This window comes from Pseudarthrobacter sulfonivorans (assembly GCF_001484605.1).
GTDB classification, from domain to species: domain Bacteria; phylum Actinomycetota; class Actinomycetes; order Actinomycetales; family Micrococcaceae; genus Arthrobacter; species Arthrobacter sulfonivorans_A.
This window is the reverse complement of sequence record NZ_CP013747.1, coordinates 4,866,213-4,979,538: the sequence shown is the minus strand read 5'-3', so window position 1 is coordinate 4,979,538 and position 113,326 is coordinate 4,866,213. Positions and strand designations below refer to the sequence as shown.

At 65.7% G+C, this 113,326-nt stretch carries 112 protein-coding genes and 2 pseudogenes (2 of these 114 only partly in view); 62 read left to right on the top strand and 52 right to left on the bottom strand.

All coding sequences use genetic code 11. The features are described 5' to 3' along the window. On the top strand, positions 1-1,368 hold the 3' portion of the coding sequence (locus AU252_RS22680) for an aldehyde dehydrogenase family protein (protein ID WP_058932630.1). The gene continues 108 nt to the left of window position 1, outside the view; only the last 1,368 of its 1,476 coding nucleotides appear in the window; the start codon falls outside the window, past its left edge; it ends in the stop codon at positions 1,366-1,368. Positions 1,369-1,534: 166 nt separating this feature from the next. Beyond that, positions 1,535-2,233, top strand: coding sequence for a maleylpyruvate isomerase family mycothiol-dependent enzyme (locus tag AU252_RS22675; protein ID WP_058932629.1), 699 nt, complete (start codon positions 1,535-1,537; stop codon positions 2,231-2,233). 189 nt (positions 2,234-2,422) lie between these two features. Here AU252_RS22675 and AU252_RS22670 read toward each other — a convergent pair whose 3' ends face one another. From AU252_RS22670 to AU252_RS22645, 6 genes are all read right to left on the bottom strand, one after another. Then, the gene (locus AU252_RS22670) at positions 2,423-3,754 is read right to left on the bottom strand and encodes a cytochrome P450 (protein ID WP_240484261.1); all 1,332 of its coding nucleotides are present in this window, start codon (positions 3,752-3,754) and stop codon (positions 2,423-2,425) included. Continuing rightward, positions 3,751-4,428: a dethiobiotin synthase gene (gene bioD, locus AU252_RS22665; RefSeq protein ID WP_058932628.1), complete on the bottom strand. Its 678-nt coding sequence runs from the start codon at positions 4,426-4,428 to the stop codon at positions 3,751-3,753. The genes AU252_RS22670 and bioD overlap by 4 nt, the downstream gene beginning before the upstream one ends. Beyond that, positions 4,425-5,582 carry an 8-amino-7-oxononanoate synthase gene (locus tag AU252_RS22660; RefSeq protein ID WP_058933116.1) on the bottom strand — a complete coding sequence of 386 codons (1,158 nt, stop codon included), beginning with the start codon at positions 5,580-5,582 and terminating at the stop codon, positions 4,425-4,427. Before AU252_RS22660 ends, bioD begins: the two co-directional genes overlap by 4 nt. 8 nt (positions 5,583-5,590) lie before the next feature. Beyond that, positions 5,591-6,949: an adenosylmethionine--8-amino-7-oxononanoate transaminase gene (locus AU252_RS22655; protein WP_058932627.1), complete on the bottom strand. Its 1,359-nt coding sequence runs from the start codon at positions 6,947-6,949 to the stop codon at positions 5,591-5,593. Positions 6,950-7,247: 298 nt separating this feature from the next. Continuing rightward, entirely contained in the window at positions 7,248-8,273 is a 1,026-nt protein-coding gene (gene bioB / locus AU252_RS22650; RefSeq protein ID WP_058932626.1) for a biotin synthase BioB, read from the bottom strand. 558 nt (positions 8,274-8,831) lie between these two features. Beyond that, a complete protein-coding gene (locus AU252_RS22645; protein ID WP_058932625.1) occupies positions 8,832-9,122 on the bottom strand; it encodes a hypothetical protein in 291 nt (96 codons plus the stop codon). Positions 9,123-9,521: 399 nt separating this feature from the next. On the opposite strand from AU252_RS22645, the gene AU252_RS22640 reads away from it, so the two are divergent. The 4 genes from AU252_RS22640 to AU252_RS22630 all read left to right on the top strand — a co-directional run bounded on the left by AU252_RS22640 (position 9,522) and on the right by AU252_RS22630 (position 11,101). Then, positions 9,522-9,725, top strand: coding sequence for a hypothetical protein (locus tag AU252_RS22640; RefSeq protein ID WP_056343633.1), 204 nt, complete (start codon positions 9,522-9,524; stop codon positions 9,723-9,725). Positions 9,726-10,037: 312 nt separating this feature from the next. Beyond that, positions 10,038-10,502: a hypothetical protein gene (locus AU252_RS22635; RefSeq protein WP_058932624.1), complete on the top strand. Its 465-nt coding sequence runs from the start codon at positions 10,038-10,040 to the stop codon at positions 10,500-10,502. 69 nt (positions 10,503-10,571) lie between these two features. Further along, positions 10,572-10,736 (top strand): hypothetical protein, encoded by a 165-nt coding sequence (locus tag AU252_RS24045; protein ID WP_157769058.1) that lies wholly within the window; start codon positions 10,572-10,574, stop codon positions 10,734-10,736. Next, positions 10,733-11,101 carry a type II toxin-antitoxin system death-on-curing family toxin gene (locus AU252_RS22630; protein WP_058932623.1) on the top strand — a complete coding sequence of 123 codons (369 nt, stop codon included), beginning with the start codon at positions 10,733-10,735 and terminating at the stop codon, positions 11,099-11,101. Before AU252_RS24045 ends, AU252_RS22630 begins: the two co-directional genes overlap by 4 nt. A gap of 865 nt (positions 11,102-11,966) precedes the next feature. Here AU252_RS22630 and AU252_RS22625 read toward each other — a convergent pair. Continuing rightward, positions 11,967-12,665 (bottom strand): TetR/AcrR family transcriptional regulator, encoded by a 699-nt coding sequence (locus AU252_RS22625; RefSeq protein WP_058932622.1) that lies wholly within the window; start codon positions 12,663-12,665, stop codon positions 11,967-11,969. A 130-nt stretch (positions 12,666-12,795) separates the two neighbouring features. Here AU252_RS22625 and AU252_RS22620 point away from each other — a divergent pair, with 130 nt between their 5' ends. The 7 genes from AU252_RS22620 to AU252_RS25085 all read left to right on the top strand — a co-directional run bounded on the left by AU252_RS22620 (position 12,796) and on the right by AU252_RS25085 (position 20,540). Further along, on the top strand, positions 12,796-13,938 hold the full coding sequence (locus AU252_RS22620; RefSeq protein ID WP_058932621.1) for a VOC family protein: 1,143 nt from the start codon (positions 12,796-12,798) through the stop codon (positions 13,936-13,938). Further along, positions 13,935-14,873, top strand: coding sequence for a fumarylacetoacetate hydrolase family protein (locus tag AU252_RS22615; protein ID WP_058932620.1), 939 nt, complete (start codon positions 13,935-13,937; stop codon positions 14,871-14,873). Before AU252_RS22620 ends, AU252_RS22615 begins: the two co-directional genes overlap by 4 nt. 5 nt (positions 14,874-14,878) lie before the next feature. Then, a complete protein-coding gene (locus AU252_RS22610) occupies positions 14,879-16,768 on the top strand; it encodes an acyl-CoA synthetase (protein ID WP_058933115.1) in 1,890 nt (629 codons plus the stop codon). Beyond that, positions 16,765-17,112: a DoxX family protein gene (locus AU252_RS22605; RefSeq protein ID WP_058932619.1), complete on the top strand. Its 348-nt coding sequence runs from the start codon at positions 16,765-16,767 to the stop codon at positions 17,110-17,112. The genes AU252_RS22610 and AU252_RS22605 overlap by 4 nt, the downstream gene beginning before the upstream one ends. Then, positions 17,109-18,656 (top strand): bifunctional 3-(3-hydroxy-phenyl)propionate/3-hydroxycinnamic acid hydroxylase, encoded by a 1,548-nt coding sequence (locus tag AU252_RS22600; protein WP_058932618.1) that lies wholly within the window; start codon positions 17,109-17,111, stop codon positions 18,654-18,656. The genes AU252_RS22605 and AU252_RS22600 overlap by 4 nt, the downstream gene beginning before the upstream one ends. 152 nt (positions 18,657-18,808) lie before the next feature. Further along, positions 18,809-19,255 (top strand): hypothetical protein, encoded by a 447-nt coding sequence (locus AU252_RS22595; protein WP_240484259.1) that lies wholly within the window; start codon positions 18,809-18,811, stop codon positions 19,253-19,255. 454 nt (positions 19,256-19,709) lie between these two features. Further along, complete coding sequence (locus tag AU252_RS25085) at positions 19,710-20,540, top strand: IS30 family transposase (RefSeq protein ID WP_083510528.1); 831 nt, start codon at positions 19,710-19,712, stop codon at positions 20,538-20,540. On the opposite strand, the gene AU252_RS22585 is transcribed toward AU252_RS25085, so the two are convergent. Further along, positions 20,498-21,700, bottom strand: coding sequence for an IS110 family transposase (locus AU252_RS22585; protein ID WP_058932616.1), 1,203 nt, complete (start codon positions 21,698-21,700; stop codon positions 20,498-20,500). The two genes, AU252_RS25085 and AU252_RS22585, sit on opposite strands and share 43 nt — an antisense overlap. 54 nt (positions 21,701-21,754) lie before the next feature. On the opposite strand from AU252_RS22585, the gene AU252_RS22580 reads away from it, so the two are divergent. The 3 genes from AU252_RS22580 (at position 21,755) to AU252_RS24325 (ending at position 24,589) form a co-directional block, all read left to right on the top strand. Beyond that, positions 21,755-22,843: an IS630 family transposase gene (locus AU252_RS22580; protein ID WP_058932615.1), complete on the top strand. Its 1,089-nt coding sequence runs from the start codon at positions 21,755-21,757 to the stop codon at positions 22,841-22,843. A 255-nt stretch (positions 22,844-23,098) separates the two neighbouring features. Continuing rightward, positions 23,099-23,545, top strand: a complete 447-nt coding sequence (locus AU252_RS22575; RefSeq protein ID WP_276203749.1) for an IS30 family transposase — start codon at positions 23,099-23,101, stop codon at positions 23,543-23,545. A gap of 297 nt (positions 23,546-23,842) precedes the next feature. Beyond that, positions 23,843-24,589 carry a DUF2474 domain-containing protein gene (locus AU252_RS24325; RefSeq protein ID WP_058932613.1) on the top strand — a complete coding sequence of 249 codons (747 nt, stop codon included), beginning with the start codon at positions 23,843-23,845 and terminating at the stop codon, positions 24,587-24,589. Here AU252_RS24325 and AU252_RS24035 read toward each other — a convergent pair. Together AU252_RS24035 and AU252_RS22565 are read right to left on the bottom strand one after the other, a co-directional pair. Continuing rightward, positions 24,582-24,746, bottom strand: coding sequence for a hypothetical protein (locus tag AU252_RS24035; protein WP_157769057.1), 165 nt, complete (start codon positions 24,744-24,746; stop codon positions 24,582-24,584). The genes AU252_RS24325 and AU252_RS24035 overlap by 8 nt on opposite strands. A 359-nt stretch (positions 24,747-25,105) precedes the next feature. Next, on the bottom strand, positions 25,106-25,483 hold the full coding sequence (locus AU252_RS22565) for an IclR family transcriptional regulator domain-containing protein (protein ID WP_083510525.1): 378 nt from the start codon (positions 25,481-25,483) through the stop codon (positions 25,106-25,108). On the opposite strand from AU252_RS22565, the pseudogene AU252_RS22560 reads away from it, so the two are divergent. The 6 genes and pseudogenes from AU252_RS22560 to AU252_RS22535 all read left to right on the top strand — a co-directional run. Further along, positions 25,416-26,661, top strand: a pseudogene (locus AU252_RS22560) (NAD-dependent succinate-semialdehyde dehydrogenase); the annotation flags it as partial. The gene AU252_RS22565 and the pseudogene AU252_RS22560 overlap by 68 nt on opposite strands. After that, positions 26,661-27,341 (top strand): SDR family oxidoreductase, encoded by a 681-nt coding sequence (locus AU252_RS22555; protein WP_058932612.1) that lies wholly within the window; start codon positions 26,661-26,663, stop codon positions 27,339-27,341. The pseudogene AU252_RS22560 and the gene AU252_RS22555, both read left to right, overlap by 1 nt. A 95-nt stretch (positions 27,342-27,436) precedes the next feature. Then, positions 27,437-28,492, top strand: coding sequence for a DNA polymerase IV (locus AU252_RS22550; protein ID WP_058932611.1), 1,056 nt, complete (start codon positions 27,437-27,439; stop codon positions 28,490-28,492). Further along, entirely contained in the window at positions 28,489-28,878 is a 390-nt protein-coding gene (locus tag AU252_RS24030; RefSeq protein ID WP_346425581.1) for a carboxypeptidase-like regulatory domain-containing protein, read from the top strand. The genes AU252_RS22550 and AU252_RS24030 overlap by 4 nt, the downstream gene beginning before the upstream one ends. A 172-nt stretch (positions 28,879-29,050) precedes the next feature. Next, a complete protein-coding gene (locus AU252_RS22540; protein WP_346425693.1) occupies positions 29,051-29,350 on the top strand; it encodes a YidH family protein in 300 nt (99 codons plus the stop codon). Continuing rightward, positions 29,350-29,685 (top strand): DUF202 domain-containing protein, encoded by a 336-nt coding sequence (locus tag AU252_RS22535; RefSeq protein WP_058932609.1) that lies wholly within the window; start codon positions 29,350-29,352, stop codon positions 29,683-29,685. The genes AU252_RS22540 and AU252_RS22535 overlap by 1 nt, the downstream gene beginning before the upstream one ends. A 200-nt stretch (positions 29,686-29,885) precedes the next feature. Here AU252_RS22535 and AU252_RS22530 read toward each other — a convergent pair whose 3' ends face one another. From AU252_RS22530 to AU252_RS22525, 3 genes are all read right to left on the bottom strand, one after another. Next, positions 29,886-31,166 (bottom strand): cation:proton antiporter, encoded by a 1,281-nt coding sequence (locus tag AU252_RS22530; protein WP_240484257.1) that lies wholly within the window; start codon positions 31,164-31,166, stop codon positions 29,886-29,888. 19 nt (positions 31,167-31,185) lie between these two features. After that, entirely contained in the window at positions 31,186-31,437 is a 252-nt protein-coding gene (locus tag AU252_RS24725; protein WP_430929459.1) for a BBE domain-containing protein, read from the bottom strand. Between the two features lie 309 nt (positions 31,438-31,746). Beyond that, a complete protein-coding gene (locus AU252_RS22525; RefSeq protein ID WP_058932607.1) occupies positions 31,747-31,923 on the bottom strand; it encodes a CsbD family protein in 177 nt (58 codons plus the stop codon). Between the two features lie 871 nt (positions 31,924-32,794). On the opposite strand from AU252_RS22525, the gene AU252_RS22520 reads away from it, so the two are divergent. Further along, complete coding sequence (locus AU252_RS22520; protein ID WP_346425580.1) at positions 32,795-33,328, top strand: recombinase family protein; 534 nt, start codon at positions 32,795-32,797, stop codon at positions 33,326-33,328. 204 nt (positions 33,329-33,532) lie between these two features. On the opposite strand, the gene AU252_RS22515 is transcribed toward AU252_RS22520, so the two are convergent. Beyond that, positions 33,533-33,718, bottom strand: coding sequence for a hypothetical protein (locus AU252_RS22515; protein ID WP_058932605.1), 186 nt, complete (start codon positions 33,716-33,718; stop codon positions 33,533-33,535). A gap of 388 nt (positions 33,719-34,106) precedes the next feature. Between AU252_RS22515 and AU252_RS22510 the strand changes: the two genes are divergently transcribed. Next, the gene (locus AU252_RS22510) at positions 34,107-34,847 is read left to right on the top strand and encodes a DUF1206 domain-containing protein (protein WP_346425579.1); all 741 of its coding nucleotides are present in this window, start codon (positions 34,107-34,109) and stop codon (positions 34,845-34,847) included. 581 nt (positions 34,848-35,428) lie between these two features. Here the strand turns inward: AU252_RS22510 and AU252_RS23455 are convergent. The 9 genes from AU252_RS23455 to AU252_RS22465 all read right to left on the bottom strand — a co-directional run bounded on the left by AU252_RS23455 (position 35,429) and on the right by AU252_RS22465 (position 40,638). Continuing rightward, positions 35,429-35,626, bottom strand: a complete 198-nt coding sequence (locus AU252_RS23455) for a hypothetical protein (protein ID WP_083510522.1) — start codon at positions 35,624-35,626, stop codon at positions 35,429-35,431. Between the two features lie 191 nt (positions 35,627-35,817). Next, positions 35,818-36,303: a DUF4158 domain-containing protein gene (locus AU252_RS22495; RefSeq protein WP_083510521.1), complete on the bottom strand. Its 486-nt coding sequence runs from the start codon at positions 36,301-36,303 to the stop codon at positions 35,818-35,820. Between the two features lie 53 nt (positions 36,304-36,356). Next, positions 36,357-36,689, bottom strand: coding sequence for a hypothetical protein (locus AU252_RS22490; protein ID WP_157769054.1), 333 nt, complete (start codon positions 36,687-36,689; stop codon positions 36,357-36,359). Between the two features lie 185 nt (positions 36,690-36,874). Next, positions 36,875-37,243 carry an FAD-binding protein gene (locus AU252_RS25080; RefSeq protein WP_430929489.1) on the bottom strand — a complete coding sequence of 123 codons (369 nt, stop codon included), beginning with the start codon at positions 37,241-37,243 and terminating at the stop codon, positions 36,875-36,877. A 281-nt stretch (positions 37,244-37,524) separates the two neighbouring features. Continuing rightward, entirely contained in the window at positions 37,525-37,788 is a 264-nt protein-coding gene (locus AU252_RS25075; protein ID WP_083510519.1) for an alpha/beta fold hydrolase, read from the bottom strand. A 24-nt stretch (positions 37,789-37,812) separates the two neighbouring features. After that, entirely contained in the window at positions 37,813-38,031 is a 219-nt protein-coding gene (locus AU252_RS22480) for a three-helix bundle dimerization domain-containing protein (protein ID WP_058932601.1), read from the bottom strand. Between the two features lie 108 nt (positions 38,032-38,139). Beyond that, a complete protein-coding gene (gene ligD / locus AU252_RS22475; protein WP_058932600.1) occupies positions 38,140-39,384 on the bottom strand; it encodes a non-homologous end-joining DNA ligase in 1,245 nt (414 codons plus the stop codon). Positions 39,385-39,488: 104 nt separating this feature from the next. Then, positions 39,489-40,157: a DUF4386 domain-containing protein gene (locus AU252_RS22470; protein ID WP_205630606.1), complete on the bottom strand. Its 669-nt coding sequence runs from the start codon at positions 40,155-40,157 to the stop codon at positions 39,489-39,491. 79 nt (positions 40,158-40,236) lie between these two features. Then, the gene (locus AU252_RS22465) at positions 40,237-40,638 is read right to left on the bottom strand and encodes a RidA family protein (RefSeq protein WP_058932598.1); all 402 of its coding nucleotides are present in this window, start codon (positions 40,636-40,638) and stop codon (positions 40,237-40,239) included. A gap of 310 nt (positions 40,639-40,948) precedes the next feature. Between AU252_RS22465 and AU252_RS24025 the strand changes: the two genes are divergently transcribed. Both AU252_RS24025 and AU252_RS22455 read left to right on the top strand, forming a co-directional pair. After that, positions 40,949-41,491 (top strand): TOBE domain-containing protein, encoded by a 543-nt coding sequence (locus AU252_RS24025; protein ID WP_157769052.1) that lies wholly within the window; start codon positions 40,949-40,951, stop codon positions 41,489-41,491. Beyond that, positions 41,488-42,111, top strand: coding sequence for an HAD family hydrolase (locus tag AU252_RS22455; RefSeq protein ID WP_058932596.1), 624 nt, complete (start codon positions 41,488-41,490; stop codon positions 42,109-42,111). The genes AU252_RS24025 and AU252_RS22455 overlap by 4 nt, the downstream gene beginning before the upstream one ends. Before the next feature lie 32 nt (positions 42,112-42,143). Here AU252_RS22455 and AU252_RS22450 read toward each other — a convergent pair whose 3' ends face one another. Then, complete coding sequence (locus tag AU252_RS22450) at positions 42,144-42,569, bottom strand: nuclear transport factor 2 family protein (RefSeq protein ID WP_058932595.1); 426 nt, start codon at positions 42,567-42,569, stop codon at positions 42,144-42,146. 94 nt (positions 42,570-42,663) lie between these two features. Here AU252_RS22450 and AU252_RS22445 point away from each other — a divergent pair, with 94 nt between their 5' ends. The 4 genes from AU252_RS22445 to AU252_RS22430 all read left to right on the top strand — a co-directional run bounded on the left by AU252_RS22445 (position 42,664) and on the right by AU252_RS22430 (position 46,158). Next, positions 42,664-44,313, top strand: a complete 1,650-nt coding sequence (locus AU252_RS22445) for a helix-turn-helix transcriptional regulator (RefSeq protein WP_058932594.1) — start codon at positions 42,664-42,666, stop codon at positions 44,311-44,313. A gap of 88 nt (positions 44,314-44,401) precedes the next feature. Beyond that, entirely contained in the window at positions 44,402-44,950 is a 549-nt protein-coding gene (locus AU252_RS22440; protein ID WP_058932593.1) for an SRPBCC family protein, read from the top strand. A gap of 31 nt (positions 44,951-44,981) precedes the next feature. After that, positions 44,982-45,359, top strand: coding sequence for a hypothetical protein (locus tag AU252_RS22435; protein WP_058932592.1), 378 nt, complete (start codon positions 44,982-44,984; stop codon positions 45,357-45,359). A 163-nt stretch (positions 45,360-45,522) separates the two neighbouring features. Beyond that, positions 45,523-46,158, top strand: a complete 636-nt coding sequence (locus tag AU252_RS22430) for a dihydrofolate reductase family protein (protein WP_058932591.1) — start codon at positions 45,523-45,525, stop codon at positions 46,156-46,158. 22 nt (positions 46,159-46,180) lie between these two features. Here AU252_RS22430 and AU252_RS22425 read toward each other — a convergent pair whose 3' ends face one another. From AU252_RS22425 to xylA, 9 genes are all read right to left on the bottom strand, one after another. Further along, the gene (locus AU252_RS22425) at positions 46,181-47,005 is read right to left on the bottom strand and encodes an HpcH/HpaI aldolase family protein (RefSeq protein ID WP_083510518.1); all 825 of its coding nucleotides are present in this window, start codon (positions 47,003-47,005) and stop codon (positions 46,181-46,183) included. Continuing rightward, complete coding sequence (hpaH, locus tag AU252_RS22420; RefSeq protein WP_058932589.1) at positions 46,990-47,775, bottom strand: 2-oxo-hept-4-ene-1,7-dioate hydratase; 786 nt, start codon at positions 47,773-47,775, stop codon at positions 46,990-46,992. The genes AU252_RS22425 and hpaH overlap by 16 nt, the downstream gene beginning before the upstream one ends. A gap of 2 nt (positions 47,776-47,777) precedes the next feature. Then, the gene (gene hpaD, locus AU252_RS22415) at positions 47,778-48,863 is read right to left on the bottom strand and encodes a 3,4-dihydroxyphenylacetate 2,3-dioxygenase (RefSeq protein WP_058932588.1); all 1,086 of its coding nucleotides are present in this window, start codon (positions 48,861-48,863) and stop codon (positions 47,778-47,780) included. Between the two features lie 33 nt (positions 48,864-48,896). Continuing rightward, a complete protein-coding gene (gene hpaE, locus AU252_RS22410; protein ID WP_058932587.1) occupies positions 48,897-50,411 on the bottom strand; it encodes a 5-carboxymethyl-2-hydroxymuconate semialdehyde dehydrogenase in 1,515 nt (504 codons plus the stop codon). A gap of 59 nt (positions 50,412-50,470) precedes the next feature. Beyond that, positions 50,471-51,163, bottom strand: coding sequence for a GntR family transcriptional regulator (locus AU252_RS22405; protein WP_058932586.1), 693 nt, complete (start codon positions 51,161-51,163; stop codon positions 50,471-50,473). Continuing rightward, a complete protein-coding gene (locus AU252_RS22400) occupies positions 51,156-52,640 on the bottom strand; it encodes a fumarylacetoacetate hydrolase family protein (protein ID WP_240484427.1) in 1,485 nt (494 codons plus the stop codon). The genes AU252_RS22405 and AU252_RS22400 overlap by 8 nt, the downstream gene beginning before the upstream one ends. Beyond that, positions 52,544-53,272, bottom strand: a complete 729-nt coding sequence (locus AU252_RS24715) for an SgcJ/EcaC family oxidoreductase (RefSeq protein WP_240484256.1) — start codon at positions 53,270-53,272, stop codon at positions 52,544-52,546. The genes AU252_RS22400 and AU252_RS24715 overlap by 97 nt, the downstream gene beginning before the upstream one ends. Positions 53,273-53,356: 84 nt before the next feature. After that, a complete protein-coding gene (locus AU252_RS22395) occupies positions 53,357-54,973 on the bottom strand; it encodes an FGGY family carbohydrate kinase (RefSeq protein WP_058932584.1) in 1,617 nt (538 codons plus the stop codon). A 4-nt stretch (positions 54,974-54,977) separates the two neighbouring features. Next, positions 54,978-56,168, bottom strand: coding sequence for a xylose isomerase (gene xylA, locus AU252_RS22390; protein ID WP_058932583.1), 1,191 nt, complete (start codon positions 56,166-56,168; stop codon positions 54,978-54,980). Positions 56,169-56,408: 240 nt separating this feature from the next. Between xylA and AU252_RS22385 the strand changes: the two genes are divergently transcribed. From AU252_RS22385 to AU252_RS22355, 7 genes are all read left to right on the top strand, one after another. After that, entirely contained in the window at positions 56,409-57,683 is a 1,275-nt protein-coding gene (locus tag AU252_RS22385) for an FAD-binding protein (RefSeq protein ID WP_240484255.1), read from the top strand. Between the two features lie 11 nt (positions 57,684-57,694). Further along, positions 57,695-58,915: an ROK family transcriptional regulator gene (locus AU252_RS22380; RefSeq protein WP_058932582.1), complete on the top strand. Its 1,221-nt coding sequence runs from the start codon at positions 57,695-57,697 to the stop codon at positions 58,913-58,915. A 108-nt stretch (positions 58,916-59,023) separates the two neighbouring features. Then, complete coding sequence (locus AU252_RS22375; protein WP_058932581.1) at positions 59,024-60,037, top strand: LacI family DNA-binding transcriptional regulator; 1,014 nt, start codon at positions 59,024-59,026, stop codon at positions 60,035-60,037. Between the two features lie 106 nt (positions 60,038-60,143). After that, complete coding sequence (araB, locus tag AU252_RS22370) at positions 60,144-61,901, top strand: ribulokinase (protein WP_058932580.1); 1,758 nt, start codon at positions 60,144-60,146, stop codon at positions 61,899-61,901. Further along, positions 61,898-62,602 (top strand): L-ribulose-5-phosphate 4-epimerase, encoded by a 705-nt coding sequence (locus AU252_RS22365; protein ID WP_058932579.1) that lies wholly within the window; start codon positions 61,898-61,900, stop codon positions 62,600-62,602. Before araB ends, AU252_RS22365 begins: the two co-directional genes overlap by 4 nt. 37 nt (positions 62,603-62,639) lie before the next feature. Further along, complete coding sequence (gene araA, locus AU252_RS22360; protein WP_058932578.1) at positions 62,640-64,160, top strand: L-arabinose isomerase; 1,521 nt, start codon at positions 62,640-62,642, stop codon at positions 64,158-64,160. Next, positions 64,157-65,059, top strand: coding sequence for an aldose 1-epimerase family protein (locus AU252_RS22355; protein WP_058932577.1), 903 nt, complete (start codon positions 64,157-64,159; stop codon positions 65,057-65,059). The genes araA and AU252_RS22355 overlap by 4 nt, the downstream gene beginning before the upstream one ends. Positions 65,060-65,176: 117 nt before the next feature. Here AU252_RS22355 and AU252_RS22350 read toward each other — a convergent pair whose 3' ends face one another. The 5 genes from AU252_RS22350 to AU252_RS22330 form a co-directional block, all read right to left on the bottom strand. Continuing rightward, positions 65,177-65,803 (bottom strand): RraA family protein, encoded by a 627-nt coding sequence (locus AU252_RS22350; RefSeq protein WP_058932576.1) that lies wholly within the window; start codon positions 65,801-65,803, stop codon positions 65,177-65,179. Next, positions 65,800-66,210 carry a RidA family protein gene (locus AU252_RS22345; RefSeq protein ID WP_205630604.1) on the bottom strand — a complete coding sequence of 137 codons (411 nt, stop codon included), beginning with the start codon at positions 66,208-66,210 and terminating at the stop codon, positions 65,800-65,802. Before AU252_RS22345 ends, AU252_RS22350 begins: the two co-directional genes overlap by 4 nt. Beyond that, positions 66,207-67,559, bottom strand: coding sequence for an MFS transporter (locus AU252_RS22340; protein ID WP_099093415.1), 1,353 nt, complete (start codon positions 67,557-67,559; stop codon positions 66,207-66,209). The genes AU252_RS22345 and AU252_RS22340 overlap by 4 nt, the downstream gene beginning before the upstream one ends. Positions 67,560-67,761: 202 nt before the next feature. Further along, positions 67,762-68,115, bottom strand: coding sequence for a hypothetical protein (locus AU252_RS22335; RefSeq protein ID WP_058932575.1), 354 nt, complete (start codon positions 68,113-68,115; stop codon positions 67,762-67,764). Positions 68,116-68,215: 100 nt separating this feature from the next. Beyond that, positions 68,216-69,400 carry a PucR family transcriptional regulator gene (locus AU252_RS22330; protein WP_058932574.1) on the bottom strand — a complete coding sequence of 395 codons (1,185 nt, stop codon included), beginning with the start codon at positions 69,398-69,400 and terminating at the stop codon, positions 68,216-68,218. A 160-nt stretch (positions 69,401-69,560) separates the two neighbouring features. On the opposite strand from AU252_RS22330, the gene AU252_RS22325 reads away from it, so the two are divergent. Genes AU252_RS22325 through AU252_RS22305 form a run of 5 tightly spaced genes read left to right on the top strand, consistent with a single transcriptional unit; the run spans position 69,561 to position 76,959 of the window. Further along, positions 69,561-70,895, top strand: a complete 1,335-nt coding sequence (locus AU252_RS22325; RefSeq protein ID WP_099093414.1) for an MFS transporter — start codon at positions 69,561-69,563, stop codon at positions 70,893-70,895. Further along, on the top strand, positions 70,892-72,511 hold the full coding sequence (locus AU252_RS22320) for a thiamine pyrophosphate-dependent enzyme (protein WP_058932573.1): 1,620 nt from the start codon (positions 70,892-70,894) through the stop codon (positions 72,509-72,511). Before AU252_RS22325 ends, AU252_RS22320 begins: the two co-directional genes overlap by 4 nt. 12 nt (positions 72,512-72,523) lie before the next feature. Then, positions 72,524-73,930, top strand: coding sequence for a gamma-aminobutyraldehyde dehydrogenase (locus AU252_RS22315; RefSeq protein WP_058932572.1), 1,407 nt, complete (start codon positions 72,524-72,526; stop codon positions 73,928-73,930). 15 nt (positions 73,931-73,945) lie between these two features. After that, positions 73,946-75,700, top strand: a complete 1,755-nt coding sequence (locus AU252_RS22310) for an amidohydrolase (protein WP_083510517.1) — start codon at positions 73,946-73,948, stop codon at positions 75,698-75,700. Then, positions 75,697-76,959 carry a M20 family metallo-hydrolase gene (locus AU252_RS22305; RefSeq protein ID WP_058932571.1) on the top strand — a complete coding sequence of 421 codons (1,263 nt, stop codon included), beginning with the start codon at positions 75,697-75,699 and terminating at the stop codon, positions 76,957-76,959. Before AU252_RS22310 ends, AU252_RS22305 begins: the two co-directional genes overlap by 4 nt. Before the next feature lie 12 nt (positions 76,960-76,971). On the opposite strand, the gene AU252_RS22300 is transcribed toward AU252_RS22305, so the two are convergent. Beyond that, on the bottom strand, positions 76,972-78,018 hold the full coding sequence (locus AU252_RS22300) for a LacI family DNA-binding transcriptional regulator (RefSeq protein ID WP_058932570.1): 1,047 nt from the start codon (positions 78,016-78,018) through the stop codon (positions 76,972-76,974). Between the two features lie 480 nt (positions 78,019-78,498). Beyond that, entirely contained in the window at positions 78,499-78,771 is a 273-nt protein-coding gene (locus tag AU252_RS24020) for a hypothetical protein (protein ID WP_157769050.1), read from the bottom strand. 132 nt (positions 78,772-78,903) lie between these two features. Here AU252_RS24020 and AU252_RS22295 point away from each other — a divergent pair, with 132 nt between their 5' ends. The 3 genes from AU252_RS22295 to AU252_RS22285 all read left to right on the top strand — a co-directional run bounded on the left by AU252_RS22295 (position 78,904) and on the right by AU252_RS22285 (position 81,796). Continuing rightward, on the top strand, positions 78,904-79,803 hold the full coding sequence (locus AU252_RS22295; protein WP_058932569.1) for a hypothetical protein: 900 nt from the start codon (positions 78,904-78,906) through the stop codon (positions 79,801-79,803). Between the two features lie 76 nt (positions 79,804-79,879). Continuing rightward, a complete protein-coding gene (locus AU252_RS22290) occupies positions 79,880-80,278 on the top strand; it encodes a hypothetical protein (protein WP_058932568.1) in 399 nt (132 codons plus the stop codon). Positions 80,279-80,350: 72 nt separating this feature from the next. Further along, positions 80,351-81,796 carry a short-chain fatty acid transporter gene (locus tag AU252_RS22285; protein ID WP_083510516.1) on the top strand — a complete coding sequence of 482 codons (1,446 nt, stop codon included), beginning with the start codon at positions 80,351-80,353 and terminating at the stop codon, positions 81,794-81,796. Between the two features lie 47 nt (positions 81,797-81,843). Here AU252_RS22285 and AU252_RS22280 read toward each other — a convergent pair whose 3' ends face one another. Then, positions 81,844-83,061, bottom strand: a complete 1,218-nt coding sequence (locus AU252_RS22280; protein ID WP_058929994.1) for an integrase catalytic domain-containing protein — start codon at positions 83,059-83,061, stop codon at positions 81,844-81,846. Positions 83,062-83,449: 388 nt separating this feature from the next. Between AU252_RS22280 and AU252_RS22275 the strand changes: the two genes are divergently transcribed. Then, positions 83,450-85,012, top strand: coding sequence for a DUF4389 domain-containing protein (locus AU252_RS22275; protein ID WP_058932566.1), 1,563 nt, complete (start codon positions 83,450-83,452; stop codon positions 85,010-85,012). Between the two features lie 4 nt (positions 85,013-85,016). On the opposite strand, the gene rsgA is transcribed toward AU252_RS22275, so the two are convergent. Together rsgA and AU252_RS22265 are read right to left on the bottom strand one after the other, a co-directional pair. Then, positions 85,017-86,207, bottom strand: coding sequence for a ribosome small subunit-dependent GTPase A (rsgA, locus tag AU252_RS22270; protein WP_058932565.1), 1,191 nt, complete (start codon positions 86,205-86,207; stop codon positions 85,017-85,019). A gap of 289 nt (positions 86,208-86,496) precedes the next feature. Further along, positions 86,497-87,036, bottom strand: coding sequence for a dihydrofolate reductase family protein (locus AU252_RS22265; protein ID WP_058932564.1), 540 nt, complete (start codon positions 87,034-87,036; stop codon positions 86,497-86,499). Positions 87,037-87,190: 154 nt separating this feature from the next. Between AU252_RS22265 and AU252_RS22260 the strand changes: the two genes are divergently transcribed. Further along, the gene (locus tag AU252_RS22260) at positions 87,191-87,496 is read left to right on the top strand and encodes a putative quinol monooxygenase (RefSeq protein ID WP_058932563.1); all 306 of its coding nucleotides are present in this window, start codon (positions 87,191-87,193) and stop codon (positions 87,494-87,496) included. A 5-nt stretch (positions 87,497-87,501) separates the two neighbouring features. Here the strand turns inward: AU252_RS22260 and AU252_RS22255 are convergent, their stop codons facing one another. The 3 genes from AU252_RS22255 to AU252_RS24230 form a co-directional block, all read right to left on the bottom strand. Continuing rightward, positions 87,502-88,086 carry a histidine phosphatase family protein gene (locus tag AU252_RS22255; protein WP_058932562.1) on the bottom strand — a complete coding sequence of 195 codons (585 nt, stop codon included), beginning with the start codon at positions 88,084-88,086 and terminating at the stop codon, positions 87,502-87,504. A gap of 63 nt (positions 88,087-88,149) precedes the next feature. After that, positions 88,150-88,965, bottom strand: a complete 816-nt coding sequence (locus AU252_RS22250) for an alpha/beta fold hydrolase (protein WP_083510515.1) — start codon at positions 88,963-88,965, stop codon at positions 88,150-88,152. Positions 88,966-89,012: 47 nt separating this feature from the next. Further along, on the bottom strand, positions 89,013-89,189 hold the full coding sequence (locus AU252_RS24230; RefSeq protein ID WP_167349851.1) for a hypothetical protein: 177 nt from the start codon (positions 89,187-89,189) through the stop codon (positions 89,013-89,015). A gap of 129 nt (positions 89,190-89,318) precedes the next feature. On the opposite strand from AU252_RS24230, the gene AU252_RS22245 reads away from it, so the two are divergent. After that, positions 89,319-90,254: a 5'-3' exonuclease gene (locus AU252_RS22245; protein WP_205630603.1), complete on the top strand. Its 936-nt coding sequence runs from the start codon at positions 89,319-89,321 to the stop codon at positions 90,252-90,254. Positions 90,255-90,319: 65 nt separating this feature from the next. Here the strand turns inward: AU252_RS22245 and AU252_RS22240 are convergent. Both AU252_RS22240 and AU252_RS22235 read right to left on the bottom strand, forming a co-directional pair. Further along, positions 90,320-91,948 (bottom strand): annotated as a pseudogene (locus tag AU252_RS22240) (DUF222 domain-containing protein). A gap of 151 nt (positions 91,949-92,099) precedes the next feature. Beyond that, entirely contained in the window at positions 92,100-92,681 is a 582-nt protein-coding gene (locus AU252_RS22235) for a hypothetical protein (RefSeq protein ID WP_058932559.1), read from the bottom strand. Positions 92,682-92,843: 162 nt separating this feature from the next. Between AU252_RS22235 and AU252_RS22230 the strand changes: the two genes are divergently transcribed. The 3 genes from AU252_RS22230 (at position 92,844) to AU252_RS22220 (ending at position 98,295) form a co-directional block, all read left to right on the top strand. Continuing rightward, on the top strand, positions 92,844-95,003 hold the full coding sequence (locus tag AU252_RS22230; protein ID WP_058932558.1) for an elongation factor G-like protein EF-G2: 2,160 nt from the start codon (positions 92,844-92,846) through the stop codon (positions 95,001-95,003). A 38-nt stretch (positions 95,004-95,041) separates the two neighbouring features. Continuing rightward, positions 95,042-96,319 carry an MFS transporter gene (locus AU252_RS22225; protein WP_058932557.1) on the top strand — a complete coding sequence of 426 codons (1,278 nt, stop codon included), beginning with the start codon at positions 95,042-95,044 and terminating at the stop codon, positions 96,317-96,319. A 104-nt stretch (positions 96,320-96,423) separates the two neighbouring features. Continuing rightward, positions 96,424-98,295, top strand: coding sequence for a gamma-glutamyltransferase family protein (locus AU252_RS22220; RefSeq protein WP_058932556.1), 1,872 nt, complete (start codon positions 96,424-96,426; stop codon positions 98,293-98,295). Positions 98,296-98,337: 42 nt separating this feature from the next. Here AU252_RS22220 and AU252_RS22215 read toward each other — a convergent pair whose 3' ends face one another. After that, positions 98,338-98,598, bottom strand: coding sequence for a hypothetical protein (locus tag AU252_RS22215; RefSeq protein WP_058933108.1), 261 nt, complete (start codon positions 98,596-98,598; stop codon positions 98,338-98,340). A gap of 95 nt (positions 98,599-98,693) precedes the next feature. On the opposite strand from AU252_RS22215, the gene AU252_RS22210 reads away from it, so the two are divergent. Beyond that, complete coding sequence (locus AU252_RS22210) at positions 98,694-101,489, top strand: ATP-dependent RNA helicase (RefSeq protein WP_240484254.1); 2,796 nt, start codon at positions 98,694-98,696, stop codon at positions 101,487-101,489. Positions 101,490-101,654: 165 nt separating this feature from the next. After that, positions 101,655-101,798 carry a hypothetical protein gene (locus AU252_RS24225; RefSeq protein ID WP_167349810.1) on the top strand — a complete coding sequence of 48 codons (144 nt, stop codon included), beginning with the start codon at positions 101,655-101,657 and terminating at the stop codon, positions 101,796-101,798. A 27-nt stretch (positions 101,799-101,825) separates the two neighbouring features. On the opposite strand, the gene AU252_RS22205 is transcribed toward AU252_RS24225, so the two are convergent. After that, complete coding sequence (locus AU252_RS22205; protein ID WP_058932555.1) at positions 101,826-102,503, bottom strand: alpha/beta hydrolase family protein; 678 nt, start codon at positions 102,501-102,503, stop codon at positions 101,826-101,828. Positions 102,504-102,582: 79 nt separating this feature from the next. Here AU252_RS22205 and ligD (AU252_RS22200) point away from each other — a divergent pair, with 79 nt between their 5' ends. Continuing rightward, positions 102,583-103,605 carry a non-homologous end-joining DNA ligase gene (gene ligD, locus AU252_RS22200; RefSeq protein ID WP_058932554.1) on the top strand — a complete coding sequence of 341 codons (1,023 nt, stop codon included), beginning with the start codon at positions 102,583-102,585 and terminating at the stop codon, positions 103,603-103,605. A gap of 15 nt (positions 103,606-103,620) precedes the next feature. Here ligD (AU252_RS22200) and AU252_RS22195 read toward each other — a convergent pair whose 3' ends face one another. Further along, the gene (locus AU252_RS22195) at positions 103,621-104,241 is read right to left on the bottom strand and encodes an L-threonylcarbamoyladenylate synthase (RefSeq protein ID WP_058932553.1); all 621 of its coding nucleotides are present in this window, start codon (positions 104,239-104,241) and stop codon (positions 103,621-103,623) included. A 160-nt stretch (positions 104,242-104,401) separates the two neighbouring features. Here AU252_RS22195 and AU252_RS22190 point away from each other — a divergent pair, with 160 nt between their 5' ends. Beyond that, positions 104,402-105,157, top strand: coding sequence for a ZIP family metal transporter (locus AU252_RS22190; RefSeq protein WP_058932552.1), 756 nt, complete (start codon positions 104,402-104,404; stop codon positions 105,155-105,157). A 20-nt stretch (positions 105,158-105,177) separates the two neighbouring features. Here AU252_RS22190 and AU252_RS22185 read toward each other — a convergent pair whose 3' ends face one another. Next, positions 105,178-107,151: a hypothetical protein gene (locus AU252_RS22185; protein WP_058932551.1), complete on the bottom strand. Its 1,974-nt coding sequence runs from the start codon at positions 107,149-107,151 to the stop codon at positions 105,178-105,180. A 178-nt stretch (positions 107,152-107,329) separates the two neighbouring features. On the opposite strand from AU252_RS22185, the gene AU252_RS22180 reads away from it, so the two are divergent. From AU252_RS22180 to AU252_RS22150, 7 genes are all read left to right on the top strand, one after another. Next, positions 107,330-109,282 carry a DUF4118 domain-containing protein gene (locus tag AU252_RS22180; protein ID WP_058932550.1) on the top strand — a complete coding sequence of 651 codons (1,953 nt, stop codon included), beginning with the start codon at positions 107,330-107,332 and terminating at the stop codon, positions 109,280-109,282. After that, the gene (locus AU252_RS22175; protein ID WP_058932549.1) at positions 109,279-109,998 is read left to right on the top strand and encodes a response regulator; all 720 of its coding nucleotides are present in this window, start codon (positions 109,279-109,281) and stop codon (positions 109,996-109,998) included. Before AU252_RS22180 ends, AU252_RS22175 begins: the two co-directional genes overlap by 4 nt. A gap of 109 nt (positions 109,999-110,107) precedes the next feature. After that, complete coding sequence (locus AU252_RS22170; RefSeq protein ID WP_058932548.1) at positions 110,108-110,539, top strand: VOC family protein; 432 nt, start codon at positions 110,108-110,110, stop codon at positions 110,537-110,539. A 175-nt stretch (positions 110,540-110,714) separates the two neighbouring features. Beyond that, the gene (locus AU252_RS22165; protein WP_058932547.1) at positions 110,715-111,230 is read left to right on the top strand and encodes an HAD domain-containing protein; all 516 of its coding nucleotides are present in this window, start codon (positions 110,715-110,717) and stop codon (positions 111,228-111,230) included. Positions 111,231-111,377: 147 nt separating this feature from the next. After that, positions 111,378-112,595 carry an inorganic phosphate transporter gene (locus AU252_RS22160; protein ID WP_058932546.1) on the top strand — a complete coding sequence of 406 codons (1,218 nt, stop codon included), beginning with the start codon at positions 111,378-111,380 and terminating at the stop codon, positions 112,593-112,595. Then, the gene (locus AU252_RS22155) at positions 112,592-112,813 is read left to right on the top strand and encodes a hypothetical protein (protein WP_058932545.1); all 222 of its coding nucleotides are present in this window, start codon (positions 112,592-112,594) and stop codon (positions 112,811-112,813) included. The genes AU252_RS22160 and AU252_RS22155 overlap by 4 nt, the downstream gene beginning before the upstream one ends. Before the next feature lie 39 nt (positions 112,814-112,852). Further along, positions 112,853-113,326, top strand: partial view of a dihydrofolate reductase family protein gene (locus tag AU252_RS22150; RefSeq protein WP_058932544.1) — the 5' portion only. It continues 84 nt past the right edge of the window; the window shows 474 of its 558 coding nt (coding positions 1-474); the start codon lies at positions 112,853-112,855; the stop codon falls past the right edge of the window.

Genomic DNA, 113,326 nt, shown 5'->3' with positions numbered 1-113,326 from the left:
GTCACCAATCCGTATGACGACTCGGTACTGGCTTCCATCCGCCAAGCCAACAAGCAGGACCTGGACGAGGCATATAGGGCTGCCGAAGCGGCGCAAAAGGAGTGGGCCGCCCAGCCTCCTGCCGCCCGCCGTCAGGTAATTCTCCGGGCCGCGCAGATCCTGGAGGAGCGTCGCGAGGAAATTGTTGACTGGCTCATCAAAGAGTCCGGCTCCACCGTGGGCAAGGCCCAGGTTGAGGTCTCCCTGGCCGCCGGCATTACCCTGGAGGCGTCCTCTTTCCCCACCCGCGTCCACGGTCGCATTGTCGAGTCCAATACCCCCGGCAAAGAGTTGCGGATCTACCGGCGCCCCATCGGCGTAGTCGGCGTCATCAGCCCGTGGAATTTTCCGCTCCACCTGTCCGAGCGTTCAGTGGCCCCGGCCCTCGCCTTGGGCAATGCCGTGGTCATCAAACCGGCCAGTGATACGCCAGTTACGGGCGGCCTGATCCTCGCGAGGGTATTCGAGGAAGCGGGGCTGCCGCCGGGAGTGCTAAACGTGGTGGTGGGCGCCGGATCCGAGATCGGCGATGACTTTGTCACCCATCCCGTGCCTGGCTTGATTTCCTTCACGGGGTCGACGCCGATCGGGAAGAATGTTGGCAAGCTTGCCGCCGGTGGCAAGCACCTCAAGCACGTTGCCTTGGAACTCGGCGGGAACGCGCCCCTGGTGGTCCTGGCGGATGCCAATCTGGATGCTGCAGTGGAAGCCGCCGTGTTGGGCAAGTTCCTGCACCAGGGACAGATCTGCATGGCGGTCAACCGCATCATTGTTGAGGCTCCGCTCTACGATGAATTTGTGGAGCGTTTCACCGCAGCGGCCTCTGGAGTACCGTTCGGCGACCCCGCTTCTGCGCAGACCCTGGTGGGTCCGGTGGTTAACGACAGCCAGCTTGAAGGGCTGAAAACGAAAATCGCAACAGCCAAGGCTGAGGGCGCCCGCACTGTCCTTGAAGGCGAGATCACAGGCCGGGTTGTGCCGCCGCACGTGTTCGCCGACGTCAGTCCCGACACGGAGATTGCCCGCGAGGAGATCTTTGGACCGTTGGTGGGCATCATCAAGGCCAACAACGAAGCCCACGCACTGGAATTGGCCAACGCCACAGAATTCGGACTTTCCAGTTCCGTGTTCACCCAGGACCTCGATCGCGGCGTGCAGTTCAGCCTGGGCATCAAGGCCGGAATGACGCATATCAATGAGATGCCCGTCCATGACGAATCGCACGTGCCTTTCGGTGGCGAGGGCAACTCCGGGTTGGGCCGGTTCAACGGAGACTGGGCTATTGCTGAATTCACCACCGACCACACGGTTGGAGTCAAGCGACTCTAATGCCGCGTGCCCCGCCGATGCACGGTTAAGCGTGCATCGGCGGGGCACTTCCGTTTCCATCGTGCCGCTTACAGCCATCACGAACGGTATGGATCGGTACGATTTCAATATGAATTATTGGCCCGGATTGCCAGCCGGCATCCGGGCCAATGGATAAGGTGAATTTATGATCAATCCCGCACGCCTGCACTCGGACCTGTCCCGCCTGGGCCGGGAGACCGACATGTTCATGGCCACCGTAGAGTCGCTGTCCGACGAAGAAATGGCCGCCCCATCCTTGTGCACGGGTTGGACCCGGGCGGATGTCATCGCCCACATCGCTTCGAACGGCCACGCATTAGTCAAGCTCATCGACTGGGCAACCTCCGGCGAAGAGCAGCAACTCTATGCCTCGCAGGAAGCCCGCGCCCGGGAGATAGCCGAGCTGGCCGCCCTGCCTCGCCCCGAACTGCTGGGCAAACTCCGCCAGTCCTCCGCCTATTTCGCCGCAGAGGCTCTCCGGCTCGGCGGGGAGATCGCCGCGGAGGAAGTGCACTTGCACGGTAAGCAGATTCCTGCGACGTCCATTGTGGCGTTGCGTATCGCGGAGGTCGTGGTGCACCACCACGACCTCGACACCGCATGGACCGTAGAGGAAGCGGACCCGGACTCGGTGCTCAACGCCCTGGAAGCCGCCGTGCGCACCATGCGCGCCCAGGGGGCGCCGGGGATGACGCTCGTGACCGAGGAACGAGACGAGTGGGTGATCGGCGACGGCGCCCTGCGAGTTACGTCCGACCGCGAGGGATTGCTCGAATGGCTGGCCCGCGGTGTCACCGATAACGTAGAGGCTGACGGACCTCTGCCCATACTGCCGACCTGGTAAGCCCCGTATCCCGAGGGCCCATCATCAGCTCGTCGGGCAGCGGTGTCGCTGCTACTCATTCATGACAGGAAGCACATGGGACCACTTGACTTCCTGGTCGAAGGCGGGTTGGCAGGTCGCTATCTCGTTCGACGATGCGGAGTCCCGACAACAGATTTGGCAGCAGCGGACTGCGGAAACCTTCCAAGTTCAGACTCTCGGCGGGGGCGAGAATGGCGTCGAGCCCGCGCGGGCCCAGATCTGGTTGCGGTTCCGCGGCGGTTCGGGTTGAGCGGAAGGCCTTCTCCGCTTCGTCGATGGATTGTTCGCCACGGTGACGGTTCGGGGTGCTTGAAACGACAGGAGCCTGATCCAATCGGGCTGGTACTCCTGCAGATGCACTTCCGGCAGTGCAGTGGCGGTCTCCTGGACAACTACGGAGGCCTCCAGTTCGGCGAGCTTGGCGCCGAGGCAGCGGTGGATGCCGGAGCCAAAAACAAGGCCGTAGCCGGTGGATTGCCCGCGCCGAAGCGCCTCCGAAGTCATTGACAGACGCTCGGGTCCGCCCGGTGACGTGACGGTGTTGCCGCTCAGTTCGAGGAGGATCTCGGTGCCAGCCGGGATCAGGCCGCCGCCGAGGTTCGTGTCATGGGCGGCCACCCGGCGCCAGGTTGGGACGGATGATTCCGTGGCAAGCACGTGCCGGACCATGGTCCCGGAGCCTGCTTCGGATGCCGCGTCCTTCCAGCCCGCCGGCGCGGACCCCTCCAGGAGGCGGAACAGGGTGGTGCTGATCAGCTGTGTGGTTGTTTCCTGCCCGGCGATCAGCAGGAAGTAGCCGAGCGAGCAGATTTCAGGCGTGGACAGGCCGTGCTCGGCCAAGGATTTGAACAGATTCCGTCCGGGGGCCGCCCTGGATTCCGCAACCAGCTTCCGCAGCCAGACGTAGAAATCTGCGGCGCTGTGGGCCAGTTCGAGTTGCCGGTCCTCGTCGGGCCAGCCCCAGAAGAGCTCCATGGAGTCAAGGCCCCACCGTTTGAGGTCCGTAAGATCCCGAACGGGCAGCCCGAGGAGTTCGAGCATAACGACTGCCGGGGGAAACGCCGCGACCGCCTGCACGAGGTCCACTTGGCCGGAATAATCGAGCTGGGCCGCGGCGTTCCGCGCCGCTTCCCGGGCCAGTTCCCGGATCCGCGGCTCCATGGCGGCGACCGTGGCGGGTGTGAAGAAGCCTGCCACGACCTTGCGGATTCCGGAATGTGTGCCCGTGTCGTTGCTGGCCAGGACGGGAGGCAAGGCAAAGCGCACGCGCTGCAGCTCGCGCAGTGCCGGTCCTTCCAGTGGCGTGACCGCGACCAGGGCATTCGCGGGGCTGAAGTCGGCAGGCCGGTGCAGCACTTCACGGACCACGTCAGGGTCACGCACGACGAGGTACGGGCACCGGGCCCGGTCGGCGCCGGCAGTCTGACCCGTAGCCTTACTCTGTCCAGGTCCTCCCGGCACCAGCACCTCCGCGGGTCCGGCCGTCATCGCCGGGTTCATGCGGGCAGGCCGTTCAGCCAGGCAGCTGCGCCGGCACGGAAATCCGCCGGGGACAGGTCCGAGGCCTGCTCCGGGAGGGCGCCGAGGAAGGGCACCCGCAGCGATCCGAGGACCTGCCGGTTGCTGTGATGTACGAAGTCAGGGTTGTGTGGCCAACTTCCGAGCACGACGCCGATAACTTGCAGGTCCCGCGCGTCCAGCGCCTCGAGGGTCAGGGCGGTGTGGTTCAAAGTGCCGAGGGCCGGCCGGGCGACCAGCACAAATGCCGCCGCCAGGAGTGATCCAAGCTCCGCCAGGGTTCCGCCGTCGGAATCCAGTTCCACCAGCAGGCCGCCTGCGCCCTCCACCAGGACGTGATCGTGGGACGCGGCGAGCTCGCGGACCCGTTCGGCGTGCGCAGTAACCGGGGGGAGGGGCGTTCCGTCGACGGCGGCAGCCGCGACAGGTGCCAGCGGCTCCTGCAGGACGACTCCGGTTTCAGCTGTCACGGCGCCGGCGAGCCGGACAATTTCGGCGGCGTCAGAATCGCCGGCGCCGGCGCCTGACTGGCACGGTTTGTACACCGCGACGCTGTGCCCTGTTCCGCGGAGGACGGCGGCGAGTGCCGCCGTCGTGATGGTCTTACCGACGCCGGTGTCCGTACCGGTGACCAGGATGATGCCGGGCAGGTTCATGGAAGTTCCTCCAAAATGCCGCACAGCACTGCGCAGCAGTCATCTAGTTCGTTGGGCGTAAGCGTGGCGCGCGCGGTCAGGCGCAGCCGGGAAATCCCGTCCGGAACGGATGGCGGGCGGAAGCAGCCGATCCGGACGCCGGCAGTCCGCGCCGCCTCGGCAGCAGCCAAGGCAGATGCGGCGGACGGCATGGCGATGGACTGGACAGCCCCCACTGTCTGCTCGACGGCGGCGCCGCGGGATGCGAGGGCAGGGGCGAGCCCGGCGGCCAGCGCTGCAGCGTTGCTTCGCACGGATCCGGCCCGCCAGGGCTCATCCCGGATAATCCGCACCGCCGCGAGCGCCGCTGCGGCGGACGCAGGCGCCAGGCCGGTGTCGAAGATGAAGCTCCGCGCCCGGTTGACGAGGTGCTCCCGCAGCAGCGCGGATCCCAGGACCGCTCCGCCCTGGCTGCCCAAGGCCTTGGACAGCGTCGCGGTCACGATCACGTTCGGATGCCCGGCAAGAGCCGTCCCGGCCACCGAGCCGCGGCCCTGGAAGGTGCCGGAGCCGGTGACACCGAGGCTGTGGGCCTCGTCGATGAGCAGCACGGCGTCGTGTTCCTCGGCCAGGGCCAGCATGCCGGCAAGCGGGGCTTCGTCGCCCAGGACGCTGTAGAGCGATTCGACGGCGATCAGTGCCCGCGGCTCCTCCCGGTCGGCGAGCAGCCGGCCGGCGTCCTCCACGCTGTTGTGGGTGAAGGATTCGGTGCGGGAGCGGCTGAGCCGGAAACCGTCGATCATCGAGGCGTGGCAGTGTTCGTCCACGACGATCAGGGTTCCGGGGCCGCCGAGTGCCGTGATTACACCGATGTTGGCCAGGTAGCCGGAGGAGAACACCAGCGCCGTTTCCATCCCGGCGAGCATGGCCAGTTCCTGCTCGAGGTCCAGATGCAGCCGGGTGGTTCCGGACACCAGTCGTGAGGACGTGGCGCCCGCCCCCCATTCCAGGGCGGCCGCCGCGGCTGCCGCGGCGACGCGCGGGTCCGCCGCGAGGCCCAGGTAGTCGTTGCTGGCCAGGTCGATGAACTGTTCGTCCGCGGCGCGGGGGAGCGGTCGGCGGACCAGTCCCCGGCGGTCCCGGACGGTGGCCTGCCGTTCGAGCCACTGGTTCATCGAGTTGCTCATGCCGCGCCTCCGGCCCGTGCCGGGACGCGCTCATGGACTTCGGCCACCGCAGAAGTCATGCCCGCGGTGATCTGCTCAATGTCCGCTGCGGTGCTGATGTACGGGGGCATGGTGTAGACGAGGTTCCGGAACGGCCGGACCCAGACCCCGTGCCGGATCGCCGCGGCAGTGACCGCGGTGACGTCGACGGCGTCGTGCAGTTCGATGACCCCGACGGCACCGATGGTGCGGACATCCCGGACCGCCTCAAGATCCCGGACGGGGGCGAGCCCTGATGCGAGGCCGGCGCCGATCCGGGCGACGTCGGCCCGCCAGCCGCCGTCGTCGATGATGCCGAGACTGGCGTTCGCCACCGCACATGCCAGCGGGTTGGCCATAAACGTGGGGCCGTGCAGCAGCGCACCGGCCTGGCCGCGGGACACAGTCGACGCGATCTCCGCAGTGCAGAGCATGGCGGCGAGGGTCAAGTACCCGCCGGTCAGGGCCTTGCCCACGCACATGATGTCCGGCACGACGCCGGCATGATCGGCCGCGAACAGCTCGCCGGTCCGCCCAAAACCCGTGGCGATCTCATCGAAGATGAGCAGCAGACCATGCCGGTCCGCCTCCTGCCGCAGCACTGTCAGGCATTCGGCCGGGTAGGCGTGCATGCCACCGGCACCCTGGAGCACCGGTTCGACAATGATGGCGGCGAGCTCCCCGGAATGCGCAGCAGTGATCTCCCCGAGCTCGGACGCCCACGCCCGCACCGCTTCCGGGGTCGCGGAGGCGGCCGCCGGGGGACGGGGCGCAAACACGTTGCCAGCCAGCAGGCCCGGGAAGGCTGAGTGCATGCCGTCCACCGGATCACAGACCCCCATCGCCGCGAAGGTATCACCGTGGTATCCGCCGCGGATGCTCAGGAACCCCTGCCGCTGTGGGTGCCCGGATGCGGTCTGGAACTGCACCGCCAGCTTCAGTGCAACCTCCACGGCAACCGAACCCGAATCCGCAAGGAATACCCGCTCCAAACCCGGCCGTCCTGGTACGGAAGGGGCCATGTCCACCAGCCGCTCGGCCAGTTCCACCGCCGGTGCGTGCGTGAGTCCGCCGAACATCACATGGCTGAAACTCTCCAGCTGCCGCCGCGCGGCGGCGTCCAGCACCGGGTTGCGGTAGCCGTGGATCACCGACCACCACGAAGACATCGCATCCACCACCTCATAGCGGGTGCCGTCCTCGCCACGAAGCCGCAGCCGCACGCCGTCGGCCGCCTCGACCTCCCACAGCGGAAGGTCCGGCGACGCCGGCGCGTAGGGGTGCCACAGCCGGGCGCGGTCCCGCTGGATCAGGCCCGGCGGTGTCTCGCCACTCATGGTGCGAGCACTCCGTGGCGGGAGCATTCGGCGGTCCAGCCCAGCGGCGTCACCTGGACTTTCATGCGCCGCCGGCAGGCGGCGCAGTACCGCGGTGGTTCCATCGCGAGATGTTCGCCGCAGCGGCGGTGAACGTCCGACGCCGGGCTGGCGCCGACGTCGGACGGTTCACCGCAGTGCCCGCAGAACTCAGCCGTGGTTGCGGTTGCTGCATCGCCGGTGGTTAAGCTCGTCGAGCCTGGGGCCACGACCGCCGGGTTCCCTGGCCGAGCTTGCGAGGTTAGGGAGCGGTTGGGGATCATAGTGTCTTCTGGAGTTCCTTGATGGGCATGTTCAGCTCGACGAGCAGGTTCAGGTCGGCGTCTGCCGGGCGGCCCAGGGTGGTCAGGTAGTTGCCGACGATGACGGCGTTGATGCCGCCGAGGAGGCCTGCCTTGGTTCCGAGGTCGCCGAGGGTCAGCTCCCGTCCGCCGGCGTAGCGCAGCACGGTGCGGGGCATCGCCAGCCGGAACGCGGCGATCGCGCGGAGGGCGTCCTTGCCGTCCATGATGCCCTGGTTTTCCAGCGGGGTTCCAGGGCGGGGGTTGAGGAAGTTCAGCGGGACTTCGTGGGGTTCGAGGGCCGCGAGCTGGGCGGCGAGTTCGGCCCGCTGTTCCAGGCTCTCGCCCATGCCGATGAGGGCGCCGCAGCACAGTTCCATGCCGGCGTCTTTGACCATGTTGCAGGTGTCGAGGCGCTCCTCGTAGCTGTGGGTGGTGACAACCTCCGGGAAGTAGCTGCGCGCGGTTTCGAGGTTGTGGTTGTAGCGGTGGACGCCCCAGCTGGCGAGCTGGTCCACCTGGCGCTGGGTGAGCATACCCAGGGAGCAGGCAATGTTGATGTCCACGGCTTCGTTGATCCGGTCGATCGCGAACTTGATCTGGTTCATCAGCTTGATGTCGGGGCCGCGGACGGCGGCGACGATGCAGAACTCGGTGGCTCCCGTTGCAGCGGTTTCCTTCGCGGCCCTGACGAGTTCGGGAATGTCGAGCCAGACGCCACGGACGGGGGAGTCGAAGAGGCCGGACTGGCTGCAGAAGTGGCAGTCCTCGGGGCAACCGCCCGTCTTGATCGAGATGATGCCTTCCACCTCCACGTCCTCACCGCAGTGCCGCAGCCGGACCTCGTGGGCCAGCTGCAGGGCGGCGGGCAGATCCCGGTCCGGTAGCCTGAGGATTTCCAGAAGCTGGCTTTCGGAGAGGCCGGTGCCCTGCTCCAGGACCTGCGTCCGGGCGGTTTCGAGGATGGTGCCGGTTTTGGCCTGGAGGTCTGGCTGCATCGTCATTGATCGTCCTTTAGGGGTGCTTAGCTGGGGATATTCCTCCGAACAAACGCTAGGTGTCAGTTATAGGCGAGATTTTGTTGGGTTCCGACAAAGTGATGAAGCTGATATTGGACGGAGCCGTTGACCCGGGTAACGGACCCAGTATCGGCTCGGCGTCCGGCAGACACCTACCAACTTCAGGACGCACTAAATGCCGCAGCTGTGGCATTCCCGGATTGGAGCATGGCTCTGGCGAGTAGGCGAAGAGGGTCCTGAAGGGCGCGGCCCGGGTCATGTGGCTTGGCAGGTGACGATTCTGAATGCAAAGATCGTCACCTGCTTAACTAGTAACGGATCAAGGAATTCGCGGCCATTGCAGCCCATCCCCTCAACAACGACACGCCGCCTTCCGCTACTTCGTTCCCGGACGATCGCGGAAGCCTCCAGCCATCCGGCATGGAGAAGAAAATGTTTCCGCAAAACCCGATGCCGCCCCACCGAACGGGGCCGCGTGATGTCCCTCCCGGACCACGAGCACAACCAGATTGAACAGCCAGCGACGCAGCCGCCAGAGAAAGGTCACATGCCGGCCAGCAGCGTGGAACCACAAACTGCCCGCTTCTGCCTGCGCGTAGTCGATTTGAGTGCACGACGCTTGGCGTCGGGGATGTCGCGGCCGGCGATGCGGAGCAGGAGAGCACTGGGGTCGATGAGCCAGTCTGATGAATGAAAGCGGTCGGTAGACGGATCCGGCTGGGAGGTGTTCCAGATGCAAGGCTGCTGGTCCAAGGCGTTGCGCAGAACGACTTCGAAAACGTGCAGGGCTTCATGGGCGGCGCCGGACAGATCGATGTTCCACCTGTAGAGCACGAGCGCCTAATGCAGGCTGGGTGTCTCGCGGATGTAGGGTGCCAGGCGCTCGGGGGCTGATCCTGTGCTGGAGGACCAGTTCGATCGGTATTTGGTGCGCTGCTGCCATAGGAACTACCTGTAGAGGAAGACAGGGGCATGTTCCCTGTTATGGATTTCTGAGGGTCCCGCGGCCAGGCGCTGCGGGGCCTTCAGCCGTTAATCGCGAGGTATCAAGCCCCTTCTGCGGGGGTCCGGCCGGCCACGAACTCGGCTAGGTATTCCCGCCATCCAGCGTGTTTCCGGAGGTGCCCGCTGAGCGTTGATTATATGGTGCGCGCCGAATGCCCCGGACGCTCCGCGGGGTTCTGGACATTCGTCTCAGGGGTAGGGTTTGCCATAGTCGACGAAGGGGTCAACGTGAGCTACAAATATCGAACCGTCCGGGTTCGCGGTACCGAGATTGTTGGAACGGTTGCCCGGAAGCACGGAAGCGGGCCCGAAATCTACGAGACGGCCAAGGACCCGAGCACATCAGTGGTGCCGGTGTTCTTCGAAGCGACGGGCGAGGTCCGTTTTTTCGACAGGTCGGTGCTGGAGGACGTCGTGGCACCTGCGGGTTAGCCGCTGAAGTACACCGGCGCCAGCCGCGTCGGCCTTACAGTGGAAGTGATCACGGGCGACCGTGGACTCATGGGATGCGCGAACGCCTGTCTTGACCTTGAGAATCCGCTTGTACGGTTGTTGACCGGTAGCGGTTCGATGACTATGTCCTCGGCATGCTCGTTTCGGTCGTGGCACAACGAGGATTTCTTATCAAGACAATGAAACTCCGTGCCCCTACGGGTCCCGGTTTGGGCACGCATCGTTCAAATTAGGCCTGGACGAGCGTTGTCGACGTTATCGTTTGTTCAACACATCCAATCTGGAGGACGCATGCCGTACGTTGTTGACTTCAAGAACGTTTCTACTGTCGGCCTGGAATCGTCCCCGGTCGTCGAGGCGCTTGCTGGGCTGCGCGCCAACGAGGGGCGCTACTACCGCAACAAGTACGACCACGACTTCACCCTTAGCCCTGCAAGCGAGGTTCCGGAGGTGGTCGAGCGGGTGTGCCGCATCTTGAAGGATGAGCGCGACATCGTCATCGGTTCCCGCCCGCTCGAAGCAACCGCATTCGAAGTCGACGGCCTGCGCATGGATTACGTGTTCTACGAGTCGGGGCTGTCGATCAACATCATGTACAGCATCGAGGTCGGCGGGAAGCGAGCCGTCGGATTCAAGTTGGCCGAAGGTATGGAGATTCCAGAAGAACTGGCGTCTCGTTTCAAGTTTGCCCGCCAGAAATCGAAGCTGGCAGGCGTTATCCGCGGCTCTTACTTCGTGATCAAGGGTGAGTACTGATGAGCTGACTTCCGCGCCCGCTGCCACCCCGGGTGCAGTTTTCACCGTCCCGAGGATCTGGATCGGCGTTTGGACCAGTTCGCGGCCGAGGAGCAGACCTCGAAGTCTGCGTTGCTGCTCCAGGGTGCGGAGCTTGTGCTGCAGCGCCACTGCCGCAGTCGCGAGATCGGCGAGGGTCTGGATTCTGTGATGAGCCATGACGCTGAGCTGTTGACGCGCCTTGAGGATGCGTGACCGCGTACCTCGAGATTGAGGACGCGCTGCAGGTCGTTGACCGGTACGGGTTCCATATCAGTGACATCGGGCTCCTGGCCTCTGCGCTGGCCCGGCCAGCAACAACGGTCATGGGCGTGGAAGCCTATCCGCCGTTGGCGATGAAGGCGGCGGCTCTCTTGGAGTCGGTGGCGCGGTTCCACCCGTTGCTCGACGGGAACAAGCCGACTGCGTGGACGCTCATGGTTTTGATGCTCTGGATCAACGGCTGCCGGCATGACTTCAGCACTGATGAGGCATTCGATCTCGTCGTGGGAGCGGCCGCCGGCGACGTCTCGTTGAAGGACAGAGCGGGGATGATTGCTGCGCATCTTGTGAAACGATAACCATGGAATTCTGTCGCCGAGTCGTTGGTGATCCTGGGATCAAGTACGGGAATGCCGCGCGCCTCCGCTACAACAGCGGCCGGTTCTGGCACGGCTCATGATGTCCGCGTAGCGGTTTTTTGGCCCGGTCATGTGCGTGTCTGTCGAACAGCTCCTGAGATGGATGAAGGAGGTGTCGCCGCAATGAAGTTCTTCGTTGTTTGGGTGGGCCTCCCGGCCAGTGCATGCTCCGCCCTTGCAGGCGGCGTCACCCACAACTTGGGACTGGGCGAACCCGTCCGTAGTCCACTCTCTCCACCGCAAAGAAGATCGCGTTCCCTCAGTGGGGGAACACGGTTGTCGTTTGGAGTGCGTAGAAGGGCGAATGCAGGGTGTGGACAATGTCCACACCCTGGGCCTCGGACTGGGCCATATAGGGGTCGGATCGGGCAAGCGATGAGTTGCGAGTTGGAAAGCAGTTCAGCTCAGAAGCAGTTCGAGGCAGTAATATCTGGCCGGGGCGGTGGCTTGTCGTTGTTGGGCGACCCTTCGTCCGGGTGCCTGGTGGGCCGAAAAGCCGACTGGCACGGCCTGCGTGCCGCTCAACAGAGTCCCAGAACCGCGCCGGAGTGATGGTGTGTGGGACTGCAGCCCTCCTCCTTACGTGAGGGTGCTCTCCGACCGGCGTAGTCCACGATTCGGCCGAAGTGGGACAACATCTGAACATACCGTCCATTGGGGTCGATCATGCGCTCCCGTCGCGCCGTCGACCGCACTCCCGCGACTTCCGCAATGGCGTCAATGGCCACGAGGAACGCGATCCGTCCAGCATCGCGGAGTTGCCCTCCTGACCGAGTAGCCAACAAGCGGCCCCAGGTCGCGCAATTCAGCGGGTCGCGACTCCGTTCGTTGTCACCTCGTAGACAGCGCCGCGCAGCCCTGCAGTATGGAGCTCGGGGAGTGGGCTGCTACATATTGCGAGCGCTTCGTCGGCAGAAATACCCAGCATTCGCAGGAGTGCCTCGGTCGCCCGATCCGTCGTCCCGGCGTCGTCGCGGTCCGGTTCGGCATGGAGGAGCTGTCCGAGGAAGGTTGCAGCGCCGACGGCGCACACCACTGCGACGTCTACGTCTGTCATTGTGAACCGACCGGACTCGACGCCGGCCTGGATGTCACGCCGGACACGCGGCGCCAGTCCCGTCTGCGCGCCGAGGACGTCGAGGGCACGGTGCAGGATCACCTTGCTGAGCTGAGGTTCCCGGCGGTGGAAGCGACCCATCAATCGAAAGCTGGTTGCAAACGTGACGGCGGGATCGCCGGCGTCCGTGGTCAGCTCGTCGAGGACCGCGCCGAGGAGGTCCATGACGTGCTCCACCGCCGCCTCGAACAGCTGGTCTTTTGACTCAAAGTGGTTGTAGAAGGAGCCGATCCCAACGTCCGCGGCCTGAGTGATCTCCAGCACCGGGGTGTTCGTCTGACCTTCGGCCAGGAAGGACTGCGCTGCGCGGACCAACGCGGCGCGAGTCTGAGCCTTCCGCCGAAACGACCGGGTGGGTTCCGGGGATGAGGCTGGGGCTGGGGTCATCGCGGGCTCCTTGAAGTCATCCGGTCGTAGGATTCCTCCCAGCCTACCGTCACAGGTGAAGAAATCTTCAATTACTCTTGACTGACGATATCTTCATAATCGAAGATATAGTCAGAAAGAGAGGTTACCCATGAACGACCACCATGACCACACTGGAACCCACAGCGACCTGCACAGTGAACAAGGGGCGCTGCGAGGCGAGCACCGCGGGCGGGCGGCGAACCCGATAATCAAAGTGCACGACATCGCCTGGCTCGAGTTCCAGAAGACAGACCTGCGCGCTGCAGAGACCTTCGCGCATGCCTTCGGCTTCGCCACGAGCCTGCGCACCCCCGACGAGCTGCACCTCCGGGGGACCGACACCGGAGCGCCGTGCGTGATCGTACGGCGCGGACCGAGATCGCAATACCTAGGTGCCGCGTTCACTGCGGCCGAGGCCTCGGACGTCCTTCGCCTGGCTGACGCGACAGGCGCGACGTCGAAAAAGCTACCGGAGACGATCGGCGGCATAGGGGTTGACCTCGTGGATCCGAGCGGTGCTGCGGTCCGCGTCGTCGCAGACACACACAAACTCCCTTCCCTGCCCGCCCAGACGCCCCTCACGTTCAACGCCGGCCACGAAGTGGTGCGGACCAACCGGACCCAGCGGCCACTGCGTCAACCAGCGACGGTCCAGCGCCTCGGTCACGTCGTGCTGCAGAGCACGAAGTACCGTGAGGCGCTCGACTGGTACCTGCAGCACCTCGGCCTGATCGTCAGTGACTTCCTCTATTACCCGGGGCAGCGCGAGCGCGGTCCGACAATGAGCTTCATCCGTTGCGACCGGGGTTCGACGCCCACCGACCATCACACCCTGGCGATGACGCTGGGCCCGACGAATCGGTACGTGCACTCGGCATACCAGGTCGCCGACGTCGATGCTCTGGCCGCCGGCGGTGAGTTTTTGGGTGACCTTGGGTACCACCGTTCGTGGGGGATCGGCCGCCACATCCAAGGCAGCCAAATCTTCGACTACTGGCGAGACCCCAACGGCTTCCTGGTCGAGCACTTCACCGATGGGGACATGTTCGACTGCACCCTAGAGCCCGGTTGGGCACAAATGTCCGCCTCTGGTCTCGCCCAGTGGGGCCCTCCGGCCAGCAAGGACTTCCTCGGCATCGCCCCCGGGCGAGAGTCGCTGCGCGAGCTGGCCTCGATGGTCTCCGCGCTCCGCGACGACAACGAATTCGATTTCAGCCGCCTGCGCGGCCTGATGAAAGTAGCCACCTCATGACCATCTCCATCCTGCGTACCGCCGACGACTGGTGGGTCCACACGCCCACCGGTGCCGCCCGCATCGCCACCCCCGCGACCACCACGGGCGAGCTGCTCGCCGATCGCCCGGCCATCCACGCCGCCATCGGCGCCAGCGAAATTGTGCCGGTGGAAAACCTCGACCTCATCTCGCCGATCACAGTGCCGTGCCGCGTGGTAGCCCAGATGACGAACTACGCCTCGCACGTGAGGGACGCCGGCATGGATCCCAAGAAAATCCCGCTGACATTCTTCCGCAAGTCCTCGGGCTCGATCAGCGGGCCCAATGACGACGTCGTCCGGCCCGGTCACGTGCGGTTCCTCGACTACGAGGCTGAGATCGGCCTCGTGATGGGCCAGGAGACCCCGGTCGGCTCTGTCATCACACCCGAGACGATCGCCGACCACATCGCTGGGCTCGTGATCACCAACGACATCTCGGCCCGCGACCTGCAACTCCCGAAAACCCAGTTCTACGAGTCCAAGTCCTACGCGAGCTTCACCCCCGCCGGACCGACACTCGTGCTCTTCGACGCCGAGGACTGGAACCGCTTTGATGAGCTGCGGTTGCGGCTGTGGGTAAACGGCGAGATCCGTCAGGACATGACGGTGGCCGACATGATTTACCGCCCCGTCGAGGCGTTGCGGGCACTCACCCGCTTCCAGCACCTCTCCCCGGGCGACCTGGTCCTGACAGGCACCCCTGTCGGCACCGCACTGAGCGCACCACCGAAGCCAGTCGAGATCATTAGCAACCTGCTGCCCCCGGCCACTAAGTGGCGCCTGTTCTTCAAGGCGCAGGGCCGCAACCCGAAGTACCTCAAAAGCGGTGACGTTATCGAGATCGCCATCAGTACCGACGACGGGAAGGTCGATCTGGGGCGCCAGCGCACGACGGTGAGGGACGCCCGGTGAACGGCATGCCTCTCTGGCCGCGGTACTCAAGCCCTGACGACGTCGTCGAGATCGAGAGGACACCTCTCTCCGAACGCGGGCTTCCGGCCTCGACGTACGAGCTGCTGTGCCGGGCCGCCCAGCTGTGGCCGGATCGGACGGCGGCGGCCGTACTTCGGAGCACCGAGCACTGGCAGGACCCCGTCAAGCTGACGTTCGCTGAGCTTCACGCCACCGTGAACCGGATGGCGAACCTGCTGGCAGGAATCGGCGTCGGCCGCCAAGACACCGTGGCCCTACTCTCGCCCAACTGCCAGGAGCTCATCTCCGCGACCCTGGCGGCCCAAGCTGCCGGGATTGCCGTCCCGATCAACCCCGCTTTGTCCGAGGATCACATCGCCGAGCTGCTCCAGCGTTCGGGCGCGCGTGTGCTGATTGCCGCCGGGCCTGATCTCGATCCCGTCGTCACCGAGGCCGCGTTCAGCCTCGCGAAGAAGGGTCTGGTGGACACTGTGCTCCTCCTGTCACCGACCGGGCAGGCGCCCGCCGGGCCGGCCACAACCGTCGGAGACGCCAGCGTGGACTACCTGACACGCCGGGCAGCAGACGCATCATCCGAACAGTTCCACGGTGATCAGCCTGGACCCGGCGATCTGGCGGCACTCTTCCACACCGGCGGCACAACCGGCACCCCGAAGCTTGCGGCCCACACCCAAGCCAACGAGGTCGCCGACGCGTGGATGCTCGCAGCCAACGACCTCCTCGACGAGGACGCAGTGTTCTTCGCCGCCCTGCCGCTGTTCCACGTCAACGCCCTCATGGTGACCGTCCTCGCGCCCCTTTTCAAAGGCCTGTCGGTCGTGTGGTCCGGACCGCTGGGCTACCGTGAGCCTGCCCTCTACAGCGTGTTCTGGAAGGTCGTCGAGCACCACCGGCTTACCGCGATGAGCGCCGTCCCCACCGTCTACGCCGCGCTCGCCGCGTCTCCCGTGAACGCCGACATCAGCAGCCTTCGCCACGCCATTGTCGGAGCCAGTCCCTTGCCCGCGGCCGTGCGTGCCGGCTTCGAGGCAGCCACCGGCGTCGGCCTCGTCGAAGGGTACGGCCTGACGGAGGCGACGTGCGTCAGCGTGCTGAACTTCCCGGGCGCCACCAAGGGCTCGCTCGGCTGCCGGCTGCCCTACCAAGAGATCAAGGCGGTGCACGTTGACGACGACGGACAGTGGCACGAGGCCGGACCAGGCACAAGGGGCCTGCTGGTGATCAAGGGACCGACGGTCTTCCCCGGCTACGTCATCGGCAACGGCCCCGACGGCCTCCTGCTGGACGGACTCGGCAAAGTGCGGGACGGCTGGCTCGACACCGGCGACCTCGGACAAGTCGATGAGGACGGCTTCGTCCAGCTCACCGGTCGCGCCAAAGACCTGATCATCCGAGGGGGCCACAACATCGACCCCGCAATTGTCGAGGACGCCCTCCTCTCCCACCCGGACGTGACCGGCGCAGCGGCGGTCGGCAGACCCGACCGGCATGCGGGAGAGGTACCGGTCGCCTACGTCACATTGGCCGCGGGTGCTACCACCAAGACCGAGGACCTGGTCCGATGGGCGGACGACCGGGTTGGGGAAAGGGCGTCCTCGCCGAAGTCCGTCACCGTCGTCGACCAGCTTCCGGTCACTGCCGTCGGCAAACCATACAAGCTCGCGCTCCGTGCAGACGCCACCAGGGCAGCGCTGAGCGAGGCCTTGCGGGAGCTGGCTGACGTGCACGCCGTGGAAGCCGATATCGAGGACGGCGCGATAGTCGTCACCGTGAGCGCTGACGAGGCATCGCATGCAACCGTGAGGCGTGCCCTCGACGAGTACGGGGTCCGATGGCGGATCACGAATAGGACCGCACGAAAGGCAGATCGATGATCATCGTCCTCACGATAGCGCTGGTTGGATGCTTCACCATGCTGGGCCTGGCAAAGGTGGCTGGCACAGAAGCGATGCTCGCCCGCGCCGCACATGTGGGCTTGAACAGCACCGCCTACAAACGTATCGGCGCTCTGGAGCTGCTTGCCGCCCTCGGCCTCCTGCTTGGGCTGGTCGAGCCCTGGATCGGCCTCGCGGCAGCCGTCGGCCTCGTGCTTCTGATGGCCGGAGCCTTCGTTACCCATCTCAGGAACGGCGACGGTCCGCGTGAGATCGCCCCGGCGGCGGTCATGACGGCGGTACTCGTCGGCTATCTTGTTCTCATTCCGGCGGGAACAGGATGAGCGCCCAGAACGACAGCGCGGTTCCGGTGGTGGTGGTCGGCGCTGGACCTTCCGGCCTGGCTGTCGCCACCCTACTCGGCCAGTACGGCGTCGAGTGCCTCATTTTGGACCGCTGGGAGGGTGTCTACCCGCTACCACGAGCGGTACATCTCGACGACGAGGTCTATCGCATCCTCAACCGTCTGGGCGTGGCGACGCAATTCGCTGGGCTCAGCCGCCCTGCACGCGGGTTACGTCTGCTTACACCCGGCCACAGGCTGATCGCGGAGTTCCAGCGATCGGCTGACGGCGGCGCCCACGGCTACCCCCAGGCGAACATGTTCGACCAGCCGGAACTCGAGCAGCTCATGCGCAACAACCTCCGGATCATGCCTACGGTGACCCTGCGCGGCAATGTCGACGTCCTCGGTGTGACCCAAGACGACGCGGCAGCCCGGGTGGAGTTCACGGATCGTGTCACGGGGGCACGCGAGTCGGTCCGTACCAGCTACGTCCTCGGCTGCGACGGCGCCAACAGCGTTGTGAGGGGGGCCATCGGCGCGGAGATGGAGGACCTGGGCTTCGAACAGCGTTGGCTGGTTATCGACATCGACACCTCGGCGCCGCTGAACCAGTGGGAAGGCGTCCACCAGCTGTGCGACTCCCGCCGCGCCGGTACTTACATGCGCGTCGGAGAGGTCCGCTACCGCTGGGAGTTCCGGCTGCTGCCCGGCGAGACTGCCGCCGACTTCGCGACGATGGATACACTCCATCCGCTGATCCGGCCGTGGACCGGTGACGTCCCGGTGGACGATCTGCGCGTGATCCGGGTGGCCGACTACACCTTCCGCGCCCAGGTCGCCAACAAGTGGCGCGACCGCCGCGTCTTGCTCCTCGGCGACGCCGCTCACCTGAGTCCTCCCTTCATCGGTCAGGGCATGGGGGCAGGACTCCGAGATGCGATGAACCTGGCCTGGAAGCTCGCCGGTGTTCTTGCCGGCGACCTCCCCGCAACCGCGCTGGCCAGCTACCAGACCGAGCGCAAGCGGCACGCGAGAAGAACCATCACCCTCGCAAAGCTGGTCGGCCTCACGATGACCGCAGGTGGTCGCGTCGGTAATGCCCTGCGGAGATTCCTCGCATCGGGCCTGCACCTTGTGACAGGCCTGCCCGCCTGGTCCGGGACAGCGATACTCCCGTGTTCTGGCACTCGACTCTCGGCACTCGCCCGCACCTCCGCCGTCGGACGTCCCTGCCCCAACGCCCCGACCTCGAGAACCCCGGACGCCGACCGATTCGACGACATCGCCGGAAACGGCTTCGCGCTGGTAGCTCTCACGATCACTCCCGAGGAGCGCAAACGGATCCTTCACAAGGGCGCGGCGCCCGCCGTCCCCGGCCCCGGATCTGAGCTCCACCAGTGGCTCGTCCGACATCGAGTCGCTGCTGCGGTGGTCCGCCCGGATCGCACCGTGATGTTCACCTCCGACTCCGTCTCCGGGAGCCTCACCCGCCTGCCGTCGTTCCACGCGGCAACCGCGAACGCCGGGCGAACAGAGCGATGAAAGGTCGCCTGACCATGGTTCAACCCGAAGTGATGGTTTCTCAACCGCCTGTCGGGCGTCGGCGACAAGCGGCCAATAGGCGTGCAGGAAAACAATCAAGCCGTCGGCCGGGCCCGGATGCGCAGCAACGCTCAGAGGCGCTCAAGGAGCGCGTGTACGTCACCTTTACCGTCCTGGCCGTGACGATCGCTTTCGAACGCGACGCCGAACACGCAACAGTGGCCGGGGCTGCACTCACGCTCCTGCTCACCGTCCTGGGCACGCTGCTCGCCGTCTTTGTTGCAGATGTGATCGCGCATATGGTCCGGGACAGCTCCCTGCCATCCCGGGCCGAACTCGCCCACCTCATATACGTGAGCTTCGGGTCTTTGGGTGTCATCATCGCGCCGATGGTGATCCTCGGGCTCAGCACGCTTGGCGTGATCGGCGTGCCGCCGGCGCTCCGGGTGATCGCGGTGACGCTCGTCGCCACCCTGGTAATCATCGCGCTCTTCGCCGTGCGGCGACTGCGCGTCAAGCCATGGCTCAAAATCCTGGTCCTCGCCATCATGGCGGCGCTTGGCCTCGCGGTGCTCGCCATCGAGCTCGCCATCCACTGAACAGTTTCAGGTGGCGTTTGCAACCGGGCCGAATTCCGCATGTTCCGCGGAGCCCAGTGTTTGCAGGGGTTGGAATGCAGTTCGAGTCCCACCTCGGGCACGTATTCCCTGGTCAGAGGGGTTTTTGCCGCGGCGAGAGTGCCGTACGAGGCAGCAACGCCGGCTGGAACGGCCTGCGTGCCATTGGTTGAGAGTTCATTCCTGCCGTCCCCCTTTCGGATTTGTGCTCGGCGACTTCGCGGTGTCACCTCTCCATGCCATCCGCACGCGGTTCCGACATGACCGCCCGACGGGATGTTCGCGAAGCCCTGCACTGAGCCCGCAGCCCGCAGGGATTTAGCGGACAAGCCTCGTAACCTATGAGGAGTGATGGTGGGTGGGACTGCAACCCGCCAATAGACACAGGGCGGTTTCCAACAAACGTCGCAACACCGACTGAAAGTGGTGTTGATTCATGCGCAGTGCGACGCGCCGATCGAGGAAAATGGGGCCTCCGGGTTGGGTTGAGAAGAGGCCCTTGTATGTTCAGCTCATGAAAGAAGGGCACTCCAACCGGGCGGCATGCAGGATTCTTGGGATCAACCCGAACACAGGCCATCGTTGGTTGCATGGCCGCAACGGGGTGGAGGGCTTGGTGCAGCAAGGCTTGGATCCGAGGCCTCGTAAGGCGGTTCCTGCGGCAGGTGGGTCCAGCCGCTATTTGTCAGAGGACGAACGGATCTTCATTGCTGACCGGTTGCTGGTTCGGGCGAGTCTTCAATCGATCGCTCGTGATCTTGGGCGGTCCCCGTCCACAATCAGCAGGGAGTTGGCTCGGAATCGTCCCGACTCACGTCGCTATCATCCGTTCCGCGCCCAGAAAATGGCACAGAAGAGGAGGGCGCGGCCAAGGCTGGCCAAGCTTGCCGGTGATGACGAGTTGCGGCATTACGTCGTGGAGTGCCTGTCGAAGCGGTGGAGCCCTCAGCAGGTCTGCCGGGCCTTGAAGGAACGGTTTCCAGGGGAAAAGCATCGGCATTTGGCGCATGAAACGGTCTACCGTGCGCTTTACCATTTGAGTATCCGCCCCGTTCCAGCCGGGTCTGCCCGGCTGCTGCGATCGGGTAAGTTCAGCAGGCGGCCGCGGTCCAGGACCAAGGTGAAGCCACGCCAGTACATTGCTGATGCTCTGAAGATCGGTGACCGCCCAGCCCACATCGCTACCAGGGAAGAAGCGGGCCATTGGGAATCTCAATGCTGTTGTCAAGCAGCCTGGACGCCGCTGACGGTGGCTGGTTCTCGGTAAACGGCGTGGTCGCGAAGCATGGCCCAGAGGACGTTGATGCGGCGTCTGGCAAGTGCGATGAGCGCTTGTTTGTGGGACTTCCCCTCGCTGCGTTTCCGGTCGTAGTAGGTTCGTGAGGCGGGACTGTTTTTCAGGCTGGAGAGGGCAGCGAGGTAACAGGTCCGGAGGAGTCTGCGGTTGAACCGGCGTGGCCGGTGCAGGTTACCGCTGATTCGTCCGGAATCGCGTGGGACCGGGGCAAGGCCGGCGACGCTGGCGAGGCGGTCGACGGAGTCGAAGCCGTCCAGGTTGCCGCCGATGTTCGCGAGAAAAGTAGCTGCGAGTACGGGTCCGAACCCAGGCATACTCAGGAGAACATCGGCGCTGTCGTGTTGCCGGAACAGATCCGTGATCTGGGCATCGACGATGGCGATTTCTGCATCGGTTGCCCTGATCTGCTCGGCCAGCCGGACGACCAGAGCCGCGCCCATGGACTGGGCCGGCAGGACGGTGTGCTGGGAGTTTGCAGCGTCGAGTGCCTTCTCCGCCATCTTTGCGCTGTTGCGGCAGCCTCGTTTTCTGAGCCAGCCGGTGAGTCTGGCCAGTCCAGAGCGCCGAATACTCTCGGGGGTTTGGTAGCCGCCTAAAAGGATTAGGGGTGCTTTCTTGGAATAGTCGAACGCACGCTCGAGCGCAGGGAAGTACTCCAGCAACATGGCCCGGAGACGGTTGATCGCGCGGACCCGGTCACACATCAGATCCGTGCGGCGGGCGGTCAGCAACTGCAGGTCCACGCTGATCTGGTCCCCACCGCGAACCGGTTGGAGGTCGGTGCGCATGCGTGCCTGGTCGGCGATGATCCTGGCATCCTTCGCGTCCGTCTTGCCATCCCCGCGATAGGTCGCTGCAGCGTGATGCACAATCCGTCCGGGGATATAGAGCAGGCGCTGCGCGTGGGCTGCCAACAGCTCGATCAGCAGCGCCGCGCCGCCGGCGTTCAGATCCGTTGCCCAGCAGACCTCTTCCCCGGCCGCGATCTCCGCGGTCGTGGCAATGAGCTCAAGCAGCGCCTTCTCGTCGTTCTCGACCCGTTTCGAGAGCAGCACTGTTCCTGTTTGATCGATCACGACGCAATGATGGGCTCTCTTGCCCGCGTCGATTCCAGCCCACAATCCCGTCATGTCCTAGTGGTATGTCTCCAAAATAGTTTGCGGGTGTTCTGTTAAACTGGGGGTATGACGAATCCGGCTCCTGCATTGGTGGTTTCTGATGGACAACGTGCAGCATTGGAGGTCCTTTCGAAATCGCAGACGGCGTCCCATCGCGAGGTTCAGCGGGCGCAGGTTTTGTTGATGGCCGCGGAGGGGTTGGCCAATGAATCGATCGCGAAGGTCGCCGGGACGAGCCCGGGGACGGTGAGGTCCTGGCGGGCCCGGTTCGCCGAGGACGGCCTGTCCCACCTGGGAGAGGTGCGTGCCGGGCGGGGCCGCAAGCCGGTCATTCCGCAGTCAAAGATTGACGAGATCGTTGATCTGACGCGCAATTCCAGGCCCGAAGGGCAGACGCACTGGTCGGTGCGGACGATGGCGGCGAAGGTGGGGGTGTCTCCGGCGCAGGTGCAGCGGATCTGGGCGGCCAGGGGCTTGAAGCCGCACCTGGTGGATACGTTCAAGCTCTCCAACGATCCGCGGTTTGAAGAAAAACTCATTGATGTCGTCGGCCTGTACCTGAACCCGCCGGAGAAAGCGATCGTGCTGTGCATGGACGAGAAATCGTCCGTCCAGGCCCTGGACCGCACCCAGCCATCCCTGCCGATGAAGAAAGGCCGGGCGGAAACGATGACCCATGACTACAAACGCAACGGCACCACCACCTTGTTCGCTGCCCTGGACGTGGCCACCGGAAAAGTCATCGGCTCATGCCTGCCCAAACACCGGCACGAAGAATTCCTGGTGTTCCTCAAGACCATCAACAAAGAAGTCCCGCAGGGCCTGGATGTCCACCTGATCCTGGACAACTACGCCACCCACAAGCACCCCGACGTGAAAGCCTGGCTGGCGAATAATCCCCGCTTCCAGCTGCATTTCACCCCCACCTCGTCCTCGTGGCTCAACCTCGTCGAGCGCTGGTTCCGGGAACTCACAGACAAGGCCCTGCGCCGCGGAGCGTTCCATTCCGTACCGGACCTGATCCACAAGATCGAAGAGTATCTCGCCGCCCACAACACCGAACCCAAACCCCTGGTCTGGACCGCGACCGCAGACTCAATCCTCAAAAAAGTAGCCCGCGGCCGCGTCGCCCTCGAAACCATCAAACAAAACTGAGACACACCACTAGGTCCCTTCAATCAGTTCCTGATTTAGTAGGCCCTGTCGATAACCACGCCGGCACGTCCTTACCCAACGATCAATGTCGTAAGTCTCAATCAGCGGTCGAGTCATCGGCGGGCAGCGGGCGGCCATTCCCAGTAAGCCGTCCAAGCGGCAAGGAGATCTGGGCCATACCCGCCGCCCGAGGGTGATCGAAACACTACGACAGCCCGAAATCACCCACAACAACACCGTAAGGAAGGTGACCTCATCATGGGGAAGGGGAACAAATCAGCGATAGTGACGCTGGTGGAACGCTCTTCCAGGCTCCTCGTTGCCTTCGCGCTCCGTCCAGGCAACAGGTCCGATAACATGCGTGACCAGCTCATTGAGGCCCTGGGGGTCATGCCGGCCACGCTGCGGAGGACGTTGACGTGGGACCGGGGCTCCGAGATGGCCAAGCACGCCGAGGTCACCGCGGCGCTTGGAACTCTCGTGTACTTCTGTGATCCGGCCAGCCCCTGGCAACGTGCTTCGAACGAGAATGCCAACGGCCTGCTCCGCCAGTACTTTCGTAAGGGCGCGGACCTCAGCACGGTAGAACAGGCTGAAGTCCGCTTCGCCGCTGATGAGATCAACGGACGGCCGCGAGCCGTCCTCGACTGGGATAGTGCAACCGCGCGGTTTGCATCCCTCCAAACCGTTGCTGCGCTTTGAACGAACGCAGTTTCCGCTGCCACCTGAAGCACTGGTCAGCTGCCCACAGATGGGGACAATTCTCGAACGTTATCCACCGCTACGGCGGCCAGGGAGCTACCTGGAAGGCTCCCCAATTCAGCCGTGGATAACCCGAATTGACCCCAGGTATGGACAGATGAGGAGTTAGTTTGGAGTCACGGCTGGATCTACCGTCTTTCCTAACGCTGGTTCGTCTTCAATGAGCGAAAGCCCCTTTAAAGCAGAGTATGGGTCATGCCTCTAGTCCCGGGTGGTGCCCCGGTGGATAATTAGGGCATGGATGGCCCGCTGGGGTCGGTCGATGGCGTGGAAGCTGGCGAGCTGGAGCGCCTGCGGCGACGCGCGTACGGACGGGATGGCGACATCGCGGGGGATGTGGCGGCTCAGGCTCGGCTTTCCGAACTGGAGGCCGCCCAACACCGACAGCTGACTCCCGTCATCGATCCCGCCCCGAGCGTCCCCACGGCACCGTGGTGGCGCCGCCACCGCTGGTTGATGATCCTCGGCGGCGCCATTGCGGCCCTCGCCCTCGTCGCGTGGCTGTCGCAGCTGCTTGCTGATGAGCCCACTGCAATCCCGGCCAACACGTTGACGGAAATGGCGCTGCCCGTCCCAGATGCGCAGCACCGTTGGAAGGCCGTGCCCGCACCGGACTTCGTGCTCGCGTTGGAGTCGGTCGGTGCGGACGCCGATAAGCCGCAAGACAACCTCGGCACTCTCGACGCGCTGGGTCTCAATGCCAATGAGCTGCGGCAATACGAGAACTTCGGCCGTCACCGTGTCTGGAGCGGAGAGTCTCGCTACGGCACGGTCTGCCTGCTCGTGGCCGACTATGCGATTCGCGAGAGGAACGGCGCCGAAGGGTGTTCCCCCAAAGGCCTCGAGACCGTCGCGGAGATGATGTGGTCCCACGACCAGGGTCTCCACCGATTCGTGCTCAACGGCGACCACGTCGAGGTCTACGTGTTCCACAGAGCCGCCGACCCGTCAGACGCGTCAAAGGGCAGCGTCCCATTCAAGTAAGGAAGCGCTGGTCGCAGCCGCTCTTACCAGACGCCACAAGGCATGGCTTGCCGAATTCGCCGTGCCCGTTGTCGGGCGCCAAGCCCAGGCGCTGGCCGAGGAACTGCTGCTCGTGGTCACCGGCGTCTTGGCCATGCGACTGCGTGAAGCTGGACATGGAACAACAACTGCACGCAGGGTTGCCAGCTTTCTGATTGAGGCCCGAACAGCCTGACCGCGCAGGAAGTGAACCGCGGTATACCCGCTTAACCGAATGAGTGAACATCGGCTGCTGCTCAGCTAGGCCGACGCACCCTGAGCTGCCCCACTGGCTGCAACTCAGAGTCTGTTACCTTCGAAATTCGAAGCTGTTGCGACGTTTGTTGGAAACCGCCCAGTGTTGTCGCAGCTCAGGGGCATTTCCAGGCCCAGTGTGTGCAAATTTCCGGAGAAGTGTGGAGACGCGCAGGCGTTTTCTTCAAGTCACCCCACTAGCCGCATCAGGAAGATGGCACATGTCCGCACTCCGCCGCCGCCCTATCTGGGTGGCCTGGCGGCCGGCTCGGATGGCGCACCCAGCGTCGTGGAGAATTCCATGGCTACCTTGGCGGCGAGGGCTCCTGCCTGCTCGAGATGACGGCCGAATCGCTGTTTGGGGGCGCTGACGTTGAAGGCGGCGACAATTCGCTGCTTGAAGTCGTACACCGGTGCTGAAACACCGACAACCCCCAGCTCGAATTCTTCATCCACGACGGCATATCCGCGCCGTCGGATGAGGGCTATCTCTTGGCAAAGGTCATTAAACGTCTTGATTTTGGACGGAATGTGTCCAGTGGCCGGGCCCTGACGCGGCGAGATCCTGCGCCGCGCCTTCGAGCTGGTCACCGCCCGGGCGGACGACTTCGCCCTGGCCATGACCCTGGAAATGGGCAAACCGCTGGCCGAATCACGCGGCGAAGTGGCCTACGGTGCCGAGTTCCTGCGCTGGTTCTCCGAGGAAGCAGTCCGCATTTCCGGCCGCTACTCCACGGCACCGGACGGCAAGTCCCGGCTGCTGGTGACCAAGCGCCCCGTGGGCCCGTGCCTGTTCATCACGCCGTGGAACTTCCCGCTGGCCATGGCCACCCGCAAGATCGCCCCGGCCATCGCGGCCGGCTGCACCATGGTGCTCAAGCCGGCCAACCTGGCCCCCGCTGACGGCGCTTCTGCTCACCGAAGTCTTCCGGGAAGCCGGCCTGCCTGCCGGCGTCCTGAACGTCATCCCCACCACCCGTCCTGGCGAGGTGACCGGACCCCTGATCCGGGACAGCCGCCTCCGCAAGCTCTCCTTCACCGGGTCCACCGGCGTGGGCCGGCAGCTTATTGCCGACTCCGCCCACCAGGTGCTGCGGACCTCCATGGAACTCGGCGGGAACGCGCCCTTCCTGGTGTTCGAGGACGCCGACCTGGATGCCGCCCTGGACGGCGCCATGCTGGCCAAGCTGCGGAACATGGGTGAGGCCTGCACGGCGGCCAACCGCTTCATCGTGCACGAATCGCTGCTCGGCGAGTTCAGCCGGCGCCTCGCGGAACGGATGGCCTCCCTGAAGCTGGGCCGCGGCTCGGCGGAAGGCACCAACATCGGGCCGCTGATCGATGCCAAGAGCCGGGCGAAGGTGGACGAACTGGTCCTGGACGCGGTCGCCGGGGGAGCCACGGCACTCACCGGCGGAGCGCCGTCGGACGGTGACGGGTACTTCTACCCGCCCACGGTCCTGAGCAATGTGCCCGCCACTGCACGCATCCTGCAGGAGGAGGTCTTCGGTCCCGTGGCACCTGTTGTCAGCTTCCGGACCGAAGCCGAGGCGATCGCCCTGGCCAACGACACGGAGTTCGGCCTGGTGGCCTACGCCTACACCCGCGACCTCAACCGCGGGCTGCGGCTCTCCGAAAAGGTGGACGTGGGGATGTTCGGCCTGAACACCGGCATTGTGTCCAACCCGGCGGCCCCGTTCGGCGGCGTCAAACAGTCCGGCCTGGGCCGCGAAGGCGGCATGGAGGGCATCGAGGAGTACCTCGAGACCCGCTACATCGGCATCGCGGACCCTTCCTGATGCTTCGCATCCTCGTCACGGGCGGCACCAGCGGGATCGGTGCCGCCCTGGTCCGCGAGTCCCTCCGCGCCGGGCACACCGTGTTCACCACAGGGCGCGACGCCGGACGGCTGGCGGAGTTCCTTGACTCCTGTTCGGGCCTGGGCAACGTCCACGGGGTTGTTGCCGACGCGGGGGACTGGGACCAGACGCGCGTCGCCGTGGCTGCCGCGGTAGAAACTATGGGCGGCCTCGACGTCGCGGTGGCCAATGCCGGGTTCTCGGCTCCGGGCGATCTGGCGGACGGCGACCCGGAGCGATGGCGGGACATGGTGCTCACCAACGTCTACGGCCCGGCAGTCCTGGCGAAGGCTGCGCTCCCGGAGCTCACCACCAACCGCGGCCACTTCGTGCTGATGGGCAGCACGGCCGGCCGCAAGGTGTATCCGGGCAATCTGTACACCGCCACAAAATGGGCTGTCACCGGCTACGCGGAATCGCTCCGCCAGCAGCTCGTGGGCACCGGGGTCCGGGTACTGCACATCGCCCCGGGCCACGTGGACACACCGCTGTGGAAGGAAGCGCCCGACGCCGCCATCGCACCTGAATCCGTGGCCGGGGCGTTTCTTTGGGCTTTGTCCCAGCCCGCCGGCGTCGACGTCTCAGAAGTGGCGATACGGGCCACGGGTCAGGCCTTTTAGTCGATCATCAGTGGGATCGGAGGCCACGCCCGGTGGAGGCCCATGCTTGGCAGGGATGTTTAGGGCAGACTGGTGGCGTGAGCGGAATCCGGTGGGTGCTGCATGTCGATCTCGACCAGTTCATCGCGGCGGTCGAAGTGCTCCGGCGGCCGGAGCTTGCGGGGAAGCCGATCATTGTCGGCGGTCGGGGGGACCCCACGGAACGAGCGGTGGTATCGACCGCATCCTACGAAGCCAGGGCGTTCGGTGTGGGTTCCGGAATGCCTTTACGCATTGCGGCCCGGAAAGTGCCCGACGCTGTGATCCTGCCCGTCGATCAGGAGGCTTACCTCGCGGCGTCTGAAACGGTGATGGCTACCTTGCGCGCGCAGCCCGGCGCCACCGTGCAGGTGCTGGGTTGGGATGAAGCCTTTGTAGGCACTGAGACAGAGAATCCGGAAGCCTACGCCCGGCAGGTGCAGGCCGCTGTCCTGGAGCGAACGCAGCTGCATTGCAGCGTGGGCATCGGCGACACGTTGGTCCGAGCCAAAGTCGCCACCGGTTTCGGCAAGCCGGCCGGCGTTTTTCGTCTCACTGCCGGGAACTGGCTCGACGTTATGGGCAGCCGGCCCACCAAGGACCTGTGGGGTGTCGGAACCAAAGTGTCGGGCCGGCTGGCCAAGCTCGGCATCAACACAGTGGCGGAGCTCGCCGCGTCCGACCCCCAGAACCTGGTTCCTGAGTTTGGCCCCAAGATGGGTCCTTGGTACGCGGAGCTCGGACGCGGGGACGGCGCCAGCGTTGTGGACGACACCCCGTGGGTTGCCCGCGGGCACAGCCGGGAGACCACCTTCCAGCGGGACCTGACCGAGCCCGCCCAGGTGGACGACGCCGTGAGGGAGCTGGCAGCTCGTGTCCTTGAGGATGTTGTGGCTGAAGGACGGCCCGTGGTTGGACTGACTCTGAAGGTTCGGTACGCGCCGTTCGTGACCAAGAACCACGGAAGGAAGATTCCCGAGACATTCGACCGGGAGGAAATCCTCGCGAGGGCCTTGGACCTCGCAGCAGGAATCGAAGCGGGCCGTCCGATCCGACTCCTAGGCCTGCGGGCCGAAATGGCCATGCCCGACGATGCCCGAAAGGGACATACGCCTACGCGAGGCGGTTGGTGAGTGAAGTGAAATGTTCAGTCTGGGTTTTATTGGCCGCCGTCCTGTGGTTGTGCGGGTGCACCAGTCCAGGCAGTCCAGTCACGGGGCATTCCGGGGATGTTGCCGGGGTGGTCCTGACCGCCCCGGTCTGTCCCGTCGAACGTGTTGGTCAGGAGTGTCCACCGCGCCCAGTATCAGGGGCCGCGGTTGTGGCCTTGGACGGGGACGCCGTCCGGGGCTCAACACAAACCAATAGCACCGGTGCCTTCCATCTGACTCTGCCTGACGGTCGTTATGTGATCAGAGCGACCAACGTCGGCGGCTACGCTTCGACGGCTACCGAGCTGGTGGTCATCTCGGACAGGCCCGTTCACATCACGCTGGTTGTTGACAGCGGGATTCGCTAAGCCTGATCCGGGCAGGGCCGGCAGATGTCGGCACCGATCCAAGCTATTCCGGCGGCATACGACGGGGAACCCCTCACCTTAAGGAGAACAATGACCGAGCCGGATCAAGGACGCGGCTGGTTGGCCCGCAGAGTGCTGCCCGGCGGCGTAGAGCCGGACCCGCGATTTTACTCTGGCCACCGAGCGAACCTTCCTGGCTTGGGTCCGCACGGCCCTGGCCTTCCTGGCCGGCGGGCTGGCACTGGAAGCTTTCGCGATTGAGGCCTTGCCCGAGCCCTTGCGCAAGGCACTGACAATACTCCTGGTGGCTATCGGGATGCTGATCAGTGCCGGCGCCGCAGTGCGGTGGGTTTCGATCGAGTCGAGCATGCGGCACGGAAAACCACTTCCCCTGCCGCTCATTGTTCCGCTCCTCGGCCTGGGCGGGGCAGTCACCGCAGCTGTCGTGATCATCCTGATCGCGCTGAACTAGTGCCGGGAGCTCCGGCTGCTCCCACGCACCAGGACCCCGGGCTCCAACCCGAACGCACGGTGTTCTCCTGGGGCCGGACCAGCATGGCTCTATTTGGCGCCGCGCTGGTTTTCCTGCGCTGGCTGCCTCACTACGGTTTCTGGATTCTGATTCTCATCGCGGTGGCGGGTACCATCGCGGTCAGCATTTACGCCACACAGCGCGGCCGCTATTTCGCACGCGTGAGGGGCATCGCGGCGGAACGGTTTCACTCAGACGTGGCTGCCGTCTTCTGGACCAGCGGCTCCGTTGTGCTGATGGGGATCCTGGGCCTGATCATCCTGCTCACGGGCTAACGTCCAGCGTCCGCGTCCTCGTGCCGGGCTCTCAGCCGACAACTCTGGTGAGATCCGCGCCGTGGCGGCTGCCGCCGTCGTCCGGCATTTCCGCCGTGGCCCTGACGCCGCCCATCCCGGCACGGCCCCGCCTACCTGGCGGAGCCCAACACCGGCTGGCCCGGCGCACGCTGAGCGCGCGGGCCTCCTCGTCCGGTCTCCTACGGGCTTTCATTCTGCCGGGCTGGCGTCCCTGAAGGTCTGCGTTGATGCTGGCGGAGTGCGAGCAGCGGAAACAGGAGTACCGAGAGCATTCCTGCTCCGACCAGCGCGGATGCGATTCCGCCTGAGATAAGCCCCTCGTCCCGGCCAATGCCTGTCACCGCCACGATAATCGGCAATCCTGTCGCACCAAACAGGATGATGGCCCGTTTGTCGGCAGGGCTGGACTTTGGGGGAGCGGCGAGTAGCGACGGCAGACCGCGGATGATGAGCAAGAGGAGCAGAAACATGGGGAACAGTGCGAGAGCAGCGGGGCTGGCGGTTAGCGCGCGTAGGTCGAAGTCTATGCCTGTGTCGATGAAGAAGACCGGCACCAGGAATCCGAAAGCGATGGCGTCGATTTTCGCCTCGATGACTTTCCGGTCTTGCTCGGGAGCGCGCGCGATGGCGACTTTCCAGAGGACTCCGGCGGCGAATGCACCCAACAGCATGTCGAGTCCCAGGACCATGCTGAGCACAACGAGCACGGTGAGGATGAAGATGATGGACCGGACGGCGAACTGGCCGCTGGTGTGGAGGGTCCTGGTGACCTGGGAGTGGAGCAGTGAGTGCCGTGCGCGCGACGCGAGATAAATCGCCAGGCCGGTCAGGAGAACAAACCCGAGAAGCACCGCTGTTGCCGGTCCCAACTGCCTGCCACTAAAGAACAGCGAGATCGCAATGAGAGGACCGAACTCCCCAACCGCACCCAGTGCGGTGACCGCGATACCGATCGGGGATTTCGATTCTCCTGCGTCGCGAAGGATCGGCAGCAGCGTACCCAGAGCTGTGGAACACAAGGCTACTCCGATGATCACGGCGGCCTCCGGCGTGGGGGCCAGGAGTAGGCCAGCGCCAATGCCTGCCGCCAAGGAGATGACCCAGCCAGCAGACGCACGGTTGGCGGGCCGGCCGCGGATTAGGGCGAAATCAATCTCGTTGCCGGCAACGAAGAAGAGCATTGCCAGCCCGAAATCGGCGAGCGTATCCGTGAACTCGGCGGGTTGGATCCACCCCAACAGGCTGGGGCCGAGCATGATTCCGAGGACAATTTCGAAGACCACGATCGGCACCTTGACCACCCGATCAAGGAAGCGGGCCGCAAGGGGTGCTGCGATAGCCAGCAAGGCGATCAGAACCATTGACGTCGACAAGCCATGCATCGGCGGTACCTCCGGTACCTCGGCTGCTTCGAAGGTAAAGTAATCCAAAGCTACCGCCACTGTTGGGGATGGCGCCATAACAGCCACCTCCCAAATGCTATTGGCGATTCTTCACTGTTCCTCTGGGGATCGTGGCGGGAGCAATGTTGTGGTTGAGGCGGAAGACGTTGTCGGGGTCGTAGCGGGCTTTCACGGATGCCAACCGGTCGTAGTTCACGCCGTATGCGGCCCGCACACGCTCCTGCTCCATGCCACCAGGGTTGTTCACGTACACCGCCTCTTTGGGGGTCGAGGAGCGGCTTTCCCTTACCGCGATGGGAAGCTCACCTTGTTCAGCATGAGCAGTCACCCAACGTCCGTATGCGTTGCATTGGCCCGGACACGGCATGCTTTTACAGCTCTGACCTGCGGAAACGTCATGCGAACGTTTTTACGACGCCCCTTAATGCTCGGTTTCGGCCTGGATGAACCGCCGGGTGTTCGGCCCCAGGTCGACGCCCTGGGGCGGTCCGGTGAAGATCACATCGCCCGGGAGCAGGTCACGCCCCGTGGCAGGCCATCAGGGCGGGAACCGTCAGCCGGCGGAAAGAGCATGTCGCGACGACTGGGCAGAGGTACGGTCCGCCCGGACCGCACCTCTGCCTTCTGGCTGCTTGTCTCAGCGTTTCTTGAAGGCGTCTTTGACTTTTTCGCCGGCCTGCTTCAGGTCCGCTTTGACCTGGTGGCGTTTGCCCTCGGCCTTCAGCCGGTCGTTGCCCGTGACATCGCCAGCTGCCTCTTTGCCCTTGCCGTGGAGTTTCTCGGCGGCGTTGTGGATCTTGTCACCCAAACCCATGGTGATTCTCCTTATTTGGCCGCCCCCTCGACGTGAATGCCGTGGAGGCCGACAATTAATTGTAGGGACAGAACCGTCAAAAGTTGGTGCGATGGACGATCGGCATATGCGATGGCTTGGGGCGGAATTAGTGGTCATCGGGCCGGAGGATCCGGCAATGGACTTCGGTCCTGGATTTCGCTGCGTGTATTCGGTTGTGATTTTTCGGCGCGGAGTGGCAGGTCTGCGTCAGTGCTGAATTGGCCCTCGGACACGCAGGACAACGGGATGTGTCACCACCTCATCCCAGCCACGTATACATCCCGCCCGGCGCTGCCAGGGCTAGGCACGGCCGGAATGCTGCCGACCGGGTGGCATGATCCTCCTGGCAGGCGGTTTCACCCGCGAAACGTGAAGACGCGTCAGCAGCGTCGGGTGGCGGGGCTCCAGGCGATCAAGGTATGCAGATCGACCCAGAAGAGGGCCACGAGCGCCCAGAGGACAGCCGCGGCAGGCATTCTTCCACCTCGGGAACGTCGCTAGCGTGCCGAACAGGGCCTTGGCATGACTGATTTATGGCCACCGACATGGATCTGGACAAGATTGAGAAGGATTTGCAGGAGGCGATAAGCACCCGCAGGAATTCCGCACGCGCGCTCGTGTTATCAAGAGAAGACGTGACGGAAGCCCGGGGAGCCTTGAACGAGCGGAACAGGAAGATGTCCGGCGCTGTGGGTCCGCGCGCAGATCGGGCTGGACGGCCTACGGACTTCGGCAGTCAGGGCTCCCCGAGCCGGCCGCGGAGCCAACGCAGGCGGCCGAATCGACGGAACACACGTGGCAGCCTCTGGCTGCCGGGCCGCGGGAGTCCCATACCGCCGGGCGGATAGAGGTGCGTCCTAGTTCAACCGCCCGGGATCTCGACGGCATGGCGCCGCGTGCCGGGCCGGTGCCGCTCGTCGTAACCAATTTCGACCGGCTCGTCCGGTCCCTACCCGATGCGAGGGACATCATCGAAGACCTCGCCAAACGTCAGGTGACGCTCGGCATCGGCGGGTCCGTCCACGACCCCACCGCCCCCACAGTTGGCGGTTCTTCAACGTCCGTCCTAGCCATGGTCGCCGAATTCGAATCCGACCTCATCACGGGCTCGCGAAGGCATGCAGGTCGCCACAGCCAAACGCCGGCTCCGCGGCAACAACCCAAACTCAGCAAGAGCTGGGAAGACCACCTCATCTCCCTATATAGGGGAGGACAACACACCACCACCGAAATCGCTGCCCTCGTCAACGTCGCCCGGAGTACGGCATCGTCCAAGGAACGCCCATACCTGAGGCAGCGCACGGTCCAGGACTGCCCGGCGCCGCGGGTCAGGATCGACGAGACTGTCTTCATCCTCTTCCTGCGCAGGAGCATCCAAGCATGACGGGGTAGCCGCGGGGCTGTCGGATAATGAAAGGAGTCTCCAATGACAAGGCCCACGATGAGCCAAAGGTCCTTCCATTCGGGAGCCGATGGCGTCCAGGCGAGGTCGCGGCCAGGCTTTCGCACTCGCCGCCGGCGTGTGGCGCAGCCGGCGCATCAATGCACCCGCAAACTTGCACTGATCGCCTACGACGGGCTCAATAATCTAGGCGATCAACGTATGCAGATCGACCCCGAAGAGGGCCACGAGCGGCCAGAGCACAATCGCCGCCAGGCCTTCCAGAATGTTGCCGGGAACGTTCCATGCCACGAGATAGCCGTGGGTGGCGGCGACCACTACGCCGATGGCCAGATACACGGCCCCGCCCAGACCAATTCCGCGCCTGCCCATTTTGCGCCTGCCAATTCCGCGTATCATCGCTCATCTCCCGCTGCGGGGTGTGAATCACATTATAGTAGCGCCAGGGGCATTAGAGAGGGCCCAGGCTCCCTCCGGTTTGTTGTTCCGGGGGACGTTCTGATGGAGGGCTTCGGCGTCCGTGGATGCCGGCGATGTCTCCTCCCACAACGGGCAACGCTCGATCCAACACATGCACACCGCGTCCCCCAGCCCCGCCCTGAGCGGCCTGCCTGTTCGCGCTCCCTGCCTGAATCGGCTCAGCTCCGGGCCAGGCTGTCTTCGCAGGCTCCGACCAGGCCTGTCTGTGGGTGTACTCCCGTGACAAAATAGGCGTTACGCACCGCCGTATCTGCGTCTGCTGTTGCGCTAAGGATCGGAAATGAAGAGAGAGCTGAAGGACGCCGCGAACGCGGTCGAGGATGCATCGAACTCGAGGGCTCTTGTGATTGCGGCCAGGGCAGGTTTTGCCGTCAGCGGCCTGTTGCACCTTCTGGTCGGGTTCGTCGCCATCCAGTTGGCTTTAGGGACGGCGGGAAAGGCGGGACCGGCGGATAAGGCCGGTGCAGTCGCCCAACTCGCCGCCCAGCCGCAGGGGCTGCTGCTGCTGTGGGCCGGATTCGCCGCCTGCGTGGCTCTGGCACTCTGGCAAACCAGCAACGCCGTGTTCGATTATGGTCAGCTGGAGGTCAGGAAGAAGGTGGGAAAGAAGCTGTCCGCGGCCGGCAAGGCGGTGGTGTTCGCTGTCATCGCGCTTACGTTTGCTGCCTCCGCAGGCGGAAACAGCCAGACCAGCGGACAGTCCACCAGCGACTTCACAGTCTCCATCATCAAAGCGCCCGGGGGTGCGTTCCTGCTGATCGCCATCGGGGCCGCGATCGCCGTCGCCGGCCTTGTCTTCGTGGTCCTCGGAGTCAAAGGATCGTTCAAGAAGGATCTGCGGCTGCCGCCCTCGGGCACCGCACGGTCCGTCGTGACGGGGCTGGGCGTGGTCGGCTACATAGCGGAGGGCGTCGCACTGTTTCTGGTGGGATTGCTGTTCATTATTTCCACCGTTAACGCCAACCCTCAGGAGTCCACCGGCCTCGATGGCGGGCTGAAGGCGCTGCGCGAGCAGCCGTAAGGGGTCTACATGCTGACCGCCGTCGGCGCCGGTCTGATCTGTTACGGTCTCTACCTGATGGTGAAGGCCAAATTCGCGCGGATGTAAGCTCCTCGCCGACCGCGGCCAGCTCCTGCTCCACTGGATTGAGGGGGACGGCCGGCTCTCCGCTGACGGCAGCCGCCAAGGGCGCGTCGACAGGCGAAGGGGCGGAGCGGTGGGTGGGCCAGCAGACCTCACCGGAGGCGATCTGCGCGATGCGGACATGAGCCGTGCCGACGACCGTTACCCGCCATGCCCCGTCCGACCCGGCCTGCGGTGGCGGGGTGATCAGGTCCAGTCCCCCTACAGCCGCCCGGATCTTCGCCCTGGATCCCACTGCTTTTTCGATCATTTCCCCACACCATGCCCAGCGGAATGTCCTCGCTCAGCTCTTCGGCCTCGAACAACACCTCCACCACGGACTTGACCAGCGCGGCGTCTCTGGCCACACGGGGGTAGCGCCTCACCGTCTCCTTGTCCGCGGACTTCGCCGCCCGCCCGAACAGCTCATTGGCCATGAGCGCATCGAAGAGTTCCAGGGCGTCATCGGTAGCCTTCGTTTAAACCCATGTCAGCGTGGCCAGCAAGATCGCGGTCCGCATGCTGTCCGGATGCCGGGCAAGTTTCGGCGCCTTTTCGTTCATTCCGGACCGGGCCAACTGCAACATTCGCCGCTTGGAAACGCCCGTGCCCACGGTATCGACCTCTCCCAGACGCAGGGCCGCGATTTCGGATACCCGGCCCAGCGCCTTCATCATCGACCGGCCCGATGGATCTCTGCGTGGCGGATGACGCCACAAATCAAATTGGGACCGCCGCCCCTGACCGGGGGCCAGAAGCACCCTATCGAGTGCCACAGCCTGCTCACTTGTCACCACCGCAGCAAGAGCATCATGTAGCCGGGACTCGGCCTTCTTCCTGACGCCGGCCACCTGGTCGCGGAGGGTGCTTACTCCCGGCAGCAGCACGCGGCGCCCGCGTAGCCAGGCCACCGCCGCGAAAACAGCGTCTTCGGCCCCGCATCGCTGGTCCACGCCTGCCGGTCCACCCACTCCAACAGCTCCGTCTCCATCGAGGCGTAAGTGACGAAACCGTATACCTCGGCGATCTCCCACTGGTGCTCGAACCGAGTCTGCTTCCGTTCCACGTACCGCTTCACACACGACGGATCCGCCACCCCCACCTGCGCCGCAACAAAATCGACGACAGCGGTTGGAACATCCACGGGATCATCCAGGAAGGCACCCAGATGACGAACGGTCACAAGCTGGAGTCCGAACCCGAGCCGATTGTGGTCACCCCTCCGCTTCGCCACGAGCTCGCGATCCAGGTCATCGAGGAAGAAAAACCGCTCCAGCACCGCCTGTTCCGGAGCTTCATGCGCATACCGCCCGTACGCCGCCTCTTCGGCAGCCGTTAAATATTCACCGGCCATGCTCTCTCAACGATCGACGCTGGCAATCGTTGCGGTCGGTTTGGTCCTTAGCGCTACTTTTCCGCGGAATGGTCCTCGACCCCCTCTTTGAGGTACGGGGTCATCGCCTCGAAACAGCGGCGGGTCCAAGCGACATTCCCGTCCGCGTCCGCCGGGTCCTCCCACTGGGACACGATCAGGAAGTCGTACTGACGATCGCGGTGGGCGAAAGCGGTAGCCCGCGCGTCCACCCGGCTGGCCACTCCGGTCATCTGCTGTAGTCCGATGCCCGTATAGGGTGACGGGCTGGTTGCTCCGAACTCCAGCATCACCTCGATGGCGGTGTCCCGGTGACGTCCTTGAGATAGCTCGATTTCCAGTAGTGCTGGCGCCCGACGGTGCACCACTATCGCGCGAGCACTGGAACGTCAGATAAGGCAGCGGTCGAATATCCCCCTCGATGGGGTTGTCGAAGTCCCTCAACGGCCGGAGCGTGTGCTCTCCCTCGTCGAACTGGCCGCAGTAGCAAGCTGTTATCGAAACGAACGGCCGCCCCTTTGCATCCCGGCTTACTGAGGCGCTGGTAGACAGTTCATCCGGCGCACCGCTCGAAAATTCGAAGTAGAAGCGCAGCGCTGCCCGGGCTTTCTCGGGCGGGAAGATCAGTCCGCCGGCGAGCACATTGCTTACCTGATGAAGGCGATACGTGAGTGACGTGACCACGCCGAGTTACCCCACCTCCACTCAGGGCCCAGTAAAGGTCTTCATGGTCGAGTTCACGGAGCAACAGTCCAGTCTGTGCCTGGGCTACACCGCGGGCAGGATCCACCTGTATGCCCTTCATGCGGGAGAGGTCGAGCATCAGCCCGCCTTCGCACACGGACGCCCCGGATCCGCTGTGCCCACCGCCGTGTATCGACAGCGGCAGTTGTTGTGCGCGGGCGAAGCGCACGCCCTGCATAACGTCCGCTGCCCCAGCGCAGCGGAGGATGGCTGCCGGGCGTCGGTCGATCATGGCGTCGAAAACGCGGCGGCTGCGGTCGTAGTCCACGTGCTGGGGCGTCAGCAGTTCGGCCCGTACGTGATCTGCCAGGTCGCCCAGCCAACTCGTGTTCTGGTCGTGACCGTTCTCTGGCGCCGATCCCTGTGGCATCCGAACCTCCGATGATTGGGGCCGACACTGGCCCGCGCGGCAGCAGACTCAGCCCATTAGCCGAGTACCAACGTCCCCGGCCGGCTTGCCTAGCGGGCCGCTGCCGCCTCCTTGATTATTGAAGCCACGGCTTGCGGCTGTGAGACATAAACCGAGTGGCTTGCCGCGACTTCGGACACGGTGGAACCGGCTCGTTCCGCCATGGCATGTTGCGCGGCCGGTGGGATCATCCGGTCTTCGGAGGCGATCAGGTACCAACTGGGCAAGGAACGCCAGGCAGGTTGGGTGATGGCTCCTTCGAGGGCATCGACGCCCCAAGGGACCTGCGAGTCGGATGGCGCGTCCCTGACCAGCTGCGGACGCGGTTCGGCGGGACGTCAGGTTTCCCTGTTCCGGCGGGAGAACTCGCGGTGGAGTTTGTTCCTGGCGCCGTGTTCGACAAGGGTTGGGATGTAGGTCCGGATCCGGCCGGCATCCAGTGTTTCGTATTCCTCTGTGACGACCCGGACGACCACCGGCCGGGGTGCGTCGGGATAGCGTGCGGCGAGCAGGTCGGTGACTTTGGCGATGGTGTCGTGCTTCTCCGTATCTTCCATCCAACTAGTTTGATGCCGAAGACTTGTGGCGTCTATCACATTTTGCAGAGATGGGGGGAAGCGCTGAAGACCCGCTCGACGCGAGCACGTCCGGTTTCCGTTACGGTGTCAGGATCCCGGGCGCCCAGGCCATTCCTTGCCGGCCCAGGGGTCGTAGTCGGCGATGAGCTTCTCCTGTGGCGGACGCTGCGGTTCGGGGACGTGCTGCAGGTTCACCCGCACCCGGTACCAGAGCGAGCTTGATCCGCGCATTCCGTCGACGAGTACATCGGCGGGGTGCAGGGCCGAGACGAGGTCCACGTGCCGGGACTTCCACTCATCGAGTGCCGCGAGGGCCTCGGGCTTGGTCCTGGTGCGGGCAACCTCGATGAGCGGCATCAGCGACTGCCGGCGGCCGGAGCCGTCGCCGCTGCGCGGCGGCTTCTCGGCGGGGCCGAGCTCGGCCGCCAGTGCCAGAAGTCCGTCGAGTGTGCCCACCGCGTCATCGATGCCTGCGTGGGGATCGCCCACGTCGGCGAAACGCCCGGGCACCGTGCGAACCGTGAACTGTTCCGGCCGGATGGAGCGGACCTCATCCCAGGTGAGCGGCGTCGAGACCCGGGCGTCGGGCAGGGGCCGGACTGAGTACGCGGATGCCACGGTGCGATCTTTGGCGTTCTGGTTGAAATCGACGAACACACTCTCACCGCGCTCCTCCTTCCACCACCGCGCGGTGGCGAGGCCCGGAGCGCGGTTTTCGACCTCTCGGGCGAGGGTCTCGGCGGCGAGCCGCACGTCGCGGTACGACCACTGCGCCGCGATGCGCACCAGGATGTGGAGTCCGCGCGATCCGCTCGTCTTCGGCCACCCCACCAGCCCCACGTCGTCGAGCACCTCCCGCGCGACATACGCGACATCAACGATCTGGGACCAGCCAACGCCCGGCATCGGATCGAGGTCCACCCGGAGCTCGTCCGGGTGCTCGAGGTCCTCAGCGCGCACGGGATGCGGGTTGAGGTCCAGGCAGCCAAGATTCACCACCCATGCCAAGCCAGCGGCATCCCGGATGACGGCCTCCTCGGCTGATGTCCCCGACGCGTAGTGCAACGTTGTTGTATCGATGAAGTCGGGGTGGTTTTCGGGCACGCGCTTTTGGAAGAACGGTTCAGCGTCGATGCCCTTCGGGAAGCGCTTGAGCACCATCGGCCGGCCGCCGGCGCCGCGCAGCGCACCATCCGCGACGGCGAGGTAGTAGCGGACCAGGTCGAGCTTCGTCAGCCCAGGCTCGGGGAAAACCACCTTGTCCGGACTTGAGATCCGAACCTCGGTGCCGGCAATGTCGAGGATCTCGGCCGGGGTCTTTGACGGGCTCATGGCGCCACGCTAGCAACGATCGGATGTCCCAGCCAGACCCGGTGCGGAATGGCTGCATCAAGGGGAATCGCCAAAGCGGGAGCCTCGTCCTTCATGGGGCGCGCCTAGAACAGCAGGACCACGCCGACTGCCGCCAGCCAGAGTGACCACACCACGTATGTCACCGGCGTCAGCGACGCGGCCAGCTTCCGGCCATGCGGTTCGAACGATCCCACAAATTCCAGCGAGCACAGTGCCAGCACTGCGCCGACGACGATCCCCACAATCCCGAGCCAGGCCGGAACAGCATTGCTCTGGATCATGGCCACGCCGGCGAGCACGCTCCACGCGCCGCTGAAGAGGTACCCCAGATGTTCGCCCACAGCCACGCCCAGATAGCGGTTGAAGGACTGGAAGACGATGTCCACCGCTTCCTGACGGGCTGCGGAGGCATCGGGGGCGGTCGGCGTACGGGCGAGATAGGGCACCAGGAACGGCCAGCGGATGAGTCGGAGGAACTGTACGAAGGCGGCCAGCACGCCCGCCGCCGACCCCAGCGCCAGCAGCGTTGAATCCGCGCCGGCCAGCGCGCCGGCCAGCAGGACTGCCGCCGGCGCCAGCAGCACCGCCGTCATCGCGAACGACCACCCCAGCAGCACAAGGCCTGACCCGCCGTCGCGGAAACGCTGCAGGATTTCCTGTGTGGGCTTGCGGAGGATGTCCGGATAATCGAACGTCGCGGCCAGGGCAGCGAACGCGGCACTGAATGCCAGCGGCAGGACGATCAGCAGCACAGCCGCGATCGGCGTCGACGATCACATTGGCGGTGGCCGTCCAGCCGAGGGCTTGGCCAGCTGCTCGCCGGGATCTCCTTCAGCGCATAACGGCGGCGACCGCGCTGATCTCGACCAGTGCCCCGGGCACGCCCAGCGCCGCGACTCGCGCTCCGGTCACCAGGGCCGGTTCGTCGGACGCGAGTTCCGATGCAATCGCCCCGTAAGCCGCCGCGAGGTCCACTCCATCGACGAAGAGCACTGTCCACTGCACAACGTCGCCGAGGGTAGCGCCGGCTGCGGCGAGCGCGGTCCGTGCGTTCTCGAGGGCGCGGGCAGACTGGACGGCCACGTCGCCCTCTCCGACGAGTGCACCGTCGGCGTCGACCGCGTTCTGGCCGCCGACGTAGATGGTGGTCGCGCCGGGCGGGACGATGGCGACGTGGCTGAAGGCCGGGCTCGAGATGAGCCCCTGGGGGCGGATGCGCTGTATGGATGCCATGCCTGTATGTTCTCACCGACCGCAGGCCGAGGCGACCCTCGAAACATAGCGAAAGCTTCAACGGGACGGCTGCTGACCGCCTTGAAGCATTGCGCCACCGTTCATGCGCAGTTTGCACACGCCGATACCCTGGCAGATACGCTCAATCAGTCGCGCGGCCAATGCGAATGCCGCGCCGTGAAGAATGCCGATCCATTACGCCTGGAACGAAGCGACGCGGTGGGGCGTGGGGAACCATGGCGGGAGATCAGTTCATGAAAAGCGCACCCGCCGCTCTCCGGATTCAGTATTCGGACCGGAACCTGTCGTGGTGGCCCGTACTGCTGTTCCTTCCAGCCCGGGCCCTCCTGCCCTTCCTGGCGCAGATAACAACAACGGCCGGCATCCTGTGGGCCACTGGCGACCCGACTCCCTGGGAATCCTCCCGGCGGTTGGTGGACCGTCTACGGCACGCTCACCGACGCGGGGTGCCTGGTCCTGCTGGTGCGGACGCATCCAGCTCCCCGAAGGAGGCCCTGCCGGGACGGATTCCGGGCTGGGTTCCGACGCGAAGGTGGGGATCCGGCCGGAGGATGTCCTGTTGGGCACACCGGGCCGGGCCGACGCCTGGGCATCGGAAGGGACGGCGATCCTGGTGGAGCCCAACGGTCCGCTACGGACCGTCCACGTTGATCTGGGAGATGAAGTCGTGCTGCTCTCGTGCCGCCCGGATGAGCGCCCGGATCTCCACTCCAGGGTGAGCTTGTGGGCCCTCCCCGAGAATATCCACTGGTTCAGCGGCCCCGAGGGCCTGCGGGCCGGAACGGCTGCCGGGCTGGGCCTCACGGCGGCGGCAATGGCGGGTGCCGTATGAAATTCCTGTTCTACTGGAACGGCACCATAGCCGACGACGCCGCGCGGGCATGCTACGCCACCAACGCCGCCCTGGATGCCCTCGGGGCGCCGCGCATCGATCCCCTTGAATTCGACCGCAAGTTCATCCTCCCGATGGACGAGATGTTTCTCCGGCTCGGTGTTTCCGGGGACGACCTTGCAACGGCGGCATCCCACTGGAACAAGGCCATGGCCTCACGGGACGCACCGATCCGCGGCGGTGCGGCCACATTCCTCCGGACCCTGCACGACGCCGGCGAGTACTGCGCCGTCATCTCCGCGGCCGGAGAGCAGTATCTGCGCGACGAGCTGGCGTACTTCGGCCTGACGGACTGCTTCGACGAGGTCCTCACCGGCGCCACGGACAAGGTCACAGCACTGGAGGGCCTGCGGCAGGAAGGACAGGCGCTTTACTTCGGCGACACGGAATACGACATCGCCAGCGCCGTCGCCTCAGGGTGCATCGCCGTCGGGGTTCTCAGCGGGTACTGCCCCGAAGACCGGCTGCGGTCCGCCGGAGCGCAGCACATCATCACGGACTACGAAGGAATGGACGGGGTCACTGCACGCACGCTCTTCGGCGGCTACGTGACGCCATAGCTTCCTAAACGTGGCGAAGCTCCGGTCAGGCACTAACTGACCGGAGCTTCGCCATTTAACGGAGGATGAGCGTGGACGAACCACTCATCGTCGATGCCCAAGCGACGTCGCTCTTCCTGCTTGTCCTCGTAGACTCGCCATTCGGTTAGCCCTTCGCGGGCGGCAACAGCCGTCCACAGCGCAGGTCCCTCGAGAGCGGGGAATCCCGGACACACCGTATGGCCGACGACGGTGACGCTGTTACGGCGGGCCAAGACGGCTTCGAAGATGTTCCGGTACTCGGGAAAGGAATCGAAGAAGCTGCGCCAGGCTTCGATGCAGGCAGCTTTGCCGATGAAGGCGTTACCGTCGGTGTCGATAAAGGAATGGTTGTTGGCCATAAGCCGCGCCAGCCCGTTCAGGTCCCGCGCGTTGATGCACTCGTTGAACCCCATGGCCAATGCGGCGGCGTCGTACATGCCGGAACGCTACCACCCGGTGAGTGAAAGTCGGAACCCCGGGCAACCGACACGGGAGCTATGAGGGCGGCGACCAGGAGAGCAGAATGGATTCATGGTCGACGCCGCGGTGTCCGAGGGCCTTGCGGAAGGCGAGCGCCTCCTCGCTTCTGCCGACTGGGCAGCGGCGGCGGATGCGTTCGACTCCGTGCTGGCCATCCATGACAACCCACTTGGCCACGACGGCCTGGCAACCGCCATGTGGTGGCTTCGGGACGTGGACCAGGCGATTGCGGAACGCACAGCAGCCTACGCAGGCTTTCGCCGGCTCGGAGAGGAAGCGCGGGCCTTCCGCTCGGCACTATGGCTGGCGCGCGAGTATGCGGAGACGGTAGGGAACGAGCCCGTCAGCCGTGGTTGGCTTGCCCGGGCGGAGGGCCTCGCATCCCGCCTCCCCGACGGGGTCGACGGCGGCTGGCTGGCCGTGACGCGCGGGCTGTTGCGGGCTGACCCGGCAATGGCGAGGGACGACGCCAGGACCGCGTTGGCAGTTGCGCGCAACTGCGGTGATCCGGATCTTGAGGCGACGGCCCTGGCGCTCCTGGGGCTGGGGACCATCGCCGCTGGCGACGTACCGGAGGGAATGACGCTGGTCGATGAGGCAATGGTGGTGGTAACTGCCGGCGAGCTTCGCGACAAGGTAGTTTTCGGGGACATCTGCTGCATGGTTACGCGAGCCAGCGAAGAGGCCTGCGACACCTCCCGCCTGGGCCAGTGGAACAAGATCCTCCTGCGCTTTATGCAAAGTACGGGGCACCCGGCACTACTGGAATTCTGTGGCACATGCTGCGCGGAGATCTTCCTCGCCTCCGGCGACATCGCTGGTGCCGAGGACTGGCTGGGCAAAACACTCCGCGAGCTGGAACAGGGCGGTCACCGTGCCCGGTGCGTGCACCCGGCGGCAAAGCTGGCGGAACTGCGCCTGCTGCAGGGCCGCGTGGAGGAGGCTAGCCGGCTGCTCTCGGGGTTCGACGATCGCCCAGACGCGTTGCGGGCGACGGCGGCGGTCCGGCTGGCAGCTGGTGACACAGCCGTGGCCGCGGCGCTGCTGCACCGCCGGATCCATCAGGTCGGCGAGGGGCTGCTCATCGTTCCGCTGCTGGCGCTGCTTGCCGAGGTTGAGCTCGCGCAAGACGTCCCGTTCCAGGCCCTGGCAACGGCAGGGCGCCTGGACGAGGTTGCCGCCGCCACGCGCTGGCCTCGCGCAATTGCGTCGTCGCATCTTACGGGTGGTCGCGTCGCGGCCGCCGTCGGCAATACCGCATTGGCGCAGGAGCGGCTGGACGCAGCGATCGCGATTTTCGGTGAGCTCAACATGCCGCTGGAGGCCGCAAAGGCGCGACTCGCACTGGCCGAGGCCTTGCGTGATTCGGACCGTGAGGTGGCAGTCCACGAGGCCGGCGTGGCCTTGGCGGCGTTCGACGAAGCGGGCGCCAGCGGACTGGCCGACAAAGCCGCGGCGCTCCTCCGCGCCCTGGGCGGCCCTGCTCGCACGGGACCAAAGGCACTGGGCCTACTGTCGCGGCGGGAACGCGAAGTACTGGCGCTGCTCGCCGAGGCCATGACGAACGCCGAAATCGCGGACCGCCTTTTCATCAGCGCCAAGACGGCCGAGCACCATGTGAGCAGCATCCTGGCCAAGCTGCAGCTGCGCAGCCGTGGCGAAGCCGCCGCGTTCGCCCTGCGCAGCTCCCTCATGGAATAGGGCCACAAATGGGGGATGCCCCCCATCCTTTCCCTTCGACCGCAACGCATGCTTGGAGTGTCCGCAAGACATTGCCAGGAGGTGCGGAATGACGCAGCAACGAACAGGAGCCAACGTCCTAAAACGCGAGATTACCGTGACGGTCCGCGAACACAGCACAGCCCCGGCACATACGGTTTTCGAGGTCCTCGCTGACTTGCGCCTCCATCCCGGCTGGGGAGGTGCCGAGGCGTCAACTCTGTTGTCCATCGAAGCCCCGCCAGGGCAGGCCACGGCCGGGACGGAGTTCACCTCCACGGCCGAGGACGCCATCTGCCGAATGCGGGACTCCTCAGTGGTCACGGAAGCCGTTCGACCATCAAGGTTCGAACGAGTCACGGAGTCCGCACTGGAGTCCAAGAAGAAAGGGACGCAGGCGGACTGGCTGCTGGTGCACCGGTACGAAATACATCCTGACGGAAACCAGAGCGACGTCACCTACACGTGCCGGCTGGTACGCGCGACCGCGCTGCCCGGTCCCTTGGCAATGTTTGGCATTCCAGTCCTGCGGTCACTTGCCGCGGGTGAGTGGGCACGGGCAAGCAGAGCAGGTCTGCGCCGGCTCATCGTGGCGGCGCAAAGCACAGCGCGGGCGTGACCCGCGCAAGAGACAAGAAAGGAACAAGACGATGGCAAAGCTATCAAAAGATGACGAGACCGCACGGGTGGAGCGCATGACCGGCTACGAGGGCCGCTACCGGGAGGCCGACGGCTACACAATCGCCTTCGAAAAGTTCGAAGAGGGAGGCGACTTCACCCCGTTCTACCAGGGCTTGCCGGATGACCTGTGCCAAAGCCACCACTGGGGATACGTCGTACGGGGCCGGCTCATTATGCACACGCCCGCCGGAGACGAGATCGTGGAAGCCGGCGAGGCATACTACACAGCCCCCGGCCACACCGATGAGCTTGATCCCGGGACGGAGCTGGTGGAATTCAGCCCGACTGACGAACTCGCCCGCACCCTGGCGGTCGTGGCACAGAACCTGGCATCCGACGCAAGCTGAGTCCCGAAACGGTGAGCCAACGCGGCCCCTTGAACGTCTAAACCCTCCAGGGCTAGCATTGCCGGCACGGGCGACGATGCCACACCTGTACCGATGCCATGCCAGTACAGTGCGGTGCCGCCGAGCGGCCCGGCGGAACTGATGAGCAATCGAGGAGACGGCCATGGGCGAGACAACTGTAGCGGCGTCATCAGCGGACCTGATGGTCGACCTGATCATCTCACTGGACGGGTACGCCTCGGCTGAGGGATGGCCAGGCTGGTGGGGGCTGGAGGGGCCGGAATACCTGGCGTGGCTCGGGCAGGAGGGGGAGAAGGACTACACCTTCCTCCTCGGGGCGAAGACGTACCGGCTGATGTCCAGCATGTCCGAGGAATCCGCGGCCGGTGCGTCAGGATTCTCCGAGGATGAAGGGGCCAGCCTGACCGGGCTTGCCGCCGTGCCCAAGGTCGTCTTTTCCTCCACCCTGCAGGAGCCCCTGACGTGGCCGAACACGGAGCTGGTCACCGGGGACGCGGTTCAGGCCGTGGCGGAGCTGAAACGGACCAGGACCGGAACCCTGAGCACCCTGGGCAGCCTCAGTCTCTGCCGGTCGCTGCTGACCGCTGGCCTCGTGGACAGGTTCCGGTTGGTCGTCTTCCCGGTGATTACAGGCAGCACCGGCAGGGAACGGATCTACGACGGCTATCCGGACATCTCGCTCGAGATGGTGAACAGCAGGACCTTCGACGGTCGGCTCCAGCTGCTCGAGTACATCCCCACCGTACTCAGCGGTCCGCCGGGCAGCGGTCCCACCTGAGCCAATCCGTGGGGTTCCCGCGTCAGTAGCTGGCGGGGGTTTCGCCGTCGGAGGGCTTAGTGAACGCGGCGGCGAGCGCCTCGGAGCCGCGGGCCAGGATGGCGACGTCGGCGCCCACCAGGACAAAGGCGGCGCCGGCCGCCAGGTAGCTGCGGGCGGTGGCCGGGTTGAACGCGTTGACACCCGCGGGTTTCCCGGCCGTTTTTGCGGCCGCAAGGCAGTGTTCGACGGCGGCGCGCACCTTGGGGTGTTCCTGCTGTCCCAGCACGCCCATCGAAGCCGCGAGGTCGGAGGGCCCAAGGAAGATGCCGTCCACACCGTCCACGGCCAGGATCTCCTTGACGGCCTCTACGGCCGCCGTCGATTCGATCTGCACCGTGACGCTGACGGTTTCTGACGCCCGGGCGAGGTAGCCCGGGACACGGTTCCAGCGTGAGGCCCGGGCCAGGGCGGATCCCACGCCGCGGACGCCGTGCGGCGGGTAGCGGGTGGCGGCCACCGCAGCTTCCGCCTCCTGCACCGAGTTCACCATCGGGACCAGCAGGTTCTGCACTCCCAGGTCCAGGTACTGCTTGATCAGCACGGTGTCGTTGACCGGCGGCCGGACCAGGACCTCGACCGGGTAGCCGTTGACCGCCTGGAGCTGGGCCAGGATGGATTCGAGGCCGTTGGGGCTGTGTTCGGCGTCGACCAGGAGCCAGTCCAGGCCGGATCCGGCACAAAGCTCAGCGATCAGCGGGCTGCCGGAGCAGACCCACATTCCCGCCAGGGGGCGGTCAGCCGCGGCGAGGGCGTCGCGGAACGTGTTCGCGTACTCAGGATTTCCGGGTTCTACTCGAAGCGGCATGTGATGGCCCCCAATGGTCCGTAGTCGGCGTGGACGGTGTCGCCTTTGTAGACCCACAGCGGGCGGGTGAAGGAGCCGGCGAGGATGATGTCGCCGGCTTTCATCCCATCGCCGTGGGCAGCGATCTTGTTGGCGAGCCAGTGCACGCCGTTGGCGGGGTGGTCCAGGACGCCGGCGGCAACACCGGTTTCCTCCACGGTGTGGTTTTTGTAGAGGATGGCCGAGACCCAGCGGAGGTCCACGGCGTCGGGTTTTACGGGGTTGCCGCCGATCACCATGGCGCCCATCGCGGCGTTGTCCGCGATGGTGTCCACGATGGTACGGCCCTCCATTTCGATCCGGGAGTCGAGGATCTCGAGGGCCGGCACCACGTAGTCCGTGGCGTCCAGGACGTCGAAGATGGTGCAGCCGGGTCCGGACAGGTCCTTTTTCAGCACGAACGCCAGCTCCACTTCCACCCGGGGATGGGTGTACTGGTCCCACTCCACGGAGCAGCCGGTTCCGAGCACCATGTCATCGAAGATGGCGCCGTAGTCCGGCTCGGTGATGCCGGTGGCGGCCTGCATGGCCTTGGAGGTGAGGCCGATCTTGCGGCCTACCAGCTTGCGGCCGGCGTCCTCGTTGCGCCGCCGCCACAGCTGCTGCACGGCATAGGAGTCCTCCACCGTCATCTCCGGGTAGCGGGCCGTGAGGCGGGGGACCGGGGTGCGGGTCCGGGCGGCCTCCAGGAGTTCGTCGGCGATGGCCTCAATCGTCTTCGCGTCCAGCATGGCTAGAGCTGCGCCCCGAGCTTGAAGCCCGTCCGGTCCCCTTCGGGAGCCCCGTCTTTGCGGGTGTAGGAGAAGCCGTCGGCACCCACGGTGACCGCCATTTCGCTCTTTTCCTCACGCACGACGACGGGCTGCGGCTTACCGTCGAGGTCCAGGACCAGGGAGGCCTCGGTGTACCAGGACGGGACCACGGGGTTGCCCCACCAGTCGCGGCGCTGGTTGTCGTGGACGTCCCAGGTGACGACGGGGTTGTCGGGGTCGCCGGTGTAGTAGTCCTGGGTGTAGATCTCGATCCGGTGGCCGTCGGGGTCCAGGATGTAGAGGTAGAACGCGTTGGAGACGCCGTGCCGGCCGGGGCCGCGTTCGATCCGGTCGCTGATGCGCAGGGCGCCCATCTTGTCGCAGATCTGGATGATGTTGTGCTTTTCGTGCGTGGCGAACGCGATGTGGTGCATGCGCGGGCCGTTGCCGCCGGTCAGGGCGGTGTCGTGCACGGTCTGCTTGCGGTGCATCCAGACGGCGTACGTGACGCCGTCGGAGTCCTGGATGTCCTCGGAGACGCGGAAGCCGAGGTCCTCGAGGTACTTGCGGCCGCGGGGCACGTCCGGGGTGACCTGGTTGAAGTGGTCCAGGCGGACCAGTTCGCCGGCGGAGTAGAGGTCGTAGCGCTGGGTGAGGCGCTCCACGTGCTCCACGTCGTAGAAGAACTCGTAGGGGAATCCCAGCGGGTCCTCCACACGGACGGAATCACCCACACCTTTCGTGAAGCCCTCCTTGCGGCGTTCGGTGCGGCAGCCCAGTTCCTGGTAATAAGCCTCTGCGGCGTCCACTTCGGCGGGGGACTTCACCCGGTAGGCAAAGGCGGCGACGGCGGCGATGGGTCCCTTGCGGAGCACCAGGTTGTGGTGGATAAACTCCTCGAGGGACCGCAGGTAGATGTTGTTCTCGTCTTCCTCGGTCACGTGCAGGCCGAGGACGTCCACGTAGAAGGCGCGGGATTTGGCGAGGTCGGTGACCACGATCTCCATGTAGGCGCAGCGGACAATGTCCGGGGCGGGGACGGTGGGGGTGGGAACGAAGTTCGTCATGGGGTTCTCTCTTCTTTGAAAGGGCTGGGTGGCTCAGGCGCCGAATTTGGGTGTGTGAACGGTGCCGAGGCTGATGTGCACGGCCTGCTGGTCGGTGTAGAAATCGATGGAGCGGTAGCCGCCTTCGTGGCCCAGGCCCGAGGCTTTGACGCCGCCGAACGGGGTGCGGAGGTCGCGGACATTGTGGCTGTTCAGCCAGACCATGCCGGCCTCGACGTTCTGGGAGAAGTTGTGGGCGCGGGTCAGGTTCTGGGTCCAGATGTAGGCCGCCAGGCCGTAGCGGGTGTTGTTCGCCAAGGCGAGGGCCTCGTCGTCGTTCTCGAACGGGGTGATGGCGACGACGGGGCCGAAGATTTCCTCCTGGAAGATCCGCGCGTCCGGGGCGACGTCGGCGAAGACTGTGGGTGCGATGTAGTTGCCTTCGGGGAGGTGGTCGGGGCGGCCGCCGCCGGCGAGGAGCCGGCCTTCGGACTTGCCGATCTCCACGTAGGAGGCCACCTTCGCGTAGTGCTCAGGATGGACCAATGCCCCCACCTCGGTCGTGGGGTCATGCGGGTCCCCGACCACGATGTTTTTGGCCCGGGCGGCGTACTTTTCGCAGAACTCGTCGTAGATGGCGCGTTCGACGAGGATGCGGGAGCCCGCGGTGCAGCGTTCGCCGTTGAGGGAGAAGACGCCGAACAAGGCGGAGTCGATCGCGGCGTCCAGGTCGGCGTCGGCAAAGACCACACACGGGGACTTGCCGCCCAGCTCCATGGACAGGCCCTTAAGGTTTGCTGCAGCGTTGCGGAAGATGGTCTGCCCGGTGGTGGTCTCGCCGGTGAAGGAGATCAGCGGGACGTCCGGGTGCTTGACCAGTGCATCGCCGGCCTCCTCGCCGAGGCCGTTGACCAGGTTGAACACACCGTCCGGGAGGCCGGCGTCCTTGAAGATCTGAGCCCAGAGCGAGGCGGAGAGCGGAGTGAACTCGGCGGGCTTGAGGACCACTGTGTTCCCGGTGGCCAACGCGGGGGCGAGTTTCCAGGACTCCAGCATGAAGGGGGTGTTCCACGGGGTGATGAGGCCGGCGACGCCGATTGGCTTGCGGTTCACGTAGTTGATCTGGGCGCCGGGGACCTTCATGGCGTCGTCGAACTGGGCCACGATCAGGTCCGCGAAGAACCGGAAGTTCTCCGCCGCGCGCAGGGCCTGGCCCTTGGCCTGGGTGATCGGCAGGCCGGTGTCGAATGTCTCCAGTTCGGCAAGGCGCGCTTCCTGGGCCTCGACGGCGTCGGCGATCCTGTTCAGGACACGCGCACGTTCCCGCGGCTTCATCCGCGGCCACGGGCCGTTCACGAACGCATCGCGGGCTGCGGCGACGGCGAGGTCGATGTCCTCCTTCTGGCCGGCGGCGGCTGTGGCGTAGTTCTGGTTGGAGACCGGGTCCAGGACATCAAAGGTCGCCCCGCCTACGGAGTCAACGAACTGGCCGTTGATGTAGTGCTGGATGTGGGTGGGGAGGTCCTGCGGCACGTAATGCTTCGTGGTCTGCTCGGCGGCGAACGTCATTGTTGTCTTCCTTTACTTCTGATGCAACGCGGGGTCACTTCTTGCCCATGCGGGGCCGTTTATCGGGCGTTAAGTGACCCCGCGTTGCTTGCGGTCTTGGCTTGGGCGAGGTACGCGTCCAGGGTGGCGGCGCGGTGCCGGCGGGCGGATTTCTCAATCTCTTCCGCGCCGGCGCCGGCCTCGATAAGCCGGAGCAGCGCTTCGTGTTCGTGCACCGATTCGTGGGCACGGCCGGGAACGAACCGGAAGGTTGAGGACCGGAGCGAGGCGAGCCGGTTCCAGCCCCGGTGGACCAGGTCCAGGATGTGCGGGTTGGGGCAGCGCTCAAAGAGGATGCTGTGGAAGTCCTGGTTCAGCGCCGTGAAACGGACGGGGTCGAAGTGCTGGAGGCATTCCCGCATGTCCTCGTTCACGGCCCGGGCGCGTGCAATGTCCGCCGGGCCAATCAGCGGCGCGGACAATGCGGTGGCGGCTCCTTCGACGATGGTCAGTGTTTGCATCGTGTAGAGGTACTCGGTGGGGTCGATCCCGGAGACCGTAGCGCCGACGTTCCGCTCGAACGTCACCAGTCCTTCGGCCTCAAGGCGCCGGATCGCTTCACGGACCGGGACCACGCTGACGCCCAGATCCTTGGCGATGGCACCCAGGACCAGCCGGTAGCCGGGGGAGTAGGTCCCGTCCACGATCCGTGCCTTGACGGCCGCGTAGGCCTGTTCGGATTTGCTGCCTGTCGCCATCAACGTCTCAGTCATTGGCTTTGCCTGCTTCCCATGCCTCATACTTCATCCGCCAGGTCGCGTTCAGCGGGTAGAGACCGTCCACGCTGTGGCCCTGTGCCACCATTTCCGCGATAAAGACTTCCTCGCGCTCCTGGATGATGGACTCGTCCGCGAGCTCATCGGCCAAGGCCGGCGGGATCACCAGGATGCCGTCCGCGTCCGCGACGATGATGTCCCCGGGCTGCACGGTGGTGCCGCCGCAGGCGATGGTGATGTCGGTGTCCCAGGGGATGTGCCGGCGCCCCAGGACGGCGGGGTGCGGATTGGCGTAGTACGTAGGCATGTCCATGGCCGCGACGGCGGAGAAGTCCCGGACGCCGCCGTCGGTGATGATGGCCGCGGCGCCGCGGACCTGGGCGCGCAGGGCCAGGATGTCACCGATGGTGCCGGTGCCCTTCTCGCCGCGGGCCTCCATGACCAGGATCTCGCCCTCGTTGACGGAATCGATGGCCTTCTTCTGGGCGTTGAAACCGCCGCCGTGGGTCTTGAACAGGTCCTCGCGGTTGGGCACAAACCGCAGCGTCCGGGCCAGGCCCACGATCCGCTTTTCCGGGCGGGTGGAAGTCAGGCCGTCGATGCTGACGTTGTTCAGGCCGCGCTTGCGCAGCTGGGAGGAGAGCGTGGCGGTGCAGACGCTTTCCAGTTTGGCCTTCAGCTCAGGGGGCAGGACGCGCCCGACGGCGGCGCCCTCCACAGGTGCAAGGCCCGCCGCTGCCCGCGAACCGTACGCCTCCTCCCGCTGCACGTCATCAGCCATGGGCTGCGCACCAAAGTCAGCGAACGCCGTCGTGCCTTCCTCCACCCGGGTGACCAGCCGTCCGGTGGTGAGTTCAGCGCCGCCGGTGGCTCCCGTCGTCGTGCTGACCTCAACCTCGACGACGTCGCCGGGCTTGGCCACGGAGGCGCCGGCGGGGGTGCCGGTCAGGATGATGTCGCCCTCCTCGAGGGTCAGGAGCTGGGAGAGGTCGGCGATGAGTCGCGCGAACGGGAAGAGCAGGTCCGCGGTGGTGTCGTCCTGGACGAGGTCGCCGTTGTGCCAGGTGCGGATACGCAGTTTGGCGGGGTCCACGGCATCGGCGGGGATCAGCCCAGGACCGATCGGGGTGAAGCCGTCGCCGCCCTTGGACCGGAGGTTGGAACCCTTGTCCGCGTAGCGGAGATCGTAGACGCCGAGGTCGTTGCTGGCGGTCACCCACTCGACATGGCTCCAGGCGTCCTCCACACCCACGCGGCGGGCGGGCTTGCCGATGATCAGGGCGACCTCGCCCTCAAAGCCGAGGAGTTCGCAACCGGCCGGACGCTCCACAACGGAAGGGGCCTCGGCCGAACCATGCGCCAGCGAGGAGGGGGGCTTCAGGAAGTAGGAGGGCTGCTCCGGCGTGCGGCCACGCTGGGCTGCCCGGCTGGGGTAATTGATGTGCACCGCGATGACCTTCCGGGCCGCGGCCAGGGTGTGCTCGGTGACCTGATCCAAGTGCTGCTCCTCATCGAGTACGAAATCGTATACGAAGCAATATTGCAGATATCCCTTGCGGCGTCAATGGGTGTGGTCAATTGTGTGATCGTTGCCAGGCGGTGCCGGTCGGTGCTGTCGTCGGCGTCGGAACCCCTACGGTGTCGGCTAGAAAGTGCCCGAGACGAGTAAGTCTCAGGGACAAGGCCTTCGTCTGAGAAAACGTGCGTTTGCATCCCCGGGACGATATCTGTGTTTTGGGCGCTTACTGCGAGCCAACGACCGTTCGCCTGGCGGGCGGCCGTGAAAGTGATGACTCCGCGCCTCGTCCCTGATTTCTTACCCTCGGGGTCAATCTGCCCGGTCACCGTCCACCTCGCGTGAACCACTGCCGCATCGGACCCGAGGTCGCGGACCCGGACGCGCTCCAGCACCATAACGGTGTCCGGGAACATGCGCCGGAAACCAATGGCATGGTTTTCGCGGATCTGCTTCCGGTTCGTCCACCAAAGACCGACAACGTTAACGAAGTCGGCGTCCTCTACAAAGAGGGCCGCCAAGGCCTCCGGATCCGCCGCGTTCCAGGCAGCAGCGAACTCTTCGGCGATCCCACGTGGGTTACTGGGCATCGGATATGGCACTTTCGGGCTCTTGGGGACTTCATCCTTACAGGAGAACCTTAGCGACCCACCTCGGTGCTGACTGGAGGTCGGCTAGCTGGAGGTCGAAGACACGGCGGCCCGGCTGTCCTGGGCAATATGCCCGCAGGCCCGCGCGTACTGCTCGCCGATGACGGGCTGAAAGTCCGACGCCGGTGCCGCGGCAAGTGCCACAGGCCAGTCGGGACGGGCTCCCGTGAGTGCCCAGGCGGCCTGTGCTGCGGCGCCGCGGGCCACGTATTCGCCGGGACTTGGCACCACCACCGGCAGGTCAAACACCTGGGATGCGATCTTCTGTACCGCCGGGTTCTGCACGGCTCCGCCGATCAGCAGCAGCCGCCCTGCCGGATAGCCCAACGCCTGCAAGGCTGCCAGGCCACCGGACAATCCGCACAGCATCCCTTCGATGGCCGCCCGGGCAATGTTGCTCCGGGTGGCGGACGCGATGCTGAGACCGTGCAGGCTGGCCTTGGCTTGCGGCAGGTTGGGGGTGCGTTCGCCCTCAAAATAGGGCACCAGAACCACGCCGCCTGCCCCGGGAGCCGCTTCCAGTGCCAGCCGGGAGAGCTCATCAAAACCGATGTCCAGCAGCGCGGCCATTGAGCTCAGCACCCTGGCGGCGTTCAGCGTCACGGCGATGGGCAGATAGTCGCCGCCTGCGCCTGCGAAGCCGGCAACTGTTCCGCTGGGATCATGGCCAGCTTCGGATGCGACGGCGAAGACAGTTCCACTGGTGCCGACCGAGACCACCACATCCCCGGGCCTGGCACCCAGACCCAAAGCTGCGGCTGCGTTATCCCCGGCGCCGGCGCCGAGGAGGATCTCACCCCGCTCGCCACCGCCTGCGCCACCGGCATCTGCGACAGCATCGGTACTGGGATCGGTCCCAGTGTCTGCGCCGGCGTTGCTCCCGGCAAAACAGAGTGGATGAACACGGCCGGCAGCTTCGCCGGCAGCCAGCACGCGCGGCAGGATGACAGCGCCCCCGGCCGCGGGGGCAGCCGAAACAGGTGCAGGTCCAGCCGCTTCCGGCTCTTGACGGGCTTCGCGTGCGTCCCTGCCGAAGGCCAGCCGGAACAGCTCCACGTCATAGCTGCCGGAAGCGGGGCTCCAGTAGCCGGTCCCGCTGGCATCCGAGCGGTCCGTGGTGAGCGCGTCCAGATCCGGGCCCAGCGGGCTGGCCCCGGCCGGACCGTATCCGCGCAGACGCCAGCTCAGCCAGTCATGGGGGAGGGCGACGGCGGCCACCCTGGCCACATTTTCGGGCTCGTTGTCCCTGACCCAGCGGACCTTGGTGACCGTGAAGGATGCCACGGGCACCAGCCCGGTCCGCCGGGCAAATTCCTCGGCCCCTACTTCGTCGATCAGTGCCGCTGCAGCTGCCGCGGAGCGGGTGTCATTCCACAGGAGCGCGGGCCGCACCACGTTGCCGTCGCGGTCCAGCAGCACCATGCCGTGCTGCTGGCCCGCGACGGACAGCGCGTCCACGTCTGCCAGCCCGCCCGCGTCGTCGATGGCCACGGAAAGCGCCCGCCACCAATGGTCCGGATGGACTTCCGTCCCGTCCGGGTGGCTCGCCCGCCCTTCGCGGACAAGGACACCGCTTTGGGCATCCAGGACCGTAACCTTGCAACTTTGGGTGGAGGAGTCAACCCCGGCAACCAGCGTCATGGGATTAGCGCGCTCCGAGAAGGTGCTCGATGAAGAGCTGCTGCAGCCTCACGAAGCCGAAGCCCTTGCCGCCAAAGTAGGCGTCGGCGTCGAAGTCCTCGTAGGAAGCACGGTCCGCGCGAAGCTGCTCGTAGCCTTCGCCCGGGTTGAGGGTGGGCTCGTTGATTTCCGCCACGCGGGAAGCCTGCAGCGCGTCCTGCACCTCCGGGTCTGCGCGGAAGGCCTTCGCGCGTTCCTTCAGCAGCAGGTAGGTCTGCATGTTGGCGGCGGCGGAGTCCCACACACCGTCGATATCCTCGGTGCGGCTGGGCTTGTAGTCGAAGTGGCGCGGGCCGCTGTAGGCGGGTCCGCCGTCGGGGCCGCCGTTTTCGAGCAGGTCCACCAGGGAGAACGCGTTCTGCAGGTCGCCGTGGCCGAACACCAGGTCCTGGTCGAACTTGATGCTGCGCTGGCCGTTGAGGTCGATATGGAACAGCTTGCCCTGGTACAGGGCCTGGGCGATGCCGTGGGTGAAGTTCAGGCCGGCCATCTGCTCGTGGCCGGTTTCGGGGTTGACGCCCACGAGTTCCGGACGTTCCAGGGTCTCGATGAACGCGAGGGCGTGTCCCAGGGTGGGGAGCAGGATGTCGCCGCGGGGTTCGTTCGGCTTCGGTTCGATGGCGAAGCGGATGTTGTAGCCCTTGTCCGTAACGTAGTCGCCGAGCAGATTCACGGCCTCACGGTAACGCTCCAGGGCGCCGCGGATGTCCTTGGCGGCGTCATACTCGCTGCCCTCACGGCCGCCCCACATCACGAACGTTTCGGCGCCGAGTTCAGCCGCGAGGTCGATGTTGTCCAGCACTTTGCGCAAGGCGAAGCGGCGGACGCCGCGGTCGTTGCTGGTGAAGCCGCCGTCCTTAAAAACCGGGTGGCTGAACAGATTGGTGGTGACCATGGGAACGATCATCCCCGTGGACTTGAGCGCGCCGCTCAGCCGGTCAATCTCACGCTGGCGATCAGCTGCCGAGCAGCCAAAGGGAAAGAGATCGTTGTCGTGGAAGGTGATGCCGTAGGCACCCAGATCGCTCAGCTTGTTGACGGCTTCGACCGTGTCCAGGGGCGGGCGGGTGGCGGAGCCGAACTGGTCATGGGCCTCCCAGCCGACCGTCCAGAGGCCGAAGGAAAACTTGTCTTCGCGGGTGGGCTGAATCGTCATTGAATGCTCCGTTGCTAGGTATGAAAGGAGTGCGTGCCGCATCCTTTGGTGAGCCACAGCTATTTTGTTCTGCACACAAACATATTATGATTATCCGTAATGTCAACCACTAGCCACCTTTGGAGCCCGGATGAGTGCTGGCGTCGATTCCCCACGAATTATCTGGTTTTGCGCGCTCGCAGCTGTTATGTTGTGCAGAACATCAAACCGGATCACCAGACTCCATGGAGGACTCACGCCGTGACTGAACAGCGCGTGCAGGAACGGAACTGGGCCGGAAACCTCAGCTACCAGGCGGAACGGATCGCTCACCCCCGCACAGTGGAGGAGCTGCAGGAACTGGTGGCCGGAGCCCGGACCATCCGCGCCCTGGGATCCCGCCATTCGTTCAACGACATCGCCGACACCTCCGGCACGCTGGCGGCATTGGACCTGCTGGATCCGGTCATCACTGTCGATGCCCAGAACATGACCGTCACTGTCAGTGGAGGCACTCGGTACGGGACGCTCGCCGCGGAGCTGCAACGGCAAGGCTTCGCCCTGCACAACTTGGCCTCGCTGCCCCACATTTCGGTGGCCGGTGCGGTGGCCACGGCCACGCACGGCTCCGGTGACGGCAACGGGAATCTGGCCACCGCCGTCGCCGGCTTGGAGCTCGTGGTAGCCGACGGCGGCATCCTCACCGCCCACCGCGGTGAGACTGCGGACTTTGACGGCATGGTGGTGGGACTCGGCGCCCTGGGAATCGTCAGCAGCGTGACCCTGGACATCGAGCAGGCCTTCCAGGTCACCCAGCACGTTTTTGAGGACCTGGACTGGGAGCAGGTTCTGGAGAATTTCGACGACGTCACGTCCTCCGCGTACAGCGTCAGCCTCTTCACTGACTGGAGCGGCAGTACCGTAGGGCAGGCATGGCTGAAGGGCCGGGTGTCGGATCCGGGAGTGGTGGCCGGCCAGCGGGACTTCTTCGGCGGCACCCCGGCCCTGTCGGCCCGGCATCCGCTCCCGGGCGTCTCCGGAAGCAACTGCACCGAACAACTCGGCGTGCCGGGGCCGTGGTCGGACCGGCTTGCCCACTTCAGGATGGAATTCACGCCCAGCAAGGGCGACGAACTCCAGTCCGAGTACCTGGTGCCCCGGGAACACGCTGTGGATGCCATCCGCACCCTGCGCAGACTTTCCGGGCTCCTGACGCCTTTGCTGCTGGTTTCCGAGATCCGAACGATTGCTGCAGACCGGTTGTGGCTGAGCCCAAACTATGGTCGCGACGGCATCGGCCTGCACTTCACTTGGCGGCAGGACCAGCCTGCGGTCGAGTCGGTACTGCCACTGCTTGAGGCCGAGCTGGCCCCCTTTGCCGCAAGGCCTCACTGGGGAAAGCTGTTCGACGGCGGTGCTGCCGCCGTCGGGCCCCTGTATCCGCGCTTTGATGATTTCCGGACACTGGCCGGCCGGCTGGATCCGGCCGGAAAGTTCCGCAACCGGTTCCTGGACTACGCGGTCTTCGGCTGCTGATATTGTCACGGATGATGTCCTCAGCAACCCGCCTCCCCGCAACGGCCAGCGACGCTGATCCGTCGCGGCGGAACAATCTGGCCCTGATCGCGGCTTTGGTGCACCACCATGGTGTGATCAGCCGCGCGGACCTCACCAGGCGGACGGGGTTGAACAGATCCACGGTGGGGACGCTGGTGGGCCAGCTGGTGGCACTCGGCCTGGTCTATGAAACTGCACCGTCGGGCGAGGCCCAGGTGGGCCGTCCCAGCCCTGACGTCCGGCCTGATCCTTCCACGGCGGCATTAGCCGTGAACCCGGAAGTGGACGCCGTCACCATCGGACTGGTGAGCCTGGGCGGAAAGGTCCAGAAGAAAATCCGCTTTGACACGGAGCGGATCCCCACAGCCAGGGAAGCAGTCAACATCGCTGCTGCCGTCATCGCAGGGATGCGTTCGGAACTGGATGCGTCCTACCGGATCGTTGGCATCGGCATGGCCGTGCCCGGCCTGGTCAACCGTGCCGACGGGGTGGTCCGCCACGCCCCCCATTTGGGTTGGCGCGACGAACCTGTGGCCCGGATGATGGGCGAGGCCACCGGCTATCCGTGCCTGGCGGACAACGATGCCTCCCTCGGTGCGGAAGCCGAGCTGATTTTCGGAGCCGGCGCCGGCCGCGGCAACCTGATCTACCTCAACGGCGGCGCCAGCGGCATCGGCGGCGGCGTTATTGCCGACGGGGCGCTGCTGCGCGGGTCCGCCGGATATGCCGGGGAGCTGGGACATACCTTTGTGCGCACGGACGGCCAGACCTGCCATTGCGGTGCGTCCGGCTGCCTCGAAACCGAGGTATCCCAGTCCCGGCTCTTTAACCTGGCAGGACTCGACGGCGGCGACGCCAGCCAGCTCGAAGCGGCGCTCCGCGCGAAGGACACCGCCGAGCTGGCCGGGGAGATCGCCCGCCAGCTGGGCTACCTGGGCATCACGCTGCGCAACGCGGTCAACACGTTCAACCCGGACGCGATCGTCCTCGATGGGTTCCTGGGCATTCTGCATGAACTGTCCCCGAACACGCTGGACAACCTGCTCCGCACCCAGGCCCTGGACGAGGTTGGGGGCCGGGCCAGGATCTACCGTGCCGCGCTGGGCTCCGACCTTATGATGATCGGGGCTGCGGAGTTGGCCTTCACCCGATTGCTCGCGGACCCGGCAGGCATCAGCGCCCTGCCCGCACCACCCGCGAAGGTGCGCTGAGTGCACTCTGTAGCGCCGACAGCGCCGGGCTGACAGCGCGGCTTTCGGCTTTGATCACGGCCATAGAATGTTGGACACCACCTTGTCTTCCACCGAAGGGTCCCTCTCATGGGCAACACCATTGACCGACGCCAGCCACGCCTGGAAGACGTGGCAGCGCGGGCAAAGGTGTCCCACCAGACGGTCTCGCGGGTCATCAACAACCACCCCAATGTCAGCAGCGCCACCCGGGAAAAAGTGGAGGCGGCCATTGCTGAACTCGGCTACCGGCGCAACACCGCCGCCAGAAGCCTGGTCACGCGTCGTTCGCAGACCATAGGTGTGCTTGCGGCCGAAATGGGGCAGTACGGCCCGGCCAACACCCTCCTCGGAGTCCAGCAGGCTGCCCGGGAGGCTGGCTATTTTGTCAGCATCGAGGCCATCAAGGAGGCTGGCGCGGGTGCCATCTCGGACGCCGTCCGCCATCTCACGGACCAGGGCGCGGACGGAATTATCGTCATTGTGCCCCACGACGGTACCGTTCGGGCGCTGGAGGGCCTCACCCTGGACGTTCCCGTGATCCTTGTGGGTGCCGCCGGTGGGGGGCTCTTCAGCGGAGCGTTGGTGGACCAGAAGCTCGGGGCGCGCCTGGCGGTCTCGCACTTGATCGACCTGGGCCACCGGCGGATCGGGCATGTTTCCGGGCCCCAGGACTGGGTTGACGGCAGGTCACGTGCCGAGGGGTGGAGTGAGCGGCTCCGCGAAGCCGGCCTGGCTGATGATCTCTTGATCGAAGGGGACTGGAGCGCCGGCAGCGGGTACCGGATCGGCCGGCAGCTTGCCGCTGAACGCACGGCTACGGCCTTGTTCGTTGGCAATGACCAGATGGCCCTGGGCCTGCTGCGCGCCTTCAGCGAAGCGGGGCTCCGCGTGCCCGACGACGTCTCCGTTGTGGGCTTCGATGACCAGCCTGAGTCGGGCTACTTCACGCCGCCGCTGACCACCGTGCGCCAGGACTTCGAGGAACTCGGCAGGCGCTGCATGGGCGTTATGCTGAGCGCCCTTGAGGGCGGCGCGGGCGCAGGCACCATCATGGTGGAGCCGGAGCTGGTTGTCCGCAGCAGTACGTCTGCTCCCGCCTGATTTCTCCTGATCTTCCCAGCCATAACCCCGACACTTGACGTCCCAATTGTTAGCGCTCACAATTGAATCAATCCGCGCTCACCGGACCAGCTATTTGGAGGACTTCATGGACGTCACAGTGGACGGCACAGACAACTACGTCATCGGCGTGGACTACGGAACGCTTTCGGGACGGGCCGTTGTGGTCCGGGTCCGTGACGGAAAGGAACTGGGCAGCGGTGTCTTCGACTATCCGCACGCCGTGGTCACGGATGCCCTGCCGGCGGATGTAGCGGGCGTTGCGGGCGACGGCGGAGCCCGGCTTCCCGGGGAATGGGCACTTCAGGTGCCGAACGACTACCGCGACGTCCTCCGCCACGCCGTCCCCGCAGCGATCGCAGACGCCGGGATCAACCCGGCAGCCGTCGTCGGAATCGCCACTGACTTCACGGCCTGCACCATGGTGCCGGTCAAGGCCGACGGCACTCCGCTCAACGAACTGCCCGGCTTTGCCAGCCGCCCGCACGCCTATGTGAAGCTGTGGCGGCACCACGCCGCGCAGCCGCAGGCGGACCGGATCAACGCCCTGGCCGCCGAACGCGGCGAAGCCTGGCTGCCGCGCTACGGGGGACTGATTTCCTCCGAGTGGGAATTCGCCAAGGGCCTGCAGCTGCTGGAGGAGGACCCGGAAGCCTACGCCGCCATGGACCACTGGGTGGAGGCGGCCGACTGGATCGTCTGGCAGCTTTGCGGACAGTACGTTCGCAACGCCTGCACCGCCGGTTACAAGGGCATCTACCAGGACGGCCGGTACCCCTCCGAGGACTTCCTCGCCGCTCTGAACCCGGAATTCAAGGACTTCGTGAGCACCAAACTGGAGCACACCATCGGCCGGCTCGGCGATGCTGCGGGCTACCTCACGGCAGAGGCTGCCGGATGGACGGGCCTGCCGGAAGGCATCGCCGTGGCCGTCGGCAACGTGGACGCGCACGTCACGGCCCCGGCCGCCAAAGCCGTGGAACCGGGGCAGCTGGTGGCCATCATGGGCACGTCCACCTGCCACGTCATGAACGGTTCGGAGCTTCGTGAAGTGCCGGGCATGTGCGGCGTGGTGGACGGAGGGATCGTCGACGGCCTCTGGGGCTACGAGGCAGGACAGTCCGGCGTGGGCGACATCTTCGGCTGGTTCACGAAGAACGGTGTCCCGCCGGAATACCACCAGGCGGCGGCCGCGGCAGGGCTGGGCCTCCACGAATACCTGACTGAACTCGCCTCCCGCCAGGCCATCGGCGAGCACGGACTCATCGCCCTGGACTGGCACTCCGGCAACCGCTCGGTACTGGTGGACCACGAACTCTCCGGCGTGGTGGTGGGCCAGACCCTCGCCACCAAGCCCGAAGACACCTACCGGGCGCTGCTGGAGGCCACGGCCTTCGGGACCCGCACCATCGTGGACGCCTTCCGCGATTCGGGTGTCCCGGTGAAGGAATTCATCGTGGCCGGCGGCCTGCTGAAAAACAAGCTGCTGATGCAGATCTACGCCGACATCACCGGCCTGCCGCTGTCCACTATCGGCTCAACCCAGGGCCCGGCGCTGGGCTCCGCCATCCACGCCGCCGTGGCGGCCGGGAAGTACGCCGACATCCGTGAAGCCGCGGCGGCCATGGGCTCAGAACCCGGCGACGTCTACACTCCGATCCCGGAAAACGTTGCCGCCTACGAGGAACTGTTCCAGGAATACCGCACGCTCCACGACTACTTCGGCCGGGGCGCCAACGACGTGATGCACCGGCTCAAGGCTATCCAGCGCAGGTCCGCCGCAGCGTCCCGCGCCGGCGCAGCAGCAGTATCCGCCGCCCCCGCAACCGTTGGAGCCTCCGCATGAGCACCGCGACCGCAAAAACACTGGACACCATCGCCCGGATCCGGCGGGAAGTCTGCGCCCTGCACGCCGAGCTCACCCGCTACGGGCTGGTGGTGTGGACCGCCGGCAACGTCTCCGCCCGCGTGCCCGGCCGAGACCTGATGGTCATCAAGCCGTCCGGCGTTTCCTATGAAGACCTCACGCCCGAGCAGATGGTGGTCACCGACCTTTACGGCGTGGCCGTGGATGGCGATGCGGATGGTGAGTGGGGCAACCCGCCGCTGTCGCCGTCGTCGGACACCGCGGCGCACGCCTATGTCTACCGGCACATGCCCGACGTCGGCGGGGTGGTGCACACGCACTCGACCTACGCCACGGCGTGGGCAGCCCGGGGCGAGTCGATCCCGTGCGTGCTGACCATGATGGGCGACGAGTTCGGCGGCTCCATCCCGGTGGGCCCGTTCGCGCTGATCGGGGACGACTCGATCGGGCAGGGCATCGTTGAGACGCTGAAGAACTCCACCTCGCCCGCGGTCCTGATGCAGAACCATGGCCCGTTCACCATCGGCAAGGACGCCCGGTCCGCCGTGAAGGCCGCGGTGATGTGCGAGGAAGTGGCGCGCACTGTCCATATTTCCCGCCAGCTGGGCGAACCGATCACCATCGACCAGGGCCACATCGATTCCCTCTACGCCCGCTACCAGAACGTCTACGGCCAGTAACGGCCCGCCCACCCCCAAACTTTCGCAGGAGAAACCCATGAACAACGCCAACAGCACGTCCCTCGGCCACTACGAGGTCTGGTTCCTCACCGGCAGCCAGCACCTCTACGGCGAGGACGTCCTCAAGCAGGTCGCAGCCCAGTCACAGGGGATTGCCGCCGCCCTGAACGCCTCCTCCGATGTCCCGGTCAAGGTGGTCTGGAAGCCGGTCCTCACCGATTCGGACGCCATCCGCCGCACCGCGCTGGAAGCGAACTCGGACGATTCCGTGATCGGCGTGACGGCGTGGATGCACACCTTCAGCCCGGCCAAGATGTGGATCCAGGGCCTGGACCTGCTGCGCAAGCCCCTCCTGCACCTGCACACCCAGGCCAATGTTGAGCTGCCCTGGGCGGACATCGACTTCGACTTTATGAACCTCAACCAGGCAGCGCACGGCGACCGCGAGTTCGGCTACATCCAGTCCCGCCTCGGCATTCCCCGCAAGACCGTGGTGGGCCACGTGTCCAACCCGGAGGTCTCCCGCCAGGTGGGGGTGTGGCAGCGCGCCTCGGCAGGCTGGGCCGCGGTCCGGACTCTGAAACTGACGCGCTTCGGTGACAACATGCGCAACGTGGCCGTCACCGAAGGGGACAAAACCGAAGCGGAGCTGCGCTTCGGCGTCTCCGTCAACACGTGGTCCGTCAACGAGCTCGCCGACGCCGTGCACGGCGCCGCAGAGTCCGACGTCGACACCCTGGTGGCGGAATACGAGCGCCTCTACGAGGTGGTCCCGGAGCTGAAGGCCGGGGGAGCGCGGCACGAGTCGCTGCGCTACAGTGCCCGCATCGAACTGGGCCTGCGCAGCTTCCTGGAGGCGAACGGCTCAGCCGCGTTCACCACCTCTTTTGAAGACCTGGGCGAACTGCGCCAGCTGCCCGGCATGGCCGTGCAGCGGCTGATGGCCGACGGCTACGGTTTCGGCGCCGAGGGCGACTGGAAGACGGCCATTCTGGTCCGCGCCGCCAAGGTGATGGGCGCGGGCCTGCCCGGCGGCGCGTCCCTGATGGAGGACTACACGTACCACCTGGAGCCCGGTGCGGAGAAGATCCTGGGCGCGCACATGCTCGAGGTCTGCCCTTCGCTGACGGCCACAAAACCGCGCGTCGAGATCCACCCGCTCGGTATCGGCGGCAAGGAAGACCCGGTCCGGATGGTGTTCGACACCGACGCCGGCCCAGGTGTCGTAGTGGCGCTCTCGGACATGCGCGACCGCTTCCGGCTCGTGGCGAACGCCGTCGACGTCGTGGACCTGGACGAGCCGCTGCCGAACCTGCCGGTGGCCCGGGCGCTCTGGTCGCCCAAACCCGACTTCGCCACGTCGGCCGCCGCGTGGCTCACCGCCGGCGCCGCGCACCACACCGTTTTGTCCACGCAGGTGGGGCTGGACGTGTTCGAGGACTTCGCCGAAATTGCCAGGACCGAGCTCCTCACCATCGATGAAGGCACCACCATCAAGCAGTTCAAGAAGGAACTCAACTGGAACGCCGCCTACTACAAGCTGGCCGGCGGCCTGTGAACGGCGTCGAACTTCAGCTCGTCTCGGGGGACTACACCGCCGCCGTTGTGCAGCGCGGCGGTGCCCTCAGGTGGCTGGCTTTCCAGGGCCGGGACCTGGTGGTGCCGTTCGACGCCGATGCGCCCATCCCGGACTACCGGGGGATCGTCGCTGCACCGTGGCCCAACCGGATCGCCGATGGCACGTACCGGTTTGCCGGCGTCGAGCACCAGTTGCCCATCAACGAACCGGAGCGGGGCACGGCACTGCACGGGCTCGCGTTCGACCGTTTGTGGACCGTTGAACGCAGCGGTGCCGACGCGGTGAGCCTGTCCTGTGAGATCGCCGGGGCCCCAGGGTATCCGTTCCACCTTCGGCTCCACATCGAATACCAGCTGGACGACGCCGGGCTGCACACCACTGTCACAGCAAGCAACATCGGCGTGGAGGCGGCACCTTACGGGGTTTGCCCGCACCCGTACCTGCTGGCCGGACCCGCGCCGCTGGATGAGTGGACCGTCCGGATCCCTGCGGAGTCTTTCCTTGAGGTCACGCCGGACCGGCTGCTGCCGGTCGCCACCCGGAAGGTGGAGGGCCACCAGTTCGACTTCCGGGCGCCGCGGGCAATCGGCGGCACACAGATCGACCACGCCTTCACCGACCTTGAGTTCGACGACGGCGGCCGCGCCCAGCTGATCGCCAGGGACCCCGGCGGAACCGGGGTGGGTATGGCCTGGGACCGGACCTGCCCCTGGTTGCAGATACATACTGCAGACAAACCCGCCCCCGCAGCGAACAGGCTGGGCCTGGCGGTTGAGCCGATGACCTGTCCGCCGGACGCCTTCAACAGCGGCCAGGACCTCGTGCAGCTGGAGCCGGGCAGCAGCCACCAGGCCGGCTGGAGCATCTTCGCCGCCTGATGCCGCGTGGTGGTGGCGTTGACACGCACTGAAGCGGCCGGCCCCGGCAGTTAGCCGGGGCCGGCCGCTTCAATGGACAAGCTGGTCAGTGCACAATCAGGTCAGTGCATGCGCGAGTCAGTGCGCCAGCAGCGTCTCGAGTGGTTCTCCGGCCGCAATCCGTACCAGCAGCTCCGGCTCGGCCGCATCGGAGTCGAGCGCCTGCTCCAGGACAGCTGCCGCCTCCCGCGGGGACAACACAATTACGCCGTTATCGTCACCCAGCACCCAGTCGCCGGGGGCCACGTCCACGCCCCCGCATGTCACGGGAACGTTGACCGCAGACTCCGTGCCGTGCAGGCGCTTGGTGGTGAGGCATGACGTGCCGCGGGCGAAGACCGGCAGGCCGGTGCTCCGCAGCTCCAGCAGGTCCGTTGCCACCCCGTCCACCACGATGCCGGCGGCGCCCTGGGCCTTGGCGGCTGCGGCCGTCACCGCGCCGACGGGGGCATGACGGCGATCGCCGTCCATGTCCACCACCAGCACTGTGCCGGGGTACAGCTCCAGCAGCGCCCGGTTCATGGCGATCGCGTCATTGCCGACGATCCGGACGGTGACCGCAGGCCCGGCCACCTTCACGCCGTCCAGCAGCGACTGGATGGCCGGGTCAACGAATCCGTCTTCGAGGAAATGCCCGATGGTGGGGTAGCTGACGGCCTCCAGGCCAGCCAGGACCTGCGTGCCTGCCAGGACCTTGCTGCTCACTGTCCCGCCTCAGCCAGGACCGCAACACATTCGATTTCCAGGGAGACTCCCCAGAGGCTGACACAGACCGACGTGCGTGCCGGCTTTGCGTCGCCGAAGAACTCCGCGTAGACGCGGTTGTACTCCTCCAGCTGCCCCGGGTCGGTGAGGTAGGTGTTGACTTTGACTACATGGGCCAGCCCGGATCCGGCGGCCTCCAGCACTGCGGTGAGGTTCCGGAGTGTCTGGCGGACCTGTTCCTCGAACGTTTCCGGCTGGTTGTCCACCCCTGTGATGGCGGGGATCTGCCCGGCCGTGAACACGAACCCGTTGGCCACCACTGCCTGGGAGAAAGGCCCGACGGCGGCCGCCCCGCCGGGGATCTCAGCGATCCGCAGGACGGTTCCCGCGGGGGAGGCTGCCGTCACTTCGCTGCCGCCTCAACGGGGGACTCGTCGACGGCGTCGATGTTGCCGTAGCGGGTCTCCGTCAGAATCACGAGCGCCGCGAGCGAGACCAGGGAGGCGCCCATGATGTACCAGGCGATGGACGAACTCTGGTGCGTGACGCCCAGGAGCCAGGTGGTGATGAACGGCGTCGCGGCGCTGCCCAGGAGTCCTGAGAGCATGTACGCCACCGACAGGCCGGAGTAGCGGACCTTGGACCCGAACAGCTCGGCCAGGAACGTGGCGATGGGGCCGTAGTTGGCGGCGAACGCGGTCATCATGGCCAGGTAGGCGATGAAGAGCAGCGCCACAGATTTGGTGTCCATCATCCAGAACATGGGGAAGGCCAGGGCTGCCTCGGCTGCGACGCCCGCGAAGATGATGGGTTTGCGGCCGTATTTGTCGGAGAGGCGTCCGAAGAATGGGATGAGGACGAAGCACAAGGCGCACGAGGCCAGGACCACCCACAGCATCAGGCTCTCGGAGTGGCCGAGTTCCTTCTTGCCGTAGGAGACACCGGAGGCAACCAGGAGCGTGAACGTACTGCCTGTTGAAAGGGTGGCAACGCCACCCAGGATGACCTGCTTCCAGTACTTGGCCATCAGGGCTGCGAACGGCAGCTTGGCTTTGGCGCCGGCATCCTTGACCGCCTGGAATGAGGGGGTCTCTTCAATGTGGAGCCGGATGTAGATGCCCACGGCCACCAGGAGCGCGGAGGCGAGGAACGGGATGCGCCAGCCCCAGCTGAGCAGTGCCTCAGTGCTGACGGTTGAGGCCACGATCAGGAACGCCACGTTGGCGATCAGTGTTCCGGCGGGCACGCCCACTTGGACCAGGGAACCGTAGAACCCGCGCTGTGAGGCAGGTGCGTGTTCCACTGTCATCAGGACGGCTCCGCCCCATTCGCCGCCCAGGGCCAGGCCCTGGATGACGCGGAGGAAGAGGAGGAGCAGCGGGGCCATGATGCCGATGCTGTTGTAGTCCGGCAGCAGGCCGATGGCGAACGTGGCGGCGCCCATGGTCAGGAGCGAGATCAGGAGCATGGACTTGCGTCCCAGCCTGTCCCCGAAGTGGCCAAAGATGATGGCACCCACCATGCGGGCGATGTAGGCCGAGGCGAACGTGCCGAAAGCGAGCATGGTGCCCACCAGCGGGTCGAAGCTGGGGAAGAAGATTTTGTTGAAGACGAGCGCGGATGCTGTTCCGAAAACGAAGAGGTCGTACCACTCGACGGTGGTGCCGATGACGCTGGCGAGGGCGATTTTGCGCATTTTTGTGAGGTCCAGCCGTGCCGTAGCAGCGGCGGTGGTGGTATTTACCATGTTGGCCATCAGTTCTCCAGATGGGGTGCGGGGACGATTGTCCGGTGCAGGTAGTTACCAACTATTCTGTGTCGACCATCACAGTTCAATGGCTAAAAATCCACCAGAAAAGGCCGAAAAATGTGAGTTCACACAAAACACCCCTCAGGGTATTAGCGGGCTGCTACGCGCGGGCCACTACCAGTCGGGCGGCCTGCGCCGGATCAGTGCGTCACACCTGGGCAGAAAGTTCGTGCCGGGTCAGGCTCAGGTACACCTTTCCGTCTTCGACCCGGTTGATGGCATCCGCAGCCGCATAGGAGTCGCTGGCCCAGAATCCGCGGGCATCGATTTTGATGTAGCCCGAATGGAACAACCGCCGGGCCATCAGCTCGGGTACTTTCGGTTCCCTGCCGAAGACAGCACTCAGCCCGAGGTTGATCAAATCCTGTTCGGAAGCCGTGGCGGCTTCTTCGAACACTTCTGCCTTAGTGTTGGGCGGAACGATGCGCTCAACGGCACCGATATCATCGCCCGACGCATCCACAACGCGCATTCCCTTGGACACGGATTCCAAGACGTTCACGATCGTCCTCCTCCACTCAACTTCATTACGGCACCGTTGCGCCCCACGGTCAAGGGGATGTGGCTTGGGCAGGCGCCGCCAATAGTGGCGCTCGCAGACGTTAGGCCCACGCCACTACCAGCCTGGCCACCTGGGCGGGAACGGCAAGGTCGATTCCGGTCAGGTCCTGGAACCGGTTCAGCCGGTTGAGGATGGTGTTCCGGTGGCAGAAGAGGACCTGGGCCGTGGTGGTGATGTTGCCTGTGGATAGGAAATGGCGCACCGTCTCCTCGAGGCGTTCGCGCTCTCCGCCGCGGCACGGCGCGAGTGCCGCGTCCAGATCCGCCCACAGGTCCAGGCCGGCGTCCTGGAGCTGCTGTTTGGCCAGCCGGGCCCACGCCGCGGAAGCCGTCAGGGGTCCACGGTCCGACGGGTGGAGCAGCAGGGCCAGCCATTCGGCGGTCCGGGCGGCCGCGGGGAGCCCGCGGAGCCCGGAGAAACTTTCCACGTAGCCGCAGGGGATCCCGGCGATGCCGGCCGGGATAAACGGCCCCGCGGGGTGCCGCCCGCCGGCCGTGGCCTTGCCCAATTGCCAGAAGACATACGTGCTGCCGCCGAATTCGTGGACAAAAAGCCGCTGCGAGGACTGGGGGCCCTGGGCAAAGGCGCGGAGCTTGGTGGCTGCCTCCGCGCTGGCGGCCACTATCGAATACCGGGCTTCGGGGTCGGTGACCAGGGCGGCGGACGCCTGGCTGATGGTGTCCGCCGAGAGTTCGGATTTGCTGAACAGCCGGGCGATGAATTCGCGCCGGATGTTGGATTCCTCCTGGGCCATGCGGACCCGCTCGGCCGAATAGCTTGAGTGCGTGTGCGCGGCGAATTCGTCCACCACCCGCCACACCCGGTCCACCCGCGACGTGAGCAGCGGCGCGTCTTGGGGCTCGGAGATCTGCAGCAGGTCCTCCCACAGGATGCTGAAATCGAGCCGGACGGCGGAGGTGAGGGCTTCAGGGGAGATGCCGGCGCGTGCCCTTTTTGCGCCCAGCTCCAGCGAGAACCGCATCAGCGAGTCATGGTCGCCGTTGCGTCCGGACCGCTGCAGCTCCTTATCGCGCAGCCCGTCCACCAGGCGGTGGAACGTTTCGCGCGCCGTATCCCGCAGTTCCGCCATGCCCACAGTGCTGCCGGCATACTCGGGGATCTCATGCACCCGCGCCAAAAACAGCTCTGCCAGTTCATCGACGCGGCCGTGCAGCCGCTCCACCAGCTCGCCCCAACGGGCGCCGTAATCCTGATCATTGTGCATTCCCACATTCTAGGACCAAGATCCCGTGGTGCATTGCTAGTTTTTTTGGACGAACCTACTGGAAGAATGGATTCACGCCCCAAGGTGAGCCACATCACGCAACAAGCGGCAAGCAGGCAGTATGCCCGCAGCATCCGGTCAGTATCTATCTGGAGTATTCATGGCAATTAACGACAGTACGGCGACGGGCGTGGACCAGCAGGTCCCGCGTATCGTGGATGAGAATGTCACCCGCAAGGTTGCCCTGGCAGCCTTGGTTGGCACAGCCCTCGAGTGGTACGACTTCTTCCTGTTCACCACCGCCGCGGCACTGGTGTTCAATGCCCAGTATTTCGTTTCCGATGACCCCTTTGTGGCCGCCATGAGCTCCTTCGCCACCCTCGCTGTCGGCTTCGTGGCGCGCCCCATCGGCGGCTTCATCTTCGGCTCGCTCGGGGATAAGGTGGGCCGGAAAAAGATCCTCATGGTCACCATCGTGGGCATCGGCGTGGTGACCGGCCTGATCGGGCTCCTGCCGAACTACATGACCATCGGTGTCGCAGCTCCCATCATCCTGGTGGCGCTGCGTATCCTGCAGGGCCTGGCCGTAGGCGGCGAGTGGAGCGGTGCGGTGATTATCGCCGTCGAAAACGCCCCCGTTGCCAAGCGTGCACGCTACGCCGCGCTGCCGCAGATCGGTTCCCCGATCGGCACCATCCTGTCCTCCGGCGGCTTCTTCGGCATGCTCTACCTCGTTGGGCAGACCGACTTTGACGCCTGGGGCTGGCGCATCCCGTTCGTCGCGGCCATCCCGCTGCTGGCCATCTCCATGTGGATCCGCAGCCGCCTCAGTGAATCCCCTGAATTCGAAGCCCTGATGGAAGCCGGCGAGACCGAACATGCGCCCATCCGTGGTGTCCTGAAGAACAGCTGGCGGCAGATCCTGGTCGGCATGTGCTCCGCGCTGCTGGGCATCGGCGGCTTCTACCTCATCACCAGCTTTGTGGTCTTCTACGGCACCAAGGTCCTCAAGATGCCCTACGAAACCCTCCTGCTGGGCTCGCTCCTCGCCGCTGTGTTCGAGATCTTCGTCCTCATCTGGGCCGGACGAATGGGCGAGAAGTACGGCGCCAGCAAGGTGATCCTTTGGGGCGGCGTGGCTTCTGCGCTTGTGGCCGTCCCGGTCTTCCTGGCCATCAACACCGCGAACCCGGTGCTGGTCATCGGCGCCATGATCATCGGCGTGGCCACTCTGTCCATTCCCTACGCCGTCTCGGGCACAGCCCTGACGGCCCTGTTCGCCACCCGCGTCCGCTACACCGGAGTAGCCATCACCTCCAATAGCGCCGGCGTTATTTCCGGTTTTATTCCACTCATTGCCACGGCCCTCGTGGCTGCCAGTGGCAACTCATTCTGGCCCGGGGCCATCATCCTGCTGGTCGTGTCGGTCCTGACCGCACTCTCAGGCCTGGTCCTGCCTGCCCTCAGTATCGAAGAAGAAGGTATGAAGCATTGAGCACAACAACCACCGCCGGCCACCTGATTGTGGCCCAGCTCGAACGTGCCGGCGTCAAGCGGGTCTACGGCGTCCCCGGCGAAAGCTTCCTGGATGTCCTGGACGGCCTGCACGGCTCCTCCATTGAAACCGTCGTGACCAGGCATGAAGGCGGTGCCGGGTTCATGGCACTCGCTGAAGGCCGCCTCACCGACCTGCCCGGTGTAGCCATGGTGACCCGTGGCCCCGGAGCGGCCAACGCCTTCATCGCCATCCACACCGCACACCAGGACGCCACCCCCATGATCCTCTTCGTGGGCCTCATCCCCGTGGCGGACCGCGGCCGCGAATCCTTCCAGGAATTCGACATCAACGCCTGGTTCGGCAGCACCGCCAAGAAAGTGGTAACACTCGACGACGCCGCTTCCGCCGCCCGCGTCGTGGACGACGCCATCTTCACCGCACTGAGCGGACGCCCCGGACCCGTGGTGATCGGACTCCCCGAAGACGTCCTGGTCCACGCCATTGAATCCGGGACCGTGGAACCGCGCAAGGTCTCCCGCCCGGCCCCGGCCGCCCCGGACCTGGCACAGCTCGAAGCCCGGCTCGCCGGCGCCAGCAAGCCCCTCATCGTGGTGGGCGGCGAAGGCTGGACGCAGGAATCCGGCGAAGCGCTGGCCCGCTGGGCTGCCCGTCACGGCGTCCCCGTCGTCGCGGATTTCCGCGCCTACGACGCCGTGCCGCACCGTTCCGACGCCTACGCCGGCTTCCTCGGCTACGGCCGCAGCGACGCCAATGCGGCCCGGCTTGAGGCGGCGGACCTGATTGTCTTCCTCGGCTGCGTCCGCGGCGACGTTCTCTCCGACGGTTACACGCGCGGCCTCGACGCCCACACCGTAGTGGTCAACGCAGACGCCGATCTCCTGGGCCACTTCGGCCGGATGGACCAGCACATCACCGCCGACGTCACGGCGTTCTCCACAGTGCTGGCCGGCTTGGAGTCCGCGGTGCGGCCGGTGGCCGGCTGGTTCGCCGACGCCCGTGCCGACTACCTCAAGTTCTCCTCCGCCCAGCCGGACGGCGGGGCCGGCGTGGACCTCGGCGTCGTGATGGAAATCCTGAGCCAGGAAATGGCCGACGACGCCGTCCTGACCTTCGGTGCCGGCAACCACGCCCTCTGGCCGGCCCGCTACCTGCGACACAACAGTGCGAACTCCCTGGCCGCGCCGCGGAACGGTGCGATGGGCATGGGGATCCCGGCAGCGGTGGCCGCCTCGCTGGCCTACCCGGGCCGGCAGGTCATTTCGGTGGCCGGTGACGGCTGCTTCATGATGAACGGCCAGGAAATCGCCACTGCCATGGGCCACGGCGCGAAGTTCATCGTGCTGGTGGTGGACAACGGCATCTTTGCCACGATCCGTGAACACCAGGAAGCCCACTACCCGGGCCGCCCCTCCGGCACTCACATGACCAACCCGGACTTCGCTGCACTGGCCCGCTCTTACGGCGGCTACGGCGAGCGGATTGAGAAGGCTGAGGACTTCGCCGGTGCGTTCCGCCGCGCCGTCGAATCCGGTTTGCCCGCCGTGCTGCACCTGCCGCAGGATCCCACCACCCGTTCCCCCAAGAGCAACTGACTGGAGCCCCACGTGATCACGCTTAAGAACATCATCAACGGCCAGGCCGTTGACGCCCCGGCCAGCCTGCCCTTCTTCGACCCGGCAACGGGACTCCAGATCGGCAGCGCCCCCGACAGCGATGCGGCCGCCGTCGACCTCGCCTTCCAGGCCGCGCAGCAGGCATTCAAGAGGTACAAGCGCACGACGCCGGGCGAACGCCAGGCCATGCTGCTCAAGCTCGCGGACCTCATCGAAGCCAACGTGGACAGCCTGCTGGAGGCCGAAGTGGCGTGCACCGGAAAGCCCCGTGCCGCGACCCGCGAGCTGGAGATCCTGCGGGGCGCCGACCAGCTGCGCTTCTTCGCCGGTGCCTGCCGGGTGGTATCCGGCACGGCGTCCACGGAGTACGTCGAGGGCTTCACCTCCTCCATCCGGCGGGAACCCCTCGGCGTGGTCGCACAGATCACCCCGTGGAACTACCCCTTCATGATGGCCATCTGGAAGATCGGCCCGGCCCTCGCCGCCGGCAACACCCTGGTCCTCAAACCCGCCGACACCACGCCCTGGTCCACCGTGATCCTGGGCGAACTCGCCCAGCAAGCCTTCCCCGCCGGCGTCGTGAACGTTGTCTGCGGCGGCCGCGGCACAGGAGCGGCCATGGTTGAGCACGAGATCCCGGAAATGGTCTCCATCACCGGATCCACCCGCGCCGGAGCGCAGGTGATGTCCGCCGCAGCCAAAACGCTCAAGGACGTCCACCTCGAGCTCGGCGGCAAGGCACCCGCGATCGTCTTCGCGGACGTGGACATTGCCCGGACCGCACAGGAAATCGCGCTGAGCGCGTTCTTCAACGCCGGCCAGGACTGCACCGCAGTCACCCGCGTGCTGGTGGAACAGTCCATCCACACCGAGTTCGCCGCCGCCCTCGGAGCCGCGGCCGCCGCGCTCACCGTGGGCGGCGACGACGCGGACCTCGGCCCGCTGAACAGCGCCGCGCAGCTTGAGCGGGTGGAGGGTTTCATGACCCGGCTGCCGGCCAACGCCACGGTCCTCTCCGGCGGCAAGCGCACCGGCACCGGCTACTACTTCGAGCCCACAGTGATCGACGGCGTCTTCCAGAGCGACGAGGTGGTGTGCGACGAGGTCTTTGGTCCCGTGCTCACCGTGCAGCCCTTCGCCACGGAGGAAGAGGCCATCGAGTTGGCCAACGGCACCAAGTATGCGCTGGCCTCCAGCGTCTGGTCTGAGAACCATGGCGTGGTCACCAGGGTGTCCATGGAGCTGGATTTCGGCGCTGTCTGGATCAACTGCCACCAGGTGATCCCGGCCGAGGCACCGCACGGTGGCTTCAAGCACTCCGGCACCGGAAAGGACCTCTCCGTATTCGGCCTGGAGGACTACACCCGCATCAAGTCCGTGACCACCTCACACCGGTAGGCCAGGAATCCGATCATGAAACTCGACCTCCTGCTGCGCAACGCGGACATCATCACGATGGACGCGGACCGTCCGCGCGCCTCCGCGCTGGGTGTGTGGCAGGGACGCATCGTGGGCTTCGACGGGGACCTTGACGGGCTGGCTGCGGCCGAGGTCCGGGACCTGGACGGTGCCACGGTGACGCCGGGCTTCATTGACGCCCATTGCCACACCGCCTGGTTCGGCCTCGGCTTGGCGGAACTGGACGTGTCCGGTGCCCGGGGGCTGGACCAGCTGTATGCGCTGTTGGAGGCGGAAACGGCTTTGGATCCAGGAGAGGCCGGGTCCGGACAAGGCGGTGGCTGGTTCATGGCCAACGGCTTCAGCCAGCACCACCACGGCGGGGCTTTCCCCGACATCGCGGTGCTGGACCGGATCACGGGCGGCCGTCCGCTGTTCATCCGGCACAACTCCGGGCATATGGCGGTGGTCAACACCGCCGCACTGCGGCTGGCAGGTGCGCAATCGCCGTCGTTCCCGGATCCCGACGGCGGCGTGATTGTCCGCGACGCCGGCGGCAGGCCCACAGGCCTGATCCAGGAAACGGCCCAGCAGTTGATCCAGGACCTCATCCTGCCGTACTCCCTCGACGCCCTGGAAGATGCCTTGGACCGCGCCACGCGGCACTATGCGTCGGAGGGCATCACCAGTTTTACGGAAGCGGGCATTGGCGGCGGCTGGATCGGCCACAGCCCCATTGAACTCGCGGCATACCAGCGCGCCCTCGCCAACGGCCGGTTGCATGCCCGGGCGCAGGTCATGCCGGTGCTGGACATCCTCCGTGGCCTGGACGGGTTCGGGACAGGTTTGGACGTTGTTGGCCTGGACCTTGGCATGGCCAGCGGCTTTGGAAACGATTTCCTCTCCCTCGGCCCCGCCAAGGTGTTCCTGGACGGCTCGCTGCTGGGGGAGACCGCGGCCGTCACCGAGGACTTCTGCAGCCACGGCCAGCGCGACAACACCGGCAACCGGGGCTACTTCCAGGCCGATCCGGACCAGCTCAGGGACAGGATCGAGGCCGCCTACGCTGCGGGCTGGGCCATCGCCGCGCATGCCATCGGCGACCGTGCGGTGGACCTTGCCATCGGCATCCTGGCCGACTGCACCGCAAAATACGGGCGCCGGGCGCTGCCGAACCGGATTGAACACGCCTCCATGGTCAGGCCGGAACAGCTGGCAGTCCTGGCAGCGGCGGGCATCGCGGTGACCCCGCAGGCAAGCTTCTTCCGGGACGGCGGCGACGGCATGACCGAGTCGCTGGGCACCGCGCGGCTGGGCTGGGCCTACCGGGCGGCGACGTTCCTGGCGGCCGGCGTGACGCTGGCCGGCAGCTCGGACCGGCCCGTCGCCGACGGCAACGTGCTTAAGGCGATGCAGGCTTTTGTGGACCGCCGGATGGCTTCCGGCGGAGTGTTCGGCAACCCCGACGAACGGCTCACCCCGCTCCAGGCACTCGCCGCCTACACCACCGGGGCGGCCGCAGCCACCGGCGCCTCGACCACGAAGGGGTCATTGACACCCGGCAAACTGGCGGACTTCACCATCCTGTCCGGATCGCCCTTGACCGCCGCCAACATCGCGGACCTCCGGGTCCTGGGCACCGCCGTCGGCGGCTCCTTCACTTACCAGGCGGATGCACCGCCGGCCGTGCCAACGCTTCACCATCCACTGACTACTACCGTTCAGACCACCACCGCTCCGACCACAACCGTTCATAGGGGAACATCATGACCTCAACACCCACCTTCACCGCCCCCGACGCCGCCTTCGTTGAAGACTTCCGCGTTATGAGCCAATTCGGCGCCACCGAAAACGGCGGTGTGGACCGCCAGGCGGCCACCGCCGCGGACGGCGAGCAGCGCCGCTGGCTGACTGGACTGCTGGAGGCCCGCGGATTCACCGTGAAGTTCGACCGCGCCGGCAACCAGTGGGGCCTTTTCGAGGCTGTGTCTGGAGCGCCGTTTGTCGTGGTCGGCTCGCACATGGATTCGCAGCCGACAGCGGGCCGCTACGACGGCGCCTTCGGTGTCCTCGCCGCGGCCCACGCAGCGTTCCGGCTGGTGGAGAAATGGGCCGGCGGCGCCGCGTCCGGGAAGCCGAAGTTCAACATTGCCGTGGTGAACTGGTTCAACGAGGAAGGTTCCCGCTTCAAGCCGTCCATGATGGGTTCCTCCGTCTACACCGGGAAGCTCGCCCTTGAAACCGCCCTCAACACCACAGACACCCAGGGGATCACCGTCCGCGAGGCGCTGGACGGGATCGGCTGCCGGGGGGACTACGACGGACCTGCGGCCTCTTACTGCGCCGAAATCCACATCGAGCAGGGCCCCAGCATGGAGCATGATGGCATCACCATCGGCCTGGTGCAGTCCAGCTGGGCGGCCAACAAGTACGAGTTTGTGGTCCACGGCGAGCAGGCCCACACGGGTTCCACCGTGATCGCGGACAGGAAGGACGCCCTCCTGGGCGCCGCCATGCTGGTGGTGGCCGCCCGCGAACTGGCCGACAGGTTCCCCGGCGTGCTGCACACCTCCGTGGGTGAGCTGACCGTGTACCCGAACTCGCCGGTGGTGGTCCCGTCCCGGGTCAACCTCCTGCTGGACCTGCGCAGCGCGGACGAGTCCGTCCTGGCCGAAGCCGATGCCCTGCTTCACCAACGGATCCCGGCGATTGAACGCGCCGCCAACATCAGTGTGGAGCGGAACCACTCACACTCGTGGCCGGTCACCCCGTACCAGACCGAAGGCGTGGAGCTCGCAGCGAAGGTTGCCGCGGACCTGGGACTGTCCAGCAAGCAGGTCATGACCCTCGCCGGACACGATTCGATCAACATGAAGGACCTGGTGCCCACCGTCATGCTGTTCGTCCCGAGCGTGGACGGAATCTCCCACAACGAACACGAGTACACCACCGACGCGGACATCGTGGCCGGACTCGCCATGCTGACCGAAGTGGTCAACCGTCTCTGCAACGGGGTTCTGGAGGACTAGGGGAGCGGCAGGCTAAGCCTGTCCGCCCGAGGCCCGCACTGGTCCCGTCGACTCCCGCATGACCAACTCCATGGGGTCCAGCACCAGGGTTTCGGTCGAGGTGTTAATGCCGCGAATCCGTGCGATGAGTTCCTTCATGCTTCGGGCGCCGAGCGTTTCAAGGTCCATGTGCACAGTTGAAAGGGACGGAATCAGGAATGAGGATTCGGACATGTCGTCCCAGCCGAACACGCTGACTTCCCCCGGTACCGGTATGCCGCGCTCGTGCAAAGCACGGATGACGCCAATGGCCATCTGGTCGTTGCCCGATACAACGGCCGTTACGTCCTTCAGGCCGGCAATCTTCTTGCCGGCAGCGTAGCCGGACGCCGGCGACCAGTCACCGGCCGCGATGCCCACGGACGTCAATCCCAGTTCCGCAATGGCTTCCTCGTAGGCTGCCTTGCGGTTGCGGGCGGACGGCCAGGCGGCGGGTCCGGCAACGTGGAAGAAATTCCGGTGCCCCAGCGAGGCCAGGTATTGGACGATTTTTGCTGCGGCCGTGCCGTCCGCCAGACTGCCGCGGGCGCGCATTTTGTTGTCGTACTCGCCGGCCACCACCAACGGGACCGATGATTCGCCATCGACAGCGACAGCAGACCTGGGCCGGGGCACAAAAGACAGGATCCCGGCGATGTCCTCTCCGGACAGCAGGTTGCGCAGCTGTTGTGCGCGGGCCTCGGCGGTTCCCTCCATGGCGATTACGTCCACGCGGTAGCCTGCAGAATGGGCCGCACTGGAAGCGCCGTTGAGCATGCGCGCCGGAAAGTACAGGGAGGCCTCGGGAACCACCACCACGACTCGGTAGAGCTCACGCGATCGCAGCGACCGCGCTGCGAGATTCGGTGTGTAGTTCAGCTCCGACAACGCCATTTCAACACGCTCCACCGTGGCCGGCTTCAGTTTCGACTTGTCACGCAGATAACGGGACACAGTCTGATGGGATACACCGGCCAGGTCCGCCACGTCATAGATAGTGGATGCCTTTGACCGGCCCGGTCCTGCAGCTGATTGCACCATGGGGCGTCCCTTCTGTTTCTTGGAGGCAGCGACGACGAATCCAATTTGGAACTGACCGACATCGACGTCTACTGGGCGATCACTGGACAGCTCATTGTGGCAACCCGCGATCTACCTGATGGCACCTCAGTTTCGAGCTTGGGCATAAGCAATTTGACCCGGCCAACTCCATGACGAGCTACAGCGCCTACGAAGAGGCTCTTCATGACCTACTTGAATTGTGTAGCCCTCTGAGCGGCATTCTGGAACGCCTCTCGAAGATGCAAGCTCCGACACGGACTAGGCCCGCCGTCCTTACGATGCAGGGGCTTCGGCGGGTGTTGGACCTCCATGGCGCCGACATCTGGACGACGTCTCCATCGAGCGCTGGGCTGAGGCGGTGCACAGCTGTGACGATATCGAACTTGCCGATGTCGATCGAGAGGTTCTCGCGGATGCCCTGTTCGAGTTGTCGAGCCCAGAACTCTTCGGACCAATGGATCAGATTGCGGGTGCTTTGCGCTTGAAATTTGGCGGGGAGCGATGTGGACTGAAGTAGCCGGCACCAGTTGCAATCGCGATGCCTCGTCGTCCCGCAAGGGCATCCCTGTAGAGCTTCACTGAGTCGCCATGAGTGACGGGGTGATCAAGGGTCAGGAGATCTCGTTCAGCGCCTTTTACGCTGAGGCCGAATAGATCGCAGAGTCTGCGGATGTCCTGCGTCGCCAGGGCTTCATTCTGGATCCGATCTTCGCGAAAGGCCTGGGTCGACATGCCAAGAGTGCTGTTGGACCAGAAGGTCTCCCTGGTGCGCGTGGCGTCCCGGCACAGCAGGGCGAGCTCTATATTGTTCGGAAGGTGGAACGAACCTGGATGGGATTTAGGAAGAAGCGGTCACCTCACGTCGTGTGGTCAGACTGGAAGGCTGCGGATGAGGCCGGAGACGCCGGCCTAGCGGCAGCGCTGGCCTCCGAGCTGGTGGAGCTGACTCCGAAGTCTTATTGCAGCTGGTTTCAAGCCGGTCTGCTGTCCAAGGCCGTTGGTAACTGGCCGGAAAGTCTGGAGCGCAACAGGCGGGCGCTGGAACTCTTCACTCCGAAGGATGCTGAGGAGTTTGGCGGAGCCAACCCGGCAGCCTGGAACCTGGGCATCGCATCAACAGTCGTGGGTGACTGGCCCTCCGCCCGGCACGCTTGGGTCGCCTACGGACTGGACAAGTTTCAGGCTGAAGCTGGGCCCATCGACGTTGACTGCGGCATGGCTCCGGTACGGCTCAACCCCGACCAGCCCAGCCTCCCTCACCAGGTGCTGTTTTCGGCCGGGAACACTGAGGTGGTCTGGTGCTGGCGCCGGAGCCCGGCCCATGCAGTCATCGCGAGCGTTCCGCTGCCGGAGTCCGGCCATCGGTTCCGAGACGTTGTCCTGCATGACGGTGAACCCAAAGGGACCCGACAGCTCGACGGACAGGACGTGTCGGTCTTCGACGAGCTGGGACGTCTCGAAGAATCCGGCCTGCCGACGTGGCAGGCCCAGGTAGTCGGTGCGACCGGCAACGATTTTCAGGCACTGTCTGACCTCCTAGAACAGCGGGGACTCGGACTCGACGGTTGGTCCGGGATCCGGTTGATGTGCTCGGATTGCTCGCACGGTGCACAGCAGAATGGACACGACCACATCCCTGCAGCGTCGGACGATGTGAAACGACTGGGACTCGCTGGCCACGAGTCAGACCTCGACGAAGTAATAGAGACATGGCTGTCCGGGAGGCACGGAATCCAGGTGCTCAACCTCGACCTGCTCTGGTAATCCCAACCAGTCCGGTCAAGCGGGCCTCTTGGCTGGCAGCTTCAAGAAATCCTCGATCGCTAAGGAAGGAGCGGAAATGTTCGGTCTATTCAAGAAAAGAAAACCCAGCGTTGTTATCGCCACGCTGAATGCCCGCCTGCAACCCCTGGACCGGGCCGCCCTTGAAGAAGCCTTCGAGGCCGCCATGACAGTGCGCGGTCACCGAATCCGCGTTGTTGGCGGGGGAACCCAAATGGCGGCCAACGGTGAGGTCATTGAGTGTGATATCGAAATTGAGATTGACGAACTGTCCGAGCTGACGGTCGATGCCGTGACCGAAACCCTTGCCACAATGCTGGCCCCCAAGGGTTCCACCCTGTACCTCTCAGAACAAGACCGTCGGATCGATTTCGGCGCCGGCACGGTGACGGGGCGGTTCCGGGTGGAGCTTCCGGGCCGCCAGTTCATCGCCGTCAGGATCCGCGCCGTCAGCTAACCGAGGTTCCCAAAGGAACGGAACTAGACTCCCTCGGGTACGCAATTGCACTCAATGGAGAGGTAGTCCACTGTGGCTGACACAGTCCTGACCAAGACCGGAACCGAAGAACGCGGGCTCGCCAGAGTAGCCCAACGGATGGCGGCCTGGACCGAGAAATGGTTCCCGGATGCCTACATCTTTGCCCTGGCCGGTGTGGTCATCATCGCCGTGGCCGCCTTGGCGATCGGTGCTTCACCGCAGTCGATCGCCGACTCTTTCGGTAACGGCTTCTGGGATCTGACGGCATTTACGCTGCAGATGGCCATGGTGGTCCTGACCGGTTACGTGGTGGCCACGTCGCCGCCGGTGGCGAAGCTCATCAACCGGCTGGCGCTGATTCCTGCCACGGCACGCACGGCGGTCAGCTTCGTGGCGTTGATGTCGATGTCCGTGTCCTTCCTGAACTGGGGTCTGAGCCTCATCTTCGGTGGCCTGCTGGCCCGGGCCATTGCGCGGCGCAAGGACCTCACGGTGGACTACCGTGCGCTGGGCGCGGCGGCGTTTATGGGCCTCGGAGCTGTCTGGGCGCTGGGGCTGTCCTCGTCCGCGGCCCAACTGCAGGCCACCGCTGCCTCGCTGCCGCCTGCCCTGCTGAAAATCACCGGCATCCTGGACTTCGGGACCACGATTTTCACCTGGCAGTCACTGCTCACCCTGGCCATCCTGATGGCCCTCACCACTGTGATCGCACATTTCTCCGCGCCCCAGGGCGGCGCGATCCGCACAGCTGAGGATCTCGGCGTCGACCTCGACGACGAACCCAGCGAATCGGCGCCCCGTTCACGCCCGGGCGAGTGGCTCGAATACAGCATGATCCTGCCGATCCTTGCGGGCATCCTGACCCTGGGCTGGTTGGTCTCCCAGTTCCTGACGAAGCCGTTCCTGACCGTGGTCAGCAGCCTCAACGGCTACCTGCTGGTCTTCCTGATCCTGGGCCTGGTACTGCACGGGACACCACGGAAATTCCTGCAGGCCGTTACCAAGGCTGTTCCGGCTACCGCCGGGATCCTGGTCCAGTTCCCGCTGTACGCGGCCATGGCGGCGATCCTGACCAAAGCCACCGGCCACGGCGGGATGACCATTTCCGCGCACCTGGCAGAGTTCTTCTCGGACATCGGCGGTGGCGGCGCGTTCGCTGTGGTCATTGCGCTCTACACCGCAGTGCTGGGCCTGCTGGTCCCGTCCGGCGGCGGTAAGTGGCTTGTGGAGGCGCCCTATGTGATGCAGTCCGCGACCGATGTGCAGATGAACCTCGGCTGGACCGTGCAGATCTACAACATCGCCGAGGCCCTGCCCAACCTGATCAACCCGTTCTTTATGCTTCCGCTGCTCGCAGTGCTGCGGCTCCGGGCACGGGACCTCGTGGGCTTCACCTTCCTGCAGTTCCTGTTCCACCTGCCGGTGGTACTGCTGCTGGTCTGGCTGCTCGGGATGACATTCCAGTTCGTGCCGCCGGTGATGCCCGCAGGGCAATAACGGGGCCAAAACCCCCAATCAGGCTGCGGAACCCCCGAGGAATCATGTCAAGATGCGCGCGTGGCCGTCTTCGTGGAATCATTCGGAAGTGCGCGCGTGGCGGGCTTGGGTTTGGCGGCTTGTTTGCTGGTCGTGAGCGTCAGTAGCTCGGCGGTGAGTGCCTGGATCTGGCGTTGAATGGCTGCCGGGTTCAGGGGCTGGTTTTCTCGGCCGAGTCGGGTTTTGTCCGTTTTGCGGACCGTGCCCTTGTCGGCCAGAACTCGCTGGTATGGCGTGGCAGGTAGGTCGTACTTCTTCGTGGTCTTCGCGCCGTTGCGCTCCTTGAAGACGAGTTTTTGCTGGGGGCCGAAGTGGTTGGTCAGCAGCCGCTGCAGCTCCCAGATCCGGTTCAGCAGATCCAGTTCGCCGGGGGTGTCGTACCGGTGGTAACCCACGGTCTGACGGACGATGTGCCAGTTCTTCTGCTCCACGTGGGCGCCGTCGTTCTTGTTCCCTGACCGGGACCGGGTGAAGGTCAGTTTCTCCTGCTCGCACCAGCGAAAAAGCCCCCAGTTGATGAACTCGGACCCGTTGTCCGAATCGATGCCCAGGACGGGAAAGGGGAACTTCGCGGTCGCCTCTTTGATCGCGGCGAACACCCACTTCTGCGCCTTGTTCCGCACCGATACGGTCTCCGTCCAGCCCGTCGCGATGTCAGTGATATCCAGGGTGAAACAGAACTCGCCCTGGGAATTGCCGCCCTCGTGACCGACCAGGTCGATCTCCACGAAACCGGGTCTAGCATCATCCCATTCGGCCCAGGTCCGCATCGGGATGGAGTCCTTCAGCAGCGTTCCCGGCTTTGTATGGGACCGGCCCCGCGGATCCAGTTTGGCCCGGTCCGCCTTGAGCCGGCGGTCAATGGTCGCCGGCGCTATCCGCAACAGCAGCGCCGCCGTCCCGTCCTCGATCTGAAGCTCCTCGAACCGGCGCAGACGCGGAACCAGATCAGGCAGGGCCGCCGCCAGCAGCCGCCCGCACGGCGTGCCCTGCACCGCCCAACAGAACCGCAGGGCGTCGATCACAGAGCTGTCATAGACCAGCGGCCTCGGCGGGCGGGGACGGACAACCCTGATCCTCAGGACCAGACCCAGCGCCTTGCGAGCATGACTGCGGTGCCAGCCCGTCACCGCGCAGATCTGATCCAGGATCTCGCCCTTCCTGGCCTTGGAAGCACGGCGGTATTCCGTGGCCAGAACCTTCGTGACAGCCCTGCGTTCGCTCATCGTCAGCTCCATAGCAGCAGCCCTACCCCCGCCAGCGAACCGGCAGCCGCAGACACCCCGCTACGCGCGCATTACCAAATGATTCTTCGATACCCACTACGCGCGCATCTTCTACGAGTCAACGCGGAACCTAGATGGCCGTCCCCTGCAGGCGTAGTCTGTTTTCACCGGCAGCAGCCCGGTCCACCGGCCCACGTGGATGCCCTTCCATCGGAAGGCGGTTTTCAGAGAACGAGCCCCCCCCAGACAGCCGGGGCTGCCCATGTTCCAGCAGTCATTGTTTTGGAATCCCGGCAACGGTGGTGCACTCAGGCAGGACTCGGGCGGGACTGAAGCGGGGCGGGCCGGCGCCCAAATAACCGGAAAACGACGACGAGGGAGGACTCCCATGCGCGCTCGTTCCATCACAATGCTCATTCTCGGCATTTTGTTATCGATGCTGGGCGGTGGGCTGCTCTTCGGGGGAATTGGCGCTTCGTGGGTCAACTCGCTCCAGGACGACGGCGGCTACCTCACCTCTCCGAGGGAACGCTTTGCTGTCGATTCCACAGCCATCGTTTCCGCCAGGGCGGACAACATGCGAGGGGACTCCTACCCCGGACCCCTGCCCTTCGACGTGGGCAGCATCCGGATAGGGGCTGAGTCTGCCAATACAGGCAAAGACATTTTTGTCGGCATAGCGCCCAGGGCGGACGTTGACCGCTACCTCGCCGGCTCCAACTACTCCGAATTGCGGGATGTGGAGTTCCGGCCGTTCCGCGCCGAGTACCGCGAGGTGCAGGGCACAACCCAATTGTCAGTCCCCGCCGACCAGGACTTCTGGGCGGCTTCCACAGCGGGCAGCGGCGAACGGAACCTGGATTGGAAAATCGAGGCAGGGGACTGGTCTGTGGTGGTTATGAACGCGGATGCCAGCGCCGGAGTTTCGGCGGATCTGCAGGCCGGGTTCCGGTCCGAGCTTTTCGGCCCGATTGCCGCCGGCCTGCTCACAGCGGGCGTCATCCTGTTGGTTCTCGGCGTGCCACTACTGATCTTTGGCGCCCAGGGGCTGGGCAGGCACACACCGTCACCCACCGCTGCGGTGCCGGCCGCGTATCCCGGCGCCGCAACGCCGTCCGCCTACCAGGGCCCCGCCAGCCAGGCTCCAAGCGCCCAGGCTGCCGCCGGGCTGTCGCCGTACCCGGCGCGGCTTCGCGGTGAACTCGACCCGGTGCTCTCCAGATGGATGTGGCTGGTGAAGTGGTTCCTGGCCATCCCGCACTTTTTTGTACTCTTCTTCCTGTGGTTCGCGTTTGTGGTGGTCACCATCATTGCCGGGTTCGCCATCCTTTTTACGGGCCGCTATCCACGTTCCCTGTTCAACTTCAACGTTGGAGTCCTGCGTTGGGGCTGGCGGGTGGCCTTCTACACCTACTGGGCGCTGGGCACGGACAGGTATCCGCCCTTCACCCTTGCCAGTACGGACTATCCTGCTGATTTCGAAGTGGACTACCCGGAACGGCTGTCCCGGGGGCTTGTACTGGTCAAGTGGTGGCTCCTGGCACTACCGCACTTCGTGATCATTGCTGCGCTGACCGGCACCAGCACCGTCCGTTGGACCGACCCCCAGACCTCAGGGATCAGGTACGAGACCGGGACGGGATTTTCGCTGTTCGGCTTCCTCGTCCTTGTTGCGGCGGTAATACTGCTGTTCAGCGGCCGCTACCAGCGCCCGCTGTTCGACCTTCTCATGGGCTTCAACCGCTGGATCTACCGCGTCATCACCTACGCAGCCCTGATGCGCGATGAATATCCGCCGTTCCGCCTGGACCAGGGCCCATCAGAACTCCAGGCGTGGCAGCCAGGCACCGGCGAAGGCGCCAGGCTGCCTGCCTCGGCCCCGCCGGCGGGCCCGCCGCCGGATGGACCCCCGCCGCCGTCGGATCCTACAGTGCGCGATCAGGGTCAATGACTGCTCAGCGCCGCTTACGTTTGGACCGTTGCTCCTCCCGCCGCTCGGAGCTGTCACGCTCTGCGGAACGCTGCGATTTCCCTGCCACCACCACCCTCTGGTGCCACTCGCGCTGGTAGGCCCGGCGGGCGGCGGCATCGGTGCGGCGGGCCAGGGCGGCGAGTTCGCGCTGGAGTTTGCCGTAGCTCAGCCAGCGGCGCTCATCGAGTGTCCCGTCCGCCAAAGCCGCCTGCACGGCGCAGCCGGGCTCCTGCTGATGGGCGCAGTCAGCGAACCGGCACAGGCCGGCGAGTTCCTCCACGTCCCCGAACATCTCACCAAGGCCTTCACCGGCGTCGAACAATCCGAATCCCCGGACGCCCGGAGTGTCCATGAGGACGGCTCCGTTCGCCAGCGGCACGAGTTCGCGCGACGTGGTGGTGTGCTTGCCTTTGAAGTCACCGGACCGGACCTCACCGGTGTGCTGGACGTCGCGACCCGCCAGCGCGTTGATGAGCGTGGACTTGCCGGCGCCCGACGGGCCGAGGAGGACCAGCGTGCCGTGCGGCGGCAGGTGCTCCAGCAGCGCATCGATCCCGTCGCCGTTCTCGGCTGACGTGGTGACCACGTCCACGCCCGCCGCCTGCAGGATGACCTTCCCGACGACGTCGTCCGCTATGTCCGCAAGGTCGGCTTTGGTGATGATCACCAGCGGAACCGCGCCGGAATCCCAGGCTGCAACGAGCGTGCGTTCGAGGCGGTTGTGCGTGAGCGGCCGGTCCACCGGGACCACCACACCCACCACATCCATGTTCGCGGCCAGCACCTGCGCCTCCGAAGAATCTTCAAAGGCGCGCTTCCGGCTGAGCTCAGACCGGCGCGGGAGGATCCCGGTGATCTGGCGGCCGCCCGCGCGGTTGGGCCCGATCCAGACCCAGTCGCCGGTGACCGGAACGCCGGCGTCGAGCGGGTACGGCAGGTGGAGAAGTTCGCCGCCGACCGCTGTGAGCACGAGGTTGCGGTCCAGGCGCACCACCCGTCCGCGCTCGCTGTGTTGGTTCGCTTGGTGGCGGGTCCGGTGTTGGGGTTGGTGGGCGTCAAAATAACCGGCGACGGCGGGGGAGTAGCCGTACGTTGTGGGCCCTTCGGGGCCGGGGATCGAGTCGGAGGTTGATGGGGAGTAGCTGTCCAGGCTGGTGCCTGAGGAATTATTCAAGGTGAGTCCTCGGGAGAGGTCTCCAGACTCCGGAATCAGCGCAGCCCTGCGGCCATTAGGCCTGTCCGTTGCTGTGTTGGGCGCTTACGCCGTGCGGATGCTGGAGACGGTGGTGATTGGTTTGATGCGTGCGGGGCGCTCTGGGCGCTGGGCTGTAGCAGTCATCAAAACCACCTCCGTTTCTCTCCAGATGTCCGGATGCTGTCACGGACTCTCGGCTCTGAGTGTAGCTGGCCGGGGTTGAGTTGAATAGGGCAGCTTCCGTTTCGTTCGGCCGCGCCGGTTCCCGTTAGCCGGTGGGGCCGGTCAGTTGGTAGTCCAGCAGCACGATGCCGGACGGAAAGGAGCGGCACTCCCGGAGCACAAGCTTTTTCCATTCGCTGATCCTGCCGAAGAACGGCACTCCGCCGCCGAGGATGACCGGCACGACGGCGACGGCCAGTTCGTCCAGCAGACCCAACTCGATGAATTCAGTGATGAGCTGACCGCCGCCGAACACGCAAATGTCCTTCTCTTCAGGGACGGCGGGCTTTATCCGGGCGACAAGATCGCGTAAATCGCCGGAGTACAGGTGCGTGTTCCGTCCCGTGGTCAGAGTTTCATCGTGGGAGAGAACATACGTGGGAACCGCGGAGCCCCGGCCGCCCATTGCCGCCATTTCCCGGTAGGTATTGGCACCCATGACATAGGCTCCGGTTCTGCGCTCAGTTGCCTCGAATCCGTAATCCTCATTGTTGGCCATGGCATCGTTCAGCCATGACAGGTCCCCACTCTCTGAACGGATGTAGCCATCGAGGCTGACCGCCATGCCGCCAAAGATGGTGCTCATAGTCGCGACGCTATCCAGCGCCGATGTCACGGTCAAGACCACCGTGGCGCCGGCCGGCGACTCTGGCTTACGCCCTTGTGGTGGCGGCTTATGGGTCCGTGCGGCAAGCAATAGAGTGGAGTAGCCCATATTTTCCACAGCGAGGAATGCCGATATGTCAGAGACGTACTTCCAAGTGGTAGTCCGCTACCAGGTGAAACCGGAAGAAACGGAAACGGTCCTGGGCCTGCTGGGCGAAATGGCCGCAGCCACGCGTATGGAGGAGGCCAACATTTCCTACGAGTTCTTCCAGGGCGTGGAGGACCCCGCGCAGATCGTAATCCTGGAGCGCTACACGGATGCCGCCGGTTTTGCCGCCCACCGCGAATATGAACACATCGAGCGGATCGGGGCTGCACAGATCATTCCGCGGCTGGAGCGCAGGACCATCCAAACGTTCGAGGTTACGGCGGACGCCTAGGTTTATCAGCCCTGGGCTGCAGCGACTACGCGCTCACCGTTGAAGTATTCGAGGTGCCAGCCCTTGGTGGCATGGTAGTGGGCCAGGTTCAGCACCGCATTGTCGATCCTGTGCAATGTGCGGCCGATGGCGCGGTTAAGGCTCACCCGGAGGAGTGTGCCGTGGGCGACCACAAGGACGCGGCGGGCCGGGAATTCTTCGGCTAGCGCTTCCAGTGCACCCAACCCGCGCGCGGCCGCGTCTTCCTCGCTTTCGGCGCCGCGGTAACCACCGGGTATGCGCAGGGCCTCCAGCTCGGGGCCGGCATGCAACCCCTCTGCCGGTCCGAAGCTGCGTTCGGCGAGCGCCGGAATGTGCCGCGTAACGCTCAGCCCCAGCCCGTCCGCAATCACGCTGGCGGTTTCCGCGGCGCGGCTAAGCGGCGAGGACACGATCGCATCCCACTCGTAGTCTGACAGGACGTCGACGGCGTCGCGTGCCTGGCCGCGGCCGACGTCATTCAGCGGAATGTCGGTGGCTCCCTGGAGCCGACGCTGCGCATTCCAGTCTGTCTGGCCATGGCGGATCAGGGCGAAGGTCGTAAGGGTCATGCTGTCTATTCTGCCCTGACGGCCGGCACGGTCCGGGCAGCCGCGAGAATCAAGGCAACCTTTCTAGGCCCAAGGGTCCGGTCCGGCGTTGCGGTCGATGAAGTCCAGGACAGCCCGATGGGCGGGATCAATGAGATGCCCGCCCGGGACCAGAACCGTATGGGTAAAGGGCAACGCACCCGACAGCCTTGCGTTCACGGACCGGCAGGCCTCGGGGGAGTCCTCGGCGGAGACGATCAGGGCGGGCCGGCGGATCCCGGCGAGTTGCTCCTCGTTCAGTTCCAAAGCATCGTCGCTGAGATCCAGGCCGTGGCCGTTGATTTCGGCCAGGACAGCGTGGCTCGTGCCGGCAAACATCTGTTTGAGCCCGGGGGGAAACGACTCCCATGTCGCCTCCCCAAGGGCTTCCCGGATTACAACCTCGGCGGCAAGCCCGGGCTGACCGTTCGTGCGCTCAAGCACATGGCGGCGCAGGCCGCGGGCCCAGGCGTCCGCATCCGGAGCGATGGTGAACAACGCCGGTTCCAGGAGGACCAGGGCTTTGACTTTGTCCGGGAAACGGCGGGCAAGTTCGACGGCGATCAGGCCGCCTGTGCTGCGGCCGATCACGATTGCCGGCCCGGCATGGAGCGCCGCCAGGACTGCCGCTGCGTCGTCGACATGATCCACCAGGTCCAAGGTCGCGAACGGCCGCGGCGGGGCACTGCGGTGGAAACCCCTGCGGTCGTAGATGATGCAGCGGCCATGCCGGGCGAGTTCGGTTGCGGCGTCCGCCCACATCACAGCCGAACTGGGTGTTCCGTGCACGCCTAGTATTGGTGTCCCTTGGCCGCTCTCTTCGTAGTAGAGATCAACACCGTTGACGCTGAGGTGGGGCATGTCATCAGCCTGGAGTTCGCGCGCTCATCGCATGACACCACCCGGGCTCAGGGGCCCGGCCAGTGCTCCGGGTCGAAGCCATAGTGGTTGGGAGCAGCTTTCCGGTCAGCTGCTGCGGCGGGGCCGTTCCGGTCGTCGTCGTGATGACGTGGCGGCGCGTGCGGGTCCGAAGCCTGCTTCAAGGGCACGCGGGGTGCGGTCTTTACCGGTGCATCTTCGGCCAAGGGGAAACCTCACAAACACAGAAGGTTGGCCCGCTGCTTGAACCGATAGAGGCATCCTAACCCCAAGGGAGCGTTCTGTCGCTGGTAAATGCTCGTAGCCCGGCAGCTGCTTCCGTGTCAGGATCAGGTATGCCACACCGCCTGATGCTGCTTGATACTGCGTCACTGTACTTTCGCGCCTTTTATGGCTTGCCGGACACGATCCGCCGTGCTGACGGAACGCCGGTGAACGCGGTTCGCGGTCTCCTGGACATGATCGCCCGCCTCACCACGGAATACGGGGCAACGCATCTGATTGCCTGCTGGGACGACGACTGGCGTCCGCAGTGGCGCGTGGACCTCATCCCGACCTACAAGTCGCACCGGGTTGCCGAGCTTGTGTCGGATGCCCCTGACGTCGAGGTCGTCCCGGACGCGCTCGAGGCGCAGCTTCCGATGATCCGCCGCGTGCTCGAGCTCGCCGGCATCGCCATCGTGGGGGCCGCGGAACACGAGGCCGATGACGTCGTCGGGACCTATGCCAGCCACGCGGACCTACCCGTGGATGTGGTCACCGGCGACCGTGATCTTTTCCAGACCGTCAACGATGACCGTCAGGTCCGGGTGATCTACACCGCGCGGGGCATGAGGAACCTCGAAGTCGTGACGGACGCCGTCGTCGTCGGGAAGTACCGCGTGCTGCCCGAACAGTATGCCGATTACGCGACCCTTCGCGGCGACGCCTCCGACGGGCTGCCAGGCGTTGCCGGCATCGGCGAGAAGACCGCCGCGTCGCTCCTGGGCGAGTACGGCACACTGGAGAACCTGCTCGCTGCAGCCGCCGACGGGGGAGGCGGGGTATCCGCGTCCGTGCGGTCAAAGCTCGCCGCGGCCGCAGACTACCTGACGGTCGCGCCAACGGTGGTGAAAATTGTGCGCAACCTCAAGCTTCCCACCCTCGAGGAAGCGGGTGCGCAGCTTCACCCCGTCGACGGGGAATCGCGCGCCGAACTGGAGCGTCTCGCCGTCGAATGGAACCTTGGAGGCTCGGTCAAACGGCTGCTAGACGCGCTTGACCGGCAGTAGCGGTGATTGCTGCATACGCGGACTGGAACGTCCGGTCCCGACGCCGCAGCCGAGCCCCGGAGGAGCTAGACCATCTGAGGGACGCCCCACTCCGGCCATGGTTCGTCGACTGGTGCCTGTTGCCGGCTCCAAGCCGGAAGGGGATCTTCAGGCCTGGCCGCACCAAGACATGGTTCAAGCTCGTCAGGTGGGAACAGGTCATGCGGCAGCTCGTCCGGGGCAGGATCGTCGAGCGGCCACTGCAGCCAGACCCACTCCGGCATGGGATCGACCGGGCGCTGACCTTCAACCCGTTCGCCCGGCAGGGAGTCTCCGGGCAGGGTAGGACCAAGTTCCCGGTGCCATAGTTGGTTCAGGATTTCGGGTGGCCAATCCGGTGGTTCCCAGTCCTGTTGTTCGCTGGCGTACTGACGGCCTGTCGGTGAAATCCAGCCGGGTGGCTTGTCGGTGGTCGCCCCAGTGGGTGTCCAGCCGCTGGTGTGTTTCAGCCTGTGGTGCTTGGGGCATGGCTGCCCGAGGTTAATGATGCCCGTGGTGCCGCCGCCGGCCCAGGCGAGGAGGTGGTCGGCCTCATTGTCCAGAGACTGGTTGCTGCAGCCAGGGAACGGGCATTTCCCGTCCCGCAGACGGAGCCATTGCCGCATGCTGACGGGGATGCGGTAGCTGGTCCGTCCGATCTCCAGCGGCGCCCCGTCGCGGGGATCAGTCAAGACACGGTGGAACGACGAGGAACTTTCGGCCATCAGACGGCTGGCCATCGACGCCGGGATGGGGCCTTACCCATCGAGCATTGCGGGTTCGTCGGTGAGGCCCATGAGGGCGAACACCGGCACGGTCACGAGCACCTGCGCCGACGGTGACGTCACGCGCTCCGCAGTGCCGCCAAGGAGCCACTTGGCGGCCACGTCGGCGCGGATTTGGCTCAGGTTCCGGTCCTCATGGGGTCCTTGGAGGGCGCGGGCCGCCGTGGTGGTGCGGTCCCAGATTCCGGCCGCCTGGTCCGCGGGGAGGTACGCGCTCAGCCAGGCCATGCCGTCCCGGTCCGGGGCGAACTCCAGCCGGCGGTCCAGGGCGCTTTTGGTGTGGCGTTTTTCGATGCTGTCCGGATGGTGGCGTTCGCGCCAGGTCCGGGCTTTGTGCCGGAACCTGGACGGCGCGAGTTCCCCCGCGGGGCAGCCCTGTGCAGGGTTGGGTACGTCGGGGTCCAGAAAGTGGGCTTCCAACGCGGCGGCGCCGGCGGGGTCCAAGTTCGCGGTTTCGTCGACCATGGCCCGGGCGTGCTGCCACGAAATGCTCCCGTCCTGCAGGGCGGCCAGCGTCAGCGGGAGGGTGGTTGTCAGTTCGTGGGCCTCGGACAGAAGCGCACCGGCCGTCCGTTCGCTGACCGTCAAGACGCACGCGACCTCGGAGACCACGGCCATGTCCTGCGCGATGAGGCCCTGTGGCAGCGAATTCAGGGAGGCCATCGCCCGCGTAGTGTCAGCGAACCCGGCGGCGGCGTGGACTACCAGGGCAGCCGCGGCAGCTTGCAGCCGGGCAGCCTCCGCGAGGGTGTCCAGCCAGCCGTCAGACTGATGCCGCAGCGGATCCTGTTCCCCTTGACCGGTGGGGCCTGCGCCAGGGATCACCAGAGCAAGCGCAGCGACAGAAGCCTTGATGGCCTCGAACGCCTCCACTGCGGTTGTCCTTGTCATACTCACATCATCTTGCGAGGGTCTGACATTTAAGGTCCCCTCTAGCCAGTGACGAGAAATACCTTGGGATAGTTTTTCGCGTGGGGCCTCAAGTGTCCGTTCGCGCAGCGTGCGGGCCTGGAACGGTGCCGCGCTGTGACACGCCGGCTGCTCAGTCAGCCGCCGTGAGGAACCGGCCGTTCCTGATCCGGGACGGGCCAAAAACGAGGGTCAGCGGGGCAATCGTCCGCGGCCGGTGATCCCGCGACAGGGGACGGCCGACGGCGACATGGGGCACCCAGTGCGGGTACCGGTAGCCCAGTGCCGGTGAGCTGAGGATGAAGTCGTCCACATTGTCCACGAGGAGCCGGTCCAGCAGATCATGCAGGCCCTGCACCAGAGACACCTGGTAGTCGTGCACGCGATCGGGCACGTCCACTTCGAGCCCGGAGATGCCGCCGTCACCCAGCACGATCACTTGTTCCGAGGTGCCCGCAAACCCGTCCAGAACGGGCAGGCCCTGCAACCAGCCCGTCGTGCGCCGGGCGGCTTCACCGGCCGAGGTGATCCCCTTGGTCCAGTCGGTGACGTCCTGCGCAAAATCCGCCAGGATGCCGATATGCAGCAGCGTCATGTGCAGCCCCTGCGGCCTGCGCAGGGCATTGACATAGCTGGCCAGCGCCTCGTAGTCGGACGGGCCCGCACCAACCGTGAGGACGGGAACCTCCACTGTGATGCGCGGAACCGGCTGCATGGGACCCCCTCACATTGGCACGGACTCTTGGGTTCTGGCTGCCATTATCCTCCGCTGCGGCCACCTCCTCCCGGCGCGTGCTCTTGCCCTTGCGCCCCCCAGGGTGTCGAATCAGAGAACACGATTCGGCCCGGTGCATGGCAAAGACGCCAGGAGGTTCCCATGTCAGTGAAAGCCGCAAAGGACGCAGCACGGACACCGGGGCGGGGAGGACCGGAGGTGCGCCGGGCTGATGCTCCGCACGGCATCGCGGCAACAGATCCGGAACAGGTACGCAACGTGGCGCTCGTGGGGCATTCGGGCGCCGGGAAGACCCTGCTGATCGAAGCAATGCTGGCCGCCCACGGCATGATTTCACGCAAAGGCTCCATCGCGGAGGGCACCACCGTCAGCGATTCCGACCCTTCGGCCGTGCGGCAGCAACGGTCGGTCACGCTGTCCCTGGTTCCGCTGCTCGTCGACGGGACCAAGGTGAACCTGCTGGATACTCCGGGGTATCCGGACTTTATCGGCGAACTTCGGGCGGGGCTCCGGGCTGCGGACGCCGCCCTCTTTGTTGTCTCCGCCGTTGACGGCATCGACGCCACCACTACGGCGCTCTGGGGCGAATGCGAAAGCCTCGGGATGCCGCGGGCTGTGGTCATCACCCGCCTGGACCACCCCCGGGCAGATTACGACGGCGTCCTGGCCGCCTGCCAGCAGGCGTTCGGCGACGCGGTGCTGCCGTTGTACGTCCCGGTCCGGTCCGGCGGCGAAACCAGCGGGCTGCTGGGACTACTGACGGGCAAAGTCTCTGACTACTCCGCCGGGGAGGCGGCCGCAGGTTCCCGGGACGTTGACGCCGGTGAGCGCGCGGCGTCGGAAGCCGCCCGGGGCCGGCTCATCGAAGGGATCATCGCCGAGAGCGAGGACGAGACCCTGATGGACCGCTATCTGGGTGGTGAGGACATCGATACCGATGTCCTCATCGCGGACCTGGAAACCGCCGTCGCCCGCGGTTCCTTTTTCCCGGTGGTGCCGGCCTCGGCTGTCACCGGCCTCGGCACGGCGGAACTGCTGGAAGTCCTGACCCGGGGCTTCCCGTCGCCGGTGGAGGGCGGCCTCCCGGAGGTGACTGACCTGGCGGGCGCTCCAGCGGCGGCCTTGGCCTGTGACCCGGACGGGCCGCTGGCGGCTGAGGTGGTCCGCACCACCATTGATCCGTTCCTGGGGAGGGTCTGCCTGACGCGTGTATTTTCAGGTACTTTACGTGCTGATACTCCCGTGCACGTCGGCGGGCACGGGCTCGCGGACCGCGGCCATCAGGACCATGACACCGACGAGCGCGTCACCCACCTGTATTCTCCGCTGGGCGCCACCCTGCGTCCTGTCGCGCACTGCGTGGCCGGTGACATATGCACGGTGGCGAAACTCGGAAGCGCCGAAACCGGGGACACCATTTCGGCGAAGGACCAGCCGCTCCTGCTGGCTACCTGGGAGATGCCGGAGCCGCTGATGCCGGTGGCCGTCGAGGCGGACTCGCGCAGTGACGAGGACGCGCTGGCCCGGAGTCTGGCGAAGGTGGCCGCCGGCGATCCCACGCTGCGGGTTGAGCGGAATGCGGAAACCCACCAGCTGATCCTCTGGTGCATGGGGGAGGCCCATGCCGAGGTGGTGCTGGACAGGCTGCGCGACCAGGGCGTGAAGCTGCACACCATTGACGTCGTGACGCCACTGCGGGAAACGTTCGCCGCCCCGGCAACAGGCCACGGCCGGCACGTCAAACAGTCCGGCGGCCACGGGCAGTATGCCGTCTGCGACATCGACGTGGAGCCGCTGGACCGTGGCGGCGGGTTCGAATTCGTCGACAAAACGGTGGGTGGGGTGATCCCCGGAACGTTCATCTCCTCCGTGGAGAAAGGGGTGCGTGCGCAGATGCAGAAAGGGCTGGCTGCCGGGTTCCCCGTGGTGGACCTCCGCGTCACGCTGGTGGGCGGCAAGGCCCACAGCGTTGACTCTTCCGACGCCGCCTTCCAGGCGGCGGGGGCCCTGGCGCTCCGGGAGGCTGCCGCGGCCGGTCGTATCCAGCTGCTCGAGCCGGTTTCCGCGGTCAGCATCACCGTGTCCGAGGCGCACGTGGGGGCCGTGATGAGTGACCTCTCAGCACGCCGCGGACGGCTCACCGGCACGGCCACCTCCGGTAGTGAGCTGACCGAAATCAGCGCGGAAGTCCCGGACCAGGAACTGCTGAAGTACGCTGTGGAGCTGCGGGCGCTGACTGCCGGGACCGGCCGGTTCCGGCGCCGGTACCTCCGGCATGACCCGGTGCCCAGCGGCTCATGAACGCCACGTCATGAACGCCACGTTATGAACGGATCGTCATGAACGCCGCCGCGCGGAAGATCCAGCGCATCTACCTCACCCTGACGCTGGGCAATACCCTTGCCGCCTCCTTCATCTGGGGCATCAACACCCTTTTTCTGTTGGATGCCGGGCTGAGCAACCTGGAAGCATTCGCGGCCAACGCCTTTTTCACGGCCGGCATGGTCCTGTTCGAAGTGCCTACCGGGGTCATCGCGGACGGTTGGGGACGCCGGGTCTCATTCCTGCTCGGCACGGTGACCCTGGCTGCCTCCACCTACCTGTACTACCTGCTCTGGCAGTTGTCCGCTCCCTTCTGGGCCTGGGCAGTGGTGTCGGTCCTGCTGGGCCTGGGCTTCACGTTCTTCTCCGGGGCCGTGGAGGCTTGGCTGGTGGATGCGTTGCGTTTCTCCGGCTACGACGGTGAGTTGGAGGCAGTGTTCGGGCGGGCATTGATGGTCTCTGGCATCGCGATGCTCGTCGGTTCGACGGCCGGCGGCGTGATTGCCCAGGTCACTGACCTCGGCGTGCCGTTCCTGTTGCGCGTTGGAGTGCTCCTGGCGATGTTCGGGGTGGCCTTTTGGCTGATGCGCGATGTGGGCTTCACTCCGGAACGTTCTCCCCATCCGCTCAAGGCGAGCCGGGACGTGCTGTCCGCCTCCATCGACAACGGCCTGAAAAACCCGCCCGTACGGTACATCATGCTCGCAGCGCCTTTCAGCGCCGGCGTCGGGATCTATGTTTTCTATGCTCTGCAGCCCTACCTGCTGGAGCTCTTCGGTGACCCGCGTGCCTACTCCGTCGCCGGCCTCGCGGCGGGCATTGTGGCCGGGGCCCAGGTGGTGGGCGGCTGGTTGGCGCCCATGGTCCGGCGCCTGGTCCGCAAACGCACCACGGTCCTGGTAGTGAGCAGCAGCATGGGCGCCTTGATCCTAGTGGCCCTCGGCATTACGCGTGTGTTTTGGGTGGCGTTGCTGCTGCTGGTGCTGTGGGCCCTGATCTCAGCGGCGGGCACTCCGGTGCGGCAGGCCTATTTGAACGACATGATTGCTTCAAAGCAGCGGGCAACGGTGCTCAGCTTCGATTCACTCATGGGATCCAGCGGTGGAATTGTGGTGCAGCCGCTGATGGGCCGGGCAGCGGACGTATACGGCTATCCGTTGTCGCTGGCTATCAGCGGTGTGATCGAGCTGTTCGCCGTGCCATTCCTGCTGGCGAGCCGGCGGCGGCGCTCGCCGGCCGACACCGCCACCACCGAGACCGACACAGCAACTACCGAAACCGGCACAACGGCCTGAGGCCATGGCTTCGGGCACAAAAAAGTTGAGCCTTGAGTGTCCCAACCCGGCGGAGTATCGTGGCGAAAACCCACCCTGCGCAACACCCTGACTTGGGAGAGATCATGCCTAGTGTGCGACGTCAATTGGCTGCTGTAACGGCTGTTCTGGCCTTGAGCGTGACGGGTGGGGCGGTGACCGGTCCCGCGTTTGCTGATCCCCGGGAAATCAAGAAGGAGGCGATGGCGACCGGGTACGGCGGGGCGGTGAGCACCGTGGACCCGGAGGCGTCCGCTGCGGCTATCGAGGTCCTGCGCGACGGCGGCAATGCGGCGGATGCCGCAGTCGCTGCGGCCGCGACCCTGGGTGTGACCGAGCCGTACAGCGCCGGCGTCGGCGGAGGCGGATACTTCGTGTTCTACGACGCGAAGACCGGCAAAGTGGGCACCATCGATGGCCGGGAAACGGCTCCGGCAACGATGCCGACCACCGCGTTCGTGAATCCGGCAACCGGCGTCCTCTATGCATTCGCCGAGCTCGTCTCGAGCGGCGTCTCCGTAGGCGTCCCCGGAACGCCGGCCACATGGGAACGGGCGCTGGAGCGTTGGGGCACGCTGGACCTTGACGAGGCCCTCGAACCTGCCATCAAGGTGGCCAACCGCGGCTTCGTGGTGGACGAAACCTTCCGCCAGCAGACACTCGACAACAAAGTCCGGTTCTCGGCCTTCCCCGCCACGGCGAGTCTATTCCTGCCCGGCGGTGACGCTCCCGCCGTCGGCAGTGTTTTCCACAGCAAGGACCTCGCCAAGACGTACCAGCTCCTCGCGAAGAAGGGAACAGATGCCTTCTACGGTGGTCCCCTCGCGGCGGAGATGGCGGCAACGGTGCATGCTCCGCCGAAGGACCCGAGCTGGGTACCTCCCGTCACCGATCCGCCCACCAGCATCCCTGCCCTTCCCGGCTACCTGACGACGGCGGATCTCGCCGCATACAGGACGCTGGACCAGGAGCCCACGCATGTGGAGTACCGCGGCTACGACGTTTACGGCATGGCGCCCTCCAGCAGCGGTGGCACAACAGTCGGCGAGGCGCTGAATATCCTGGAACCGTTCAACCTCGGTGAGATGCGTGAGCCTGACGGTAAGAATCCTGGCGCCCTGCACCACTACCTCGAAGCGACCGCGCTCGCCTTCGCGGACCGCGCCAAGTACCTGGGCGACCCGGCATTTGTCGACGTCCCCACCGAAGCGCTGACCAACCCGCTGTTTGGCAAGGAACGGGCGTGCGCAATCGACCCGAAGCATGCGGCGACACCGAAGCCCGTCGCCGCCGGTGATGTTTCCGGGTTCGACGGCGTCTGCACGGGTTCGCCTGCAGCAGCCGCAGACGAGAAGGACACCGAGAACATCTCCACGACCAACCTGACTGTCGCTGACAAGTGGGGCAACGTGGTGGAATACACTCTCACCATTGAGCAGACCGGCGGGTCCGGCATCGTGGTTCCCGGCCGCGGGTTCCTGCTTAACAACGAGCTCACCGACTTCTCCTATACGTCGACCAATCCGGAGGACCCGAACCGGATTGAGCCGGGGAAGCGTCCGCGCTCGTCGATGTCTCCCACCATCATCCTCAAGGACGAAAAGCCGTTCCTGGCGCTCGGTTCGCCCGGCGGATCGACCATTATCACTACGGTGCTGCAGACCATCCTCAACAGGGTGGACCTGGGTATGGGCATCCTGGACTCGCTCGCGGCCCCGCGGGCATCCCAGCGCAACACCCTCAATGTCACGGCCGAGCAGGGCTTCATCGACCAACACGGGGAGTCGTTGGCATCATACGGTCATACCCTGGTACTAGCCGGTGACGCTTTCACCTCGGCTGCAGAAATTGGCGCCGCGACAGCCATCGAGTTTGGACCCGGCAAGAGCATGACCGCGGTTGCCGAGCCCCTGCGGCGCGGCGGCGGTTCGGCGATGGTGGTCAAACCGTCGCCGTGAGCCAGGATGCCGGGGTCGGCCGCAAGAGGGCGGTGGACCGGGTTACTGTCCCATCCCGGGCCGGACGGGGACAAACTCGATAGTGGTCTGCACCTTTTTCTGCGGACCACGGGAAAAACCCTTGGCATCAAGCTGGTTCTGGGCGCGGAACACCGCGAGGGCGTCGTCGTAGATCTCGTTGAGCCGGCGGCCGGAGAACTCCTCCTGGGAGCCGTCGCTAAACATGACAGTCACGGTGGCACTGGCGGGAAAGTGCCTCTTCATGCGGATGAAGCCTTCGGAGTCCTGCTGGAGGTTGATCAAGGGAAGTCCTGCTTTCATGGTCGATGACCTCCAGTCTGACCTATCCAGGCCCACCTGCGCTGACGGCGGTGGGGGATTGCGGCGACAATGGACGGGTGATAACGCCACCCGACTCCGCCGCCGTCCCCGCCGGCATCTCTGGTACCGCCACCTTTGATCTGGCGGCCATCGGCACGGGTCTGGCCTTTGCTGAGTCGCTCGCGGAGTTGTCCACTGTGCTGCGCGCCGGCGGTGCGGCGGGTACGGCAGTGGTGCAGGCGCCGCCCGGCACCGGCAAAACAACGCTGGTCCCGCCGCTGCTCGCCAACCTCTCCGCGCCTGCAGGAAACGCCCGGCGCGTGGTCGTCACACAGCCCCGGCGGGTCGCGGCGCGTGCCGCCGCCCGGCGACTGGCCGCATTGGACGGCAGCCGGATCGGAGACCGCGTGGGGTACACCGTCCGCGGTGAACGCCAGGCCGGGCCCGCCACCCTGGTGGAGTTTGTCACACCGGGGATCCTGCTGCGGCGCCTGCTCGATGATCCCGGCCTGGAAAGCACGGGCGCGGTCATCCTGGACGAGGTCCATGAACGCGGCCTCGAAACCGACCTGCTGCTGGGGATGCTCACCGAAGTGCGGCAGCTCCGCGGCGACCTCACGCTGGTGGCCATGTCCGCCACACTGGACGCGCCCCGCTTCGCCGCCCTGATCGGGGGCGCAGCCGCGAATGCAGGGACCGGACAGCCAGGGACAGCGGACGACGGCGGAGAGCCGGCTCCCGTCGTCGACTGCCCCTCAGCGCTGTACCCCCTGGCAGTGGAGTGGGTACCCGCCGCCGTCGCGCGGTTGGATGACCGTGGGGTCACGCGCGGATTCCTCGACCACGTGGCCGATGCAGCCGCGCAGGCCCATACCGCCGCGGTGGGTCAGGACGCGCGCACCGATGCGCTGGTCTTTGTCCCGGGAGCCTGGGAGGTCTCCTATGTGGCTGCCCGCCTCCGCGGTCGGGCTGCTCCCGGAACTGAGGTGTTGGAGCTCCACGGCCAGGTCAGCCCAGCCGAACAGGACCAGGCCGTTTCGGGGCGCCGGCCGGGCGGCCCGGCCCGGATCATCGTGTCCACGGATCTGGCCGAGTCATCCCTGACCGTACCCGGCGTGCGCCTGGTCATCGATTCCGGGCTGACCCGCGAACCCCGCCGTGATGCCAGCCGCGGCATGTCCGGACTGGTCACTGTTTCCTGCTCCCGGGCATCAGCGGAGCAGCGCGCCGGCCGGGCCGCGCGGCAGGGCCCGGGCCGGGTGGTGCGCTGCTACGACCAGAGGACCTATGGTGCCGCGCCGGCTCATGTGACACCAGAGATCGCGGTCGCGGACCTGACCGGTGCCGCGCTGGTCCTGGCCTGCTGGGGATCACCGGGCGGCACCGGGCTGTCGCTGCCGGATGCACCCCCCGCGGCAGCCATGGGCGAGGCGATAGAGGTGCTGCGCGAACTCGGAGCCTTGGCCCGCGACGGGCACGCCACCGCGCTGGGGCGGACGCTGGCCAGGGTCCCGTCCGATCCCCGGCTGGCCCGCGCCCTGCTCGACGGCGCAGCGGCCGTAGGTCACCGCGCCGCAGCGGAAGCAGTGGCACTCGTGGCGGGGGACCAGCGGGCCCCGGCGGCCGACCTCACGCGGCTGTTGACCGCACTGCGCACCGGGAAGGACCCCGCCGCCCGGCGCTGGGCGGAGGACGTCCGTCGGCTGGAGACCATTGCGCGGAAGGAGGCCGCCGCCGTCGGCCCGTCAGCCATCGCCTCCCTGGCCAGTACCGCGCCGGTGACTGCGGCGGAGGCTGTTGGCGTCGTCGTCGCCCTGGCATTCCCGGACCGCGTGGCCCGGCGTGTCCCGGGCGATGGTCCGGCGCGGTACCTGCTGTCGTCCGGCACGCGCGCTGGGTTGCCGGCGGGCAGTCCGCTGACCGGGCAGGAGTGGCTGGCCGTGGCGGAAGTCTCCCGTGCCGCCGGCCGGGACTCCGCCGGCACCGGCGCGGTGATCCGGTCCGCCGCGCCGCTGAGCGCCGATATTGCCGAGGCGGCCGCCGGGCAGCTCCTGACCGACACGGTGGAAGCGCAGTTCAGCCAGGGCCGCGTGAAGGCCAGGCGGGAACGCCGGCTGGGTGCCATCAGCCTGTCCTCCACCCCCGTCCGCCCCTCCGCCGAGGACGGACGTGCCGCCGTGGCCCGCGCCCTCGCCAAGGAGGGGCTGGGAACCATCGGATGGTCGACGGCGGCCGACGTGTTGCGCCGCCGCCTCGCCTTGCTGCGCCGCGAACTTGGCGAGCCGTGGCCCGACGTTTCCGAACCGGCCCTGCTGGCCCGGCTGGACTCCTGGCTGGCACCCGAGCTTGAGGCACTGGCCGGCGGTGCCGCCACCAACAGCATCGACCTCACCGAGCCCTTGCGGCGGCTGCTGCCCTGGCCGGAGGCGGTCCGCCTGGCAGTGCTGGCACCGGAGGCACTGAAAGTACCGAGCGGATCGATGGTACGGATCGACTACCCCGAGGTTTCGGACAAAGCGGCGCCAGGCGGTGCCGGGTCAGATGGTGCCGCGTCCGACCAGGCAGAACCCGGGCAGGAAGCACTTGGGCAGGCACGCGCGCACGACGGCGGCCGGCCGGTTGTTGCGGTCAAGCTGCAGGAGTGCTTTGGCTGGGCTGAGACGCCGCGGCTGGTGGACGGCAGGGTTCCTGTCCTCTTCCATCTGCTGTCGCCCGCGCGGCGGCCGCTCGCCGTGACGGACGACCTGGCATCGTTCTGGTCCGGGCCGTACGCGCAGGTGCGGTCCGAGATGCGTGGCCGCTACCCCAGGCATCCCTGGCCGGAGGATCCCTGGACGGCACTGCCGACGGCCCGGACCAAAGCTCGCATGTAGCGCCGGCCCGCCGGCGGCCTTTCTTTCGCTGGTTGCACAGGTGAGATGTCCGATACGTCCCCGAAACGTTGCGTCGACCCGCTGAAACATCGTGCAGTTAGGCTCGTTCCTACTTGGACAACGTGGTCCAGACCACCACACGAAGGGACACACATAATGTTGCTTTTGAGTAGCCTGAACTTCCTCTTTGACGCCGGCCACGGAGAGGGTAGCCGCCCGCACAATGGCGGGATCGGGAAGACCGATTTCCCCACCGGCCGGCTGACCTCCACCGCCTGGGAAGGCTGGTGGCACGAGGACGCTGCGTAACCGGGCCGTTACGGCTGGCCGGATGGGTTAGCCGCGGCTCCGCATGAACTTGGCCACCTTCGGCGCCAGCGACGCTCCGATCTCTGCAGCGTCGCGTTTCTTTCCTGCGACGGCGAAGGAATGGTCACCGCCGGCGATCCAGTCCAGGACAGCGGACGGACCGATCCGGGAGACCACACCCTCCAGCAGATCCGGCGTCGCAAAGGTGTCGCGCGTGCCCTGCAGGAACAACATGGGGAGCGTGAGCCCGTAGAGGTGCTCGTCGCGGAGTTTTTCAGGCTTTCCGGGCGGGTGGAGGGGATAGCCGAGGTAGACGAGTCCGGCACTGTCCATTCCCTCGGCAACTGCCATGGACGCCATCCGGCCGCCAAACGATTTGCCGGCAGCCCACACCGGTCCGGTATCACCGTGCTCGGTTCCTCGCCGCATTGCTTCATGCATGGCGGCGCGCCAGGCGGCGATGGCTGCCGGCGGTCGGTCCGGGAATTTTCGGCCGGCCTCGCGGTAGGGGAAGTTGAAGCGCAACGTGGCAACGCCGTCGTCGTTCAGTCCACGGGTGAAACCGCTCATGAACGGGTGCTCCATACCGGCGCCTGCCCCGTGCGCCAGCACCAGGGTGGCGAAGGGGCTGTCCGGGCGGGCGTAAACGCCGGAGACCTCAACGTCGCCGACGGGAAAGGTGATTGGGGATTCAGCTACGGCCATAGGTCCATGATGCCGGATCACCGGCAGCCCTGGGTGCCGAGGTGCTGACGCCACGCGTGGCGCAGGGTAGGTTGTCCCCATGGCGAGCGAACAGACCACCCTCACTGTCCCGGGACCGCACGGCGAGCGCGAGATGCGCGTTTCCAGCCCCAGCAGGGTGCTCTGGCCGGATCTCGGTCTGACCAAGCTGGACCTCGCACGCTACATGGTGGATGTGGGGGAGGCGTTCATTGCCGCGAACGGTGACCGGCCGGTGGCGCTGCAGAGGTACTCGGACAATGTCGAGGGGGACCAGTTCTTTTCGAAGAACCCGCCCAAGGGAACACCTGACTTCATCCGCTCAGTGAATGTGACGTTTCCGAGCGCACGCTCGCACCCCATGCTGGTCCTGGACGAACCCGCCGCGGCCGTATGGGCCGTGCAGATGAATACAGTGGTGTTCCACCCGTGGCCGTCCCATACAGCGAACACCGATAACCCGGACCAGCTGCGCATCGACCTTGACCCGCAGCCGGGCACAGACTTCGACGACGCCGTCCCGGCTGCCCTGGCGCTGAAGGAGGTGCTGGCGGAGGCCGGGCTGGACACGTTCATCAAGACATCGGGGAACCGCGGCTTGCACGTCTACGCTCCCATCGAGCCCAACCACGAATTCCTGGACGTCCGCCACGCGGTGATCGCTGCGGCCCGCGAGCTGGAGCGGCGGATGCCGGACAAGGTCACCACGGCCTGGTGGAAGGAGGAACGCGGCGTGAAGGTGTTCCTGGACTTCAACCAGGCGAACCGGGACCGGACCATCGCCGGCGCGTACAGCCCCCGTGCGCTGGCCCATGCGCCGGTCTCGTGCCCCATCAGCTGGGACGAACTGGGCAGCGCGGATCCCAAGGACTTCACCATCCTGACGGTCCCCGAACGGCTCAGGACCAAAGGCGATCCCTGGGCGGACATGAAGGCGCATCCGGGCACCATTGACATGCTGTTGGGCTGGTGGGAGCGGGACCTCAAGGCCGGCCTCGGCGAACTGCCGTTCCCGCCGGACTACCCGAAGATGCCCGGTGAGCCCCCGCGGGTGCAGCCGAGCCGGGCCCGCAAACAGGACTGAGTCCGTTCGAGCCGGTTACTCGAACCGGGACGGGTCGCCGGTGCCGCGACGCACCACCTCGGCCACTCCGCTGGAATAGTCGATCACCGTGGTGGGCTCTGCCCCGCAGTCGCCGGAATCGATGACCGCGTCCACCTCGTGTTCAAGCCGTTCCTTGATTTCCCAGCCCTGGGTCAGCGGGTCTTCCTCGTCCGGGAGCAGCAGGGTGCTGGAGAGGAGGGGCTCGCCGAGTTCGGCCAGCAGCGCCTGGACCACGCGGTTGTCCGGGATGCGCACGCCCACGGTCTTTTTCTTCGGGTGCAGCAGCCGGCGCGGCACTTCCTTGGTGGCAGGCAGGATAAACGTGTAGCTTCCCGGCGTGACGGCTTTGATCGCGCGGAAGACGTCGTTGCCGATGTTCACGAACTGGCCCAGCTGCGCGAAGTCCTTGCACACCAGCGTGAAGTGGTGCTTGTCGTCGAGCTTGCGGATATTCCGGATCCGGTCCAGCGCATCCTTGTTGCCCAGCTGGGCCCCGAGGGCGTAGCAGGAGTCCGTGGGGTAGGCGATCAGCCCGCCGTCGAGCACGATCTTCACGGCCTGCGTGATGGCGCGGGGCTGGGGATCCTGGGGATGAACATCAAAGTATCTGGCCATGCTCCTGAGCCTACGACAATTGCCGCCCTGGCCAGAAGACAGGCACGGCCCAGTAGACAGGCACGGCGCCGTGCGTGCAACGCCGAGGGAGGATAGGTTCAGGGCCTATGCGTTCAGTCAGCAGGGTGAGTCATGTGCGGGGCGAACGAAAGGTGGCAGCATGCCGGTGTGGCTTCAGGCGTTGATGTGGGGAACCGTGGCCGGTGCCGCCCTGGTGCTGGGGGCCGCCGCGTCGTGGAAATGGGCCATTCCGTCCAAACTAGTCTCCTCGATCATGTCCTTTGGGGCGGGCGTGCTGATTTCGGCACTGGCGTTCGAGCTCGTCGCTGAGGCGGTTGATGGTGGGGGCCTGTGGCCCACCGTGACCGGATTCCTGGCCGGCTCCGTGGTCTACGTCGGCGCGAACATGCTCCTGACCCGGGCCGGCGCCAAACACCGCAAACGCTCAGGCGGCCAGCAACCGTCGGAGCAGGACAGCCCGGGCAGCGGCACGGCCATCGCCTTCGGCGCCCTCCTCGACGGGATCCCGGAGTCGATAGTGCTCGGCGTCGGACTCATCACCGCGGGATCGGTCAGTCCGGCCATGCTTGCGGCTGTGTTCATCTCCAATGTTCCCGAGGGTCTTTCCGGAACTGCCGGGATGAAAAAGGCAGGCCGCAGTACCGGCTACATTTTTGGGGTGTGGGGCGGCATCGCCGTGATGTGCGGGCTCGCCTCACTGCTCGGATACGTGGCGCTGGAGAACGCTCCGGACGCCGTCATCGCCTTCATTACCGCGATCGCGGCGGGCGGAATCCTGGCGATGCTCGCCGACACCATGATCCCCGAGGCATTCGAAGAGCACCACAACCTCACGGGACTGACCGCGTCCGTCGGGTTCCTGACGGCCTTCACCGTCCACCAGCTCGGTGGGTGACGTCCCGCCGTCGTCAACGGTCAGCCCACGTGCACCCACGGCCGCTTTGTGACATCCGGTTCGGCTTCGCGCAGGATCTCGCGCGTCACGGGAGCGATCTCGCCTTCGCCCAGCACCAGGAAGCGCAGGAGGTTCACGGCAGGGTTGCCTTCGGTCCAGCGGAAGTAGACGTGTGGCATCAGCCCGGTTACATCCCGGATGTGCAGGAGCACCGAGGCGATGGTGTTGGGCACAACCGGTCCATGGACTTCCAGGACGGCGAACCCGTGCCGCACCACACCCCGGACCTCCAGGGCCGTCTCGAAGTCCGAGGAATCGTCCACAGTGACTTCCAGGAACAGGGGCCGGTAATCGGAGGGGAAGTGGCTGGCCTCCGTGGATGACGCCAGTTTCTGCCGGTAAGCGTCCGCCGACTGGCGAAGCGGTTCGTGGGCGATGATCCCGATCGGCCCGCTGAGATTCTCCGCCATGAACTCCAGGGCCTGGGTGTCCAGCCGGACGTGCGTGGCGTGCAGTTCGAAGGACCGCAGCACCCTCGAGAGCAGCGAGATGCTGATGATCCCCAGGATGAAGAAGCCGGCAATCCGGATGCCTTCGGGACGTTCAAAGATATTGGCGACCGTTGTGTAGACAAACAGCACCGTGATGATGCCAAAGCCGATGGTCCGCTTACGCTGCTGAAGCCGGCGGGCCGAGAGTGTCACGGCCACTGCCGCCGAGGTCATCAGCACCAGGACGCCGGTGGCGTACGCCCCGCCCTGGGCATCGACGTCGGCCTCAAACAGCCAGGTGATCAGGAACCCGATCAGCGTGAAGACAAGCACGAGCGGCCGGACTGCCTTCGCCCATGCAGGGGCCATGCCGTACCGCGGCAGGTACCGGGGGACCAGGTTCAGCAAGCCGGCCATCGCGGACGCACCGGCGAACCACAGGATGGCGATGGTGCTCACGTCATAGACCGTGCCGAAGCCCGGCCCGAGGTATTCGTGGGCCAGGAACGCCAGCGCCCTGCCGTTGGCTTCGCCGCCCGGCAGGAACTCAGCCTCGGGGATCAGGACAACCGTGGTGAAGCTGCTGGTCACGAGGAAGGAACTCATGACCAGGGCGGCGGTGGTCAGCATCCGCCGGGTCCCCTGGATCCGCCCGGCCGGGTTCTCCTGGGTATCGCCCGCGCCGCCGCGGACCTGCGGCATCACCGCCACACCAGTTTCAAAGCCGGACAGCCCCAGCGCCAGCTTGGGGAAGACGAGCAGGGCGATGGCCACCGCCATCAGCGGATTTCCGTGGGAGGTGTTAAGAGCCTGCCACCAGTCACCGACGGCCACTGGGTGGGCGGCTGCCTCCGCGAGCGACCTCGCGATGACCACCACGTTGAGCCCCAGGTACAGGATCACCAGCACAACGGCGACGCCGATGGCCTCCTTGAACCCGCGCAGGAAAACGGCAGCGAGCAGGGCAAGCAGGACCAGCGTTACGGCCACCTCCTGCCCGTGCAGGGCGTCCGGTGCAAACGGATTCTCGATCAGGTGTGCCGTGGCATCGGCGGCGGACAGCGTCATGGTGATCATGAAGTCGGTGGCCGCGAAACCCAGCAGCACCAGCACCAGGAGCTTGCCCCGCCACTTGGGGAGCAGCCGCTCCAGCATGGCAATGGACCCTTCGCCGCGGTGGCTCTCGCCGGCAACCCGGCGGTAGACGGGGAGGGCGCCGAACAGAGTCACGGCCACCAGGACAAGCGTTGCCAAGGGGGAGAGGGCACCGGCCGCGAGCGCCGCGATGGCCGGCTGGTAGCCCAGCGTGGAGAAGTAGTCCACGCCGGTCAGGCACATCACCTGCCACCAGTGATGCTTCTTTTGTTCGTCCGCGAGCCCGCCCGGCCCCTGATGGGTGCCCTTGGAATCCTCCAATCCATGCAGCAGCCAACTGCCAAGGGCCTCCTTCCGCGTCGCACGGAGTGCCGAGGGATCGGCAGGGGGTCTGCTCATGGTGGTCATGAAAGCCTTTCAGTCTGCGGCACGGCACCGCGGGCACAGCCGAATCTAGTACTGCCCACTCGCCTTGGAGCTGGACTCGGGCGGATCTTGACGCATCCTTAACGCCCGTATGACCAAAGCCACCAACCCCGGGAAAGGCCCGCACGGGACGTGGGGATCCGGGTGGGAGAATGGCGGCATGGCACGGGAACGGATAGTCATTGGCCTCAACGGCAGCGATGACGCAGAACTGCTCATCCGGCGCGCCGCCAGGATTCTCGAAAGGACCGACGGCGGCGAGCTGGTGGCCGTCCACGTCCGCACCACGGGGGGTACGGCGGGCGAGTCTCCCCAGGTTTTGGAGGCGCAGCGGAGGCTGGTCAATGACCTGGGCGGGACCTACCACACCGTTTCCGCGACGGATCCGGCCCGGGCCCTGCTCGATTACGCCCGCAAGTCCAGTGCCACCCATATTGTTGTGGGGCAGTCCCGCCGCGGACCGCTTGCCGGTGTGCTGGCAGGGTTGTTCGCCGGCGGCACCGTGGAAGCCCGGGTGGTCCGCGGTGCGGGCGACGTTGATGTCCAGGTAGTTCCCCGCGTCCCGCCCCAGCGGAACGCACCACGCCGGCGGCCTGACCTGGGCCGCACCAGGGTTGCCATTGGCTTTGCGCTCGCAGCAGCCCTGCCCGCCCTGCTGCAGCTGCTGCTCGCAGCCTTCGACCACAGCGTTGCCACCGCCGTCCTGATCCAGCTTGCAGGCGCCGTTGCGGTGGCGCTGGTGGGCGGGTTGTGGCCTGCCGTGGTCGGCGCGCTGTGGAGCAGCGTGCTGGTGAACTACTTTTCCACGCCGCCCCTGGGGGACCTGGCGATCAGTGATCCCCAGGACCTCCTGTCCCTGGCCGTTTTTGTGGGGGTGTCAGTGGCGGTCGCCGGGGTGGTGGACGGGTCTGCCCGCCGGTCCAAGGAGGCTGCCCGCGCGCAGGCGGAGGCGGCGACGCTGGGCGACCTCGCCCTGGGCGCCTCCCGTTCGGAGGACACTCTGGACGGGATCCTGGCGGAGGCCTTGGACGTTTTTGGTGCCACCGGTGCCGGTGTGTACAGCAGCCGGGAGGGCACCGCGCAAGGTTCCGGTCCGACGTCGGGACTCTCCGGAGTCCGCGGCGCGGACGGCAGGATCTGGTCGCTCGTGGCCGGCGCGGGGGATACCGCCGGGTGGGAGCATGGCGTCACCGGACTGCCGGGCAGCACCGGGGAACCGGTCGACGACGACACCCGGCTGGTGCTGTTCGGCCGGGAGGTGCCGGCAGTGGAAAGCCGGTTGCTGGGTGCGTTTGCGGTCCACGTGAAAGCCCAGCTCGAACGCCGCCAGCTGGCCGTCAGCCGGCGCGAGGTGCTGCGGCTGGCCGAAGGGAACTCCATGCGCACGGCGATCCTGCGGGCGGTGTCCCACGACCTGCGGACGCCCCTGGCGGGGATCAAGCTCGCCGCCGGTGGCTTGCTGCAGCGGACCGTCACCTATACGCCCGCGGAAGAACGGGAGCTGCTGGAAACCATTGACGAATGCACGGACCGGCTGGACCAGCTGGTGGGAAACCTCTTGGACATGTCAAGGATCACCGCCGATTCCGTCCGGCCGCTGCTGGGACCCGTGCGGTGGAGCGAGGTTGTTGCGCCGGCCCTGCGCGGGCTCCCGGACGGTACAGTCCGGGTGGAGCTGCCCGCCAACATGCCGACCGTGGAGGCTGATCCGGTGCTGCTGGACCGTGTGATCGCGAACATTGTGGAAAACGCCGTCAAATACGCGCCGGGTTCGGGGATCACCATCACAGGCGCTTCCGACGGCATGGGTGCAGCCACGCTAGATGGCTATCCGTCCGGTGAACTGCGGATCATCGATCACGGCGCCGGTGTGCCCGCCGGGAAGGTGCTTGAGATGTTTCAGCCGTTCCAGCGGCTCCACGACCGGCCCCAGGCCACCGGAGTGGGACTGGGCCTGGCCGTCGCCGACGGGTTCGTCAGGGCCATGGGCGGGACGCTGACTGCACAGGAAACTCCCGGCGGCGGGCTGACCATGGTGATCAGGCTGGCCCTTTCCACCGGCTCGCCGGGCGCGCGCCACGCGGCCGTCCAGCCGCGTCAGGAGGCCACGTGAATTCGGACCAGGCTGGTTCTTCCGGCACGCAAGGCGGCCGCCGCACCAGTGTGCTGGTTGTCGACGACGATCCCCACCTGCTGAAGGCACTCCGGATCACACTCCAGGCCCACGGCTACGCCGTGGAGTCAGCGTCCGACGGCGGCACAGCCGTGCGTGCCGCTTCCCACCGTCCGCCGGACGTGATGATCCTGGACCTCGGACTGCCGGACCTGGATGGAGCGGAAGTCCTGCGGGAAGTCCGTCGATGGAGCAACCTGCCCGTACTGGTGCTGTCCGCACGCCACGGCTCATCGGACAAAGTCGACGCCCTGGATGCCGGTGCGGATGACTACATCACCAAGCCGTTCGGACTCGATGAGCTTTTGGCCCGGCTGCGGGCGCTCCTCCGCCGCGTTCCGGATCCGGCGTCGGCACCCACGGTGGCCGCATCCTCCTTCACCGTGGACTTGGCCCAGCGGCAGGTCACGAGGGACGGGGACGTTGTCCGGCTGACGCCGACCGAATGGAACATCCTGGAACTGCTGGTCCGGAACCCTGCCCGGCTGGTGACCCAGCAGCAGCTGCTGCTGGACGTCTGGGGACCGGCCTACCAGACGGAAGCCAACTACCTGCGTGTGTACATGGCCCAGTTGCGGCGGAAGCTGGAGGCCGATCCCGGGAAACCCCGCCACCTCCTCACGGAACCTGGTGTGGGATACCGCTTTATGCCCTGAAACTGCGGGGCATCAGGTTGCCGTGAACCCTATGAACGCGGCGGGAAGTGCGGCAGGATGTTGACTGTTCCGATTCCGTTTCAGTTCTGTACTTCAAGGAGAACCGGCCATGCCAACGACGCTCAACCCCTACCTTGGCTTCCGTGAGAACGCCCGCGAGGCGATGACCTTCTACCAGTCCGTCTTCGGCGGCGACCTGGCCCTCAGCACGTTCGGGGAGTTCCACGCCAGCGAAGATCCGGCGGAAGCCGACAAAATCATGCACGGCATGCTGACGGCCAGCAACGGCCTGGTCCTGATGGGGGCGGACACGCCGAACGGCATGGACCTCGCGACCGGTAGCTCCATTTCGGTTTCGCTCAGCGGCGACGACGAAGCTGAACTGCGCGGCTATTGGGAGAAGCTGTCCGCCGACGGCGGCACGGTCACCGTTCCCTTGGAGCCGGCGCCCTGGGGCGACATCTTCGGCATGTGCACGGACCGGTTCGGGACTGCCTGGCTGGTCAACGTCAATAACCCCCAGGCCGCTCCCGCGTCTTAGGCTCCCACGTCAAACCAGGACAGAGAACGACGGACCAAAGGCGATCTCTGCCAAGGAGACACCGCTTATCCGCGAGTCCTTGAGCAGGGGCTGCACGCAATGCAACCATTGATGCGTGCAGCCCCTCAATCATTTAAGGGCCGTTCCGGGCCTGCCGGCCTGACCGGGAGCGGCAATGCGGAACGTCACCCTGTACCTGGACGTCGACGGCGTCGTTTGCCCGTTCGGAGCAACGGGCACGACGCCATGGGGTTCCGGCTGGATACTTGCGAACGCCGGCGTGCTCGAAGTGGCGTATGCGGGCCAGCTGGTTGACGGGCTGAACGGGCTTTCCCGGTTGCCTGGAGTCCGGTGCGTGTGGCTCACCAGCTGGGAGGAGATGGCCGCGGAATACTTATGCCCTGCCATCGGACTTGCAGGCGGCCACTGGCCCTGCCTGACAGCGGATGGTGCCGGAACGGGGGAGGGCTGGTGGAAGCTTGCCGCCCTCCAGGAGGACCTGGCGGCCAACGCCCCGGATGGCATCGTGTGGATTGACGACCAGCTCCGCTATGAACAGGAAGCACTGGCGTGGGCCGGATTCCTGGGCCGACGCATCCTCACGGTGTCGCCCGATCCGCGCCGGGGAATCTCTCCCGCCGAACTGGCCGCCGTCGGTGGGTTTGTCACGGAGCAGCTGTTTTTGACCTGATGCCATGGACGCGTACGATCGATAGGGTTTCACGCCGGTTCTGTTAACTCCACAGGTCATTTCACATGAACTGCAGGTGAATAATGCGTTGCAGGGCACGGCGGGTAGTGGAACTGCTGAACGTCGACTCTGCAGATTGGGCAACAGGTGGATATCACCTTTATGGTGGCGCTGGTCATCGGACTGGCATTATTTTTCGACTTCACAAATGGATTCCATGACACCGCGAATGCGATGGCTACGCCCATCGCCACCGGTGCCATTAAACCGAAGACCGCTGTGACGCTCGCCGCAATCCTGAACCTGGTCGGCGCCTTCCTCTCGACGGAAGTGGCCAAAACAGTCTCCGGCGGCATCATCCGGGAAGGCTCCGACGGTGTCCAGATCACGCCGGACATTATTTTCGCCGGCCTTATGGGCGCCATCCTCTGGAACATGATCACCTGGCTCAAAGGCCTGCCGTCCAGCTCATCCCATGCACTCTTCGGCGGGCTGATCGGCGCGGCCATCGCCGGCATCGGGTTCAATTCCGTGAACCTGGAAACCCTGCTGCAGAAGGTCATCCTGCCCGCCATCTTCGCCCCGCTGATTGCCGGCCTGGTGGCGTACCTTTGCACGCGGCTCGCGTATGCCCTGACGTCGCGGCACGATCCGGAAACCGGCAGCAAGCTGACGCAGAAGCGGGGCGGGTTCCGCACCGGCCAGATCTTCACGTCCAGCCTGGTGGCGCTGGCCCACGGCACCAACGACGCCCAGAAGACCATGGGCATCATCACCCTGGTGCTGATTTCCGCCGGCACACAGTCCCCGGGTTCGGGCCCGCAGTTCTGGGTCATCACGGCATGCGCCCTGGCCATCGCCGTCGGCACCTACGCAGGTGGCTGGCGCATCATCCGGACCATGGGTTCCGGGCTCACCGAGGTCAAGCCTGCCCAGGGATTCGCAGCCGAGACCAGCACCGCCTCTGCCATCCTTGCGTCTTCCCACCTGGGCTTCGCCCTGTCCACTACGCAGGTGGCGTCAGGGTCCGTCATCGGGTCCGGAATGGGCCGTAAGGGCACCACTGTGCGGTGGAACTTGGTGGGCAAGATCGCCCTGGGCTGGCTGTTTACACTTCCCGCCGCCGGCGTTGTGGGCGCGCTGACCGCGCTGCTCGTGAAGACCGGCGTGGTGGGTGTGGTGATTGCCGCCGTCGCCGGCACCGCCGCGGTGCTGTTTATGTTCGCCTACTCCCGCAAGTCCGCGGTGGGCCACCACAATGCCGTGGAAGTCGAAGAAGCGGGCCAGGCCGTCCGCTTTGCCAAGAAGAAAGCCTTCGCCCGGGCCCGCGCCAAGGCGAACCAGCACAAGGATGTTCAGCGATGAAGTGGTTGGAACTCTTGACAGTGGCAGGTGCCACCCTGGTGTCCGCGGTGACCGTTGTGGTCCTGTATTCATTGGGCGTGCGGCTGACGGCCATCGCCGGTGACGCCCGGCAGGCCTCACCCCGCACCAAGCGCTACTTCGCCTACACCTGCTTTGGCCTCTGCGGCGTGGCTGTGCTGTTCGGGCTTTACCTGATCATTCCGTACTTCAGCAAGTAGGCCTTCAGCGCGTCAACGCCGCAGGGCTAATCTGGTTCCATGTCAAGGATCCAGTATTTTGTCGCGGCCTCCATTGACGGGTTCATCGCCACCACCAAGGATGACCTCGCCTGGCTTCTCGAGTTCGATGGCTTCGAGGGCGGCAAGGAAAGCTACGAAACCTTCATGGCCGGCGTCGGCTGCATTGTTATGGGCGGCGAGACGTACGCCTGGCTGATGGAGCACGAACCCGGCAACTGGCCGTACCCTTCCACACCCTGTTATGTGTTTACCCGGCACGAGCACGTTGCCCCGGCCGGCACGGACATCACCTTCGTCCGCGGACCCGTCCAGGAGTTCATCCAGGACTTCAAGGACCACGCCGGCGGCATGAACGTCTGGGTGGTGGGTGGCGGCAACCTCGCTGCGCAGTTCGCCAACGCAGGACTGCTGGATGACCTCATCCTTTCTGTCATCCCCGTGGTCCTGGGCGACGGCAAACGGCTGCTGCCATTGGAGGGCCCGACGTCGCCA

Bases quoted from the DNA above. Each gene is read 5' to 3' on its own strand.
- AU252_RS22300 (WP_058932570.1), bottom strand. From the start codon at position 78,018: ATGGTGCAATCAGCTGCAGGACCGGGCCGGTCAAAGGCATCCACTATC.
- AU252_RS22365 (WP_058932579.1), top strand. From the start codon at position 61,898: ATGAGCACCGCGACCGCAAAAACACTGGACACCATCGCCCGGATCCGG.
- AU252_RS22225 (WP_058932557.1), top strand. From the start codon at position 95,042: ATGAACGCCGCCGCGCGGAAGATCCAGCGCATCTACCTCACCCTGACG.
- AU252_RS22245 (WP_205630603.1), top strand. From the start codon at position 89,319: ATGCCACACCGCCTGATGCTGCTTGATACTGCGTCACTGTACTTTCGC.
- AU252_RS24715 (WP_240484256.1), bottom strand. From the start codon at position 53,272: ATGCCCAGTAACCCACGTGGGATCGCCGAAGAGTTCGCTGCTGCCTGG.
- AU252_RS22455 (WP_058932596.1), top strand. From the start codon at position 41,488: ATGAAATTCCTGTTCTACTGGAACGGCACCATAGCCGACGACGCCGCG.
- hpaD (WP_058932588.1), bottom strand. From the start codon at position 48,863: ATGACGAACTTCGTTCCCACCCCCACCGTCCCCGCCCCGGACATTGTC.
- AU252_RS22155 (WP_058932545.1), top strand. From the start codon at position 112,592: ATGAAGTGGTTGGAACTCTTGACAGTGGCAGGTGCCACCCTGGTGTCC.
- AU252_RS22340 (WP_099093415.1), bottom strand. From the start codon at position 67,559: ATGGCCAACATGGTAAATACCACCACCGCCGCTGCTACGGCACGGCTG.
- AU252_RS24325 (WP_058932613.1), top strand. From the start codon at position 23,843: ATGGATGGCCCGCTGGGGTCGGTCGATGGCGTGGAAGCTGGCGAGCTG.
- AU252_RS22435 (WP_058932592.1), top strand. From the start codon at position 44,982: ATGGCAAAGCTATCAAAAGATGACGAGACCGCACGGGTGGAGCGCATG.
- AU252_RS22480 (WP_058932601.1), bottom strand. From the start codon at position 38,031: ATGGAAGATACGGAGAAGCACGACACCATCGCCAAAGTCACCGACCTG.
- AU252_RS22195 (WP_058932553.1), bottom strand. From the start codon at position 104,241: ATGGCCAGATACTTTGATGTTCATCCCCAGGATCCCCAGCCCCGCGCC.
- AU252_RS22580 (WP_058932615.1), top strand. From the start codon at position 21,755: ATGACGAATCCGGCTCCTGCATTGGTGGTTTCTGATGGACAACGTGCA.
- AU252_RS22525 (WP_058932607.1), bottom strand. From the start codon at position 31,923: ATGGGTTTGGGTGACAAGATCCACAACGCCGCCGAGAAACTCCACGGC.
- AU252_RS22615 (WP_058932620.1), top strand. From the start codon at position 13,935: ATGACCATCTCCATCCTGCGTACCGCCGACGACTGGTGGGTCCACACG.
- AU252_RS22610 (WP_058933115.1), top strand. From the start codon at position 14,879: ATGCCTCTCTGGCCGCGGTACTCAAGCCCTGACGACGTCGTCGAGATC.
- AU252_RS22605 (WP_058932619.1), top strand. From the start codon at position 16,765: ATGATCATCGTCCTCACGATAGCGCTGGTTGGATGCTTCACCATGCTG.
- AU252_RS23455 (WP_083510522.1), bottom strand. From the start codon at position 35,626: ATGATGAAGGCGCTGGGCCGGGTATCCGAAATCGCGGCCCTGCGTCTG.
- AU252_RS22325 (WP_099093414.1), top strand. From the start codon at position 69,561: ATGGCAATTAACGACAGTACGGCGACGGGCGTGGACCAGCAGGTCCCG.
- AU252_RS22380 (WP_058932582.1), top strand. From the start codon at position 57,695: ATGATGTCCTCAGCAACCCGCCTCCCCGCAACGGCCAGCGACGCTGAT.
- AU252_RS22305 (WP_058932571.1), top strand. From the start codon at position 75,697: ATGACCTCAACACCCACCTTCACCGCCCCCGACGCCGCCTTCGTTGAA.
- AU252_RS22620 (WP_058932621.1), top strand. From the start codon at position 12,796: ATGAACGACCACCATGACCACACTGGAACCCACAGCGACCTGCACAGT.
- AU252_RS22425 (WP_083510518.1), bottom strand. From the start codon at position 47,005: ATGCCGCTTCGAGTAGAACCCGGAAATCCTGAGTACGCGAACACGTTC.
- AU252_RS22675 (WP_058932629.1), top strand. From the start codon at position 1,535: ATGATCAATCCCGCACGCCTGCACTCGGACCTGTCCCGCCTGGGCCGG.
- AU252_RS22405 (WP_058932586.1), bottom strand. From the start codon at position 51,163: ATGACTGAGACGTTGATGGCGACAGGCAGCAAATCCGAACAGGCCTAC.
- AU252_RS22600 (WP_058932618.1), top strand. From the start codon at position 17,109: ATGAGCGCCCAGAACGACAGCGCGGTTCCGGTGGTGGTGGTCGGCGCT.
- AU252_RS24035 (WP_157769057.1), bottom strand. From the start codon at position 24,746: ATGTCCAGCTTCACGCAGTCGCATGGCCAAGACGCCGGTGACCACGAG.
- ligD (WP_058932600.1), bottom strand. From the start codon at position 39,384: ATGAGCCCGTCAAAGACCCCGGCCGAGATCCTCGACATTGCCGGCACC.
- AU252_RS22655 (WP_058932627.1), bottom strand. From the start codon at position 6,949: ATGAGTGGCGAGACACCGCCGGGCCTGATCCAGCGGGACCGCGCCCGG.
- AU252_RS22310 (WP_083510517.1), top strand. From the start codon at position 73,946: ATGAAACTCGACCTCCTGCTGCGCAACGCGGACATCATCACGATGGAC.
- AU252_RS22190 (WP_058932552.1), top strand. From the start codon at position 104,402: ATGCCGGTGTGGCTTCAGGCGTTGATGTGGGGAACCGTGGCCGGTGCC.
- hpaH (WP_058932589.1), bottom strand. From the start codon at position 47,775: ATGCTGGACGCGAAGACGATTGAGGCCATCGCCGACGAACTCCTGGAG.
- AU252_RS22395 (WP_058932584.1), bottom strand. From the start codon at position 54,973: ATGACGCTGGTTGCCGGGGTTGACTCCTCCACCCAAAGTTGCAAGGTT.
- hpaE (WP_058932587.1), bottom strand. From the start codon at position 50,411: ATGACGTTCGCCGCCGAGCAGACCACGAAGCATTACGTGCCGCAGGAC.
- bioD (WP_058932628.1), bottom strand. From the start codon at position 4,428: ATGAACCTGCCCGGCATCATCCTGGTCACCGGTACGGACACCGGCGTC.
- AU252_RS22450 (WP_058932595.1), bottom strand. From the start codon at position 42,569: ATGTACGACGCCGCCGCATTGGCCATGGGGTTCAACGAGTGCATCAAC.
- xylA (WP_058932583.1), bottom strand. From the start codon at position 56,168: ATGACGATTCAGCCCACCCGCGAAGACAAGTTTTCCTTCGGCCTCTGG.
- AU252_RS22230 (WP_058932558.1), top strand. From the start codon at position 92,844: ATGTCAGTGAAAGCCGCAAAGGACGCAGCACGGACACCGGGGCGGGGA.
- AU252_RS22670 (WP_240484261.1), bottom strand. From the start codon at position 3,754: ATGAACCCGGCGATGACGGCCGGACCCGCGGAGGTGCTGGTGCCGGGA.
- AU252_RS22165 (WP_058932547.1), top strand. From the start codon at position 110,715: ATGCGGAACGTCACCCTGTACCTGGACGTCGACGGCGTCGTTTGCCCG.
- bioB (WP_058932626.1), bottom strand. From the start codon at position 8,273: ATGACGATGCAGCCAGACCTCCAGGCCAAAACCGGCACCATCCTCGAA.
- AU252_RS24020 (WP_157769050.1), bottom strand. From the start codon at position 78,771: ATGTCGACCCAGGCCTTTCGCGAAGATCGGATCCAGAATGAAGCCCTG.
- AU252_RS25085 (WP_083510528.1), top strand. From the start codon at position 19,710: ATGCGCAGTGCGACGCGCCGATCGAGGAAAATGGGGCCTCCGGGTTGG.
- AU252_RS22430 (WP_058932591.1), top strand. From the start codon at position 45,523: ATGGGCGAGACAACTGTAGCGGCGTCATCAGCGGACCTGATGGTCGAC.
- AU252_RS22445 (WP_058932594.1), top strand. From the start codon at position 42,664: ATGGTCGACGCCGCGGTGTCCGAGGGCCTTGCGGAAGGCGAGCGCCTC.
- AU252_RS22515 (WP_058932605.1), bottom strand. From the start codon at position 33,718: ATGGGCAGGCGCGGAATTGGTCTGGGCGGGGCCGTGTATCTGGCCATC.
- AU252_RS22205 (WP_058932555.1), bottom strand. From the start codon at position 102,503: ATGGCCGTAGCTGAATCCCCAATCACCTTTCCCGTCGGCGACGTTGAG.
- AU252_RS22660 (WP_058933116.1), bottom strand. From the start codon at position 5,582: ATGAACCAGTGGCTCGAACGGCAGGCCACCGTCCGGGACCGCCGGGGA.
- AU252_RS22495 (WP_083510521.1), bottom strand. From the start codon at position 36,303: ATGGCCGGTGAATATTTAACGGCTGCCGAAGAGGCGGCGTACGGGCGG.
- AU252_RS22555 (WP_058932612.1), top strand. From the start codon at position 26,661: ATGCTTCGCATCCTCGTCACGGGCGGCACCAGCGGGATCGGTGCCGCC.
- AU252_RS22220 (WP_058932556.1), top strand. From the start codon at position 96,424: ATGCCTAGTGTGCGACGTCAATTGGCTGCTGTAACGGCTGTTCTGGCC.
- AU252_RS22180 (WP_058932550.1), top strand. From the start codon at position 107,330: ATGGCACGGGAACGGATAGTCATTGGCCTCAACGGCAGCGATGACGCA.
- AU252_RS22275 (WP_058932566.1), top strand. From the start codon at position 83,450: ATGCGCGCTCGTTCCATCACAATGCTCATTCTCGGCATTTTGTTATCG.
- AU252_RS22625 (WP_058932622.1), bottom strand. From the start codon at position 12,665: ATGACCCCAGCCCCAGCCTCATCCCCGGAACCCACCCGGTCGTTTCGG.
- AU252_RS22635 (WP_058932624.1), top strand. From the start codon at position 10,038: ATGCCGTACGTTGTTGACTTCAAGAACGTTTCTACTGTCGGCCTGGAA.
- AU252_RS22440 (WP_058932593.1), top strand. From the start codon at position 44,402: ATGACGCAGCAACGAACAGGAGCCAACGTCCTAAAACGCGAGATTACC.
- AU252_RS22170 (WP_058932548.1), top strand. From the start codon at position 110,108: ATGCCAACGACGCTCAACCCCTACCTTGGCTTCCGTGAGAACGCCCGC.
- ligD (WP_058932554.1), top strand. From the start codon at position 102,583: ATGGCGAGCGAACAGACCACCCTCACTGTCCCGGGACCGCACGGCGAG.
- AU252_RS22250 (WP_083510515.1), bottom strand. From the start codon at position 88,965: ATGCCCCACCTCAGCGTCAACGGTGTTGATCTCTACTACGAAGAGAGC.
- AU252_RS25080 (WP_430929489.1), bottom strand. From the start codon at position 37,243: ATGCAGGGCGTGCGCTTCGCCCGCGCACAACAACTGCCGCTGTCGATA.
- AU252_RS22375 (WP_058932581.1), top strand. From the start codon at position 59,024: ATGGGCAACACCATTGACCGACGCCAGCCACGCCTGGAAGACGTGGCA.
- AU252_RS22260 (WP_058932563.1), top strand. From the start codon at position 87,191: ATGTCAGAGACGTACTTCCAAGTGGTAGTCCGCTACCAGGTGAAACCG.
- AU252_RS22330 (WP_058932574.1), bottom strand. From the start codon at position 69,400: ATGCACAATGATCAGGATTACGGCGCCCGTTGGGGCGAGCTGGTGGAG.
- AU252_RS22530 (WP_240484257.1), bottom strand. From the start codon at position 31,166: ATGGCGCCATCCCCAACAGTGGCGGTAGCTTTGGATTACTTTACCTTC.
- AU252_RS22465 (WP_058932598.1), bottom strand. From the start codon at position 40,638: ATGGCATCCATACAGCGCATCCGCCCCCAGGGGCTCATCTCGAGCCCG.
- AU252_RS22290 (WP_058932568.1), top strand. From the start codon at position 79,880: ATGTTCGGTCTATTCAAGAAAAGAAAACCCAGCGTTGTTATCGCCACG.
- AU252_RS22265 (WP_058932564.1), bottom strand. From the start codon at position 87,036: ATGAGCACCATCTTTGGCGGCATGGCGGTCAGCCTCGATGGCTACATC.
- AU252_RS22510 (WP_346425579.1), top strand. From the start codon at position 34,107: ATGAAGAGAGAGCTGAAGGACGCCGCGAACGCGGTCGAGGATGCATCG.
- AU252_RS22565 (WP_083510525.1), bottom strand. From the start codon at position 25,483: ATGGCCAGGGCGAAGTCGTCCGCCCGGGCGGTGACCAGCTCGAAGGCG.
- AU252_RS22255 (WP_058932562.1), bottom strand. From the start codon at position 88,086: ATGACCCTTACGACCTTCGCCCTGATCCGCCATGGCCAGACAGACTGG.
- araB (WP_058932580.1), top strand. From the start codon at position 60,144: ATGGACGTCACAGTGGACGGCACAGACAACTACGTCATCGGCGTGGAC.
- AU252_RS22185 (WP_058932551.1), bottom strand. From the start codon at position 107,151: ATGACCACCATGAGCAGACCCCCTGCCGATCCCTCGGCACTCCGTGCG.
- AU252_RS22235 (WP_058932559.1), bottom strand. From the start codon at position 92,681: ATGCAGCCGGTTCCGCGCATCACAGTGGAGGTTCCCGTCCTCACGGTT.
- araA (WP_058932578.1), top strand. From the start codon at position 62,640: ATGAACAACGCCAACAGCACGTCCCTCGGCCACTACGAGGTCTGGTTC.
- AU252_RS22280 (WP_058929994.1), bottom strand. From the start codon at position 83,061: ATGAGCGAACGCAGGGCTGTCACGAAGGTTCTGGCCACGGAATACCGC.
- AU252_RS22585 (WP_058932616.1), bottom strand. From the start codon at position 21,700: ATGACGGGATTGTGGGCTGGAATCGACGCGGGCAAGAGAGCCCATCAT.